This is a genomic window from Paraburkholderia sp. EB58, assembly GCF_050436665.1.
GTDB lineage: Bacteria > Pseudomonadota > Gammaproteobacteria > Burkholderiales > Burkholderiaceae > Paraburkholderia.
Genome location: NZ_JBNDMQ010000003.1, coordinates 286519 through 400298, shown reverse-complemented (window position 1 = coordinate 400298; position 113780 = coordinate 286519). Strand labels below are relative to the sequence as shown.

General features: G+C 62.6%; 106 protein-coding genes, 1 other RNA gene and 1 pseudogene (2 of these 108 only partly in view). 67 read left to right on the top strand and 41 right to left on the bottom strand.

Features of this window, described 5'->3' with window-relative positions:
- A protein-coding gene (locus tag P3T40_RS06995) for a polyprenyl synthetase family protein (protein ID WP_429266946.1) crosses the window boundary here: on the bottom strand, nt 1–650 show its 5' portion. 343 nt of this gene lie to the left of the window's left edge; 650 of the gene's 993 nt are visible here — the first part of the coding sequence; the start codon lies at nt 648–650; its stop codon lies beyond the left edge, outside the window.
- A gap of 215 nt (nt 651–865) precedes the next feature.
- Between P3T40_RS06995 and rplU the strand changes: the two genes are divergently transcribed.
- The 4 genes from rplU (at nt 866) to proB (ending at nt 3958) form a co-directional block, all read left to right on the top strand.
- Nucleotides 866–1177 carry a 50S ribosomal protein L21 gene (gene rplU / locus P3T40_RS06990; protein ID WP_007180329.1) on the top strand — a complete coding sequence of 104 codons (312 nt, stop codon included), beginning with the start codon at nt 866–868 and terminating at the stop codon, nt 1175–1177.
- A 24-nt stretch (nt 1178–1201) separates the two neighbouring features.
- Entirely contained in the window at nt 1202–1465 is a 264-nt protein-coding gene (gene rpmA / locus P3T40_RS06985; protein ID WP_144162717.1) for a 50S ribosomal protein L27, read from the top strand.
- Between the two features lie 181 nt (nt 1466–1646).
- The gene (cgtA, locus tag P3T40_RS06980) at nt 1647–2762 is read left to right on the top strand and encodes an Obg family GTPase CgtA (protein ID WP_429266945.1); all 1116 of its coding nucleotides are present in this window, start codon (nt 1647–1649) and stop codon (nt 2760–2762) included.
- 77 nt (nt 2763–2839) lie between these two features.
- On the top strand, nt 2840–3958 hold the full coding sequence (gene proB, locus P3T40_RS06975; protein WP_429266944.1) for a glutamate 5-kinase: 1119 nt from the start codon (nt 2840–2842) through the stop codon (nt 3956–3958).
- Between the two features lie 137 nt (nt 3959–4095).
- On the opposite strand, the gene P3T40_RS06970 is transcribed toward proB, so the two are convergent.
- On the bottom strand, nt 4096–4653 hold the full coding sequence (locus P3T40_RS06970) for a CNP1-like family protein (protein ID WP_429266943.1): 558 nt from the start codon (nt 4651–4653) through the stop codon (nt 4096–4098).
- Between the two features lie 76 nt (nt 4654–4729).
- Nucleotides 4730–5389 (bottom strand): RNA pyrophosphohydrolase, encoded by a 660-nt coding sequence (locus tag P3T40_RS06965; RefSeq protein ID WP_429266942.1) that lies wholly within the window; start codon nt 5387–5389, stop codon nt 4730–4732.
- Nucleotides 5390–5695: 306 nt separating this feature from the next.
- Here P3T40_RS06965 and P3T40_RS06960 point away from each other — a divergent pair, with 306 nt between their 5' ends.
- Nucleotides 5696–7432 (top strand): proline--tRNA ligase, encoded by a 1737-nt coding sequence (locus P3T40_RS06960; protein WP_429266941.1) that lies wholly within the window; start codon nt 5696–5698, stop codon nt 7430–7432.
- Nucleotides 7433–7444: 12 nt separating this feature from the next.
- Nucleotides 7445–8044: a MarC family protein gene (locus P3T40_RS06955; protein WP_429266940.1), complete on the top strand. Its 600-nt coding sequence runs from the start codon at nt 7445–7447 to the stop codon at nt 8042–8044.
- 205 nt (nt 8045–8249) lie between these two features.
- Here P3T40_RS06955 and P3T40_RS06950 read toward each other — a convergent pair whose 3' ends face one another.
- Both P3T40_RS06950 and ffh read right to left on the bottom strand, forming a co-directional pair.
- Complete coding sequence (locus P3T40_RS06950) at nt 8250–8801, bottom strand: hypoxanthine-guanine phosphoribosyltransferase (protein WP_429266939.1); 552 nt, start codon at nt 8799–8801, stop codon at nt 8250–8252.
- A 178-nt stretch (nt 8802–8979) separates the two neighbouring features.
- Nucleotides 8980–10347 carry a signal recognition particle protein gene (ffh, locus tag P3T40_RS06945; RefSeq protein WP_429266938.1) on the bottom strand — a complete coding sequence of 456 codons (1368 nt, stop codon included), beginning with the start codon at nt 10345–10347 and terminating at the stop codon, nt 8980–8982.
- Between the two features lie 81 nt (nt 10348–10428).
- On the opposite strand from ffh, the gene P3T40_RS06940 reads away from it, so the two are divergent.
- From P3T40_RS06940 to P3T40_RS06910, 7 genes are all read left to right on the top strand, one after another.
- Nucleotides 10429–11346 (top strand): cytochrome C assembly family protein, encoded by a 918-nt coding sequence (locus P3T40_RS06940; RefSeq protein WP_429266937.1) that lies wholly within the window; start codon nt 10429–10431, stop codon nt 11344–11346.
- A gap of 7 nt (nt 11347–11353) precedes the next feature.
- On the top strand, nt 11354–11692 hold the full coding sequence (locus P3T40_RS06935) for a PP0621 family protein (protein ID WP_429266936.1): 339 nt from the start codon (nt 11354–11356) through the stop codon (nt 11690–11692).
- Nucleotides 11689–12285 (top strand): 1,6-anhydro-N-acetylmuramyl-L-alanine amidase AmpD, encoded by a 597-nt coding sequence (gene ampD / locus P3T40_RS06930; protein WP_429266935.1) that lies wholly within the window; start codon nt 11689–11691, stop codon nt 12283–12285. The genes P3T40_RS06935 and ampD overlap by 4 nt, the downstream gene beginning before the upstream one ends.
- 543 nt (nt 12286–12828) lie before the next feature.
- Nucleotides 12829–15837: a ribonucleoside-diphosphate reductase subunit alpha gene (locus P3T40_RS06925; protein ID WP_429266934.1), complete on the top strand. Its 3009-nt coding sequence runs from the start codon at nt 12829–12831 to the stop codon at nt 15835–15837.
- 516 nt (nt 15838–16353) lie between these two features.
- Complete coding sequence (locus tag P3T40_RS06920) at nt 16354–17610, top strand: ribonucleotide-diphosphate reductase subunit beta (RefSeq protein ID WP_429266933.1); 1257 nt, start codon at nt 16354–16356, stop codon at nt 17608–17610.
- Between the two features lie 102 nt (nt 17611–17712).
- Nucleotides 17713–18039, top strand: a complete 327-nt coding sequence (locus P3T40_RS06915; RefSeq protein WP_429266932.1) for a hypothetical protein — start codon at nt 17713–17715, stop codon at nt 18037–18039.
- A 30-nt stretch (nt 18040–18069) separates the two neighbouring features.
- Nucleotides 18070–18657 carry a histone H1-like DNA-binding protein gene (locus tag P3T40_RS06910; RefSeq protein ID WP_429266931.1) on the top strand — a complete coding sequence of 196 codons (588 nt, stop codon included), beginning with the start codon at nt 18070–18072 and terminating at the stop codon, nt 18655–18657.
- 233 nt (nt 18658–18890) lie between these two features.
- On the opposite strand, the gene P3T40_RS06905 is transcribed toward P3T40_RS06910, so the two are convergent.
- From P3T40_RS06905 to P3T40_RS06860, 10 genes are all read right to left on the bottom strand, one after another.
- On the bottom strand, nt 18891–19367 hold the full coding sequence (locus P3T40_RS06905) for a glycine zipper 2TM domain-containing protein (protein WP_429266930.1): 477 nt from the start codon (nt 19365–19367) through the stop codon (nt 18891–18893).
- Between the two features lie 28 nt (nt 19368–19395).
- Nucleotides 19396–20334, bottom strand: coding sequence for a carbohydrate kinase family protein (locus tag P3T40_RS06900; RefSeq protein WP_429266929.1), 939 nt, complete (start codon nt 20332–20334; stop codon nt 19396–19398).
- A gap of 112 nt (nt 20335–20446) precedes the next feature.
- Nucleotides 20447–20947, bottom strand: coding sequence for a thiol peroxidase (gene tpx, locus P3T40_RS06895; protein WP_429266928.1), 501 nt, complete (start codon nt 20945–20947; stop codon nt 20447–20449).
- A gap of 81 nt (nt 20948–21028) precedes the next feature.
- Nucleotides 21029–22246 carry a DUF3426 domain-containing protein gene (locus P3T40_RS06890; RefSeq protein ID WP_429266927.1) on the bottom strand — a complete coding sequence of 406 codons (1218 nt, stop codon included), beginning with the start codon at nt 22244–22246 and terminating at the stop codon, nt 21029–21031.
- A 48-nt stretch (nt 22247–22294) separates the two neighbouring features.
- Entirely contained in the window at nt 22295–23197 is a 903-nt protein-coding gene (prmA, locus tag P3T40_RS06885; RefSeq protein WP_429266926.1) for a 50S ribosomal protein L11 methyltransferase, read from the bottom strand.
- Between the two features lie 3 nt (nt 23198–23200).
- Complete coding sequence (gene accC, locus P3T40_RS06880; protein ID WP_429266925.1) at nt 23201–24568, bottom strand: acetyl-CoA carboxylase biotin carboxylase subunit; 1368 nt, start codon at nt 24566–24568, stop codon at nt 23201–23203.
- Nucleotides 24569–24760: 192 nt separating this feature from the next.
- Nucleotides 24761–25231 (bottom strand): acetyl-CoA carboxylase biotin carboxyl carrier protein, encoded by a 471-nt coding sequence (gene accB, locus P3T40_RS06875; protein ID WP_429266924.1) that lies wholly within the window; start codon nt 25229–25231, stop codon nt 24761–24763.
- Between the two features lie 69 nt (nt 25232–25300).
- Entirely contained in the window at nt 25301–25756 is a 456-nt protein-coding gene (gene aroQ / locus P3T40_RS06870; RefSeq protein ID WP_429266923.1) for a type II 3-dehydroquinate dehydratase, read from the bottom strand.
- A 194-nt stretch (nt 25757–25950) separates the two neighbouring features.
- Nucleotides 25951–26502, bottom strand: a complete 552-nt coding sequence (locus P3T40_RS06865; protein WP_429266922.1) for a TlpA family protein disulfide reductase — start codon at nt 26500–26502, stop codon at nt 25951–25953.
- 10 nt (nt 26503–26512) lie between these two features.
- A complete protein-coding gene (locus P3T40_RS06860) occupies nt 26513–27166 on the bottom strand; it encodes a UDP-N-acetylmuramate--alanine ligase (protein ID WP_429266921.1) in 654 nt (217 codons plus the stop codon).
- A gap of 427 nt (nt 27167–27593) precedes the next feature.
- On the opposite strand from P3T40_RS06860, the gene mpl reads away from it, so the two are divergent.
- From mpl to pyrF, 16 genes are all read left to right on the top strand, one after another.
- Nucleotides 27594–29021, top strand: a complete 1428-nt coding sequence (gene mpl / locus P3T40_RS06855) for a UDP-N-acetylmuramate:L-alanyl-gamma-D-glutamyl-meso-diaminopimelate ligase (protein ID WP_429266920.1) — start codon at nt 27594–27596, stop codon at nt 29019–29021.
- Complete coding sequence (locus P3T40_RS06850; protein ID WP_429266919.1) at nt 29018–29620, top strand: YqiA/YcfP family alpha/beta fold hydrolase; 603 nt, start codon at nt 29018–29020, stop codon at nt 29618–29620. The genes mpl and P3T40_RS06850 overlap by 4 nt, the downstream gene beginning before the upstream one ends.
- A gap of 128 nt (nt 29621–29748) precedes the next feature.
- Nucleotides 29749–31857 carry a ribonuclease catalytic domain-containing protein gene (locus P3T40_RS06845; protein ID WP_429266918.1) on the top strand — a complete coding sequence of 703 codons (2109 nt, stop codon included), beginning with the start codon at nt 29749–29751 and terminating at the stop codon, nt 31855–31857.
- Nucleotides 31854–32774, top strand: a complete 921-nt coding sequence (gene aroE / locus P3T40_RS06840; protein ID WP_429266917.1) for a shikimate dehydrogenase — start codon at nt 31854–31856, stop codon at nt 32772–32774. The genes P3T40_RS06845 and aroE overlap by 4 nt, the downstream gene beginning before the upstream one ends.
- 5 nt (nt 32775–32779) lie before the next feature.
- The gene (mtgA, locus tag P3T40_RS06835) at nt 32780–33502 is read left to right on the top strand and encodes a monofunctional biosynthetic peptidoglycan transglycosylase (protein WP_429266916.1); all 723 of its coding nucleotides are present in this window, start codon (nt 32780–32782) and stop codon (nt 33500–33502) included.
- Nucleotides 33503–34780: 1278 nt separating this feature from the next.
- Nucleotides 34781–35716, top strand: a complete 936-nt coding sequence (locus P3T40_RS06830; RefSeq protein WP_429266915.1) for an IclR family transcriptional regulator — start codon at nt 34781–34783, stop codon at nt 35714–35716.
- On the top strand, nt 35713–36855 hold the full coding sequence (locus P3T40_RS06825; protein WP_429266914.1) for a 2-dehydro-3-deoxygalactonokinase: 1143 nt from the start codon (nt 35713–35715) through the stop codon (nt 36853–36855). The genes P3T40_RS06830 and P3T40_RS06825 overlap by 4 nt, the downstream gene beginning before the upstream one ends.
- 35 nt (nt 36856–36890) lie before the next feature.
- The gene (locus tag P3T40_RS06820; RefSeq protein WP_429266913.1) at nt 36891–37571 is read left to right on the top strand and encodes a 2-dehydro-3-deoxy-6-phosphogalactonate aldolase; all 681 of its coding nucleotides are present in this window, start codon (nt 36891–36893) and stop codon (nt 37569–37571) included.
- Complete coding sequence (locus P3T40_RS06815) at nt 37568–38416, top strand: SDR family oxidoreductase (protein ID WP_429266912.1); 849 nt, start codon at nt 37568–37570, stop codon at nt 38414–38416. Before P3T40_RS06820 ends, P3T40_RS06815 begins: the two co-directional genes overlap by 4 nt.
- Nucleotides 38417–38638: 222 nt before the next feature.
- Nucleotides 38639–39637 carry an arabinose ABC transporter substrate-binding protein gene (locus P3T40_RS06810; RefSeq protein ID WP_429266911.1) on the top strand — a complete coding sequence of 333 codons (999 nt, stop codon included), beginning with the start codon at nt 38639–38641 and terminating at the stop codon, nt 39635–39637.
- A gap of 92 nt (nt 39638–39729) precedes the next feature.
- Nucleotides 39730–41259 carry an L-arabinose ABC transporter ATP-binding protein AraG gene (araG, locus tag P3T40_RS06805; protein WP_429266910.1) on the top strand — a complete coding sequence of 510 codons (1530 nt, stop codon included), beginning with the start codon at nt 39730–39732 and terminating at the stop codon, nt 41257–41259.
- A 64-nt stretch (nt 41260–41323) separates the two neighbouring features.
- Nucleotides 41324–42340: an L-arabinose ABC transporter permease AraH gene (gene araH / locus P3T40_RS06800; protein WP_429266909.1), complete on the top strand. Its 1017-nt coding sequence runs from the start codon at nt 41324–41326 to the stop codon at nt 42338–42340.
- A gap of 53 nt (nt 42341–42393) precedes the next feature.
- Nucleotides 42394–43194, top strand: coding sequence for an SDR family NAD(P)-dependent oxidoreductase (locus P3T40_RS06795; RefSeq protein WP_429266908.1), 801 nt, complete (start codon nt 42394–42396; stop codon nt 43192–43194).
- Nucleotides 43191–44108 carry an SMP-30/gluconolactonase/LRE family protein gene (locus P3T40_RS06790; protein ID WP_429266907.1) on the top strand — a complete coding sequence of 306 codons (918 nt, stop codon included), beginning with the start codon at nt 43191–43193 and terminating at the stop codon, nt 44106–44108. The genes P3T40_RS06795 and P3T40_RS06790 overlap by 4 nt, the downstream gene beginning before the upstream one ends.
- Nucleotides 44109–44318: 210 nt before the next feature.
- Entirely contained in the window at nt 44319–45383 is a 1065-nt protein-coding gene (locus tag P3T40_RS06785) for an aldose 1-epimerase (RefSeq protein WP_429266906.1), read from the top strand.
- A 177-nt stretch (nt 45384–45560) separates the two neighbouring features.
- The gene (pyrF, locus tag P3T40_RS06780; protein ID WP_429266905.1) at nt 45561–46376 is read left to right on the top strand and encodes an orotidine-5'-phosphate decarboxylase; all 816 of its coding nucleotides are present in this window, start codon (nt 45561–45563) and stop codon (nt 46374–46376) included.
- A gap of 45 nt (nt 46377–46421) precedes the next feature.
- Here pyrF and P3T40_RS06775 read toward each other — a convergent pair whose 3' ends face one another.
- The 4 genes from P3T40_RS06775 to thiL are packed head-to-tail and all read right to left on the bottom strand — an operon-like array spanning nt 46422 to nt 49071.
- On the bottom strand, nt 46422–46940 hold the full coding sequence (locus P3T40_RS06775; protein ID WP_429266904.1) for a cupin domain-containing protein: 519 nt from the start codon (nt 46938–46940) through the stop codon (nt 46422–46424).
- 10 nt (nt 46941–46950) lie between these two features.
- Nucleotides 46951–47451, bottom strand: coding sequence for a CinA family protein (locus P3T40_RS06770; protein ID WP_429266903.1), 501 nt, complete (start codon nt 47449–47451; stop codon nt 46951–46953).
- A gap of 26 nt (nt 47452–47477) precedes the next feature.
- The gene (locus tag P3T40_RS06765) at nt 47478–48083 is read right to left on the bottom strand and encodes a phosphatidylglycerophosphatase A family protein (protein WP_429266902.1); all 606 of its coding nucleotides are present in this window, start codon (nt 48081–48083) and stop codon (nt 47478–47480) included.
- Nucleotides 48073–49071, bottom strand: a complete 999-nt coding sequence (gene thiL, locus P3T40_RS06760) for a thiamine-phosphate kinase (RefSeq protein ID WP_429266901.1) — start codon at nt 49069–49071, stop codon at nt 48073–48075. The genes P3T40_RS06765 and thiL overlap by 11 nt, the downstream gene beginning before the upstream one ends.
- A gap of 211 nt (nt 49072–49282) precedes the next feature.
- Between thiL and P3T40_RS06755 the strand changes: the two genes are divergently transcribed.
- The 3 genes from P3T40_RS06755 to P3T40_RS06745 all read left to right on the top strand — a co-directional run bounded on the left by P3T40_RS06755 (nt 49283) and on the right by P3T40_RS06745 (nt 52938).
- The gene (locus P3T40_RS06755) at nt 49283–51577 is read left to right on the top strand and encodes an NADP-dependent malic enzyme (RefSeq protein ID WP_429266900.1); all 2295 of its coding nucleotides are present in this window, start codon (nt 49283–49285) and stop codon (nt 51575–51577) included.
- Between the two features lie 367 nt (nt 51578–51944).
- Nucleotides 51945–52361, top strand: coding sequence for a ribonuclease (locus P3T40_RS06750; RefSeq protein ID WP_429266899.1), 417 nt, complete (start codon nt 51945–51947; stop codon nt 52359–52361).
- 16 nt (nt 52362–52377) lie between these two features.
- Nucleotides 52378–52938 carry a barstar family protein gene (locus P3T40_RS06745; protein ID WP_429266994.1) on the top strand — a complete coding sequence of 187 codons (561 nt, stop codon included), beginning with the start codon at nt 52378–52380 and terminating at the stop codon, nt 52936–52938.
- A gap of 189 nt (nt 52939–53127) precedes the next feature.
- Here P3T40_RS06745 and P3T40_RS06740 read toward each other — a convergent pair whose 3' ends face one another.
- The 3 genes from P3T40_RS06740 to speE all read right to left on the bottom strand — a co-directional run bounded on the left by P3T40_RS06740 (nt 53128) and on the right by speE (nt 55271).
- The gene (locus tag P3T40_RS06740; protein ID WP_429266993.1) at nt 53128–53868 is read right to left on the bottom strand and encodes a 16S rRNA (uracil(1498)-N(3))-methyltransferase; all 741 of its coding nucleotides are present in this window, start codon (nt 53866–53868) and stop codon (nt 53128–53130) included.
- A 19-nt stretch (nt 53869–53887) separates the two neighbouring features.
- Nucleotides 53888–54301 carry a VOC family protein gene (locus P3T40_RS06735; protein WP_429266898.1) on the bottom strand — a complete coding sequence of 138 codons (414 nt, stop codon included), beginning with the start codon at nt 54299–54301 and terminating at the stop codon, nt 53888–53890.
- A 100-nt stretch (nt 54302–54401) separates the two neighbouring features.
- The gene (gene speE / locus P3T40_RS06730; RefSeq protein ID WP_429266897.1) at nt 54402–55271 is read right to left on the bottom strand and encodes a polyamine aminopropyltransferase; all 870 of its coding nucleotides are present in this window, start codon (nt 55269–55271) and stop codon (nt 54402–54404) included.
- A 291-nt stretch (nt 55272–55562) separates the two neighbouring features.
- On the opposite strand from speE, the gene tkt reads away from it, so the two are divergent.
- Both tkt and gap read left to right on the top strand, forming a co-directional pair.
- Nucleotides 55563–57584 (top strand): transketolase, encoded by a 2022-nt coding sequence (tkt, locus tag P3T40_RS06725; protein ID WP_429266896.1) that lies wholly within the window; start codon nt 55563–55565, stop codon nt 57582–57584.
- Nucleotides 57585–57682: 98 nt separating this feature from the next.
- Nucleotides 57683–58693 (top strand): type I glyceraldehyde-3-phosphate dehydrogenase, encoded by a 1011-nt coding sequence (gap, locus tag P3T40_RS06720; RefSeq protein ID WP_429266895.1) that lies wholly within the window; start codon nt 57683–57685, stop codon nt 58691–58693.
- A 131-nt stretch (nt 58694–58824) separates the two neighbouring features.
- Here gap and P3T40_RS06715 read toward each other — a convergent pair whose 3' ends face one another.
- The gene (locus P3T40_RS06715) at nt 58825–59517 is read right to left on the bottom strand and encodes a FadR/GntR family transcriptional regulator (protein ID WP_429266894.1); all 693 of its coding nucleotides are present in this window, start codon (nt 59515–59517) and stop codon (nt 58825–58827) included.
- A 227-nt stretch (nt 59518–59744) separates the two neighbouring features.
- Here P3T40_RS06715 and P3T40_RS06710 point away from each other — a divergent pair, with 227 nt between their 5' ends.
- The 3 genes from P3T40_RS06710 (at nt 59745) to P3T40_RS06700 (ending at nt 62712) form a co-directional block, all read left to right on the top strand.
- The gene (locus P3T40_RS06710; RefSeq protein ID WP_429266893.1) at nt 59745–61073 is read left to right on the top strand and encodes a C4-dicarboxylate transporter DctA; all 1329 of its coding nucleotides are present in this window, start codon (nt 59745–59747) and stop codon (nt 61071–61073) included.
- A gap of 112 nt (nt 61074–61185) precedes the next feature.
- The gene (gene alc, locus P3T40_RS06705) at nt 61186–62196 is read left to right on the top strand and encodes an allantoicase (RefSeq protein WP_429266892.1); all 1011 of its coding nucleotides are present in this window, start codon (nt 61186–61188) and stop codon (nt 62194–62196) included.
- A 27-nt stretch (nt 62197–62223) separates the two neighbouring features.
- Nucleotides 62224–62712, top strand: coding sequence for an ureidoglycolate lyase (locus tag P3T40_RS06700; protein WP_429266891.1), 489 nt, complete (start codon nt 62224–62226; stop codon nt 62710–62712).
- A 187-nt stretch (nt 62713–62899) separates the two neighbouring features.
- Here the strand turns inward: P3T40_RS06700 and fur are convergent, their stop codons facing one another.
- Nucleotides 62900–63328 (bottom strand): ferric iron uptake transcriptional regulator, encoded by a 429-nt coding sequence (gene fur / locus P3T40_RS06695; protein ID WP_429266890.1) that lies wholly within the window; start codon nt 63326–63328, stop codon nt 62900–62902.
- A gap of 161 nt (nt 63329–63489) precedes the next feature.
- Between fur and P3T40_RS06690 the strand changes: the two genes are divergently transcribed.
- From P3T40_RS06690 to P3T40_RS06645, 10 genes are all read left to right on the top strand, one after another.
- Nucleotides 63490–64326 (top strand): outer membrane protein assembly factor BamE, encoded by an 837-nt coding sequence (locus tag P3T40_RS06690; protein ID WP_429266992.1) that lies wholly within the window; start codon nt 63490–63492, stop codon nt 64324–64326.
- A 119-nt stretch (nt 64327–64445) separates the two neighbouring features.
- A complete protein-coding gene (gene dapB, locus P3T40_RS06685; RefSeq protein ID WP_429266889.1) occupies nt 64446–65243 on the top strand; it encodes a 4-hydroxy-tetrahydrodipicolinate reductase in 798 nt (265 codons plus the stop codon).
- 77 nt (nt 65244–65320) lie between these two features.
- Complete coding sequence (locus tag P3T40_RS06680; protein ID WP_429266888.1) at nt 65321–66028, top strand: MotA/TolQ/ExbB proton channel family protein; 708 nt, start codon at nt 65321–65323, stop codon at nt 66026–66028.
- Nucleotides 66029–66058: 30 nt separating this feature from the next.
- Nucleotides 66059–66490, top strand: coding sequence for an ExbD/TolR family protein (locus tag P3T40_RS06675; RefSeq protein WP_429266887.1), 432 nt, complete (start codon nt 66059–66061; stop codon nt 66488–66490).
- Nucleotides 66491–66814: 324 nt separating this feature from the next.
- Complete coding sequence (leuS, locus tag P3T40_RS06670; RefSeq protein WP_429266886.1) at nt 66815–69406, top strand: leucine--tRNA ligase; 2592 nt, start codon at nt 66815–66817, stop codon at nt 69404–69406.
- Between the two features lie 88 nt (nt 69407–69494).
- Complete coding sequence (lptE, locus tag P3T40_RS06665) at nt 69495–70046, top strand: LPS assembly lipoprotein LptE (RefSeq protein WP_429266885.1); 552 nt, start codon at nt 69495–69497, stop codon at nt 70044–70046.
- A gap of 56 nt (nt 70047–70102) precedes the next feature.
- A complete protein-coding gene (gene holA / locus P3T40_RS06660) occupies nt 70103–71221 on the top strand; it encodes a DNA polymerase III subunit delta (protein WP_429266884.1) in 1119 nt (372 codons plus the stop codon).
- Between the two features lie 136 nt (nt 71222–71357).
- Nucleotides 71358–72629 (top strand): glutamate-5-semialdehyde dehydrogenase, encoded by a 1272-nt coding sequence (locus P3T40_RS06655; RefSeq protein ID WP_429266883.1) that lies wholly within the window; start codon nt 71358–71360, stop codon nt 72627–72629.
- A 57-nt stretch (nt 72630–72686) separates the two neighbouring features.
- Nucleotides 72687–73103: a CopD family protein gene (locus P3T40_RS06650; protein ID WP_429266882.1), complete on the top strand. Its 417-nt coding sequence runs from the start codon at nt 72687–72689 to the stop codon at nt 73101–73103.
- A 553-nt stretch (nt 73104–73656) separates the two neighbouring features.
- The gene (locus P3T40_RS06645; RefSeq protein WP_429266881.1) at nt 73657–76545 is read left to right on the top strand and encodes a YadA-like family protein; all 2889 of its coding nucleotides are present in this window, start codon (nt 73657–73659) and stop codon (nt 76543–76545) included.
- Nucleotides 76546–76712: 167 nt separating this feature from the next.
- Here the strand turns inward: P3T40_RS06645 and P3T40_RS06640 are convergent, their stop codons facing one another.
- Nucleotides 76713–77558 carry a MurR/RpiR family transcriptional regulator gene (locus P3T40_RS06640; protein WP_429266880.1) on the bottom strand — a complete coding sequence of 282 codons (846 nt, stop codon included), beginning with the start codon at nt 77556–77558 and terminating at the stop codon, nt 76713–76715.
- A gap of 293 nt (nt 77559–77851) precedes the next feature.
- Here P3T40_RS06640 and edd point away from each other — a divergent pair, with 293 nt between their 5' ends.
- From edd to P3T40_RS06620, 4 genes are all read left to right on the top strand, one after another.
- On the top strand, nt 77852–79723 hold the full coding sequence (gene edd, locus P3T40_RS06635) for a phosphogluconate dehydratase (RefSeq protein WP_429266879.1): 1872 nt from the start codon (nt 77852–77854) through the stop codon (nt 79721–79723).
- Nucleotides 79724–79725: 2 nt separating this feature from the next.
- The gene (gene eda, locus P3T40_RS06630; protein WP_429266878.1) at nt 79726–80367 is read left to right on the top strand and encodes a bifunctional 4-hydroxy-2-oxoglutarate aldolase/2-dehydro-3-deoxy-phosphogluconate aldolase; all 642 of its coding nucleotides are present in this window, start codon (nt 79726–79728) and stop codon (nt 80365–80367) included.
- Between the two features lie 407 nt (nt 80368–80774).
- The gene (locus P3T40_RS06625; protein WP_429266877.1) at nt 80775–82148 is read left to right on the top strand and encodes a GntP family permease; all 1374 of its coding nucleotides are present in this window, start codon (nt 80775–80777) and stop codon (nt 82146–82148) included.
- A gap of 10 nt (nt 82149–82158) precedes the next feature.
- Nucleotides 82159–82653 (top strand): gluconokinase, encoded by a 495-nt coding sequence (locus P3T40_RS06620; protein ID WP_429266876.1) that lies wholly within the window; start codon nt 82159–82161, stop codon nt 82651–82653.
- Nucleotides 82654–82753: 100 nt separating this feature from the next.
- Here P3T40_RS06620 and purB read toward each other — a convergent pair whose 3' ends face one another.
- Complete coding sequence (gene purB, locus P3T40_RS06615) at nt 82754–84142, bottom strand: adenylosuccinate lyase (protein WP_429266875.1); 1389 nt, start codon at nt 84140–84142, stop codon at nt 82754–82756.
- A 154-nt stretch (nt 84143–84296) separates the two neighbouring features.
- Between purB and P3T40_RS06610 the strand changes: the two genes are divergently transcribed.
- The 5 genes and pseudogenes from P3T40_RS06610 (at nt 84297) to P3T40_RS06590 (ending at nt 88823) form a co-directional block, all read left to right on the top strand.
- The gene (locus tag P3T40_RS06610; RefSeq protein WP_429266874.1) at nt 84297–85256 is read left to right on the top strand and encodes a LysR family transcriptional regulator; all 960 of its coding nucleotides are present in this window, start codon (nt 84297–84299) and stop codon (nt 85254–85256) included.
- A gap of 216 nt (nt 85257–85472) precedes the next feature.
- Nucleotides 85473–86777: a Glu/Leu/Phe/Val family dehydrogenase gene (locus P3T40_RS06605; RefSeq protein ID WP_429266873.1), complete on the top strand. Its 1305-nt coding sequence runs from the start codon at nt 85473–85475 to the stop codon at nt 86775–86777.
- 245 nt (nt 86778–87022) lie between these two features.
- Complete coding sequence (locus P3T40_RS06600) at nt 87023–87916, top strand: glutamate/aspartate ABC transporter substrate-binding protein (protein WP_429266872.1); 894 nt, start codon at nt 87023–87025, stop codon at nt 87914–87916.
- A 37-nt stretch (nt 87917–87953) separates the two neighbouring features.
- Nucleotides 87954–88101: pseudogene (locus tag P3T40_RS06595) on the top strand (amino acid ABC transporter permease); the annotation flags it as partial.
- Nucleotides 88098–88823, top strand: coding sequence for an amino acid ABC transporter ATP-binding protein (locus P3T40_RS06590; RefSeq protein WP_429266871.1), 726 nt, complete (start codon nt 88098–88100; stop codon nt 88821–88823). The pseudogene P3T40_RS06595 and the gene P3T40_RS06590, both read left to right, overlap by 4 nt.
- A 126-nt stretch (nt 88824–88949) precedes the next feature.
- Here the strand turns inward: P3T40_RS06590 and P3T40_RS06585 are convergent, their stop codons facing one another.
- On the bottom strand, nt 88950–89885 hold the full coding sequence (locus tag P3T40_RS06585) for a class II glutamine amidotransferase (protein ID WP_429266870.1): 936 nt from the start codon (nt 89883–89885) through the stop codon (nt 88950–88952).
- A gap of 183 nt (nt 89886–90068) precedes the next feature.
- Here P3T40_RS06585 and pyrC point away from each other — a divergent pair, with 183 nt between their 5' ends.
- From pyrC to rnpB, 3 genes are all read left to right on the top strand, one after another.
- On the top strand, nt 90069–91130 hold the full coding sequence (pyrC, locus tag P3T40_RS06580; protein ID WP_429266869.1) for a dihydroorotase: 1062 nt from the start codon (nt 90069–90071) through the stop codon (nt 91128–91130).
- Nucleotides 91131–91139: 9 nt separating this feature from the next.
- The gene (locus P3T40_RS06575; RefSeq protein ID WP_429266868.1) at nt 91140–92162 is read left to right on the top strand and encodes a DUF3025 domain-containing protein; all 1023 of its coding nucleotides are present in this window, start codon (nt 91140–91142) and stop codon (nt 92160–92162) included.
- A 105-nt stretch (nt 92163–92267) separates the two neighbouring features.
- Nucleotides 92268–92679, top strand: an RNA gene (rnpB, locus tag P3T40_RS06570) — RNase P RNA component class A.
- Nucleotides 92680–92816: 137 nt separating this feature from the next.
- Here rnpB and P3T40_RS06565 read toward each other — a convergent pair.
- Entirely contained in the window at nt 92817–93239 is a 423-nt protein-coding gene (locus P3T40_RS06565) for an OsmC family protein (RefSeq protein ID WP_074282226.1), read from the bottom strand.
- Nucleotides 93240–93978: 739 nt separating this feature from the next.
- On the opposite strand from P3T40_RS06565, the gene rplM reads away from it, so the two are divergent.
- The 3 genes from rplM to erpA all read left to right on the top strand — a co-directional run bounded on the left by rplM (nt 93979) and on the right by erpA (nt 95409).
- Nucleotides 93979–94407 carry a 50S ribosomal protein L13 gene (gene rplM / locus P3T40_RS06560; protein ID WP_074262452.1) on the top strand — a complete coding sequence of 143 codons (429 nt, stop codon included), beginning with the start codon at nt 93979–93981 and terminating at the stop codon, nt 94405–94407.
- A gap of 11 nt (nt 94408–94418) precedes the next feature.
- Complete coding sequence (gene rpsI / locus P3T40_RS06555; protein ID WP_074302436.1) at nt 94419–94811, top strand: 30S ribosomal protein S9; 393 nt, start codon at nt 94419–94421, stop codon at nt 94809–94811.
- A gap of 232 nt (nt 94812–95043) precedes the next feature.
- Complete coding sequence (erpA, locus tag P3T40_RS06550) at nt 95044–95409, top strand: iron-sulfur cluster insertion protein ErpA (protein WP_074262450.1); 366 nt, start codon at nt 95044–95046, stop codon at nt 95407–95409.
- A gap of 194 nt (nt 95410–95603) precedes the next feature.
- On the opposite strand, the gene P3T40_RS06545 is transcribed toward erpA, so the two are convergent.
- The gene (locus tag P3T40_RS06545) at nt 95604–96737 is read right to left on the bottom strand and encodes an anhydro-N-acetylmuramic acid kinase (RefSeq protein ID WP_429266867.1); all 1134 of its coding nucleotides are present in this window, start codon (nt 96735–96737) and stop codon (nt 95604–95606) included.
- Nucleotides 96738–96983: 246 nt separating this feature from the next.
- Here P3T40_RS06545 and tyrS point away from each other — a divergent pair, with 246 nt between their 5' ends.
- From tyrS to P3T40_RS06530, 3 genes are all read left to right on the top strand, one after another.
- A complete protein-coding gene (gene tyrS / locus P3T40_RS06540) occupies nt 96984–98231 on the top strand; it encodes a tyrosine--tRNA ligase (protein ID WP_429266866.1) in 1248 nt (415 codons plus the stop codon).
- A 133-nt stretch (nt 98232–98364) separates the two neighbouring features.
- Nucleotides 98365–98823, top strand: a complete 459-nt coding sequence (dtd, locus tag P3T40_RS06535; RefSeq protein WP_429266865.1) for a D-aminoacyl-tRNA deacylase — start codon at nt 98365–98367, stop codon at nt 98821–98823.
- A 63-nt stretch (nt 98824–98886) separates the two neighbouring features.
- Complete coding sequence (locus P3T40_RS06530; RefSeq protein ID WP_429266864.1) at nt 98887–99558, top strand: histidine phosphatase family protein; 672 nt, start codon at nt 98887–98889, stop codon at nt 99556–99558.
- A gap of 48 nt (nt 99559–99606) precedes the next feature.
- On the opposite strand, the gene P3T40_RS06525 is transcribed toward P3T40_RS06530, so the two are convergent.
- The 4 genes from P3T40_RS06525 to ruvC all read right to left on the bottom strand — a co-directional run bounded on the left by P3T40_RS06525 (nt 99607) and on the right by ruvC (nt 102964).
- Nucleotides 99607–100539, bottom strand: coding sequence for an oxygenase MpaB family protein (locus P3T40_RS06525; RefSeq protein ID WP_429266863.1), 933 nt, complete (start codon nt 100537–100539; stop codon nt 99607–99609).
- A gap of 49 nt (nt 100540–100588) precedes the next feature.
- Nucleotides 100589–101653 (bottom strand): Holliday junction branch migration DNA helicase RuvB, encoded by a 1065-nt coding sequence (ruvB, locus tag P3T40_RS06520; protein WP_429266862.1) that lies wholly within the window; start codon nt 101651–101653, stop codon nt 100589–100591.
- Nucleotides 101654–101768: 115 nt separating this feature from the next.
- The gene (gene ruvA / locus P3T40_RS06515; protein ID WP_429266861.1) at nt 101769–102350 is read right to left on the bottom strand and encodes a Holliday junction branch migration protein RuvA; all 582 of its coding nucleotides are present in this window, start codon (nt 102348–102350) and stop codon (nt 101769–101771) included.
- A 71-nt stretch (nt 102351–102421) separates the two neighbouring features.
- Nucleotides 102422–102964 (bottom strand): crossover junction endodeoxyribonuclease RuvC, encoded by a 543-nt coding sequence (gene ruvC, locus P3T40_RS06510; RefSeq protein ID WP_429266860.1) that lies wholly within the window; start codon nt 102962–102964, stop codon nt 102422–102424.
- Between the two features lie 166 nt (nt 102965–103130).
- Between ruvC and P3T40_RS06505 the strand changes: the two genes are divergently transcribed.
- Nucleotides 103131–103370, top strand: a complete 240-nt coding sequence (locus P3T40_RS06505; RefSeq protein ID WP_429266859.1) for a hypothetical protein — start codon at nt 103131–103133, stop codon at nt 103368–103370.
- 121 nt (nt 103371–103491) lie between these two features.
- Here P3T40_RS06505 and purH read toward each other — a convergent pair whose 3' ends face one another.
- The 5 genes from purH to P3T40_RS06480 form a co-directional block, all read right to left on the bottom strand.
- Complete coding sequence (purH, locus tag P3T40_RS06500; RefSeq protein ID WP_429266858.1) at nt 103492–105057, bottom strand: bifunctional phosphoribosylaminoimidazolecarboxamide formyltransferase/IMP cyclohydrolase; 1566 nt, start codon at nt 105055–105057, stop codon at nt 103492–103494.
- A 59-nt stretch (nt 105058–105116) separates the two neighbouring features.
- Entirely contained in the window at nt 105117–105350 is a 234-nt protein-coding gene (locus tag P3T40_RS06495; RefSeq protein WP_007180440.1) for a Fis family transcriptional regulator, read from the bottom strand.
- Nucleotides 105347–106411 carry a tRNA dihydrouridine synthase DusB gene (dusB, locus tag P3T40_RS06490; RefSeq protein WP_429266991.1) on the bottom strand — a complete coding sequence of 355 codons (1065 nt, stop codon included), beginning with the start codon at nt 106409–106411 and terminating at the stop codon, nt 105347–105349. Before dusB ends, P3T40_RS06495 begins: the two co-directional genes overlap by 4 nt.
- Before the next feature lie 169 nt (nt 106412–106580).
- Complete coding sequence (locus tag P3T40_RS06485; protein ID WP_429266857.1) at nt 106581–107819, bottom strand: UbiH/UbiF/VisC/COQ6 family ubiquinone biosynthesis hydroxylase; 1239 nt, start codon at nt 107817–107819, stop codon at nt 106581–106583.
- A 20-nt stretch (nt 107820–107839) separates the two neighbouring features.
- The gene (locus tag P3T40_RS06480; protein ID WP_429266856.1) at nt 107840–109252 is read right to left on the bottom strand and encodes an aminopeptidase P N-terminal domain-containing protein; all 1413 of its coding nucleotides are present in this window, start codon (nt 109250–109252) and stop codon (nt 107840–107842) included.
- A 205-nt stretch (nt 109253–109457) separates the two neighbouring features.
- Between P3T40_RS06480 and P3T40_RS06475 the strand changes: the two genes are divergently transcribed.
- Nucleotides 109458–110072, top strand: a complete 615-nt coding sequence (locus P3T40_RS06475) for a glutathione S-transferase C-terminal domain-containing protein (RefSeq protein WP_429266855.1) — start codon at nt 109458–109460, stop codon at nt 110070–110072.
- A gap of 68 nt (nt 110073–110140) precedes the next feature.
- Here P3T40_RS06475 and P3T40_RS06470 read toward each other — a convergent pair whose 3' ends face one another.
- The 3 genes from P3T40_RS06470 to mnmA all read right to left on the bottom strand — a co-directional run.
- Nucleotides 110141–110986: an FkbM family methyltransferase gene (locus P3T40_RS06470; RefSeq protein WP_429266854.1), complete on the bottom strand. Its 846-nt coding sequence runs from the start codon at nt 110984–110986 to the stop codon at nt 110141–110143.
- A gap of 241 nt (nt 110987–111227) precedes the next feature.
- Nucleotides 111228–112838 carry an FMN-binding glutamate synthase family protein gene (locus P3T40_RS06465; RefSeq protein ID WP_429266853.1) on the bottom strand — a complete coding sequence of 537 codons (1611 nt, stop codon included), beginning with the start codon at nt 112836–112838 and terminating at the stop codon, nt 111228–111230.
- Between the two features lie 126 nt (nt 112839–112964).
- Nucleotides 112965–113780, bottom strand: partial view of a tRNA 2-thiouridine(34) synthase MnmA gene (mnmA, locus tag P3T40_RS06460; RefSeq protein WP_429266852.1) — the 3' portion only. The gene runs 330 nt beyond the window's last position; 816 of the gene's 1146 nt are visible here — the last part of the coding sequence; its start codon lies off the right edge, out of view; the stop codon is at nt 112965–112967.

The window sequence follows — 113780 nt, the reverse complement described above, 5'->3', positions numbered from 1 at the left end:
ATCTGGAAGGCCGTCCCGATGCGCCGGCCGAATTCCGCGGCGGCGGCTTCCGTGATCGCATCGGCCCCGGCCAGCACCGCACCGAGCTGGGCGGCCGCTTCGAACAGCTTGGCCGTCTTGTAGCGGATCACCTGCATGTAGCGGGCTTCGTCCACGTCGGCGTCATGCATGTTCAGCAACTGCAAGACTTCGCCTTCGGAGATGATGTTGGTCGCTTCCGAGAGGATTTCCATCACCCGCATCTTGCCGACCCCGACCATCATCTGGAATGAGCGCGAGTACAGGAAATCGCCCACCAGCACGCTCGCGGCGTTGCCGAACAGGGCGTTGGCGGTCTGACGGCCGCGCCGCAGATCGGATTCGTCGACCACATCATCGTGCAGCAGGGTGGCCGTGTGGATGAATTCGACCACCGCGGCCAGTTCGTGCCGATGCCCCGTGGTTTCGCCCAGCGCGCCGGCCACCAGCAACAGCAGCGCGGGCCGCAGGCGTTTGCCGCCGGCACTGATGATGTACTCGGAAATCTGATTGATCAGCATCACCTCGGACGCCAGGCGGTGCCGGATGACGCGATTCACCTGCTCCATGTCTTCGGCAATCGGGGCGAGCAGGCTGGCGGCGTTGGGAGAGGGGGTGGCAGTCGACGACATGATGGCTGAATTGGGTAGTGCCGCGAATTATAAGGCGAATCGCGACAGTTCCGGGCCGCAGGCTGCGTGATCGGCGCGCGGCGGCCCGGCTGGCCGGGCTCCAGGTTGCGTGGCGACGGCCGTTAACGAGTTTTGACCGCGCAGCTAACTCTATGTATAATCACGGGTTTCCGCGCGTGGTGCGTGGGGAAAATGAACACAGAGTGAGGTTCTCAATGTACGCGGTCATAAAAACCGGTGGCAAGCAGTATAAAGTTGCCGTCGGCGAAAAACTTAAAGTAGAACAGATACCGGCAGACATTGACGCTGAAATCACGCTCGACCAGGTTCTCGCAGTGGGCGAAGGCGAATCGATTAAGTTCGGTACGCCGCTGGTCAGTGGGGCTTCCGTCAAGGCTACCGTCGTGTCGCAAGGTCGTCACGCAAAAGTGACCATCTTCAAGATGCGTCGCCGGAAGCACTACCAGAAGCATGGCGGCCACCGCCAGAACTACACCGAACTGCGCATTGACGCGATCAACGCGTAAGCGCACCGGTTAAGGAGCTATCAAATGGCACACAAAAAGGCAGGCGGATCGTCACGTAACGGCCGCGACTCCGAGTCGAAGCGTCTCGGCGTGAAGGTTTACGGCGGTCAAGCCATCAACGCTGGCGGCATCATCGTGCGTCAACGCGGCACGCGTATGCACCCGGGCGAAAACGTCGGCATCGGCAAGGATCACACCTTGTTCGCGCTGACAGATGGTCACGTCCAGTTTTCGACGAAGGGCGCAGCCAAGAAGCACATGGTCAACGTAGTCCCGGCAGCAGCCTGAGTTTATTCAGGCACGGGCTTCAGGACCGGAATAAAGGCCCCGCGAAGTTAGCGGGGCCTTTTTCATTGCAGATTCATAAGCTGTATTTGTTGTCGTGAACTCGCGCGGATGGCTGATCGGTCGATTGTCCAACGCACTGCAGGCGCGGCAAAATAGCGATAAACACGGGACGGAGTTACGCATGAAGTTCATTGACGAAGCGAGGATTGAAGTCATCGCCGGCGACGGAGGGGATGGCAGCGCGTCGATGCGCCGCGAGAAGTTCGTCCCGTTCGGTGGTCCGGATGGTGGCGATGGCGGCCGCGGCGGTAGCGTCTACGCCGTGGCAGACCGCAATATCAACACGCTGATCGACTACCGCTACGCGAAGAAGCATCTGGCGCGCAACGGTGAAAATGGCCGCGGCGCGGATTGCTACGGCAAGGGCGGCGACGACATCACGCTGCGCATGCCGGTCGGCACGATTATCTCGGACATGGAAACCGGCGAACTGATCGCCGACCTGACCGAGCACAACCAGAGCGTTCTAATCGCTCAAGGCGGCGCGGGCGGCCTCGGTAACCTGCATTTCAAATCCAGTACGAACCGCGCGCCACGTCAGAAAACCGACGGCAAACCCGGTGAGCGCCGGATGGTGCGTCTCGAGTTGAAGGTGCTGGCCGATGTCGGTCTGCTCGGTATGCCAAATGCCGGCAAGTCCACCTTTATCTCGTCGGTGTCGAACGCGAAGCCAAAGATCGCCGACTACCCATTCACGACGCTCGCGCCGAATCTTGGCGTGGTGCGGGTGGGTCCGAGTCGCAGTTTCGTGATCGCCGACATTCCTGGCCTGATCGAGGGTGCGGCAGAAGGCGCGGGCCTCGGGCACCAGTTCCTGCGCCATTTGCAGCGTACCGGTCTGCTCTTGCACATTGTTGATATCGCACCGTTTGACGAGGCGGTCGATCCCGTCGCGGAAGCCAAGGCCATCGTCAACGAACTACGCAAGTACGACGAATTGCTGTTCGAGAAAACCCGTTGGCTGGTGCTGAACAAGATCGATATGGTGCCCGAAGATGAGCGCGAGGCACGCGTCTCGGCGTTCCGCGAGGGTTTCGGCGGGGACGGTCCGGTGTTCGAAATTTCGGCGCTGACCGGTCAGGGTTGCGAAGCGCTCTGCTACGCGGTGTATGACCATATTGCCGCCCATTCGGACGCGCAGCGTCAGGCCGAAGCGGAAGATCTGGCCGCAGATGTGCGTTTCCGCGAGAAGCCGGAGGGTGCGAGCTCCAACGAGCCGGCCGAGCCGCAGGAATAAGACGCATAGCTTGGGCGCCGGCGGGTCCGTCATGGGCCGCCGGCCGGCACACGCATTTTCTTGGGAGACCGCGCACAATGCGTTCCGTCATCGCAGACTCCAGGCGATTGGTAGTGAAAGTCGGGTCGAGCCTCGTCACGAATGACGGGCGTGGCCTCGATCATGCCGCGATCGGCCGCTGGGCGGCGCAGATCGCCGCGTTGCGCGCGCAGGGCAAAGAGGTTGTGCTTGTGAGTTCGGGGGCGATTGCCGAAGGTATGCAACGGCTTGGCTGGACCAAACGTCCGCGCGAAATCGACGAACTGCAGGCTGCCGCCGCGGTTGGGCAGATGGGGCTCGCGCAGGTGTATGAAAGCCGCTTCGCCGAACATTCGATCCGCACCGCGCAGATCCTGCTGACGCATGCCGATCTGGCCGACCGCGAACGTTACCTGAACGCACGCTCGACGCTACTGACGCTTCTGCGCCTGGGCGTGGTACCGATCATCAACGAGAACGACACAGTCGTCACCGACGAAATCAAGTTCGGCGACAACGACACGCTGGGCGCCTTGGTGGCGAATCTGATCGAAGGCGACGCGCTAATCATCCTCACCGATCAGCAGGGACTGTTCACCGCCGATCCGCGCAAGGACCCTTCAGCCACGCTCGTCCAGCAGGCCGACGCTGGCGCGCCAGACCTCGAGGCGATGGCTGGCGGCGCGGGCTCGAGTCTCGGCCGCGGCGGCATGCTGACCAAGATTCTGGCCGCCAAGCGCGCGGCGCATAGCGGCGCTAATACGGTGATCGCGAGTGGGCGTGAGCCTGACGTGCTGGCGCGTCTTGCCACAGGCGAGGCAATCGGCACCCAGTTGATTGCCCGCACCGCGCGGATGGCGGCGCGCAAGCAATGGATGGCCGATCATCTGCAAGTGCGCGGCCATGTGGTGATTGACGACGGCGCGGTCGAGAAGCTGACGGAAGGCGGCAAAAGCCTGCTACCGATCGGCGTGGTCGGCGTGCAGGGCGCGTTTGCACGTGGCGAGGTGATTGCCTGTTTGAGCGTGGCGGGACGCGAGGTCGCGCGCGGACTCACGAACTACAGCAGCGCCGAGGCCAAGTTGATTCAGCGTCGGCCGAGTGGCGATATTGAAGGCGTGCTCGGCTACATGCTCGAGCCCGAGCTTATCCACCGCGACAACCTCGTGCTGGTCTGATTCAGACGGCCGTTGCGAGTAAAGCACCCGCAGAAGCCACCGCAGAAACACGTGCAAAAAAGCCGTTCCAGCCAAACTGGAACGGCTTTTTCCTTTTCTTTTTCTTTCGCTGCCCCGAAAGGCGAAGCGCACCGCGCTTACCGAATCTGCGAGGCGGCTGTGCGTCGCAGGCGCATGTTCTCGAGAATCTGCTTGGCGCTGCCCGTGGGCATCCTGTTCGCGCAGAAGTAGTCCTGATAGAGCGATGCCTGGTACTCGTTCAGCGAGCCGTTTTCGATTCGTCCAAACGGGGTAGCGACTGTGTCGTCCCAGCCGTCGTGATCCGCGTTGAGGGCGGCGTACTGACGCCACTCGTAGGTATCGCAGCGAATCCCTTCGTAGTTCACGTTGTGTGCGCCGCTCGGGCTCGTCACAACCACCGTGTAGCGCACCACACCGTCGTCGCCGACCGACAGCGATTTCCCGTCGACCGCGAAGGTCAGCGGCGTATTGCCGGACACATCGAACGGAATCAGATTGGACGCCACCGGCAGCGACGGCAGCGTGTCCACCTTGTTTTCGGTCCAGTTGGACTTGCGGTCTAACAGATACGTAAACGCGCTGTCATCCTTGTTGGTGGGTTTCGGTGTGCTCGAACAACCAGCCAGCAGGGCGCCGGTGGCGGCGCACGCCACGACGAGAGCAAATGCTTTCAATATGATTTCCTCGAAACGCCGGCGCGGCAATCCATGAGCCGCACCGGCAGATGCGGCGCGGAAAGCCGCACCGGGTTTAATCGCGCAGACCTGGCTGGGTCAAGGTGCTGTCAGCAGACTCGCAGTCGGACTCAATCGTCGTGCGAATCGTAGTCTCGACCGTGACGGTCGTTACTGACACCTCCTGCAACTCCGTCGCGGTCGACACTATCCGTGGATAGCGAGGCCCGTGATGGCCGCCAGGTTTTTCCGAACGCGGCGCAGCACGGCGCAGAAAACGGGATAGTTCCGTCAACGCCAACTGATACACATCCCGCTTGAACTCGATCACACAGTCGAGTGGCACCCAATACTCGTTCCAACGCCACGCATCGAACTCTGGGTGGTCACAGGCGCGCAGACAAATGTCGCAATCGCGCCCTACCATCCGAAGCAGGAACCAGATCTGTTTCTGGCCGCGGTAGTGACCGCGTACTTCACGTTTGATGAACTTATCCGGCACCTCATAGCGCAACCAGTCGCGCGTGCGACCGATGATCTTGACATGCTCCGGAAGCAAGCCGGTTTCTTCGTGTAACTCCCGATACATCGCTTGCACGGGGGTCTCACCATACTTGATGCCCCCTTGCGGAAACTGCCAGGAATGTTCACGGAGCCGTTTGCCCCAAAACACCTCGTTGTGCGCGTTCAAGAGGATGATGCCGACGTTCGGGCGAAAGCCTTCACGATCCAGCATACAACCACCTTCGAATCCTTTAAAATTGCTTTGATTATAAACAGATAACGGGCCTGACGCACCGAATCGCACCAGATTGGAACGATTCGCCGCAAAAGGGGCGCGTTTGCGGTAGCCTGTGGGCCATCCGGCGCGGCGACACTGTGGTTGCACTGCGGTGGCAAGCGTTGCGATGGCTTCGGCCTAAGGGTTTTTCCGCAGGTTTGCCGCGCGTTCGTGACGTCTTTGTCGCGCCTTTGTCGAATTCCCCACCGTTTTCACCTTTCGGGCGGTCGCTCCGGCGCCGCCGCTTTTGGAAAATTCTGAATGAAAGCCTCCCGTTTCTTTATCGGCACCCTGAAAGAAGCCCCTGCCGACGCCGAAATCGTCAGTCACAAGCTCATGGTGCGCGCCGGCATGATCCGTCGCGTGGCCGGCGGTATCTATAACTACCTGCCTATCGGCCTGCGCTCGATCCGCAAGGTGGAAGCCATCGTGCGCGAAGAAATGAACCGGGCCGGTGCCATCGAGCTGCTGATGCCGGCGGTGCAGCCAGCCGAGTTGTGGCAGGAATCGGGGCGCTGGGAGAAATACGGGCCGGAACTGCTTCGCTTCAAAGACCGCAAGCAGACGGATTTCGTCATCGGACCGACGCACGAGGAAGTGGTCACTGATATCGCGCGTAACCAGATCAAGAGCTACCGGCAACTGCCGTTGAACTTCTATCAGATCCAGACCAAGTTCCGCGACGAGATCCGTCCGCGTTTCGGCGTGATGCGCGGCCGTGAGTTCATCATGAAAGACGCGTACTCGTTCGACAAGGACCTGGACGGTCTGAAAGAGTCGTATCGCAAGATGTACGAGGCGTACGTGCGCATCTTCACGCGCCTCGGTCTCGATTTCCGCGCAGTGGCGGCGGACAACGGTTCGATCGGCGGCAGCGGCTCGCACGAGTTCCACGTGATCGCCGATACCGGTGAAGACGCGATCGCCTATTGCCCGACTTCGGACTTCGCGGCCAACGTCGAAGCGGCCGAAGCCCTGCCGCTGACCGCACAGCGCGCCGCGCCCGCCGAAGAGATGAAAAAGACCGCCACGCCGGGTAAGGCGAAGTGCGAGGCCGTGGCCGAACTGCTTAACATCCCGCTTGAGCGCACCATCAAGTCGATCGTGCTCGCCACCGAAAACGAAGGCGCCGAGCCGACCATCTGGCTGTTGATGCTGCGCGGCGATCACGATCTGAACGAGATCAAGGCGAGCAAACAGCCGGGTCTCTCCGAGTTCCGCATGGCAACTGAAGCGGAAATCATCGAGACTTTCGGCACGCCGCCGGGCTACCTCGGTCCGATCAACACGAAGAAGCCGGTCAAGGTGATCGCGGACCGCACGGTCGCGAACATGAGCGATTTCGTGGTCGGCGCGAACGAGGTGGATTACCACATCACCGGCGTGAACTGGGGCCGCGATCTGCCGGAGCCGGTGGTGGCAGACATCCGCAATGTCCAGAAGGGCGATCCTTCGCCGGACGGCAAGGGCGTGATCGACATCTGCCGCGGCATTGAAGTGGGCCACGTGTTCCAGCTCGGCAAGAAGTATTCCGAAGCCATGAACGCCACCATTCTGGATGAGACGGGCAAGTCGCAGAACATGGAAATGGGCTGCTACGGCATTGGCGTCACGCGTATTCTCGGCGCGGCGATCGAACAGAATTTCGACGACAAAGGCATCATCTGGCCGGAAGCGATCGCACCGTTTGAAGTCGTGCTGTGCCCGATGGGCTATGACCGCAGCGAAGCCGTGCGCGAGCAGGCCGACAAGCTCTACGCGGAACTGGTCGCGGCTGGCGTCGACGTGATTCTCGACGATCGCGGCGAGCGCCCGGGCGTGATGTTCGCCGACTGGGAACTGATCGGCGTGCCGCACCGTCTGGTGATTGGCGACCGCGGCCTGAAGGAAGGCAAGATCGAGTATCAGGGCCGCCGCGACACCGAGGCGACGCTGCTGCCGGTCGAAGGCGCGGTGCAAGCGGTGACGGAGAAGGTTCGCGCAGCACTGGCGCACTAAGCGGAGCGGACGGTGGAGTACACCTTCCTGTCTGCGACCGTCCTGCTGATTCTGATTACCGACCCGCTAGGCAACATTCCGCTGTTCGTCAGTTGCCTGCGCGGGGTGGCGCCCAAGCGGCGTGCGGTGGTCATTCTCCGCGAGGTGGCGATCGCCTTCGTGATCCTGCTGGCGTTCATGGTGAGCGGCGAACGCTTTCTGCGGATGATGAACCTGACCGACCAGTCTTTGCGGATCGGCGGTGGAATCGTTCTGTTTTTGATCGCGCTCAGGATGGTCTTCCCGCACCCGGACGGTCCGTTGGGCGGCGACACACGCGGCGGCGAGCCGCTGATAGTGCCGCTCGCCATCCCCGCGCTGGCGGGCCCCTCGGCGCTAGCGACGGTGATGCTGTTGACCTCCCAGGCGCCCGGCAAGATGCTCGAGTGGGTCGGCGCACTGTCGGTCACGATGATCGTCTGCGCGATCGTGCTGATGCTGGCGGAGCGGATTCAGAGCTGGCTCGGCGAGCGCGCGATGATGGCGTTCGAGAGGTTGATGGGACTGGTGCTGGTGGCGATCTCGGTCGAGATGATGCTCGGTGGCATCCGGTCTTTCGTGCATCAACTGTGAGTTGTGCGGTTGCCGCGCGTCTCAAAGCGGGCAACAAAGGCACGCAACAAAGGCACGCAACAAAGGCACGCAACAAAGGCACGCAACAACGCGCGCTACATGAGCGCGCGCTTTGGCAAACAAAAAAGCGGCCCGATATGTAGGCCGCTTTTTTTCTGCGCGCTGATCGATGCAGCCGCGCCTTAACCGCAGTCGTCGCAGCCGCTCACGCTCCGTCGGTCAACGCACGAATCGTAGGCAGGTTGCGCCAGTATCCCTTCGCATCCATCCCGCACCCGAACACATAGCGGTCCGGTACCTCGAAGCCGCAGAAGTCCGGGCGCAGCGGCTTGGCCTTCGGAATGATCTTCTCGCACAGCACCGCGCTCATGAAGCGCTTCGCGCCCATATCGAGGATGCGGTCACGGATCGCGGCCATCGTCTCGCCTTCGTCGAGGATGTCGTCGAGCACCAGCACGACACGATCCTTCACCGATTCGGCTGGCGCCACGCGCCACTGCATCTCACTGCCGCCCTTGGTGGTGTTGCGATAGCGGGTGAGGTGGATGTAGTCGAACTCGAGCGGGAAATCGAGGTGCGGCAACAGCATGCCGGTGAACACCGCCGCGCCGCCCATCACTGACAGTACGAGCGGAAACTCCTCGCTCATTTCGGCAGCGATGGCTGCGGCCATTCCGCTAATCGACGCGTTGACGTCCTGGGCCGAAACGATTTCTTCGGAGTGGCGGAATATGTGGAGAGCTTCTTCGCGATTCATGACGTCTGGCGGGCGGTAGCTGTATACATTAGTGTAAAAGAGAACAACGGCTAGAACGACGGCGCGCGCTACAGCATATACCCGTGCGTCCCGAAACGCGCGCCCTGGTCGTACAGACGATCCGGCGGACCCGGATTATCCAGCCCCGGGTCATCAGACCCAAGGCTAGGAGCGGGCTCTAGCGCATGCCGGGCAGCATGCCCTTCATGCCGCGCATCATCTTCTGCAGGTTGCCGCCCTTCAACTTCTTCATCATTGTGCGCATCTGCTCGTACTGATTCAGCATCCGGTTGACCTCCTGCACCTGCACGCCGGCGCCTGCTGCAATGCGGCGCTTGCGGGTGGCCTTGATCAGTTCCGGCTTGGCGCGCTCGGCGGGTGTCATCGAATTGATGATGCCCTCCATGCGGCGCATCTGCGATTCGGCCATGCCCATGTTGGCGCCGGCTGCGGCCTGCTGGAACTGCGCGGGCAGCTTGTCCATCAGCGACGACAGGCCGCCCATGCTCTTCATCTGCGTGAGCTGCGCGCGGAAATCGTTGAGGTCGAAGTCGCCGCCTTTCTTGACCTTGTTAGCGAGCTTCTGCGCGGCTTCTACGTCGACGCCGCGCTGCGCTTCTTCGACGAGGGCGAGAATGTCGCCCATGCCGAGAATCCGGTTCGCCATCCGGTCCGGATAGAAAATCTCGAGGCCGTCGAGCTTTTCCGCGACGCCGACGAACTTGATCGGCTTGCCGGTCACGTGACGCACCGACAGCGCCGCACCGCCGCGCGAGTCGCCGTCGAGCTTGGTGAGCACCACGCCGGTGAGCGGCAACGCGTCGCTAAACGCCTTCGCGGTGTTGACCGCGTCCTGACCGAGCATGGCGTCGACCACGAACAGTGTTTCCGACGGCTTCAACTCGCTGTGCAGCGCGGCGATTTCCTGCATCATCGCTTCGTCGATACCGAGACGGCCGGCCGTGTCGACCAGCAGCACGTCGTGATAGTGGCGTTTGGCCCAGTCCACTGCGGCACGCGCGATATCCACCGGCTTTTGATCCGGCTCGGACGGGAAGAAGTCGGCGCCGACCTGCTCGGTCACCGTCTTCAACTGCGCAATAGCAGCAGGGCGGTAGACGTCGCAAGAAACGGTAAGCACCTTTTTCTTGTACTTCTCGCGTAAGAGCTTGGCGAGTTTGCCGACCGTGGTGGTCTTGCCGGCGCCCTGCAGACCCGCCATCAGGATGACGGCCGGCGGCGTAACGGCGAGATTCAGTTCGACCGCTTTGCCTTCGTAGTCGCCGCCTATGATCGCGGTCAGCTCGCGCTGCACCACGCCAACCAGCGCCTGACCCGGCGACAGGCTGCTGATGACTTCCTCGCCGAGGGCCTTTTCCTTCACCTTGGCGATGAATTCGCGCACGACGGGCAGCGCCACGTCGGCCTCGAGGAGCGCGAGGCGCACTTCGCGCAGCATCTCCTGGGTGTTCGCCTCGGTGAGCCGGGCTTCGCCGCGCAGCGTCTTGACGACGCGCGCCATCCGTTGAGTCAGATTGTCGAGCATGGGGAGCGATGAACAGTGCGGCCGGAGTACGGCGCGAAGCGGGACACGTCGCGGAACTGGGGCCTAGTGTAAACTTCGAATATGGATATTGTACTGTATGCCCTCACTGCGCTCCTGTACGGCGGTCTCGCCGTCGCGGGCTGGCGCTCGCACCGGCAGACCGCGTTGCGCCCGGTGCTCGAAAGCGTGCCGGCTGTGCCGGCCGTGGCCAGCGCGCCGGCGGTCTCGGCGTTCGGCGCGCCGGGTCGGCTGCTGCTGTTTGTCGCACTGCTCACGCACGGTGTGCTGCTGCACACCACGATCTTCCCGCAGAACGCCATGGTGTTCGGTTTTGCGTTCGCGCTCTCCGCGATGTTCTGGCTTGGCGCCGGCATCTACTGGATCGAGAGCTTTTTCTTTCCGCTCGACGGTCTGCAACTGCTGGTGCTGCCGCTCGCCTGCGTCGCTTCGCTACTGCCGCTTGGCTTCGGCGGGGTGCACGTGCTGTCATATGCGGCCGCCCCGATGTTCGAGCTGCACTTTGTGATCGCGAACGTCGCCTATGGCCTCTTTGCGATTGCCGCGTTGCACGCGGTGCTGATGCTGCTGGTCGAGCGGCGACTGCATGCCATGCGCGGCGGCGTGCTGCAGCGGCAGGGCGCCGCAGCGGGGAACGGCTGGCTGTCGAGCTGGCTCGATACACTGCCGCCGCTGCTCACGCTGGAGAAGCTGCTGTTCCGCCTGATCAGCGCGGGCTTCGTGCTGCTCACGCTGACCTTGCTCTCGGGCATCCTGTTCAGCGAGCAACTGATCGACCGCGCGCTGCGGCTCGATCACAAGACCGTGTTCGCGATTCTTTCGTGGTTGATGTTTGGTGCGCTCCTGACCGCTCGCAAGGTGTCAGGCTGGCGCGGCCGCGCGGCGTTGCGCTGGGTGCTGGCGTCGTTTGTGGCGCTGCTGCTCGCCTACGTCGGCAGCCGTTTCGTTTTCGAGGTGCTGCTGCACCGCCCTGTGGTGTGATCGTTCCATGCGACAAATTTTTCTGTTGATCCTGTTGTTCGTCGTCGGCCAATGGCTGGTGAAGGCGCTGCGTCGTGCAGACGCGCACAACTCGCAACGCACCGGCGCCGGCGGTGGTCCTGCCGGCGGCCGTGCCGCTGGCAACGGTGTGGGTACAGCAGCGGGCAACGGTGCGCAAGGCCGCGCATCCAAAGCGCCGCAGCTCCCTGAGCCGATGATCCGTTGCGTCGAGTGCGGCGTGCACGCGCCGGCGAGCGATTCCGTGGTCGTTGCCGGTGAGCCGTTCTGCTGCACGGCTCACGCGCAGCGTCATGCCACGCGACCGACGGGCCGCGACGCCCGATGAGCGTGGGCTTCACTGTCGATGAACAAGGTTGGGTGCCGAACGCGCGCAAGCTGCCGTCGCCGAACTTCGAAGCTCGTCCCGAAGGTACGGTGCCGAGCCTGATCGTGGTCCACAACATGAGTCTGCCGCCAGGTCAGTTCGGCGGTACGGCGATTGCTGAACTGTTCCAGAACCGTCTCGATTGCGATGCTCACCCGTACTACGACACGCATCTGCGTGGCGTGCGGGTGTCGGCGCATTTCGTGATCCATCGCGACGGCGAGCTCGAGCAATACGTCTCGTGCGATCAGCGTGCGTGGCATGCGGGTGCATCGAATTTCCAGGGCCGTGAGCGCTGCAACGATTTTTCAATCGGCATCGAGCTGGAAGGCAGTGACACGACCGCTTTCGAAGCGGTGCAATACGAAGTCCTGGGCGCGCTTGTGAAGGCGCTGACAGCCCGCTATCCGATCGACGCACTGGCGGGACACTCGGACATCGCGCCGGGTCGTAAGACCGATCCTGGGCCACATTTCGAGTGGCCTCGTCTGCAGCGCGACACCGCGCTCGCGGATCAGTACTTCCCCTATCTAAAGTTTTCCAAAACGCTGTAACGACCCCTTCCACGAGTTCGCGTGATGCGTGGAGAACGAGGCGCTGCCTTGTTCTCCGGGGAGTCGGCTTCGCGCCGCGCTATGCAGATGTCAAGCCTTCGAGCGCAAATAAATCGATTTGACCTGTCTCGAATCTCCACTATACTTGGTGCCACGAATTCGGTTTTCCACTATATGTTGTGTTGTGTTGTGCATAACGTGTGAATAACCGAGTGCATAAGTCGGTGTATAAGTCGGCGGCGCCCCGCTCTGCGAGCATGGCGCCGCAAGCATTACAGCTGGCAAAAAAAATAATCCTGCGGCGCAGCTGGTAGAGAGAACCGGCAGCATCCAGAAACATTCAGGAAAGGGGCTTAGCAAGTGATCGCGACACAGACGACGAAGACCATTCACAAATCAAACCTGGCTTCATCGTTGTCGCATCCCGCCACCCGGCTCAGCCGGTCTCTTTCCTGCACCCTATCGCTTGCGCTCGCGCCGGCGCAGCGTTCGTACTAATCCGCGAATTCTCTTCGCACACTTCCAGGACCAGGAGCTTTGCATATGCAAACCACCGATAACGTGACGACCCGGTACGAGGGCGCATCCACTGGCCAAACCTTCGGCCAGGCACCCGGCGCACAAGCGCTCGCGTCGCAAACGACCTACGCCGACTACAAGGTGATCCGCCGCAACGGCAGCGTGGTGTCGTTCGAGCCGTCGAAGATCGCCATCGCCGTGACCAAGGCCTTCCTGGCCGTCAACGGTGGTCAGGGCGCGGCGTCGGCTCGCGTGCGCGAACTGGTCGAGCAACTCACGCAAAGCGTGGTGCGCGCGCTGCTGCGCAGCCGCCCGAACGGCGGCACCTTCCATATTGAAGACATCCAGGACCAGGTCGAACTCGCATTGATGCGCGGCGGCGAGCACAACGTCGCTCGTGCGTACGTGCTGTATCGCGAGAAGCGCACACAGGAACGTAGCCATGACGCGGTTGAAGCGCCGAACGGCTCGCTTGGCCTGACCGTCACCGACGGCGGCGTGACGCGTCCGCTGGATATGGTGGCGCTGCGCGGCATCATCGATTCCGCCTGTGCCAACCTGGGCGACGCTGTGAGCGCCGAGCCGATCGTCGCAGAAACGGTGAAGAACCTGTACGACGGCGTGCCGATGAGCCAGGTCTACGACTCGGCCATCCTCGCTGCACGCACGATGATCGAAAAGGACCCGGCGTACAGCCAGGTCACCGCACGCATCCTGCTGCACACGATCCGCCGCGAGATCCTCGAAGAGGAAGTGACGCAAGGCGAAATGGGCGCGCGTTATGCCGAGTACTTCCCGACCTTCATCAAGCGCGGCGTGCAAGCCGAGCTGCTCGACGAGAAGCTGCAACAGTACGACCTGAAGCGTCTGGGCGCTGCGCTCGACGCCGACCGCGACCTGCAGTTCGGCTACCTTGGCCTGCAAACGCTGTACGACCGTTACTTCCTGCATCACGACGGCGTGCGGATCGAAATGCCCCAGGCATTCTTTATGCGTGTGGCAATGGGCCTGGCACTCAACGAGATCGACCGCGAAGCACGCGCTATTGAGTTCTACAACGTGCTGTCGAGCTTCGACTTCATGTCGTCCACGCCGACGCTGTTCAACTCGGGCACGCGCCGCTCGCAACTGTCGTCGTGCTACCTGACGACGGTCGACGACGACCTCGACGGCATCTACGAAGCCCTCAAGGAAAACGCGCTGCTGTCGAAGTTCGCCGGCGGTCTGGGCAACGACTGGACGCGCGTGCGTGCGCTCGGCTCGCACATCAAGGGCACCAATGGCAAGTCGCAAGGCGTCGTGCCGTTCCTGAAGGTGGTCAACGACACGGCAGTGGCCGTGAACCAGGGCGGCAAGCGCAAGGGCGCGGTGTGCGCATACCTGGAGTCGTGGCACCTGGACATCGAGGAATTCCTCGAGCTGCGCAAGAACACCGGTGACGACCGTCGCCGCACCCACGACATGAACACGGCGAACTGGATTCCCGACCTGTTCATGAAGCGCGTGCACGAAGGCGGCGAATGGACGCTGTTCTCGCCGTCCACCTGCCCGGATCTGCACGACAAGTTCGGCGCCGAGTTCGAAGCAGCTTACACAGCTTACGAAGACAAGGTCGCGCGCGGCGAGATCAAGCTGTTCAAGAAGATCCCGGCGGCGCAACTGTGGCGCAAGATGCTCGGCATGCTGTTCGAAACCGGCCATCCGTGGATCACGTTCAAGGATCCGTGCAACATCCGTTCGCCGCAGCAGCACGTGGGCGTCGTCCACTCGTCGAACCTGTGCACGGAAATCACGCTGAACACCAGTGACGCCGAAATCGCCGTCTGCAACCTGGGTTCGGTGAACCTCGTCGCCCACCTGAAGGAACAGGCTGACGGCACGCTGGTGCTCGATCACGACAAGCTCAAGCGCACCGTCAGCGTGGCGATGCGCATGCTCGACAATGTGATCGACATCAACTATTACGCAGTCGCCAAGGCACGTAACTCGAACCTGAAGCACCGTCCGGTCGGCATGGGCATCATGGGCTTCCAGGACTGCCTGCACCTGCTGCGCACGCCGTACGCGTCGGAAGAAGCGGTCAAGTTTGCTGATACGTCGATGGAAGCGGTCTGCTATTACGCCTACTACGCGTCGACCGAGCTGGCCGAAGAGCGTGGCCGTTACTCGAGCTACCGCGGCTCGCTGTGGGATCGCGGCATCCTCCCGCAAGACACGCTGAAGCTGCTGGCCGAAGCGCGCGGTGGCTACGTCGAAGTGGATTCGAGCGAGTCGATGGACTGGACGGAGCTGCGTGCGCGCATCGCCACCCACGGCATGCGTAACTCGAACTGCGTGGCGATCGCGCCGACGGCGACGATCTCCAACATCATCGGCGTGTCGGCTTGCATCGAACCGACCTTCCAGAACCTGTATGTGAAGTCGAACCTGTCGGGCGAGTTCACGGTGGTCAACGACTACCTGGTGCGCGACCTGAAGGCGCGGGGCCTGTGGGACGAAGTGATGGTCGCCGACCTGAAGTACTTCGACGGCACGCTCTCGCGCATCGACCGCATCCCGGCCGACCTGCGCGCGATCTACGCCACGGCGTTCGAAGTCGACGCAACGTGGCTGGTCGAAGCGGCCTCGCGTCGTCAGAAGTGGATCGACCAGGCGCAGTCGCTGAACATCTACATGGGCGGCGCGTCGGGCAAGAAGCTCGACGAGGTCTACAAGCTCGCCTGGTTGCGTGGCCTGAAGACCACGTACTACCTCCGCACGATGGCGGCGACACACGTCGAGAAGTCGACGGTGGCACACGGCGCGCTGAACGCGGTGAGCTCGGGTGGCAGCGAAGGCTCGGGTGGTGCGGGTGGTGTCGGCGGCGGAGCGGCAGGCGGCTTCGGCATTGCTGGTGGCGCTTCGTCGGGTGGTCTGCAAGCTGCAGCAGCAGCGCCGGCGGTTGCCGTCGAAGCGGCTCCGGAAGCAGATGGTCCGGTGTGCATGATGCGTCCGGGTGACCCGGGCTTCGACGAGTGCGAGGCTTGCCAGTAACAGTTGAATGTCGATGCCTGGCGTTCGTCAGGCATCGACCGGGCACTTGCCTTGCGCGGGTTCGTTTGTTTCCGGCTGGTAGTTACCCGGGCAAAGCGAAGCAGCAAGCAGCAGGAACAAGCAGCAACAAACTGCAACACGCACTAGCAGACCACACGAAGCGCTCGACATGAAGCGCTCAGCATGCGAGCGACGCAAGCTCGCCCGGTCTCACAGGTCATTGAACTTCGCCTCGCTCGTGCTGACGAAACAGCAACAGCCAAGGCGACGCAAGAGAAGCCGGCAACACAGTTTGCAGTGCATCGAAATCACTTTGATTCGATGCGCTCTCGAGACAACGAAGCACTTCTTCAACACATGTTTTGGTCACCTCGCATGAGGCATCAGAGACAGTCTGTTGACCAAAGTGTTGTATGAAGGTCGCAACGCGAATCGAAAACAGGATTTTTCATCAGCGAACTCTTTTAACGCTCGTGAAAAGATGGTACAAACCGTTCTAAATTGATGGTGACATTTATGCTCAACTGGGATGACGAGATCACTGCCGTAACTCCCGCGAGCGCTACGCAACTGAATGAGTTGCGCAACGCTTCGGGATCGGCTGTCGGTACGCAAGTCGGAACGCGTCCCGCTCCTCACGCTCCCTCGGCTCAGGAAATCTTCGTGAACGACATCGCTGTCGCTCCCGTTGCCGCCCGTGCCGCTACCCAATCTGCCGCTCAAGGAACCGCTGCCGCACCGGCCGCCGTCTCCGAAGCGCGCGTGAATGTCGCCGACAAGCGCATCATCAACGGCCAGACTGACGTCAATCAACTGGTGCCGTTCAAGTACAAGTGGGCGTGGGAGAAGTATCTGTCCGGTTGCGCGAACCACTGGATGCCGCAGGAAATCAACATGTCCCGCGACATCGCGCTGTGGAAAGACCCGAACGGGCTGACCGAAGACGAGCGCCGCATCGTCAAGCGCAACCTCGGCTTCTTCGTGACGGCCGACTCCCTCGCCGCCAACAACATCGTGCTGGGCACCTACCGCCACATCACGGCGCCCGAATGCCGCCAGTTCCTGCTGCGCCAGGCGTTCGAAGAGGCGATCCACACGCACGCGTACCAGTACATCGTCGAATCGCTGGGCCTCGACGAAGGTGAGATCTTCAACGCGTACCACGAGGTTTCCTCGATCCGCGCGAAAGACGAATTCCTGATTCCGTTCATCCACACGCTGACCGACCCGGCCTTCAAGACCGGCACGCTCGAGGCAGACCAGACCCTGCTGCGCTCGCTGATCGTGTTCGCCTGTGTGATGGAAGGTCTGTTCTTCTACGTCGGCTTTACCCAAATCCTGGCGCTTGGCCGTCAGAACAAGATGACCGGCGCGGCGGAACAGTACCAATACATCCTGCGCGACGAGTCGATGCACTGCAATTTCGGTATCGACCTGATCAACCAGATCAAACTCGAAAACCCGCACTTGTGGACGGCTGAGTTCCGCGCGGAAATCCGCGAAATCTTCAAGCAAGCGGTCGACCTTGAATATCGTTACGCAGAAGACACGATGCCGCGCGGGGTGCTCGGCCTCAATGCGTCGATGTTCAAGAGCTATCTGCGCTTCATCTGCAACCGCCGTTGCCAGCAGATCGGCCTCGATCCGCTGTACCCGAACGAGGAAAACCCGTTCCCGTGGATGAGCGAGATGATCGACCTGAAGAAGGAACGCAACTTCTTCGAGACGCGAGTGATTGAATATCAGACCGGCGGCGCACTGAGCTGGGAGTAATCCCGGGTGCACTGCGGTTGAACGCAGCTGGAATGCGAACTCTTTGATGGGGATGCCGCTGGCAAGGGCCGCGGCAGTTATGGTTAGGAGCAGAACCGCCTGATGCAAAGCATGCCCGGTGCGTCGCGTGCCTTCGCGGCCCACAAACATGACAGGCACTTTGCGAACCCTTCAGTGGGATGGGCAAACTTCCCCCCGGAAAAAGCCGCTGGCCTGATGGCCGGCGGCCTGATCAAACGATTGCCGGCGTCGAGATCCGACGCCGACTGGACTTGGCGCGCGGTGCCCGATGGCACGGCGCGCCTTACCGTATTCATTAGCGTAAGCGCGCAGCACCTGCGTACGCCGATGAATAGCCCGCTTCGTAGCGCGCGCCCTGAGAAGCGTCCGCGGGAAGCGGGTTTTGACGAAGGGTGTAGTTTGAACTGACTCTCATCTGAAAACCTGAAGGAGAAAATGATGGCAACTGCAAAAAAAGCCGCCGCTAAGAAAGTCGCTGTGAAGAAGGTTGCAGCGAAGAAGGCCGCTCCGGCGAAGAAAGCTGCTGCGAAGAAAGTCGCAGTGAAGAAGGTCGCAACAAAGAAAGTCGCAGTGAAGAAGGTTGCAGCGAAGAAGGCTGCACCGGCTAAGAAGGTCGCAGCGAAGAAGGTTGCAGCCAAGAAAGTCGCAGTGAAGAAGGTCGCGGCGAAGAAGGCTGCACCGGCCAAGAAGGCTGCTGCAAAGAAAGTTGCAGTGAAGAAGGTTGCAGCGAAGAAGGTTGCCAAGAAGGCAGCACCGGCTAAGAAGGCCGCTGCCAAGAAGGCGCCTGCGAAGAAGGCTGCCAAGGCTCCTGCTGCGAAGAAGGCCGCCAAGGCCCCTGCGAAGAAGGCCGCCAAGGTCCCCGCTGCCCCTGCCAAGAAGGCTGCTGCTCCGAAGAAGGCTGTTGCGAAGAAGGCTGCACCGGCACCTGCTGCTACCACTGCAACGAGCGCAGCACCGGCAGCTACGGTGAAGACCGCGTTGAACCCGGCTGCAGCATGGCCGTTCCCGACCGGCAGCCGTCCGTAATTCGCTGACGAGTCGTTAGGCACATCTCGATGTGTCCGATGATTGAGTAGCCAGTCAGTCCCGCTGCTCAATCACCGTCCCGTCGCTGGGTTTCCGGCGGCGGGATTTTTTTTGCCTGCAGCGGTTCGCCTGGGCGCGTTTGCAAAGGACAAAAAAAACGCATGCACATAAGGGCATGCGTTTGAGATTGCGCGCCGCGCCAACCTGCGACGCGAAGCGGTTCAGGGGAAAACCTAGTGCGTGACGCGGGTCACACCGCCGCTCGAAAGCAGCCGCACGCGGTCGCCAGCCTGGAAGATCTCGCCGGTCGCGCTTTGCGTGATGGCGCGGATGTCGCCGTTATCGAGGCGCACCGTGATCTCGAGACCGTCGCGCATCGCGACGCCGTTTTCGACTGCATTGCCGGCCACCGCACCGGCGATACCGCCGATGATGCCCGTGACGATCGAACCCGTACCGCCGCCGATCCTGCTGCCGGCCACCGCGCCCAACGCGCCGCCGCCAAGCGCACCCAGGCCACTCGGCTGGCCGTTGTTCGAACTGATCTTCACTGCGCGCACGCTGTCGACGGTGCCCATGCGGACCGTTTCTTCGCGCTGTGCTTGCGACGCCGTGTAGACATCGGCCGAGCTGCTGTTATACGCACATCCCGACATAACCAGCGAACCGACAATAACGGCGGCTACTACCAGGCGACTTGTTGTTTTCATTCCCTAGCTCCAAATAAGCTCTTCGGCATTACGGCAGGTCGTATCCAAACGCCTGCTTGAACCGTTCGTTGATCTCCGCCCGCGTGGGCGCGTAGTTTTGCGGCCCCTGATGTTCGATCTTGAGCGCACCCATCAGGCTCGCCAGGCGGCCGGTGGTGGCCCAGCCAAGCTGCTTTTCGATACCGTAGAGCAGGCCGCCGCGGAAGGCGTCGCCACAACCGGTTGGGTCGAGCACCTGCTTCGCTTTGACGGCGGGGACTTCTTCCATGCCACCAGCATGATGGATTTGCGCCCCATGCTCGCCGAGCGTCACGATCAGCGCGTCAACGCGGCTCGCGATCTCTTCGATTGACCAGCCGGTCTTGTCGCTCACCAGTTTGGCTTCGTAATCGTTGACAGCTACGTAAGTAGCAAGTTCAATCATGCGGCGCAGCGTCGCGCCGTCGAACAGCGGCAGCCCTTGGCCCGGATCGAAGATGAACGGCACACCGGCGGCGGCAAGTCGTTCGGAGTGCTGCGTCATCGCGTCATAACCGTCCGGTCCCACGATGGCGAGCGTGATGTCTTTCGCCTCGTCTGCGTGGTTCAGGTGCGCCTGCATCATCGCGCCGGGGTGGAACGCAGTGATCTGATTGTTCTCGAGATCGGTAGTGATCATCGCCTGCGCGGAGTAGGTATCCGCCAGCACGAGCACATGCTCGCGCGAGAGGCCGAGCTGGTCGAAGCGGTCCAGATACAGCTGCGCGTCGACCGCTCCGAGCGCACCCATGATGCGCGCATCGCCGCCGAGCAGGTGCAGCGAGTAGCCCATGTTGCCCGCGCAGCCGCCGAACTCGCGGCGCATCGTCGGCACCAGAAAGCTCACGTTGAGGATATGGACCTGCTCGGGCAGGATGTGCTCCCGAAAGCGGCCCTCAAAGGTCATGATGTTGTCGTAGGCGAGCGAGCCGCAAATCAGCGTAGCCAAGGTGAGTGGTCCTCTAGAAATCTGACTGGATAAGAACTTAGCAAAGGTAAAACGCAGGACCATGCGAAAGCGCCGCGCACAAGGCGCGGCGCGGGTCCGGACGCGGGACCGCTTACTTCAGCGCGCCAAGCGCTGCGTCGTAGTTCGGCTCGTTCTTGATTTCGCCGACGAGTTCAGCGTGAACCACGTTGTCGTTTTCGTCGATGACGACCACCGCGCGCGCCGTCAGGCCGGTCAGCGGGCCGCTCGTGACATCGACGCCGTAGGCTTTCGCGAACTCATGGCCGCGGAAGGTCGAAGCGGTCAGGACGTTTTCGATGCCTTCGGCGGTGCAGAAGCGCGACGCCGCGAACGGCAGGTCGCCCGACACGACGACCACGGTGGTGTTCGACAGCTTGCCGGCGGCTTCGTTGAACTTGCGGGTCGAGGTGGCGCAGGTCGGCGTGTCGAGGCTCGGCACGATGTTCAACACTTTGCGCTTGCCGGCGAAGTCGGCGAGCGTGACCGGCTTGAGATCCTTGCCGACCAGCGAGAACGCGGGCGCCTTCTGGCCCACGGTCGGGAACGTGCCGGCTACTTCAATCGGGTTGCCACCCAGCGTGACTTGACTCATGTTGTGCTCCGAAAATTTGTCAGGGATCGACGGTGAATGCGCCCGATGTGTCCCGGGCGCGCAAAAAGCTGCAGCTTGTGTTCAGGGATAAAAAATCTGTACGCGGAAATTCGAGGCCACTGCGCTGCCGGTGTCCAGATGCACGATCATGGTTTCCGTCGTGCGTGCCGCCAGACCTGCTGCGATCGGCGTGCCGGGTTTGACGTAGTCCTGCGGCCACAGTACGCGGCGCACGGCGACATTGTTCTGGTCGTCGAGCAGCGTGAGTTCGATGGCCGGGTAAGCCAGCGCGACGTTGTAGCGGTTGCGCAGCGGCATCTTCAGTTCAAGCTTGTGCGGGCCGTCGATCTGCCGCAGATCGGACGGCTCGACCTGCAGGCCGTCAATGTCGTGCGGTGGCATGACACTGCAGCCAAGCGGCGCGCATACCTGCGCATAAAGTGCCTGCGAGTCCGGCCAGTTCACCATGATAGTCTCGCGCTGCCACCAGGCGAGTTGCGCGAGCAGGCCGACAAGCAGGATGAGGGCGACCAGCACGCCGACGATGCGCCAGCCGAGGCGGCGTGGCGGAGCCGCGCGGGTTTCGCGTACCACGGGGAACGGATCGGTGTCGTCCGCGGCCGGATTGATGGCGAAGGGGGTTGCGGCTGCGGTGCCGAAATGCGGCTCGTGGTCGGGGGCGCTGCGCAGCGCCGCCGCTGCGGTTTGTGCGTCTTGCAGTCCGCGCTCGTCTTCGAGTGGCTCCACGGGGCGCCGAACCGGGCGCCAGACCGGGGCCGGCTCGGCGGCAATCGCGGCCTCTGCTGCGGCGTTGGGTGCGATCGTCGGTGTGACGCGCTCTTCAGCACTAACCGGCTCGGGTTCCATCTCCGACGCAAAAGCGGGTTCCCGATGCACGGCGTTATTTTCGACGCTGGCTGTCGGCAACACGGGTTCGTCGGCGTGCCGCGGCGTGACTGCGACGCTCGCGGCGACCGGCGCGAGCGGAAGATTGGTCACGTTGTGGCGTAGCCGATTGTCGATGGTGGCGTCGGGTTGCGGTGCCCATGGATTCCACGCCTCGGCGCTGAAATCCGGCACCTTCGGACTCGTGCCCGTGGTCCGCGCGGCGACCTCTGTGGGGGAGATCGGGGTGGCCGTGGCGAAGTCGGCGCCTTCGGCGGTTTCATACAGACTGCTGGATGCGTCGAACACTTCCTGGCAATGCCCGCAGCGCACAAGGCCGCGGCGCAGCGCAAGCTGCGCCGGATCGAGCCGGAAGACCGTTTCACAGAAAGGACAGCGCGTCGCCAAAAGCATATTGAGCCGATGGGCCGTGGGGCCGTTGGTTGGACAATACGTCTTATTCTAATGGCTTTCGCGGCGCGTTCCCGTCAGGCACACCCAACCTTCGTGTTCACGCCATACGGCGATGTCGATCCACTGTTGATAAACCCGCGCCACTTCGTCTGCCTGACGCGCGAGGATGCCCGACAGCGCTAGCCGTCCGCCCGGTTTTACCTTCGACGACAGCATCGACGCCATCAGCTTGAGCGGATTGGACAGAATGTTGGCGACGACGATATCGAACTCGCCAGCCGGGCAGTCTTCGGGCAGGCCGTAGACGACTTCAGCGCGGTTGCGCTCGCTGTTGTGGCGAGCCGATTCGACAGCTTGCGGATCGATGTCGATACCGTAGACGGGGTTGGCACCGCACTTCTTCGCGAGGATCGCAAGGATGCCCGAGCCGCACCCGTAGTCGAGCACTGACTGATTCGGCTTGACCGACTGTTCGAGCCACTCCATGCACAGGCGCGTGGTCGGATGGCTGCCGGTGCCGAAGGCGAGACCCGGGTCCAGTTCGAGCACCAGCGCGTGAGGGTCCGGCGCATCGTGCCAGGACGGCACGACCCAGATGCGCTCGCCAATCGGAATCGGATCGAACTGCGATTGCGTGAGCCGCACCCAGTCCTGTTCTTCGACGACGCGCGTGCTGAACGTGGGCGCGGGACTCAAGCCCAGTTCGTTCGCGGCAGCCGTCAGCAGGACGGCAGGGTCGTGTTCCGGCGCCAGCAGCGCGATCACGCGCGAGTGCTGCCATGCCGTGCGATCAGGCGTGAGACCGGGTTCGCCGAAGAGTGGTTGCTCATCGGGCGTATCGGCGTCCGCATCTTCCACCGACACGGACAGTGCGCCCAGCTCAAGCAGCGCATCGGACAACTCCTCCGCGTGCTCGCGAGCCAGTTCGACGATCAGTTCCCGGTAACTCATGACTTACGCTTCTTCCGGTGCGGCCTGCTGCTTCGCGGCCAGCCGGTTTTCGAGGTAGTGAATGCTGGTGCCGCCTTCGACGAATTTCGCGTCGAGCATCAACTCGCGGTGCAGCGGGATGTTGGTCTGAATGCCTTCCACCACCATTTCCGACAGCGCGATACGCATCCGCTTGATGGCCTGCTCACGGGTTGCGCCGTAAGCGATCAGCTTGCCGATCATCGAATCGTAGTTCGGCGGGACGAAATAGCCGTTGTACGCGTGCGAATCGACGCGGATGCCAGGGCCGCCCGGCATGTGCCACGACGTCAGGCGTCCCGGCGACGGGGTGAACTTGAACGGATCTTCAGCGTTGATCCGGCATTCGATTGCATGTCCCTTGAATACGATATCGCGCTGGCGGAAGGCGAGCTTTTCGCCGGCCGCAATGCGGATCTGTTCCTGCACGATGTCGACGCCGGTAATCAGTTCGGTCACCGGATGCTCGACCTGCACGCGCGTGTTCATCTCGATGAAGTAGAACTCGCCGTTTTCGTACAGGAACTCGAACGTACCCGCGCCAAGATAGCCCATCTTCTTGCAGGCGTCTGCGCAACGATCGCCGATGCGGTCGATCAGACGGCGCGCGATACCCGGCGCCGGCGCTTCTTCGATCACCTTCTGGTGACGGCGCTGCATCGAGCAGTCGCGCTCACCCAGCCAGATCGCGTTTCTGAACGAATCGGCCAGCACCTGGATTTCGATGTGCCGCGGGTTCTCCAGGAATTTCTCCATGTAGACCTGCGGGTTGCCGAAGGCACGGCCGGCTTCTTCGCGCGTCATGTTGACCGCGTTGACGAGCGCCGCTTCCGTATGGACCACGCGCATGCCGCGGCCACCGCCGCCGCCGGCGGCCTTGATGATCACCGGATACCCGACCTGGCGGGCAATTTTCACGATCTCTTTCGGATCGTCGGGCAACGCGCCTTCAGAACCCGGCACGCATGGCACGCCGGTTTTGATCATGGTCTGCTTGGCAGTCACCTTGTCGCCCATCATCCGGATCGTTTCCGGGCGCGGGCCGATGAAGGTGAAGCCGGACTGCTCGACACGTTCGGCGAAGTCAGCGTTCTCGGAGAGGAAACCGTAGCCGGGGTGGATCGCTTCGGCGTCGGTCACTTCCGCCGCGCTGATCAGCGCCGGCATGTTCAGGTAGCTCAGGTTCGAAGGCGCCGGGCCGATACAGACGGCCTCGTCGGCGAGCTTCACATACTTGGCTTCCTTGTCGGCTTCTGAATAGACGACGACCGTCTTGACGCCGAGCTCACGGCACGCGCGCTGGATACGGAGCGCGATCTCGCCGCGATTGGCAATGAGAATTTTTTCAAACATAGCGGGTTTTTCGACTCATCAATGGGCGCCACCAGAAGTGGACGCCTCAGATCGCCCCCAACCCTGGCGCTTCGCGCCAGGCCCCCCGAGGGGGCCAAGAAAACTTGGGGCGGCCCGACGTTTTCTTGAGCGGATCGGTTGCGCGCCCCAAGTCTGGCGGGCGCGCGGACGGCAAACGCAAAGCGTGCCGCGTTAGCCGACCACGAACAGCGGCTGGCCGTATTCGACGGCCTGGCCGTTGTCGACGAGGATTTCCTTGACCACACCGGACTTGTCCGACTCGATTTCGTTGAGCAGCTTCATCGCTTCGATGATGCAGATCGTCTGACCTTCCTTGACCGTGTCGCCCACCTGGACGAACGGCTCGGCGCCCGGCGACGGCGCACGATAGAACGTGCCGACCATCGGCGAAGTCACCACGTGGCCTTGCGGCGCAACGGCGGCGGGCGTGGCCGGAGCAGCGGCCGCCGGGGCTTCCGCGAGAGCACCCGCAGCCGGTGCCGGCGCGGCGTACTGCGGAGCGTAGGACGCGGACGGCTGGACGTAAACCGGCGGCGCATTCTTGACGATGCGGACCTTGCCTTCGCCTTCGGTGACTTCCAGTTCCGAAATGCCGGACTCGGAGACGAGGTCGATCAGAGTCTTCAGTTTACGTAGATCCATTGGGCATCCCCTTTCAATGCGTGAAGTGCCGGCGGCGCTGCCTGCCGGCTCAAAATAGGTTTGTTGGAATCAGCCGTGCTGTGAGCCGGCGGCGAGCCGGTCGAGCGCGAATTCGAGTGCGTAAAGATATCCCTTCCAGCCAAGGCCGCAGATGACGCCCTCTGCCTGGTCGGAGAAATACGAATGATGCCGGAATGGTTCGCGGCGATGCACGTTCGACAGATGAACCTCGACGAACGGGATGCCGACCCCCGCCAGTGCGTCCCGAATCGCCACGCTGGTGTGCGTGTACGCCGCGGGATTGATCAGAATGAAATCGGTTTTCTCGAGCCGCGCGGACTGGATGCGATCGACCAGCGCTCCCTCATGGTTGCTCTGGAACGACGCGAGTTCGACGCTGGCGTCCGCTGCACGGTCTGCCAGCGCCTGATCGATCTGCGGCAGCGTCACGCGACCGTAGACCTCAGGTTCCCGGGTGCCGAGAAGGTTGAGGTTAGGTCCGTGCAGTACCAGCAGGCGCGTCATGGTCGCTTCTATTTCCGTGGAGTTGGCCGCACTTTAGCGCTGATTAGAGAAACTTGTCTAGTTTCGCGCGCAGGAGGATTGATTGCGGCGGCTCTCAACGAATCCGTGCGGCGCGCATCTTCTCGCAATTTTATGCAATTTGCGTGCAATCCGGCCTGTTCCGACCACAATTAAAGGTTAGGCGAATGTGAAGTCTACAGCGCGTCGAGCGTCTGTTTCAGCTCTTTCGGCTGGATTTGACCTAATTTTGTCGACCGAACGTTACCTTTTGCGTCGATGACGACGGTAAACGGCAACCCGCCCGCATTATTGCCGAACGCCCGAGCGAGGTCTGCGCCGCCAAAACCGATCACATAGACCGGGTAATCGACTGGCACCTTTTGCAGGAAGGCCTTCACGTTTTTGTCCGAATCGACGCCAAGTCCGACGAATTGGATGCCTTTCTTCGCGTACTCACGATGCAACTGGGCAAGCGCCGGCATTTCCTCGACGCACGGTCCGCACCACGATGCCCAGAAATTGATCACCACCGGGTGCCCTTTGAGGAGGGAGAGCGACTGCGGCTTGCCGTCGGCATTGGTAACGGGCGCTGCCCACAACTGCGTGACAGCACTTTGCGCCTCAGGCTGCGCGGCTTGCGCGACATCCGCGCCGTCTGCATTCAGCAAACTGTGCCCGGCGAATACGCCTACGCCTGCTGCGAGAATCGCTACGAACGCACTTGCCAGAATCCGCTTGCTCTTCATTGTTGTCCGTTCAGTTGTTGGGGGTGGGTAGGCGGCTCTCGTCGAGCAACGCCTGCACGGCTTGCGTGCTGGCCCGGGCATAGCGGCCGCGGGCGTCGGCGCGCACCGCGCCACGTAAGTCATCCGTGCCGTACAGGGCGACGTGGATGCCGACCGGCTCAGCGCCTTGCGCCTCGCGCTCTGGGCGCCACAGGAAACTCAGCGTTTCGACATAGCCGCGACCCGCAAAATGACGCGTCTCAGACACGTCGTATTGCACGTTGGCGTTGAGGAAATAGATCGCGACGTCTTTCGGGTTGTCGCAGAACGCCTGTAGATACACGTCCGAATGATCGCCCGCCGTGCCGTTCAGCACCGCGCCGGTCAGATACGGGTTGAAGGGGGCGAGCCGCTGCATCCAGTCGAGCGCGACGCCGCGCAGGCGGCGCAACACGCCCGGCTGGCTGTCACCCTGGAAGAGCGACTGGTATTCCCGGATTTCTTCTTCGATCTGGTCGTTATCGGGCAGCCATTCGCCGGCCACGCGCGTCTCCCCGACGACTTGCCGCGCAGCTTTGCGCTTGGCCGTCGAGTAGTCCAGACCGTCCTCGGCGATCATCCGCGCAGCGGCGATGGCGATTTCCTCGCGCACCCGCTGCGGATCGAAATGTGATTTGCGAACCATCTCACAATCATACTAGAGAATGAAGGGGGGCCTTTTTGGGGCGGCGAACCGGCGGCCGGCGAACCGGGAAAGGGCACGGGCATCCGGCGGGAGGGGCGTCCATCCAAGGGACGGCCATGCGTGGCCGGCCATCCGGAGACTGGGCTTCCAGCACCGGGCCTTCGCCGCCCGGGTTCCCGTCGCCCTCGCATTCGGCCCGCCTCGCTTTCGGCTTCTGACTCTGGTCCCATGTGCCACGGCTGCGACACTCGGACGCGGAGCGCTCCATGCCTCATGCTCCCGACGACCTAGGGCGTGGGACGCCCGCCCGACATAGGGCGATCCGAGGCCGTCGGTTACAATAGCGACCTTTGCAGACGGACCTTTTCGGCCCCTCCTGCGCTCCATTTCCCACGCAAAAAATACGCCCGCGCGGCACGACAGGCTTATGCATATCCACATCCTCGGCATCTGCGGCACGTTCATGGGCGGTCTAGCGGTCCTCGCGCGCGGCGCCGGGCACACGGTCACCGGCTGCGACGCCGGCGTCTACCCGCCCATGAGCACGCAGCTCGAGGCTCAAGGCATTGGTCTTATAGAGGGTTACGGCGCGGAGCAGCTCGATCTGAAGCCCGATCTGTTCGTTATCGGCAACGTGGTCTCGCGCGGCAATCCTCTGATGGAAGCGATTCTCGACCGCGGATTGCCGTATGTGTCCGGCCCGCAGTGGCTCGGCGAGCATGTGCTGAACGGCAAGTGGGTGCTGGCGGTGGCCGGCACGCATGGCAAGACCACCACGAGTTCGATGCTCACCTGGCTGCTCGAAGACGCGGGGTTGAATCCGGGCTTTCTGATCGGCGGCGTGCCGCTGAACTTCGGCGTATCGGCGCGGCTGACCGATTCGAGCTTCTTCGTGATCGAAGCGGACGAATACGACACGGCGTTCTTCGACAAGCGCTCGAAGTTTGTCCACTACCGGCCGCGCACGGCAGTCCTGAACAACCTCGAGTTCGATCACGCCGACATTTTCCCTGATCTCGCCGCCATCGAAACCCAATTCCATCATCTGGTGCGCACGGTGCCCGGCATCGGGCGGATTGTCTCGAACGGGCGCGAAGTTGCGCTAGACAGGGTTCTCGCGCGCGGCTGCTGGAGCGAAGTGGAGCGCTTCGGCGTGCAGGGCGGCTGGCAGGCGCTGCCGGCGGAAGACGGCGTGCCGGTCGACGAGCGCTTCGCGGTCTATCACAACGGTGAGCGTGCGGGCATGGTCGAGTGGCAGGTGCAGGGCGAACATAACCGCATGAATGCGATCGCCGCGATCGCGGCGGCGCGTCACGTCGGCGTGCCGCCCGCGCAGGCCGCGCAGTCGCTCGCGGGCTTTCGCAACGTGAAGCGCCGCATGGAAGTGCGCGGCAGTGTCGATGGCGTGACGGTCTATGACGACTTCGCGCACCATCCCACCGCCATCGAGACGACCGTCGCTGGTCTGCGCACACGGGTCGGTCGTGAGCGCACACGGATTCTCGCTGTGCTGGAGCCGCGCTCGAACACGATGAAGCTGGGTGTGATGAAGGCGCAACTGCCGGCCAGCCTCGCCGACGCGGACCTGGTGTTCGGCTACGGCGCGCCGTCGGGACGCGACGCGCTGGGCTGGGATCTCGGCGAAGCGCTGACGCCGCTCGGCGACAAAGCCAAGGCTTTCGACAATCTCGATGCGCTCGTCAAAGCGGTCGTGGCAGCGGCGCAGCCCGGCGACCAGGTGCTGGTCATGAGCAACGGCGGCTTTGGCGGCGTCCACCAGAAGCTTCTCGATGCGCTGTCGGAGCGTCCGGAGGCTCAGGCGCGCCCGCATTCATCCGCACGAGGCGAGGCGTGATCCTCTATCTACACGGCTTTCGCTCCTCGCCGAATTCGTTCAAGGCGCGCGTGATGGCTGCGCGCCTGGCCGCTCTGGGCCGTACCGCGGAATGGTGTTGCCCGATGCTGCCGGTGTCGCCGCTCGAGACCATCGCGCTGGCTGAATCGCTGGTTGCCGCGGCTCAACCGCAGCGCGTGACCGTGGTCGGCAGTTCGCTCGGCGGTTACTTCGCCACGCATCTGGCCGAAAAGCACGGCTGGTCGGCCGCGCTGTTGAATCCGGCCGTGGTGCCGCAGCGCGATCTCAGCCGGTACCTCGGCGAGCAGCCGCTTTGGCACGGCGGCGGCAGCATCGTCGTCGAGCCGCATCATCTGGATGAATTGCGCGCACTTGGGGTCGCATCGATTACGCGGCCCGAACGCTATTATTTGATAGCGACCACCGGCGACGAAGTGCTCGATTACCGCGAAATGCTCACCCACTACCCGGGCGCCCGCACCACGCTGATTGAAGGCAGCGACCACGCGATCAGTGAGTTTGAGCAGTACGTCGACGACGTGCTCGCTTTTTGCGACGCAGAGGATTTAGAACCGCCGGCGCCACGCGCGGCAGCCTGATTCATTGATACATGCCGCCGGCGCCCAGCATGAGCGCGGCGGACCCACCACCACGAACACGTTGCCGACGCGCGGGCCGATTCAACGCCAGGCGCCGCGGCAGATGCAAGTCAGAACGAGAGTATTGAGTGAACGTTTTCTTTGAGGAATCGGGCAGTTTCAAGGCGGGCAGCGTGCTGTCGCGCCAGGGCGATGCATTCCAGGTCGAGCTGCCGGGCGGCCGGCGCGCGAAGGTGCGCGCCAAAGACGTGCTGATCGAATTCGAGAAGCCGAGCGCCGGCGATCTGATCCAGCAGGCGGATGCCGCCGCGCAGGAAATCGATCTGGATTTCCTGTGGGAATGCGCCCCCGACGATGAATTCCCGTTTGCGACGCTGGGCGCCGACTATTTCGGTGCCTCGTTCGGTCCTGTAGAACGCGCCGCACTGGTGCTGCGCATGCACAGCGCGCCGGTCTACTTCCGCCGCAAAGGCCGCGGGCAGTATCAGCGTGCGCCGCAAGAACAACTGAAGATGGCGCTCGCCGGCCTCGAACGCAAACGCCAGCAAGGCTTGGTGCAGGCGGAGTACGAGGAAGAGCTGAAAGCGGGCCGGCTGCCGGAAGCCTTGGCCGGCAAGGCGCTCGGACTGCTGACCAAGCCCGACAAGAACACTATCGAATACAAGGCGCTCGAAGCCGCAGCGGCGGCGCGCGGCATTTCGCAGGCGCGCCTGATGCTCGAGTGCGGTGGCATTCCATCGGCACGCGCACTGCATGAAGCGCGTTTCCTGTCGGAATTCTTCCCGCACGGCACCGGCTTTGCGGCGGTGACGGTCGGTGCGTTGCCCGAGGATTTGCCGGAAGCCGAGGTCGAAGCGTTCTCGATCGACGACGTGACCACTACCGAAATCGACGATGCGTTTTCGGTCGAGCATCTCTCCGACGGCCGTGTGCGGATCGGCGTGCACATCGCGGCGCCGGCGCTGGGAATTACCCGCGGCGACGAGATCGACGCGATCGCCCGCACGCGTCTGTCGACGGTCTACATGCCTGGCGACAAGATCACCATGCTGCCGGACAGCGTCGTCGAGGCGTTCACGCTTGCCGAAGGCGGCTTGCGCCCGGCGCTGTCGCTGTATGTGATCGTCAATCGCGAAACCCAGGAAATCGTTGTCAGCGAGACACGTGCCGAGCGTGTGTTCGTGAAGAACAACCTGCGGCACAACACGCTGGACGAACTGGTCACCGAAGAAGCGCTTGCCGCCGGCAGCGGCGAGTATCCGCACAAGGACGACATCGCGGTGCTGTGGCCGTTCGCTCTCGCATTGTTCGAAAAGCGCCAGCAGGCGCGCGCTGGATATGGCCTGCGCCGCGAAGTACAGCGCAATACCGATTTCAATTTCTATGTGGACGGCGAGCACATCACGATCACGCCGCGCCGCCGTGGTTCACCGCTCGACACGATCGTCGCCGAGCTGGCGATTCTCGCCAACTCATCGTGGGGCGCGTTCCTGCACGACCACGGCGTGCCGGGCATCTATCGCTCACAGAGGGCGTTCGGTGCGCCGACAGGTCCGAAGCGCACACGCATGCAGACCACCGCAGCGCCGCACGAAGGCCTGGGCGTGACGCAGTACGCGTGGAGCACTTCACCGCTGCGCCGCTACGTCGACCTCGTGAATCAATGGCAGTTGCTCGCCTGCGTGCAACATGGTGTGACCGCCAAGCTAGCCGCGCCGTTCAAGCCGAAGGACGCCGATCTGTTCGCCGTCGTGCAGGGCTTCGACGATACCTACACCGCCTACGCCGATCACCAGCGCCGCATGGAGTATTTCTGGTGCCTGCGCTGGCTGAAGCAGGAGAACAAGAAGCAGGTGGTGGCGACCGTGGTGAAGGACGACCTCGTTCGGCTCGAAGAAATTCCGTTGCTGCTGCACGTGCCGGCGCTCGGCGTGCATGCGCGCGGCACGCGTCTGCTGATGGAAGTGATGTCGATCGACGAGCTGACCGTGGAAGCGTCCGTGCGGATGCTGCACGTGCTCGACGCGCCGACGGTGACGAGCGGCACCGAAGCCGAAGAGGCTGAAGAAGCCGACGAGGGCGAAGAAGAGCTGCTCGACGCCGCGGACGATTCCGCAGCGAGCGAAGCGGAAGCTGAGGCCGAAGCCGGCACTGAGGCTAGTGCAGAGGAAAACGGCAACGGTGGGGAAGGCGAAGACGCCTCGGCCGGTCAGCACGTCGCGGAGCCGGGGCAATGAGCCAGACCATCCAGCCCGGTGCGCATTCGACTGCGCAGGGCGCTGACCCGGCAACTCCGGCCGCCGACCCGCGTGACCGCTATGCGGTGGTCGGCAATCCGATCGGCCATAGCAAATCGCCGTTTATTCATGCGCGCTTTGCCGAGCAGACTGGTGAGCGGATCGAGTACACCCATCTGCTCGCACCCATCGACGCCTTCGTGCCACAGGTTCGCGCGTTCATCGACGCGGGTGGCCGTGGTCTGAACGTCACCGTGCCGTTCAAGCTGGAGGCACACGCGTTGGCCACGAAGCTGTCGCCGCGTGCGGCGGCCGCGGGCGCGGTGAACACCTTGCGCTTCGAGGCCGGAGAGATCCATGGTGACAATACGGACGGCTTCGGCCTCGTGCGCGACGTCGAAGTCAATCTGGCCACGCCGCTCCAGGGCGCGCGAATTCTGTTGCTGGGCGCGGGCGGTGCCGCGCGCGGCGTCGTGCTTCCCATGCTGGAGCGCGCCCCACACACGCTGACGATCATCAACCGGACCGCTGCGAAGGCGAACGAACTGGTCGATCTGTTCGGCGAGGCGGCACGCGGAGTCGGTTGCCGACTGACGGGCGGCAGTATCGCATCCATTGAGCCGGGTGCTTACGACGTCATCATCAACGCAACCGCGGGCAGTCTGGATGCCGAGTTGCCCGAGTGCGACGACGGCGCGTTCGGCAGCGAGACGCTCGCCTACGACATGATGTACGGCGCCCAGCCGACCGTTTTCATGCAGCACGCGCAAACGCTGGGCGCGCGCGCGGCGGACGGTCTCGGCATGCTGGTTGAGCAGGCGGCTGAGTCGTTTTATATCTGGCGCGGCGTGCGTCCTGAAGGCGCGCCGGTGCTGGCTGAACTGCGGCGGATGTTGGCTGCGCCGAGCGCGGCCTGACCACGATGACGCGAACGAGACGAGCAGGCCGGCCGGGACCGACCCGCTGGGTTCTTTACGTGGGCGCCGTGGTGGCGATAGCCTGGTTTGCGACGCAGTTGTACTACTTCGTGCAGATCGGCATCTGGAATTACGTGAATCCGCAATCGACTGCCTTCATGCGCTCGGACGCGTGGACGCTTTCCGAAGACCGGCCCGATCTGTCGATTCAGCATACGTGGGTGCCGTACGAGCAGATCTCGCGCAACCTCAAGCGTGCGATCATCGCTTCCGAGGACGCGAACTTCGTCAACAACAACGGTTTCGAGACCGAGGCCATCCTGCAGGCGTGGGAGAAGAACAAGGCGCGCGGCAAGATTGTCCGGGGTGGTTCGACCATTACCCAGCAACTGGCGCGCAATCTGTTTCTATCGCGCGATAAAAGCTATATCCGCAAGGGGCAGGAAGTCATCATCACGTGGATGCTCGATAACTTGATGGACAAGGAGCGGATCTACGAGATTTATCTTAACTCGGTCGAGTGGGGTAATGGGGTGTATGGCGCGCAGGCGGCGGCGAACTATTACTACAAGACTTCGGCGGCGAAGCTGACCGTCGGGCAATCGGCACGTCTGGCGGTGATGTTGCCGAGGCCTAAGTATTTCGACGAGCATCGTAGTTCGGCGTATCTTGCGCAACGCGCGGGGGTAATTGCTCATCGGATGGGGGCGGCTGAGTTGCCGGAATGATTTGGGTGTTGTTGCCTGCGGCGGCTTGTTATTGGCTGTTGTTTCTACGGCGTTGGCCTCTCCTTGATTTGATATTGGTCTATTAGCTTCGCCCCTGTACGGGGCGGCACCTACTTTCTTGGGGCCGCCGCAAAGAAAGTAGGCAAAGAAAGCGGGCTGCAACCGCCAGCCTGTAGTGTCCATCTCTGTCGTGAGCCGGGAACGGCCCAACACGAGACGTGCCCTTGCGCCACATACCACAGCGACAAAGCACTCATCCGCTCCAGCGTTGCGCTGCGCGCCCCGCCGTCGGGCACAACTCGTTCTGCACGTTTTGTAGGGGTTCTAACGTTCGCGGATTTATACGTCTCTGAAACGGCGTTGCCCGCCGTTCGCCGCGTTCCCTCAAACTCCGCTATCCCAAGAAGCGCGGGCTACTGGCCGCAGCCAGTATTCCTAAACATCCGCGTGCTCCCGATAACGCCGCTTTGCTAGCCAATTTCCAAATCCTAACCGACCTCTGCGTTTCGAGGCTGCCTGCCTCCCTGGCAGCGCCCGGCTTTCCCAGGCAGACCCATCCGCGAGGCACGTAGTGCAGAGTGGGGTGGATGAGCCCTGTGTCACTAGCGCGGGCCGTGCGAGAGCACGTCTCGTCTTGGGCCGTTTCCGATTCCGGACAGAGATGGACACCTGCAGGCTGGCGGTGTGAGCCCGCTTTCTTTGCTTACTTTCTTTGCGGCGGCAGCGGCGGCAAAGAAAGTAAGTGCCGCCCCGCACCGGGGCGAAGCTAATAGACCGCTAAGAAAGCAAGGAGAGGCCAACGCCGTAGGCAAACAGCCGAAACAAGGCGCCGCAGGCAAACCAACCTAACCCAACCAAAAGACCCAGGAAACCCCAAAAAATCCAACCCCCCAAAAAATCCAACCCCCAAGGCGCCGCCAGCGAGCCCCCCCGAAAACAGCCATGCGCAGCATCAAATCCCATTATATGAATCCAACACTCACATATTGGAGATTTCAAAAAAACCGCCCTACAATTCGGAACACCAAGCCCGCAAGGCACCGTAGCAAGGCCCGCGAAACCCGCGAACCAAGCCGCCAGCGAGGCAAAAAAGGCCATACCCCTCCGCACGAGCACAGTGCGGCCGGCGCGGACCACAACGATCGGAGACAACCAGCCATGCCCATCACCGTCAGGCAGGAAGCACGCACTTGCCGTGTTCTGTCCCGTTCCTCTGGCCGCCAGGCCGGCCCCGCGCGGTAATACCCAACCAATCGCCCAATCGCCATGAACAAAGCGATGTCCACTCACGCCGCAGCCGACTCGGACGCAGGTTCCGACGCCGTGCCGCAACCGCGCACCCGCACGCTGAACGGCGCCTCGGGCTCACACAAGCCTGCCGACGAAATCGCGCTGCCGAGCACGCTGCTCGACATCACGCCGCAGCAAGCTGGCACGCAGACGCTATTGCGCGGCCTCGCGATTCTCGAAGCCGCCGCCGCGGGCGTGCGCGATCTGCGCACCTTCGGCGCCGCGCTCGGCACGACCCGCAGCACCACGCACCGGTTGGTCAGCAGCCTGGTCCAGGCGCGCTATCTGCGCCAGGTGCAGGGTGGCTATCTGCTCGGCCCAAAGCTGATTGAACTTGGCACCATCGCGCTCGAACAGATGCCGCTCACGGCAGTCGCGCGGCAGCATCTCGAGTCGCTCGCCGAACAGACGCTCGATACGATCCACCTCGGTGTGCGCGACGGCGACGACGTGCTCTACATCGACAAGATCCCCGGTACGCGCGGGCTGGAAATGCGCTCGCGCGTCGGCCATCGTATGCCGCTCGCGTCTACCGGCATCGGCAAGGCGATGATGCTCGACCTTACGCCGGATGCCTGGCAGTCGCTGTTCGATGCGTCGCGCCGCGCGCTCGCTGGCGTCAGCTTCAAGCCGGATAACCGGCCCGACATGCCGACCTTCATGCAGCGCATGACGAACTATTCGGCGGGCGGCTACACGTTCGACCTCGAAGAAAACGAGGCATCGATCCGCTGCGTCGCGGCACCCGTGCGCGACGCGTCGGGCGCGATCGTCGCGGCACTGTCGGTGGCGAGCACGATTCCGTATATGTCGCTCGAGCGCATGGACGAACTGATTCCGGTCGTGCAGCGCGAAGCGCGCGCCATCTCGGAGGAACTCGGCTGGCGTATGCCGCAGCCGGCGACGCGCAGGATCAAACGATGACGCAAGCGGGTTCACCCATGCCGGTCGCTAAAGTCACGAATGCCACGGATGCCACGGATGCCACGAACGTCGCAAACAACGCGACTGTCACCGCATCGCAAACGCACGCCGTTAGCCTCGATCAGGCCGCGCTGGTTGCGCTCGACTGGGGTACGACGTCATTGCGCGCCTATCTGTTCGACGTAGCCGGTAACGTGCTGGACACGCGCGAGTCGACCGCCGGCATCATGAATTTGCCGCGCGCCGCTGACGAAGGCGGTTTCGATGCCGCCTTTGAGGCCGCTTGCGGCGCCTGGCTCGAGCGTGCACCCGGCGTGCCGGTGATCGCAGCGGGCATGGTGGGGAGTGCTCAGGGCTGGCTCGAAGCGCCGTACGTCGATGCGCCGGCGAGTGCCGATGCGCTGGTCGCCGGCATCGTGCGCGTGCAGACCGCCCGTGGCGCGACGCTGCATATCGTGCCAGGCGTGCTCCAGCGCGGCGAACTGCCGAACGTGATGCGTGGCGAAGAAACGCAGATTTTCGGCGCGCTCGGCGACGGCACTGCAGCAACCGATGCTGGGGAGTACGAACTCATCGGCCTGCCCGGCACGCACGCGAAATGGGTCGTCGTGCGCGGCGGCCGGATCGAGCGCTTTCATACCTTCATGACCGGTGAGATCTTCGCGGCGCTGCGCGAGCACACCATCCTCGGTCGGACGATGGTGGCGCCGGATCGTCTCGATGCCGAGTCATTTTTGCGCGGCGTGAATATCGCGCGTCAGAAGGGCCAGGCGGGTCCGCTCGCGACGGTGTTCAGTACGCGCACACTTGGGCTCACCGGACAGCTCGGCGGTCAGCAGCAGCCCGACTATCTGTCGGGTTTGCTGATCGGTCACGAACTGGCCGGCCTCGACGCCGTTCTCGCACAGCAGCAAACCGGCCTTGCGGGGCACGCGCTGCGGCTGATCGGCAATGAAGCATTGTGCGCGCGTTACCAGCTCGCGCTGAGCCAATTCGGCTGTACCGACGCGCCGCTGGTCAAGCATGCCACCGAACGCGGACTTTGGCGCATCGCGACGCAGGCAGGACTGGTGGCAACCGCGGTGGCACCCACGGCGACACCGGCCCCCGGCGCCGCGCAGGCTGCGCGCTCCAGATAAGGCGCTGCCGCGCACGACACAGATAAGGAATCGACATGCAACCTCACATCAATCTGCCCGCTCCTTACTCGCCGCACGCGGGTCTGATGGCGGCCTTCGAAGCGTGCTCGCTGATCGCCATTCTGCGCGGCGTCACCCCCGCCGATGCCGCCGGACACGGTCAGGCGCTGTACGAAGCCGGTTTCCGGATCGTTGAAGTGCCGCTCAATTCGCCGCAACCGTTCGACAGCATCGCTGCGATCCGCAAGGCGCTGCCGGCGGATGCGATTGTCGGCGCGGGCACGGTGCTGCACGCGAGCTTCGTCCACGACGTGAAGTCGGCGGGTGGCGAACTGATCGTGATGCCGCATAGCGACGCGGATGTGGTGACGACGGCGAAGGCGCAAGGACTCGCGTGCGCGCCGGGTGTGGCCACGCCGAACGAAGCGTTTCTTGCGCTGAAAAAAGGCGCCGACGTGCTGAAGATGTTCCCCGCCGAACAACTCGGTTGCCAGGTCGTCAAGGCATGGCGCGCGGTGATCGCGGCTGAAGTGCCGCTGGTGCCGGTCGGTGGCATCACGCCGGACAACATGGGTCCGTTCCTGAGCGCAGGCGCGAACGGCTTCGGACTCGGCTCGGCGCTGTACAAGCCGGGCCAGAGCGCGGCGGCGACGGCGTCGCACGCTCGAGCCTATATCAACGGCTTGCGGATTGCGCGAGCAGGCGCGAAGAAATGAACCGGCTCGCCAACAAAGTCGCGTTGATCACCGGCGCCGGTCGCGGCATCGGTGCAGCCATTGCCCTCGCGTTCGCGCGTGAGGGTGCGGCGGTCGTGCTGGCGGAACTGGATATTGAAACGGCACAGCGTACTGCGCGGGACATTGAAGCGGCGTGCCGGGCAACTGGCGCCGGCAGTGCAAACGGTGCGAATGGCGCGAGCGCAGTCAGCGGTCCGGCAGCAACTAGCTGCGCAAAAGTGCTCGCGGTGCAGACCGACGTGACGCAATCCGCCTCGGTGCAGCATGCCGTGCGTGAAGCGGAAAGCGCGTTCGGCGCAGTCGATGTGCTGGTGAACAACGCCGGCATCAACGTCTTCTGCGATCCACTGACGATGAGCGACGACGACTGGCGGCGCTGCTTCGCCGTCGATCTGGACGGCGTCTGGAACGGCTGCCGCGCGGTGTTGCCGGGGATGGTCGAACGTGGTGCGGGCAGCATCGTGAACATCGCTTCGACACATTCGTTCAAGATCATTCCGGGCTGCTTCCCGTACCCGGTGGCGAAGCACGGTGTGATTGGACTGACCAGGGCGCTCGGCATCGAATACGCACCGCGCAATGTACGCGTCAACGCAATCGCGCCGGGCTACATCGAAACGCAGTTGACGCATGACTGGTGGAACAGCCAGGCCGATCCGGCCGCGGCGCACCAGGCAACCCTGGATCTGCAGCCGATGAAGCGCATCGGCCGCCCGGAAGAAGTGGCGATGACGGCGGTGTTCCTGGCTTCGGACGAGGCGCCGTTCATCAACGCAAGTTGCATCACGGTAGATGGCGGGCGCTCAGCGCTGTACCACGACTGAGCCACCGTCTGGAGAAATATGGGCAGCGCGCCGTGGAACACGCGCCGCCATGAAGCAAAAGAAAGCAAAAGAAAGCAAAAGAAAGCAAAAGAAAGCAAAGCGCCACAGAGCGCAACGAACAGTTTTAGCCGGTTGACGCGCTGGCCGCGTGTGTCAGGGACCGGATAAGAAGACGCGGCCGATACCTTCTCGTTATCTACTAATTAGTCAGGAGACTGCAACATGAAACGTAGAATTTTCCTCACGCTGGCAGCCGCAGCAGCAGGTGTGCTGTTCAACGCACCGGTCGTAGAGGCCGCTGATCAGGTCAAGATCGGCTTTCTGGTGAAGCAGCCGGAAGAGCCGTGGTTCCAGGACGAATGGAAGTTTGCTGAGATCGCTGCCAAGGAAAAGGGCTTCACGCTGGTGAAAATCGGCGCACCCTCGGGCGAGAAGGTAATGAGCGCAATCGACAACCTGGCTGCTCAAAAGGCGCAAGGTTTCATTATCTGCACGCCGGATGTCAAGCTCGGACCGGGCATTGTCGCCAAGGCGAAGGCTGACGGACTGAAGATGATGACGGTCGACGACCGCCTCGTCGACGGCGCGGGCAAGCCGATCGCTTCGGTGCCGCATATGGGCATTTCGGCGTACAACATCGGCAAGCAGGTCGGCGACGGCCTGGCTGCGGAAATCAAGAAGCGTGGCTGGGACATGAAGGACGTGGGCGCGATCGACGTGACCTACAACCAGTTGCCGACCGCAGTCGACCGCACCGGTGGTGCAACCGACGCGCTCGTGGCAGCCGGTTTCCCGAAGGCCAACGTGATTGAAGCGCCGCAGGCGAAGACCGACACGGAAAACGCCTTCAATGCCGCCAACATCGCGCTGACCAAGAACCCGCAGTTCAAGCACTGGATCGCCTACGGCCTGAACGACGAAGCCGTGCTCGGCGCGGTGCGTGCAGCGGAAGGCCGTGGCTTCAAGGCTGACAACATGATCGGTATCGGCATCGGCGGTTCGGACTCGGCTCTGAACGAGTTCAAGAAGCCGACTCCGACGGGTTTCTACGGCACCGTCATTATCAGCCCGAAGCGCCATGGCGAAGAAACCTCGACGCTGATGTACGACTGGATCACGCAGGGCAAGGAACCGCCGATGCTCACGTTGACGACCGGCATGCTGGCTACGCGTGACAACGTCGCGGACGTGCGTGAAAAGATGGGTCTGGCATCGAAGTAAGCCGCCGGCAATAGAAGTGCAGCGGGCAGGCGCCGGAGCGTGATTCCGGTCGTCCTGCCCCGCATGTTTCACAGGATGCAACAGGAGGCGAAGTGTCAGCGACGCTGCGTTTTGACAATATCGGTAAGGTCTTTCCAGGCGTGCGTGCGCTCGACGGCGTGTCCTTCGACGTGAACGTCGGCCAGGTGCATGGCCTGATGGGCGAGAACGGCGCGGGGAAATCGACCCTGCTGAAGATTCTTGGCGGTGAATATCAGCCGAATTCCGGCCGCCTGATGATCGACGGCAACGAGGTGCGCTTCGGTAGCGCGGCCGCGTCGATCGCGGCCGGCATCGCGGTGATTCACCAGGAACTGCAATACGTGCCCGATCTGACGGTCACGGAAAACCTGCTGCTCGGCCAGTTGCCGAACTCGCTCGGCTGGGTCAACAAACGGGAAGCCAAGCGCTTCGTGCGCGAACGCTTGGAATCGATGGGTGTGGCGCTCGATCCGAATGCGAAGCTGGGCAAGCTCTCGATTGCCCAGCGGCAGATGGTGGAAATCTGCAAGGCGCTGATGCGCAATGCACGCGTGATCGCGCTCGATGAGCCGACCAGTTCGCTGTCGCACAGCGAGACTGAAGTGCTGTTCAAGCTGGTGCGCGATCTGCGCGCCGACAACCGGGCGATGATCTATATCTCGCACCGGATGGATGAGATTTACGAGTTGTGCGACGCCTGCACGATCTTCCGTGATGGCCGCAAGGTGGCTTCGCATCCGACCCTCCAAGGGGTGAAGCGCGAGACGATCGTGAGCGAAATGGTCGGCCGCGAAATTTCGGACATCTACAGCTACAAGCCGCGCGAACTCGGCGAAGTGCGCTTTGCCGCCAAAGCAATCGAAGGGCACGCCCTCAAGGAGCCGGCCAGCTTCGAAGTGCGGCGCGGCGAGATCGTCGGCTTTTTCGGTCTGGTGGGCGCGGGCCGTAGCGAACTGATGCACCTCGTGTACGGCGCCGACAGCAAGAAGAACGGCGAGATCATGCTGGACGGCAAGACGATCAAGGTGCGCAGCGCCGGCGAAGCGATTCGCCACGGCATCGTGCTGTGCCCGGAAGACCGCAAGGAAGAGGGCATCGTCGCGATGGCGAGCGTGTCCGAGAACATCAACATCAGCTGCCGCCGCCATTACCTGCGCGGAGGCTTCTTCCTGAATCGCAAGAAAGAAGCGGCAACGGCAGACAGATTTATCAAGCTGCTGAAGATCAAGACGCCGAACCGTCGCCAGAAGATCCGTTTCCTTTCCGGCGGCAACCAGCAGAAAGCGATTCTGTCGCGCTGGCTCGCGGAGCCCGATCTGAGAGTGGTGATTCTCGACGAGCCGACGCGCGGTATTGACGTCGGCGCGAAGCATGAGATCTATAACGTGATTTATCAGCTTGCGGAACGCGGTTGCGCGATCGTGATGATTTCGTCCGAACTGCCGGAAGTGCTCGGCGTGTCCGACCGGATTGTCGTGATGCGGCAGGGCCGCATCTCCGGCGAACTGCCGCGCAGCCAGGCCAACGAGCAGGCGGTGCTGAGTCTCGCATTGCCGCAAAGCTCGACCGCACCGGAAGATGCCGCCTCGCAGGCGGCCTGAAACTGAACGGACGCAAGTCCCCAATAACCCGTCAGCCCGTGACGAAAACGGGAGGAGTCATCAAATGCAAGCCAGAGAAAACCTCGCGCAACAGGCCGGCAAGGCCGCCGCCGAAGCGCTGATTCCGCAGAGCAGCGACAAGCAGAAATGGTGGCAGCAAGTCACCGACTACAGCCTGATCGTGATTTTCGCGATCATGTTCATCACGATGTCCCTGACGGTCGATCACTTTTTCTCGATCGAAAACATGCTCGGTCTCGCGCTGTCGATCTCGCAGATCGGCATGGTCGCCTGCACGATGATGTTCTGTCTCGCGTCGCGTGACTTCGATTTGTCCGTGGGTTCCATCGTCGCGTTTGCCGGCGTGCTGTGCGCGATGGTGCTCAACGCGACGGGCAGCACGTTCATCGCGATCATCGCGGCAGTCGCTGCCGGAGCGGCGATCGGTTGGGTCAACGGCGCGGTGATCGCGTATCTGCGCATCAACGCGCTGATCACGACGCTCGCGACGATGGAAATCGTGCGCGGCTTCGGCTTCATCGTGTCGCATGGCCAGGCCGTGGGCGTGTCGTCGGATACGTTTATCGCGCTGGGTGGCTTGTCGATGTTCGGCGTGTCGCTGCCGATCTGGGTCACGCTGCTGTGCTTCATCGTGTTCGGCGTGATGCTCAACCAGACCGTGTATGGCCGCAATACGCTGGCGATTGGCGGCAATCCGGAAGCGTCGCGTCTGGCCGGTATTAACGTCGAGCGCACCCGTGTGTATATTTTCCTGGTGCAGGGCGCGGTCACCGCACTGGCCGGCGTGATTCTCGCCTCGCGTATCACCTCGGGGCAGCCGAACGCCGCGGAAGGCTTCGAACTGAACGTGATCTCGGCGTGCGTGCTGGGCGGTGTGTCGCTGCTGGGCGGCCGCGCGACGATTTCGGGTGTGGTGATCGGCGTGCTGATCATGGGCACGGTCGAGAACGTGATGAACCTGCTGAATATCGACGCGTTCTATCAGTACCTGGTGCGTGGTGCGATCCTGCTCGCCGCCGTGCTGCTCGACCAGTTGAAGAACCGCGGCGCGCGCGATTGACGCGCGGTGGCCCGTTAAGTTGCTTAGTTGCTTAATAGAATAGGAATCGAACGATGTCGTCTCCTGCCAATGCGAATGCCCGCCAGGCGGACAACGTATATGCGCGCTATCCGAGCCTTGAAGACCGGACTGTGCTGATCACGGGCGGCGCGACCGGCATCGGCGCGTCGTTCGTCGAGCACTTTGCTGCGCAAGGCTCACGCGTCGCGTTCTTCGATATCGACGCGAGCGCCGGCGAGGCGCTCGCCGATGAACTCGGCGATTCGCGCCACAAGCCGCTGTTCCTGCCGTGCGACCTGACCGATATCGACGCGTTGCGCAAAGCGATCGCCGACGTCAAGGCCGCACTCGGCCCGATCGAGGTGCTCGTCAACAATGCAGCGAACGACAAGCGTCACAAAATCGAGGACGTGACGCCCGAGTCGTTCGACGCGGGGATCGCCGTGAACATCCGCCATCAGCTCTTCGCGGCGCAGGCCGTGATGGACGATATGAAAGTGGCTGGACGGGGTTCGATCATCAACCTCGGCTCGATAAGCTGGATGCTGAAGAACGGCGGTTATGCGGTCTACACGATGTCGAAATCGGCTGTACAGGGCCTCACGCGCAGTCTCGCACGCGATCTCGGCCACTTTAATATTCGCGTGAATACGCTGGTGCCGGGCTGGGTGATGACCGAGAAGCAAAAACGCTTGTGGCTCGACGATGCCGGGCGCCGCTCGATCAAGGAAGGCCAATGTATCGACGCCGAGTTGCTGCCGGACGATCTGGCCCGCATGGCGCTCTTCCTCGCCGCCGATGACAGCCGCATGATCACGGCCCAGGACGTCATCGTCGACGGAGGCTGGGCATGAGCGAACCCACGCGCGCGTCCCTGCTGGTTGACGTCAAATGCACGCTCGGTGAAGGCGCTACGTGGTGCGCGAGAAGCGGGCGCTTTTACTGGACCGATATCGAGGGCGCACGGCTATGGCGCTACGACCCCCGAGACGGAAGCAGCACCTTCTGGCGCATGCCGGAGCGGCTTGCGACTTTTGCGCTCTGCGCCGATCTGCAATACCTTTTACTCGGACTTGCGACCCATCTTGCTTTCTTCGACCTTGCAACTGGCGAGACTCAGCGTATTGTCGATGTCGAGCCGGGTTTGAACACGCGCGTCAACGACGGCCGCTGCGACCGTCAAGGACGTTTCGTGTTCGGTACGAAGGATGAGGGTTCACCCTTACGCGCCGTGGGCGGGTTCTACCGTCTGAACCGCGATCTGTCGCTCGAGCGCTTGCCCTTGCCGGCACCCGCGATTTCGAACAGCATCGCATTCAGTCCGGACGGCGCGACGATGTACTACTGCGATTCGCCGACCCGCGAGATCCGCGCGTGTGATTACGGCGCAGACGGCACGGTCGCGAACGACCGTCTGTTCACGAAGCTCACGGATGCGACTGGCGAGCCCGATGGCTCGACCGTCGACCGCGACGGCGGCCTGTGGAATGCGCAGTGGGGCGGTGCGCGAGTGGTGCGCTATGGCCCGGACGGTGTGGAAACGGCGCGGGTGACCGTACCCACCGTGCAACCGAGTTGCGTGGCGCTCGGCGGCGATCAGCTCGGCACGCTGTACATCACGAGCGCGCGCATCGACCTCGACGCGTCCGCGCTCGCTGGCGACAGGCATGCGGGCGGTGTGTTCGTGGCCATACCCGGGGCGCGCGGCTTGCCTGAAGCCGTCTTTCAAGGTGCACCAGGGCTGTGCAAGACGAGTCAGTTGAGCTAACTTTTTCGCGGCGCGTGAGTATGCCGCAACACTTTGAGCAGATTGGGTCCGGCGAGGCTTGGCAACGCAGCAATTGCGTAGCATGCTGCACCTCGCAAGGACCGAGCGATTCCTCGATTCAAGGACACAAAGAGGCGGCCGGCAAAGGCGCCCATATAAACATCCGGCAGCAATGCCGGTAACGTCCCTCGCCTCTCGATGGAGCCTGATATGACTGTCGCGAATCTCGTTTCCAGTTCGTCCACAACACCTACGTCACAGACACGCCGCGCCCGGCTCGCTGCCGCCGCCAATCCGGTGCTTGCAGGCCCCAGCACGTCGGCTGTGGCCGTCGGTGAGGGCAGCGCGGGCGAATTCGCGTGCTTGACGCTGGCCAATCCACAGTTGCGGCTCGACGTGGCGCCGTCGCTGGGCGGCGGCATCACCCGCTTCGACTGGCGCAGTGACGGCGCGCTCGTGCCGATCTTTCGCCGCTGCCGGCATATCGCCGCCGATACCGACCCGAACCAGTTGGCCTGCTATCCGATGTTGCCGTATTCGAACCGGATCGGCGGTGGCCATTTCGGCGTGGGCGGACGGCGCGTCGACGTGCCGCGCAACCGCGTCGCCGAGCCGCTGCCGATCCACGGCGACGGCTGGCTGGCCCACTGGCAAGTGGCGGAGACCAATCACGACAGTGTGCGCCTGACGCTCGACCGCAGCGACGGTAAACCCTATGCGTATCGCGCGACCCAGACCTATGCGCTGGAAGGCCCGAGTCTCGTGATTACGCTCGAGGTGGAAAACACGGGACGCGACGCGCTACCGTTCGGCCTTGGCATCCATCCGTTTCTGGTGCGCGACGCGCAGACCGAGTTGTCGGCGGCGGCAGCAGGGTTGTGGCTGCAGGGCGACGACTGGCTGCCGGTGCGCCATGTGCCGGCGCCACCGGCCTGGCAGTTCGGCGTGGCGTATCCGTTGCCCGAGACGATTGTCAATCACGCCTTCACCGGTTGGAGCGGGCAGGCGGCGGTCGTTTGGCCGAAGCGGCGACTGTCGCTGACCATTGCCTCGGATGCTGATTATTACGTGCTCTACACACCGCCGGGCGAAGACTTTTTCTGCTTCGAGCCGGTCGATCATCCGATCAATGCGGTGAACCTGCCGGGCGGGGCGGCATCGCACGGCATGACGATGCTGGCGCGTGGCGAGCGCCTCTCCCGGTCGTTTCGCTTCACGGTCGAGCGGACGGGCTTGCGCGCAGCGGCTGGGGCGCGGGGTTCGCGGAAGCAATGAGCCGGGTGGGTAGCTGAGGAGTACCACCGCGCTGCGCGCTTGTTTCGCGGAAGGCTGCCGCCAGGCTTCAGGTGTAGCCGGTGGCGCACGGCGGCTGCTGCGTGGGCGGCGTGCCCTTGGTGCGAGGACGGGTAAAATACGCGCCACTTCTCTATTCGGCCCGCCGCGAGACCCATCATGCCCACTTTGATCCAGACCCTCAACGACGCCTGGCAACGCACGAACTCGCTGCTGTGCGTCGGCCTCGACCCCGAGCCCGCAAAATTTCCGGCCGCGCTCGCTGGCCGTGCCGATGCAATCTTCGAGTTTTGCAGCACGATCGTCGACGCGACCGCGCCGTATGCCTCCTCGTTCAAGCCGCAAATTGCCTACTTCGCCGCTCACCGCGCGGAAGACCAGCTTGAGCAGCTGATTGCGCACATTCACCGGAACCATCCGGGCTTGCCTGTAATTCTCGACGCGAAGCGCGGCGACATCGGCAGCACCGCTGAGCAGTACGCCCGCGAGGCGTTCGAGCGCTACCAGGCGGATGCCGTGACCGTGAACCCGTATATGGGTTTCGATTCGATCGAACCGTATCTGGCGCATCCGGGCAAGGGTGTGATCGTCTTGTGCCGGACCTCGAATCCTGGCGGCTCCGATCTGCAGTTTCTGGAGACGGCGGGGCGGCCGCTCTATCAGGTGGTCGCGCAACTGGCTGCGGACAAGTGGAATGCGAGTGGCCAGCTTGGGCTGGTGGTGGGCGCGACGTTTCCGAAGGAAATCGAAGTCGTGCGCGGGATCGTGGGGGAGATGCCGCTGCTGATCCCGGGGATTGGCGCGCAGGGCGGCGATGTCGAGGCAACGGTGAACGCGGGCCGCAATGCAGCGGGCACCGGCATGCTGATCAACTCGTCGCGGGCGATTATTTACGCCGGCAAGGGCGAGGACTTTGGTGATGCCGCGGCGAAGGCTGCGCAAGAGACGCGGGATCGGATTAACGCGTATCGGTGATGGGTTGCGGCTGCCCGCGATCAACGGTAGCCGTTTTATTCTGCTTTATGCGGTACGGGCCGCCGGCCCTAACCGCGCAATGAATTCCGCGTGCACCGGATAAGCGCTCCGCAGCGCACCGACCTCTGCCAACTCAAATTCGCTGAATTCAAACCCTGGCGCCACCGTACAACCCACCAGCGCGAATGTCGCCGGCTCTTCACACTCGGCCGCAAACCACAGTCCGGCCGACACTACCGCCTGAAACACGGTCCCCGGATGGGTCAGCGGATTGCCCAGCCGATACGTGATCAACTGACCTGCCTCGTCCAGCACATGAACGAGGAGCGGCTCGCCGGCATAGAAATGCCAGACTTCGTCAGACTTGATCCGATGCCACGCGGAATGCGCGCCGTCGCATAGCAGGTAGTAGATCGCCGTCGACGCCGAGCGCGTTTCTCCGGACCCTTCGCGCCTCACGGTTGCCATAGAGCGATAGGTTTCGCGGAAAAACCCGCCCTCGGGATGCGGCTGCAAATCGAAGTGGCGGATCAGGTCATCTTTGGCTAGCTCGGGAGTCGACATAGGCAGCGCCTTACCGCTCGCGTTCGTCGAGCAATGCCAGCATCCCTCGCAGCGCATGAGCGGCGGCTTGCGTGCGGATTTTTTCGCGGTCGCCCTTGAACACCACCGTTTCCACAGCAGTATGCAGGCGGTTGCTCCAGCCGAACGACACAGTCCCGACCGGCTTCGTCTCGCTGCCGCCGCCCGGACCGGCCACGCCGGTAATCGACAGCGACACCTGCGCCCGGCTATTGCGTAGCGCCCCTTCGGCCATCGCGCGGGCGACGGGCTCGCTGACCGCGCCATGTTTTTCGATCAGATCGGCAGGCACGCCGATCATCTCGCTCTTGGCCTGATTCGAATAGGTGACGAAGCCCCGTTCGAACCAGCCGCTGCTGCCGGAGATGTCGGTAATCGCCGTCGCGACCATGCCGCCCGTACAGGACTCGGCGGTCACGAGCATCAGGCGTTCGTCGCGCAACCGGTTGCTCACGCGGATTGCGAGTTGGTGAACGACGGAATCGGTAGCCATGGGTATGTCCGAAAAACGTAAGACGGTCAGACCGCCATGAGCCAAAGCGCAATCACCAGCAAGGTGAAAAACGCCGCGACCAGGTCATCAAACATGATGCCGAAGCCACCTTTCAGTCTGCGGTCGAAGTAACGGATCGGAGGAGGTTTCACCATGTCGAAAAAACGGAACACGATGAAGGCCCATAGCTGTCCCTTGAAGGTCACCGGTGTCACCATCAGCAGCACCAGCCAGAACGCGACGATTTCGTCCCACACGACCGGCGACGGATCGTCGATGCCAAGTTTTTTCGCGGTGAAGCCGCTAATCGAAATGCCGGCAAAAAAGCCCACCACGATCAGTAAGCCCCAGTCGAGCACGGTCAGGTAACGGTTTAGTACCGCGAACGACGCCCACGCGAACAGTGTGCCGACAGTACCAGGCATGACCGGCGACAACCCGCTGCCAAAGCCGAGCGAAATCAAATGCAGCGGATGCGACAGCATGAAGCGGGCGGTCGCGCGGCGCGGCCGCGAGGGCCGCGGTTCGGGTGTGCCGGGCGTTTCTCCCGATGGGCCGCCATGCGATGGGCCGGCGGCCGGATTACCGCCCCGAAAGTCGTCTGCGGGGCCGAGCGCGGAGTCAGTCTGCATGGAAGTGGTCGAAGCCTTGCAAGGTCAAGGTGAGCGGGTTGCCGGCTGCGTCGAGCCAACGGATTGCAGGGCTGTCCGCCGCTGATTCCAAAGCGTTTATTGTACCGATCCGGGTGACCGGAATATTTACCTCGCGGCCGGCCGCTTCGACCGCGGCGCGCGCGCTCACAGGCGCTGTGAAGCAAAGCTCGTAGTCGTCGCCGCCCGCCAGTGTGCAGCGGCGTTGAACGTCCTCCGGTAACCGGCGCAGCGCGGCCGAGCGTGGCACGGCGTCGACGGTGACCTGTGCCTGCAAGTGCGAGCGCTGCAGGATGTGCAGCAGGTCGCCGGCGAGGCCGTCCGAAAGGTCGAGCGCCGCACGCGCAACGCCGCGCAGCGCGAGGCCGAGCGGGATGCGCGGCTCGGGGCGTTCGAGGGCGCGGCGAAATGTCGCAGTGTCGGCGGCATCGGCGGACCACTCGCCGCGCAACACGCCCAGTCCGGCGCGTGCATCGCCGAGTGTGCCGGAGATCCAGATGTCATCGCCGGCTTGCGCCGCATCACGGCGCAGCGCCAACCGCGGCGGGACGCTGCCGAACACGGTGATGCACAAGTTCAGCGGCCCGGCGGTGGTATCGCCGCCGATCAGGTCGCAACCGTAGCGTTCGGCAAGTTCAAACAGCCCGTCGCTGAATGCGGCGAGCCAGTCCTCATGCGCCTGTGGCAGTGCAAACGCCAGAGTGAATCCTTGCGGGTCGGCGCCCATCGCGGCCAGATCCGAGAGGTTCACCGCGAGGGCCTTATGGCCGAGCGCATGGGGATCGATATCAGGGAAGAAATGGCGGCCTTCCACCAGCATGTCCGTCGAAATCGCCATCATTTCGCCGGGCCGGGGAGCGAGCAATGCGCAGTCGTCGCCAATGCCAAGCGAGCCGTCGTCGGCTTGGCGACCAGCAGCTTCGGCACGGCGCGCAAAAAAACGGTCGATCAGCGAGAACTCGGAGAGCATGATGGGGTTCCGTGCACGGAAAAGCGGCTAACGGCGCGCATTGTACGGTCAAAATGCTGCGTCGCCACAAATTCTCTGGGCGGGTTGCATCGGGGCCGTTGCCCCTGTTTCAGTCGCGGCACCTGTGCCCTGATTGAAGGAATCACGTTAGGGATTGGCGCTACAATGCCCCGTCGAGCACCTATTCTAATCCGCACTCCAAGCCCGCCTTATGTCGAATCCCGTCAATACCAAACTTCGCGAAGCCGCTCTCGATTATCACGAGTTCCCGACCCCCGGGAAGATCGCGATCGCGCCGACCAAACAGATGATCAACCAGCGCGACCTCGCGCTGGCGTATTCACCCGGCGTCGCGTTTGCGTGCGAGGAAATTGTCGAGAACCCGCTGAATGCCGCCCGCTTCACCGCGCGTAGCAACCTGGTCGGCGTCGTGACGAACGGCACGGCAGTGCTGGGCCTCGGCAATATCGGCCCGCTCGCCTCCAAGCCAGTCATGGAAGGCAAGGCCGTGCTGTTCAAGAAGTTCGCCGGCATCGACGTGTTCGATATCGAGCTGAACGAGTCCGACCCGCACAAGCTGGTGGACGTGATCGCCGCGCTCGAACCCACCTTCGGCGGCATCAATCTGGAAGACATCAAGGCGCCGGACTGCTTCATCGTCGAGCGCGAATGCCGCAAGCGCATGAAGATTCCGGTATTCCACGATGACCAGCACGGCACGGCTATCGTCGTCGCCGCGGCCATTACCAACGGCCTGAAGGTCGTGGGCAAGGACATCAAGAAGGTCAAGCTGGTCTCTTCCGGCGCGGGCGCCGCGGCGCTGGCCTGTCTGGACCTGCTGGTCGACATCGGCCTGCCGCTCGAGAACATCACCGTGACCGATCTGGCCGGCGTGGTCTACAAGGGCCGCACGGAGCTGATGGATCCGGACAAGGAGCGCTTCGCACGCGAAACCGATGCCCGCACGCTGGCGGAAGCGATTGGCGACGCGGACATTTTCCTCGGCCTGTCGGCTGGCGGCGTGCTGAAGCAGGACATGGTCAAGCAGATGGCGGACAAGCCGCTGATTCTCGCGCTGGCTAACCCGAACCCGGAAATTCTGCCGGAACTCGCGCTGGAAGTGCGTCCGGACGCCGTGCTGTGCACGGGCCGTACCGACTACCCGAACCAGGTGAACAACGTTCTCGTGTTCCCATTCCTGTTCCGCGGCGCGCTGGATGCTGGCGCGACGACCGTGACGCGGGAAATGGAAATCGCCGCCGTCAACGCGATCGCCGAACTGGCGCGCCAGGAGCAGAGCGATATCGTGGCGACGGCCTATGGCATTCAGGACCTGTCGTTCGGGCCGGAATACCTGATTCCGAAGCCGTTCGATCCGCGCCTGATCGTCAAGGTCGCGCCGGCCGTGGCGAAGGCCGCGATGGATTCGGGGGTCGCCGATCGTCCGATCGAAGACATGGAGGCGTACGAGCAGCATCTGCAGCAGTTCGTCTACCACAGCGGCACGACGATGAAGCCGATTTTCCAGTTGGCGCGCGGCGTCGAACCGGAGAAGAAGCGCATTGTGTTCGCGGAAGGCGAAGAAGAGCGTGTGTTGCGGGCACTGCAGATCATCGTCGACGAAAAGCTGGCGAAGCCGATCCTGATCGGCCGTCCGGCGGTGATCGAACAACGCATTGCGCGCTACGGTCTGCGTCTGGTCAACGGTCAGGACTACACGGTGGTCAACACCGACCATGACGAGCGTTACCGAGACTTCTGGAAAACGTACTACAAGATGATGTCCCGCAAGGGCATCAGCGAGCAGATGGCGAAGCTCGAAATGCGCCGCCGCACCACGCTGATCGGCTCGATGCTGGTCAACAAGGGCGAGGCAGACGGCATGATCTGCGGTACGGTCAGCACGACGCACCGGCACCTGCACTTCATCGACCAGGTGATCGGCAAGAAGGAAGGCTGCAACGTCTACGCGGCGATGAACGGGCTGGTGCTGCCGGGCCGGCAGATTTTCCTCGTGGACACCCATGTGAACGTGGATCCGACACCCGCGCAGCTTGCCGAGATCACGATCATGGCGGCCGAGGAAGTGCGCCGCTTCGGCATTGAGCCGAAGATTGCGCTGGTGTCGCATTCGAACTTCGGCACGAGCAATGCACCGACTGCACAGAAGATGCGCGACACGCTCGAGATCCTGCGCGAGCGCGCGCCGGACCTGCAAGTGGACGGCGAGATGCACGGCGACGTCGCACTCGATCACAACCTGCGCCGCGAAGTGCTGCCCGAATCGACGCTCGAGGGCGATGCGAACCTGCTGGTGATGCCGAACATCGACTCCGCCAACATCTCGTACAACCTGCTCAAGACGGCGGCCGGCAATAACATCGCGATTGGCCCGATCCTGCTCGGCGCAGCCAAGCCGGTGCATGTGCTGACCGCTTCGGCCACGGTGCGCCGGATCGTCAATATGACGGCGCTGCTGGTTGCGGATGTGATCGCCGCGCGTTAAGCGGCGGCCCACCCGGCGCTGAAACTCACCACAAGGCGAAAAAAAGGCGTGCCCGCAATGGGCACGCCGCTGGGTGAACAGGGGATTGCCACCCAAAAAGGTTTGAAACGACGGTATTTCCACCTCCAAAGCGTCCAGAATAGAGCGAACCAGATACGTTCATTCCGGATGACACCGTCGGGCTAATTTTATCTCGTGCGGGATAAAATAATCTGTCAAGAATCGTCAAGACTAGGCGATCGGCGCTTTGCGGCAACAATGGAACCTTTCGTTTGCCGAACGAACGTTGATTCCAGGGGCCATTAGCGATACCCTTACGTCTTTCATGGTCGTCAAACTCGTGATCTAACAGCGGGAACCCTGATTCATGGCACGCAAGTGGCTCCGCAGCGGCGTGCTCATCGGCGCGCTGGCGTTCGGCGGTTTGTGTGGGAGCGTGGTCACCGGCGCGTTTGCGCGGGACTATTCGACACCCGGCAACAGTGACAGTCAGGTGCAGGGCACCATCGCGGTGGCGCAATTGCCGCGTGAAGCAGTCAATACGTTGAACTTGATTGCCGCAGGCGGGCCTTACCCGTATGAGAAGGACGGCATCGTATTCGGCAACCGCGAAAGGCTGCTGCCGCCGCACCGGCGCGGCTATTATCACGAATACACCGTACCTACGCCGCGTGCCCACAATCGCGGCGCGCGTCGCATTGTCTGTGGGGGTCCGCTGGAGCGGACCGATAACTGCTACTACTCGGACGACCACTACACGAGTTTTAATCGTATTGTTGAATGACATCGGGATGAACGGCATGAGCGACAACGTCTACGCGCACGACTCCGGAGTCGCGACGGATCTTTTCGCGGCCGGCGACGGCAATCTGTTTCAGCGTGTCATGCAGATGCGCTCCGCCGGAGACGGACGGGACACCCAGAGCGAAGCCAGCACTGTGCTTTCATCGAACGAGGGGCCTATGAGTCTTTTCAAGACCGTACGACCAAACATCGTACAGTCGATCCGCGCGTTTCGCGTGCAGGATCTCGCTGATGAAGCCAACCAGCTTGGCCAGCACTTTCTGTATGCGCATTGCGCGAATGCGCAATCGAAACAGGAAGTCCTCGAAACGATTGCGACTTCATTTCTGTTTCCGAAACATTTCGGCAAAAATTACGATGCTCTGTACGATTGCCTGACCGATCTGGTTGCCAAGGCGGGCCCGCAACCGGGTTTTGTGATCGTGCTGGAGGCGTTGCCGGTGGCGCAGAAATTTGACAAGGAAGGCCGCGAGACGCTGCTCGACGTGTTCCGCGAAGCGTCGGAATTCTGGGCCGAACGCAAGGTGGCATTCCGCGTGTTTTATTCGTTCGCCTGAACGTGTAGGGCGGTGGTCTGTGGAAGGTTCGCTAGCCTGAACAGATTCAATACGCATAGTTGAACAAAACAAAGGCCCGCCAATTGGCGGGCCTTTGTTTTGGGTGTTGCAACTGCGGTTTCCGTTGTTGTGGTTTCGGATTCCACAGTGACTACGGCACTGGCACACCGTGCCGTCCCTTCGACGCGCTTACCAGCCACCCCAGCGCGCAGCCAGCGCGGCCAGCACCGCGATCCCCGCGGTTTCGGTGCGCAGCACGCGCGGTCCGAGGCCAACTGCAGCGAAGCCGTGATCGGTCGCCGCAGCTTCTTCGGCTGCCGAAAAGCCGCCTTCCGGGCCGATCAGCAAGGTCACCCGCCCGAGCGGCGGCGTGGCCGGCAGGGCCGTAAAGCTGATGCTCGCGCGGGGCGACAACAGCAGGCGCAACTCCCCTTCTTCAGGCGCACGCGGCAAGACGCCAAGCCAGGTGGCGATTTCCCGTACCGGCGCGACTTCGGGCAAGCGATTGCGCCCGCACTGTTCACACGACGAGCGCACGATGCCTTGCCAGTGCAAATGGCGACGCTGCGCCCGTTCGCCCGACAGGCGCACCACGCTGCGCGTGGTGGTGAGCGGCACGAAACTCGAGGCGCCTAGTTCGACGGCCTTTTCGATCAGCCAGTCCATCTTGTCGCCGCCGGCGATGCCTTGCGCGAGCGTCAGGTGATAGGGCGGTTCCACCTCGATTTCGCGGAATTCGCGAACCTTGACGGTGGCCGAGCGACGTTCTACTTCGACGAGTTCGGCGCTGTATTCACCGCCTTCGCCGTTGAAAAGCACGATCGAGTCGCCCGGTTGCAGACGCAGGACCAGGATGTGCCGCGTGACGTCATCGGGAAGCTGCATGATGTCTTCGGGCTTGAGGGCCGTACCGACGAAGAAGCGAGGCATCAGGAAAATACTCATTGGTTCACGAAAGGTGGCGAGCGAGCGCCCAGCGGTAGCCGTCCAGGTCTTCGACCTGCGCAAAACGGTCACCCCAGAACTGATCCTGTGGCTCGCTCAGCGATTTCGCGCCGGCCGCCAGCGCCCGCGCATAAACCGCGTCGACATCGTCGACATAAACATAAAACGATTGCGGTGCAACCGCGCCCGAGCTTTTGGGTGTTTTCGCAGTCGAGCCGAACGCGCCTTCCGGCGCAAACATCACGATCAACTGGCCTTGGTAGACCATTTCGACATGCATGACGACACCGTCGTCCTGGACGCTGTCGCGCACCTCAAAGCCAAAGGCCGCTTCGAAGAACGCAATTGCGGCACGTGCGTCGCGAACCGTGAGATAAGGGGTCAACCAGGGCACACCGGCTGGGCGGGAGGCGGTCATGGAGTTCTCCGGATCTAGGGTGAGCGGGGCGGGTGCAGCGCGGCCAGGGGTCGGCTCACGAGACCTCCGCGCCGACCAAACCGCACATTCTGCCGCCGCGCTACCGTGATGGCTTTAAGAATTGACTTAGTTTATCGCGCACCGCGCGGGATGCCGAGAAGAGTCCGGCATGTGCATCGGCGTCGTACCAGGCGAGACCGGCGATTTGCCGGGCCGTGAGGCGCTCGGTGAGCTCGGCCGGGGTCAGCGCGGCGGGGTCGAGCGTGTCGCTCGCGGTGGCCATCATCCATAGCGAGCCGTACAGCGGCACGAACGCGCCCATCGTGCGCACCACCGCAAAGGAGGAGCGCAGGCCGTCAAGTAGCGCGGCCGCTCGTGCGGCGTGGTAGTAAGGCGCGCCGAGATGCAACGACAACGCCGCAGCCGGACTCATCACACGCTTGAGCTGCGCGTAGAACGTAGGCGTGTAAAGCCTCGCCGCCGGGGAGTCGGGCGGCGTCAGGTCGAATACGACCAGATCGAACTGTTCCTGCGCAGCGGCGACGAAATCGGCGGCATCGCCGATCACCAGTTCTACGCGCTGATCGTCGAAGGCGCCGCCATGGACTTGCGGCAGATACTCGCGGGTGAGGCGCACGACCTCCGCATCCAGCTCGGCCACCACGACCCGCGTGATGTCCGGATGCCTGAGCAGTTGCCGTGCCGCGCCACCGTCGCCGCCACCCAGCACGAGCGCAGTGCGCGGCGCGGGATGGGCTACCGCGATCGGGTGGACCATGCATTCGTGATAGATGAACTCGTCGCCGACGGAAGTCATTGGACGGCCGTCGAGCGTGAAGAGCCGCCCGAGTTGCGGGGTGTCCCAGACTTCGATCAGTTGATGCGGCGAAGCGACGCTCGCGAGGCGCCTGGCGTTCGGGAAGCCGTACAGGACGTACGGGGTCGGCTGGAAAAGCAGCGGAGCGCTCAAGGTGGGCGGCGCGCAGGCGGGCGCGATCGGTTGGCGATGCTCGGATTATAAAGTCGAAGCGGGGCCTGAATGGGCAGGCGTCGCAACGAGGCCGCAACCCACCGACCCAAGCGGTTGCCAGCCGGGAAAGGCCACAAGCATCTGTTAGAATGTCACGCTTTGCAGCCTTGTCCGTTTGCTCTGCCCGTATCGCGTCTCCCGGCGCCGCACCGTGCGCCGTAGCAGACTGGCCGCCGAGCTTCCGGACCGCCGCCCGCGCCCCGCTTTTTGGACTCGTTCTCCGGACTCGACATGACGACCCCGTCTCCCGCCCCCACTTCCCTGATGGCCAACGCAATCCGTGCGCTGGCTATGGATGCTGTTCAACAAGCGAATTCCGGCCACCCCGGCATGCCGATGGGCATGGCCGAGATCGGTGTCGCGCTGTGGTCGCGTCATCTGCGCCACAACCCGAAGAACCCGCAATGGGCCGATCGCGACCGCTTCGTGCTGTCCAACGGCCACGGCTCGATGCTGCTGTATTCGCTGCTGCATCTGACCGGCTACGACCTGCCGATGGAAGAGCTGAAAAACTTCCGGCAAATGCATTCGAAGACGCCTGGCCACCCGGAATACGGCATCACGCCAGGCGTCGAGACGACCACCGGCCCGCTCGGCCAGGGCTTGGCCAATGCAGTCGGCATGGCGCTCGCCGAGTCGCTGTTGGCTACGGAATTCAACAAGCCGGATGCGAAGATCGTCGATCACCACACGTACGTGTTCGTCGGCGACGGCTGCCTGATGGAAGGAATCTCGCATGAAGCCTGTTCGCTCGCTGGCGTGCTGAAGCTGAACAAGCTGATCGCGTTCTACGACGACAACGGTATCTCGATCGACGGCGAAGTGGTGCACTGGTTCCACGACGACACGCCGAAGCGCTTCCAGGCGTACGGCTGGAATGTGATTCCGGGCGTGGTGGGCCACGACGTCGAGGCCGTGGACGCGGCGATCAAGCAAGCCAAGCTGTCGGACAAGCCCACGCTGATCTGCTGCAAGACGGTGATCGGCGAAGGTGCACCGACCAAGGCCGGCAGCCACGATTCGCACGGCGCGCCGCTCGGCGAGAAGGAAATCGCGGGCGCGCGTGAAAAGCTCGGCTGGAAGTGGGCACCGTTCGAGATCCCGACGGAAGTCTACGCAGCATGGGACGCGAAGGAAGCTGGCGCGCGGAACGAGTCCGAGTGGAACAAGGCATTCGCGGCCTACCAGGCCAAGTATCCGCAGGAAGCCGCTGAATTCACGCGTCGTATGGCCAAGCAACTGCCGGTTGACTGGGCGGAGAAGGCTCAGGCCATCATCGCCGGCGCGAATGAACGCGCGGAAACCATCGCCACGCGTAAGGCATCGCAACAGGCTATCGAAGGTCTTTCGACCGTGTTGCCCGAACTGCTCGGCGGCTCAGCCGACCTGACCGGCTCGAACCTCACCAACTGGAAGGCGGCCAAGCCGGTGCGCGTCAACGCGGAAGGCCGCGCAGCTGGTAACTACGTCAACTACGGCGTGCGCGAATTCGGCATGAGCGCCGCGATCAACGGCATCGCGGTGCACGGTGGCTTCAAGGCGTTCGGCGGCACGTTCCTCACGTTCTCCGACTACAGCCGCAACGCACTGCGCGTCGCTGCGCTGATGAAGGCCCCGTCGATCTTCGTGTTCACGCATGACTCGATCGGTCTAGGCGAAGACGGCCCGACCCACCAGTCCATCGAACACGTCGCGAGCCTGCGTCTGATTCCGCATCTGCAAGTCTGGCGTCCGGCCGATACCGTTGAAACAGCGGTGGCGTGGACTCAAGCGGTGGAACATCATGGCCCGTCGGTGTTGATCTTCAGCCGTCAGAACCTGCTGTTCTCGGAGCGCACGGATGCGCAGATCGCCAACGTCGCCAAGGGCGGTTACGTGCTGCGCGACTGGAACGACGAGATCGTCGCGCGCAAGATCATCCTGATTGCGACCGGTTCGGAAGTCGAACTGGCACTGAAGGCAGTCGAGCCGCTGGCACGCGAAGGGATTGCTGCACGCGTGGTGTCAATGCCGGCTACCACGGTGTTCGATCAGCAGGACGCCGAATACCGCGAACGCGTGCTGCCGAAGGGCGTACGCCGCGTCGCGATCGAAGCGGGCGTGACGGATTTCTGGCGCAAGTACGTGGGTCTGGAAGGCGGCGTGGTCGGGATCGACACGTTCGGCGAGTCGGCCCCGGCTGGCGTGTTGTTCAAGCATTTCGGCTTCACCGTCGAGAAAGTTGTTGAGACGGCTAAAGCCGCACTCGGCTGATTGGGTGTCCGGTCCTGCCGCGTGCGCCCCACGCCCGGCGGGATCCGGCCCAGCAGAGCTAACATGGACGTATTTTTTCAGCCATCAGGAGATAGACCATGACGATTCGCGTCGCAATCAACGGCTACGGCCGGATCGGCCGCAACACGCTGCGCGCCTTCTATGAAAACGGCAAGAAGCACGACATCCAGATCGTCGCCATCAACGACCTGGGCGATGCCAACACCAACGCCCACCTGACGCAATACGACACGGCCCACGGCAAGTTCCCGGGCGAAGTGTCGGTGGATGGCGATTACCTCGTCGTCAACGGCGACCGCATCCGCGTGCTGGCGATCCGTAACCCGGCTGAACTTCCGTGGGGCGAACTGAACGTCGACGTCGTGATGGAGTGCACGGGCTTTTTCACGACCAAGGAAAAGGCCAGCGCCCACATCAAGGGCGGCGCCAAGAAGATCATCATCTCGGCACCGGGCGGTAAGGATGTAGACGCAACGATCGTCTACGGCGTGAACCACAAGGTGCTGAAAGCATCGGACACGGTGATCTCGAACGCATCATGCACGACCAACTGCCTGGCACCGCTCGTCAAGCCGCTGAACGACAAGATCGGTCTGGAAAACGGCCTGATGACGACGATTCACGCGTACACGAACGACCAGGTTCTGACGGACGTGTATCACGAAGACCTGCGCCGTGCGCGCTCGGCGACGCACAGTCAGATCCCGACGAAGACGGGTGCTGCATCGGCTGTCGGCCTGGTGTTGCCGGAACTGAACGGCAAGCTGGACGGCTACGCAATTCGCGTCCCGACCATCAACGTGTCGATCGTCGACCTGTCGTTCATCGCCAAGCGCGACACGACGGTGGATGAAGTCAACGCGATCATGAAGGAAGCATCGGAAGGCGAGCTGAAGGGCATCCTCGGCTACAACAAGGCGCCGCTGGTGTCGATCGACTTCAACCACAACCCGGCTTCGTCGACCTTCGACGCGACGCTGACCAAGGTGTCGGGCCGTCTGGTGAAGGTGTCGAGCTGGTACGACAACGAGTGGGGCTTCTCGAACCGTATGCTGGATACGGCTGTGGCGCTCGCCAACGCGAAGTAAGCTAGACTTCGGCGCGCTTCACGTGCTTTAAGCGCTGCATTCGCAGATAGAAAAACCGCTCCTCGGAGCGGTTTTTTTACGCCTGCGTTCAGCTCAGATCAGCGTTCGCATCTACACGTCGATAGATGCCCTCACGCCTTCGGCACTGGAAAATACACGCCGGCGCGCTGCGCGGCATTGGTGATATGCGTCTCAATCGCCTTACCGGCCGCCGCGGAATCGCGCGTCTTGAGCGCGTCGAGAATCGCGCGATGCTCGTGATAGGTCGACAGCACCAGCTCGCGTCTGAAGAACGGCATGCGCTGGCTCTCCTTCATGATGTCCGAACTGCTGCGCAGAATCGATTCGATCGCCGCATTGCCGGCAATGCTCACGATGCGCATGTGAAAGTCGAAGTCGAGTTGCGCGGCTTCATCCAGTTCATTGCAGGACAGTGCGCCGTGCATCGCGTCGATGTTCTGTTCGAACCAGGCGATATCGGCGTCGCTGATCGCGAGCGCTGCCATGCGCGCGACGAAGCCTTCCAGGGCAAAGCGCATCTGATACGTGTCCGGCAGCGACGACTGCTCCGCGAAACGCCACGGGTTGGCAGCAGACGCCTGCGCGCTCTCCACATACACGCCCTTGCCGGGACGGATCATCAGCAGGCCGAGCGCCTCCAGCGTTGATAGTGCTTCACGCAGCGAAGCGCGGCTGATGGCCAGTTCTTCGGAGAGCTGACGTTGCGCGGGCAACAGACTCCCCACCGGATACACGCCTTCCTCGATCCGCTCGCGGATCGTAGCAATGGCTGAATCGGTGACGGTATGCGGGACGTTTTTCATGATCCTCGGGCAATGGCGTGGTCTGACCGGCATTGTAATCCGGTGCTTCCATGACTGCACCGCGTAATTAATCCCCTGACAAATATGCGCTAGGCCGGCTTTGGATTCAGGCGGGTAAACACCATCAATTTCCGCCTTGACGAGACTATATCGGCTTCCTACTATTCGCCATAACAGTACTGGTCGGACCAGTATGAACAGATGGAATCCTTAACCGGGAGAAGGCCGTGTTGAAGTTTTTCAATTCGCTGTTTGGACGGGTGGTGATCGCTCTAGTGGCGGGCATCGTGATCGGCGCGCTGTTTCCACATTTCGCTCAATCGTTGCGGCCGCTCGGCGACGGTTTTCTGAAGTTGATCAAGATGGTGATCGGTCCGATCGTGTTCTGCGTCGTGGTGAGCGGCATGGCGCACGCGGGCGATCTGAAGAAAGTGGGGCGGGTCGGCCTGAAGGCGGTGGTGTACTTCGAGTTCATGACTACGATTGCACTTGTGATTGGTGCGGTGCTGGCGTACGCCACGAAGCCCGGTGTAGGCATGAACATCAATCTGCATTCGCTCGATGCCGCGTCGCTCACGACCTACACCGAGCACACCAAAGATCTCAAGGACACCGCAGGATTCCTGTTGAAGATCATCCCGGACACGGCGATCAATGCGTTCGCCACCGGCGACATCTTGCAGATCCTGGTTTTCTCCGTACTGTTCGGCTCGGCTTTGTCACTGCTCGGTGCTAAGGCCCAGAAGGTGAGCGGCCTGATTGACGAACTGTCCCAGGTGTTCTTCCGCGTGATGAGCTTCATCATCAAGCTGGCGCCGCTCGGCGTGCTCGGCGCGATTGCGTTCACCACCGGCACATACGGCGTTGCCTCACTCGAGCAACTGGGGCTGCTGGTCGTCGTGTTCTACGCGAGTTGCATTGTGTTCATCGCGGTCGTGCTCGGCATCGTGATGCGGCTCGCCGGCTTCAGCGTCTTCAAGCTGATCCGCTATCTGCGCGAGGAAATGTCGATCGTGCTCGGCACCGCATCCTCCGACGCCGTGTTGCCGCAAATAATGCGGAAGCTCGAATTCATGGGGGTGAAGGATTCGACGGTGGGCCTCGTGATTCCCACCGGATACTCGTTCAATCTGGACGGCTTCTCGATCTACCTGACGCTTGCGGTGATCTTCATCGCGCAGGCCACCAACACACCGCTATCGCTGCACGATCTGATCGTGGTGGTGCTGGTGTCGCTGGTGACGTCGAAGGGCGCGCACGGCATCCCGGGTTCGGCGATCGTGATTCTGGCCGCGACCCTCTCCGCGATTCCTGCGATTCCGGTGCTCGGTCTGGTGTTGATCCTGCCGGTGGACTGGTTCGTCGGGATTGCCCGCGCACTCACCAATCTGATTGGCAATTGCGTCGCCACGGTCGTAGTGGCCGTCTGGGAAAACGACATTGACAAGGCCCGCGCCCGCCGTGTGTTGAACCGCGAGCCCGCCTATCTCTATGTCCCGGCCGGCGAAGAAACGGAGGCCGCGCCCGTGTCTGGCGATCCGGCACACGCAGTCTGATCCACGGCACAGCGCCAACAGCACGCACATTTCGCCCGGCGGGCGTCGAGCCCACAAGCAGAGCAGCGCCCGCCGGCTTTCCCCTTCCTATTGATTGAGATTGACCGAGACCATGGCTACTCCGATCCTCGACCCCAACGCCCCCGCCTTTACGCGCCGCTACATGAATCTGGCCGACCCGCGCCTCGGTGCGAAGGCGCTCTTCGCCAGCGATGAATTCTTCGCGCCGAAAGAGCGCATGCTCGATCCGCAACCTGCGGTATTCATTCCCGGCAAGTACGACGATCACGGCAAATGGATGGACGGCTGGGAAACGCGCCGCAAGCGCACCACGGGGCACGACTACTGCGTGGTTCAATTGGCGCGGCCAGGCGTGATTCATGGCGTAGATCTGGACACGAGCCATTTCACCGGCAATTTTCCGCCGGCTGCTTCGCTCGAGGCCTGCTACGCAGACGGCGAGACTCCGCCGGACAACGCTGAGTGGCACGTAGTCGTGCCGGCCATGACGCTGCAAGGCAACCAACACCATTACGTGGCAGTCGACAACGCGCGCGCCTTCACACACCTGCGCGTGAATCTTTATCCGGACGGCGGTCTTGCGCGCCTGCGTGTGTACGGACAGCCAAAGCGCGATTGGGAACGCGTCGAGCGCGGCAGCCTGATCGATCTGGCTGCCATCGAAAACGGCGCCTACCTGGTGGCCGCCAACAACCAGCATTTCGGACCGGCCTCGCAGATGTTGATGCCCGGACGCGGCGTCAACATGGGCGACGGCTGGGAAACGCGCCGCCGCCGCGAACCGGGGAACGACTGGGCAATCGTCGCGTTGGCGCGGCCCGGCGTGATCCGCAAGGTCGAAGTCGATACCGCCTACTTCAAAGGCAATTTCCCGGACCGCTGCTCGCTGCAAGCTGCGAGCGTGACTGGCGGCACGGACGAATCTCTCGTCACGCAGGCGATGTTCTGGCCTGTGCTGATGGGCGAGCAGAAGCTGCAGATGGACCAAGTGCATCCGTTCGAGGCGGAATTGGCGTCGCTCGGAACGGTTACCCATGTGCGTTTCAATATCTTTCCGGACGGCGGCGTATCGCGCCTGCGTCTGTGGGGCGAGCTGGTGTAAGCGGAAAATAGCGGAGGAGACAGGCCTATGAAGACCCTGCAGATGGAGCGCCTGACACGCGCCGCGTTCGCGCGGTTCGGCGAGGTGATCGAACTGGACGGCGCACGCCACTTCCCGATCAACGGTGGCACGACCGAGCGCTACCACGATCTTGCCAAGGTCGACGTCGGTGAGCCGGGCGGCCGGCCACTGGTCAACCTGTTTCGCGCCCAACCGCGTGCGCTGCCGGTCGAGATTGCGATGATGGAGCGGCATCCGCTCGGCAGCCAGGCTTTCCTTCCGCTTGCGGGAGCGAGCTATCTGATCGTGGTGGCGCCGGCAGGCGAGTTCGATCCGGCGCAGATGCGCGCGTTCTGGACCGAGGGTTGGCAGGGTGTCAACTATGCAAAAGGGGTCTGGCACCACCCCTTGCTTGCGCTCGAGCGTGTCAGCGATTTTATGGTCGTAGATCGAGGCGGCGAGCAGCCGAACTGCGACGAGCTCGTGCTGGCAGAACCTTGGCGCCTCGTGCGATAGCGGCAGGCCGTTACGGGCCGTTACAGCCGCTGAGTGCCGCTGGTGCGCCTTAGGCGCGCCCGTGGTACGTCAAGCCCATCTCGCAGCAAGCCCAAGACACAAAAAACCCGATCGACTTTCGACGACCGGGTTTCCTTTTATTACTTACCGCGCTTGCGTGCCGTCAGGCCCGCGGCCATAGTGCCCGTCAATGCTTGCGGTGCGGGCACTTTTCCTTGGTGCAGGCGCCGTACAGCGCCAATGCATGTTCCTGCAACTTGAAACCGCGCTCTTTCGCGATGGCTTGCTGGCGGCTTTCGATTTCCTGATCGTAGAACTCCTCGACCAGCCCGCAATCGATACACACCAGGTGATCGTGGTGGGTGCCTTCGTTCAGCTCGAACACGGCTTTGCCGGATTCGAAGTTGCTGCGCGAGAGCAGCCCCGCCTGTTCGAACTGGGTAAGCACGCGATACACGGTTGCCAGACCGATATCGAGTTCTTCGTGCAGCAGATTGCGGTAGACGTCTTCAGCGGTCAGGTGACGCACCGGGCTGTGCTGGAAAATTTCCAGAATCTTGAGGCGCGGTAGGGTCGCCTTGAGGCCGATATTTTTCAGATCGGTTGGATTGGTCATGGCAAGGGATCCCTAGAGTACAATGCAGGGTTCTAATAGTAATGTGTTTGGCTGTTCAGGTCATCTTCGATGCAATGAAACTCGCGCGGCTCGCCACTGGCAGGGCCCGCACGGTGAGTGAAATGATTTCAAAATCTCTATTGATCTACCGGGGGAGCCGCATGCGGGGTACCTTGATTGCTGCAGCGACTGTCACGGTTCTTGCCGGATGCGGGACTTACGACAGTGTGACGCAGCGAATTGCCCAAAGCATAACGCCATATCGGATTACCGTCGTGCAGGGCAACTTTGTCTCAGCAGAGGCAGCCGCCCAGATGCAGGTTGGCATGTCGCGCGACCAGGTACGTCAGTTGCTCGGCACGCCGCTTCTTGCCGACATGTTCCATGCGGACCGCTGGGACTACGTGTTCTATTTCAAGCGCGGCAGCACGAGCGTTGTGCAGCAGCGCGACTTCGTCGTGAATTTCGCGGGTGACCGTGTCGCCAGCTGGTCGGGCGGGCAGGATCTGCCGTCCAACCTCGAGCTGCTCGCCGAAATTGATGGCGACAAACGCGGCAAGAAGGCGTTTGCAGCAGCGGCAGCGGCCGCCAGCGCGCCGGTTGCCGCTTCAGGTGCAGTTGCCGCTTCGGGCACGGCTGCAGCCGAGGCCCCGGTCGCGCCGCCGGCGGATGCTGCCGCTGCTGCCGCGCAGGCGATGGACCCGAACGCCGAAGCCGCGCAGGCGGCCAACCGCGCAACCGACGCCGTGCAGGCGCCCACCGGCAAGATCACGCCGTCGGTGCGGGCCAATACGCCGCCGTCGAACGGTGGCGTGCCGCAAAATGCAACGGCGCCAGGTCAGCCGCAGTTCCAGTTCTCGCGTCCGCCTCCGCCCACGGTGCCGGGTGCGCCGCAAAGTAACCCGGTCGGTCCGGCCGGCTCGCAGAGCAGCAACAGTCCGACCTACAACACACCGCTGACGTCGTCCGCTACGGCGACTTCGGGAACGGGTAGCTAAATACGCTGTCCCTGACAATGACGGGCCGCGTGCGCAGCGCGAGCCCGTCATTTGTGTTTCTTCCGCTTTTTTCACGGTTTTCGCGGCGCGTTTTGTGTCGCTTTTCGCAATTGACTGCCATGAACATTGCTATTGCCGGTGCATCGGGCCGTATGGGCCGCATGCTGATTGAAACGGTCCTGAACGATTCTGGCGTCAAGCTTTCCGGCGGGTTAGTGCGGACTGGTTCGTCGCAACTCGGCCAGGACGCCGGGGCGTTCCTCGGCAAAGAGACGGGTGTCGTTCTGACCGATGATATCGAGCAGGTGTTTGCCCGGTCCGACTACCTGATCGACTTCACGCGCCCGGCCGGCACGCTGGTGCATCTCGAAGCTGCGCTGCGCCACAACGTCAAGCTGGTGATCGGCACCACCGGTTTCGATAGCGAGCAAAAGGCGCAACTGCGCGCGGCTGGCGAAAAGATCGGCATCGTGTTCGCCGCTAACATGAGCGTGGGCGTCAACGTCACGCTTAAGTTGCTCGAATACGCTGCGCGCCATTTCGCGACCGGTTACGACATCGAGATCATCGAGGCGCATCACCGCCATAAGGTGGACGCGCCGTCCGGTACCGCGCTGGCTATGGGCGAAGTGATCGCCGGCGCGCTCGGCCGCAACCTCGACGACTGCGCGGTCTATGGCCGCGAGGGCGTCACCGGCGAGCGCGATCCGTCGACCATCGGCTTCGCGGCGATTCGCGGCGGCGATATCGTCGGCGACCATACCGTGCTGTTCGCGGGCATTGGCGAGCGCATCGAGATCACGCACAAATCGGCGAGCCGGTTGTCCTATGCACAGGGTGCGCTGCGCGCGGTGCACTTCCTCGAAGGCCACGCAAACGGCTTTTACGACATGCAGGACGTGCTCGGCCTGCGCTGAGCGCGTATCTGTCCCGCGTGCGTCTCCTTTCCAAATGGCGGCGCACGCCGGAGCATACTTTCCGACGGTGAGGTCCAATGGCAGGCACTGGCATTCTTCACTACCTGCAATCCAGCGATACGATCACGCATGCCGTAGCCTACTTGCTGCTGGCCATGTCGGTGGCGAGCTGGTGCTTTCTGATCGTCAAGGGCTGGATGCTGGGCCGCGCGAAGCGCCAGGCGGCGCGCGCGATCGCCCAGTTCTGGCAGGCGCCGACGCTTTCGGAAGGCGTTGCGGCATTGCGTCGCGCGGACAGCGAGCGGGTCTTCACGCCGCTTGCCGAAGCCGCGCTGCACGCAGCGGAAGTGGATATCCCAGGCGCCTTGCTCGCGCGCGTCGAGCGCAGCGAGCGCGTGCTGCGGGCCCTGCGCCAGGCGCTCACTACCTCGCAACGGCGGCTTGAATTCGGCCAGGTATTGCTGGCGTCAGTAGGCAGCACGGCGCCGTTTGTCGGCTTGCTGGGGACCGTCTGGGGCATCTATCACGCGCTCGGCAGCATCGCCGCAAGCGGGCAGGCGATGATCGAAAACGTCGCCGGTCCGGTTGGCGAGGCGCTGATCATGACAGCCTTCGGCCTTGTGGTGGCGATTCCCGCCGTGCTCGCCTATAACGTGCTCGGCCGCATGGTGCGGCAATTGTCCGAGGAACTGGACGGCTTCGCGCACGATCTGCACGCCTACGTCTGCGCGCCCGCCTCAGCGGCGGCGCCACCGGCGAAATCGGCTCAGCCCAGCTCAGCCTAAAGCTCACCCTTAGTCAGGCAGGAGGTCGACATGGCATTCGGCGGACTCGAAAAACGGCAAACCGCGGCGCCGATGGCGGAGATCAACATGACGCCGCTGATCGACGTGATGCTGGTGCTGCTCGTGATCTTCATCATTACCGCGCCTTTATTCACACACGCAATCCGGCTCGACCTGCCGAAAGTCGCCGCTGCGCCGGCGCGTCAGACGCCGCAGACCATTTCGCTTTCAATCGACGCTGCCGGCAAGATCTACTGGAACGGCACCGTCCTGACGCTCGACCAGATGCGCGCGCGCTTCGTGGCAGCGGGCAAAGAGCCGGAGCAGCCGGAGATCCAGCTGCGCGCCGAGCGCTCGACGCGCTACGAGGTCATCGCGCAGGTGATGGGCGCGGCGCAGCAGGCGGGGCTTGAGCGGATCGGTTTTGTGACGGATCCGCCGCCGCCGGTCACGAGCCACTAGAGACACGGGCGGTGGCGACACGGCAGCGGGCCGGTGCATTGCCTCGTTGCCAGACTTGCAGACTGTCGACCAGCGACGACGGACGCCGCCACGGGCTGTCCCTCTGACCCCACATGCCGCATTTGCCGGCAACGGGCGGTGGCTCGCGCGGCGGCGAACCCTGATCCTACAAGCCTCGCGGCGCGTACCGCGCGGCGCGCAGCGGACCCGTCTTCGAACGGTATAATCAGCGTTTTCCCCTGCAAATGGGGAAACGACGCCATTTCATCAAGCAGAGCACCAGGCCCGGTGCGAAAGCACCGAACCCAGCGATCCCATCACACCATGCACGAAAAATACGTTCCCTCCGACGTCGAATCCGCCGCGCAAGGGCAATGGCGCGCCGTCGACGCCTATAAGACAACGGAAACCACCGACAAGCCCAAGTTCTACTGCGTCTCGATGCTGCCGTATCCGTCGGGCAAGCTGCACATGGGCCACGTGCGCAACTACACGATTAACGACGTGATGTACCGCTATCTGCGGATGAACGGCTACAACGTGCTGATGCCAATGGGTTGGGACGCGTTCGGCATGCCGGCGGAAAACGCCGCGATGGCCAACAACGTGCCGCCGGCCAAGTGGACCTACGACAACATCGCTTACATGAAGAAGCAGATGCAGTCGATGGGTCTGGCGATCGACTGGTCGCGCGAAGTCGCGACCTGCAGCCCGGACTACTACAAGTGGAACCAGTGGCTGTTCCTCAAGATGCTCGAGAAAGGCATCGCGTACAAGAAGACCGGCACGGTGAACTGGGACCCGGTGGATCAGACCGTGCTCGCCAATGAGCAGGTGATCGACGGGCGCGGCTGGCGCTCGGGCGCGCTGGTCGAAAAGCGCGAGATTCCGATGTACTACATGCGGATCACGCAGTACGCCGATGAACTGCTGAACGACCTCGAAGGCCTCGGCTGGCCCGAGCGCGTCAAGATCATGCAGCAGAACTGGATCGGCAAGAGCTTCGGCGTGAACTTCGGGTTCCCGTACGAGATCGACGGCGAGCAGAAGGTGCTGCGTGTGTTTACGACGCGTGCCGACACGATTATGGGCGTGACCTTCTGCGCGGTCGCCGCCGAGCATCCGCTCGCCACCCGTCTCGCACAAGACAAGCCTGAACTGCAGGCCTTCATCGAAGAATGCAAGCGCGGCGGCGTCGCCGAAGCTGATGTTGCGACGATGGAAAAGAAGGGCATGGCCACCGGTTTCTACGTCACGCATCCGCTGACGCAGGAGCAGGTCGAAGTGTGGATCGGCAACTACGTGCTGATGAGCTACGGTGAAGGCGCGGTGATGGGCGTGCCTTCGCACGACGAGCGCGATTTCGCCTTCGCGAAGAAATATGGTCTGCTGATCAAACAGGTGGTGGCGCTCGAAGGTAAGGAATACTCGACCGACGCCTGGCAAGAATGGTACGGCGACAAGAACGGCACACTGGTCAACAGCGGCAAGTACGACGGCATGACCTACACGCAGGCCGTTGATGCGATCGCCAGCGACCTCAAGGAACTCGGCCTCGGCGACAAGCAGGTCACCTACCGTCTGCGTGACTGGGGCGTCTCGCGCCAGCGTTACTGGGGCACGCCGATTCCGATCATCTACTGCGACACCTGCGGCGACGTGCCGGTGCCGGAGCAGGATCTGCCGGTGGTGTTGCCGGAAGACCTCGTGCCGGACGGCACGGGCAACCCGCTCGCGAAGTCCGAAGCGTTCGTGAACTGCACGTGCCCGAAGTGCGGCGCGCCTGCGAAGCGCGAGACCGACACGATGGACACGTTCGTGGATTCGTCGTGGTACTTCTACCGCTATGCGGCGCCGGATGCAACGACTATGGTCGACGCGCGCACCGACTACTGGATGCCGATGGACCAGTATATCGGTGGCATCGAACACGCGATCCTGCACTTGCTGTATTCGCGCTTCTGGGCGAAGGTCTCGCGCGACCTCGGCATCGTCAAGTTCGGCGAGCCGGCCAAGAACCTGCTCACGCAGGGCATGGTGCTCAACGAAACCTATTACCGCGAAAACGAAGCGGGCAAGAAGACCTGGTACAACCCGCTCGACGTCACCGTCACACACGACGACAAGGGCCGCCCGATCGGCGCCACGTCGATTGCGGATGGTCAACCCGTGGTGCTGGGCGGCGTCGAGAAGATGTCGAAGTCGAAGAACAATGGCGTCGACCCTCAGGTGCTGATCGACCAGTACGGCGCCGACACTGCACGTCTGTTCGTGATGTTCGCGGCACCGCCTGAGCAGCAGCTCGAATGGTCGGGCGCCGGCGTGGAAGGGGCGAGCCGCTTCCTGCGCCGGGTGTGGGGCTTCGGCCATGCGAACGAAGCTTCGCTGCGTGAACGCGGCTCGTTCGACGCCGCGCAACTCGCCGAAACGGACAAGGTCCTGCGCCGCGAGATCTACAGCGTGCTGAAGCAGGCCGATTTCGACTACCAGCGTCTGCAGTACAACACGGTGGTGTCGGCGGCGATGAAGATGCTCAACGCGCTCGACAGCGCCAAGGGCGCCCAACCGGCGGTGCTGCGCGAGTGCTATGGCGTGCTGCTGCGCGTGCTGTACCCGGTCGTGCCGCACGCCACCTTCCAGTTGTGGCAGGAACTCGGCTACGCCGACGAATTCGGCACGCTGCTCGACGCACCATGGCCTAAGGTCGACGAGAAGGCGCTGGAACAGGCCGAGATCGAACTGGTGTTGCAGGTGAACGGCAAGGTGCGCGGCGCGGTCAAGGTCGCGAAGGACGCGCCGCGTGACGCGATCGAGCAGGCAGCCCTCGCGCACGAGATGTTCGCCAAGTTCAGCGAAGGCAACGCGCCGAAGAAGGTCATCGTCGTGCCGGGGCGTCTCGTGAACATCGTCGTCTGACCGGGCCGCCGGGAAAAAGCAGTGCGTCGCAGCGACTTGAGGCGGCGCACGAATGTAGGACAGGATTTACTGCGAACCAGGAGCCAATGTGACTCGCAGATCGTTTTTGACGCTTGCGTGCGGGGTGATGGTGCTGTCCGCCTGTGGCTTTCAGCTACGAGGCCAGCAGGACTATCCGTTCAAACGCCTTGCTCTCGTGGGCGCACCGCCCGCGTTCGTGGGACGTATGACCCGCATGGTGCAGGGCGGCAGCGACACGGTGATCGTCACCTCGACGGCCAATGCGGACGCCATCCTGCGCGTGACTGAAGGTCTCGGCAATAGTGTGCTGGCGATGAATTCACTGGGCGTCGTCGAGGAGTACCAACTGAACTACACGCTCAACTATTCGCTCGTCGGTGCCGACGGCACGGTGCTGATTCCGGGCAGCGTGATTGCGCTGAATCGTGCGATGACCTATAGCGACCAGTTCTCGCAATCGAAGAGCTCGGAAGCGGACCTGCTGTATGCAGACATGCGCAACGACGCCGTCGATCAGTTGACGCGCCGTCTCGGCGTGGTGCATTCGCTGCACCCGGCGCCGGGCCAGGGAGCGCCAGCTGTCGCGCCGCGCGCGCCGCTGCCGCCACCACCGCTTTGATCACCAGTGCCCGTGCTCTGCGCACGAAGCCTTGCGAATTTTGTTGACCTATAGCCATGCAACTGCGACTTGACGCGCTCGAAACGCACCTCGCGAAGGGACTCGCCGGCCTGTACGTCGTGTACGGCGACGAGCATCTGCTCGCGCAGGAAGCGTGCGACCGCATCCGCGCCACCGCGCGCGCAGCCGGCTACACCGACCGTTCGGTGTTCACGGTGGAGCGTGGCTTCGACTGGAGCTCGCTGCTTGGGGCGAGCCAGTCGATGTCGCTATTCGGCGACCGGCAACTGGTCGAACTGCGTATCCCGTCGGGCAAGCCGGGTAAAGAAGGCGCGGATGCGCTGAAAGCGCTTGCTGCGGCAGTGAATTCGGACGTGTTGACGATGGTGTCGCTGCCCCGGCTCGACGCAACCACGCAAAAGGCCACGTGGTTCACTGCGCTCGCTGAGGCAGGCGTTGCGCTGAAGATCGATCCGGTCGAGCGTGCGCAGTTGCCGAACTGGGTGGGTCAGCGGCTCTCGCAGCAAGGGCAGCGTGTGGCTGCCGGTGAAGAAGGGCGGCGCGCGTTGCAGTTCATCGCGGAGCGGGTGGAAGGCAATCTGCTCGCGGCGCATCAGGAGATCCAGAAGCTCGGGCTGCTGTACCCGGCCGGCGTGTTGAGCTTCGAGCAGGTTCAGGACGCGGTGCTTAACGTGGCGCGCTACGACGTGTTCAAGCTGAACGAGGCCATGCTGGCCGGTGACGTGGGACGGCTTTCGCGCATGCTCGACGGCTTGCGCGGCGAAGGCGAAGCCGCCGTGCTGGTCTTGTGGGCCGTTGTCGAAGAAGTACGCACGTTGTTGCGGATCAAGCGCGGTGTTGCTGCGGGCAAGCCGCTCGCCATGCTGACCCGCGAAAACCGCGTGTGGGGACCCCGTGAACGGCTGATCGGACCGGCGCTCTCGCGTGTGACCGAAGCCGCACTGGAAAAAGGGCTTGCGCTTGCCGCGAAGCTCGACCGGCAGGTCAAGGGGCTCTCCGGTGGCACACCGGGCAACCATCGCAACGATCCGCCGCCTGATCCATGGGACGGGCTCTTCGAGCTGGCGATGACGGTGGCCTCACCCACGAAGTCCGCGCCAGTGCCACTGTCGGCGAGGCCACGTCCCGCAGCGCCGGTGCGCAGGCCGGCTTGAACTGGCCGGTCCGGGTCGCATGCGGCGTGGTGTCACCGAGCAGGTCGGCGTCACCCGTCTTACAATCGTTTGATCTTTCGCTAACTCTGCCTGTCCGCCGCATATCAGAGACGTGCGCGGCACCACGAGAATCACCATGGATATCGACCAGTACATGACCGACCTCGGCCGCCGCGCCCGCCACGCTTCGCGTGCGATGGCGCGCGCGTCGACGGCTGCGAAGAATGCCGCGCTCGAAGCAGTGGCCCGCGCAATCGAGCGCGACGCCGCGCAGTTGAAGGAAGCCAATGCACGCGACCTCGCGCGTGCGCGCGACAAAGGTCACGACGCCGCTTTCATCGACCGCCTGACGCTGTCGGACAAGGCGTTGAAGACGATGGTCGAAGGCCTGCGGCAGGTGGCCGCACTAGCTGATCCGATCGGTGAGATCAGCAACCTGAAGTACCGCCCGAGCGGTATTCAGGTGGGCCAGATGCGTGTGCCGTTGGGCGTGATCGGGATCATCTACGAATCGCGGCCTAACGTGACGATCGACGCCGCCGCGCTGTGTTTGAAGTCTGGCAACGCGACGATTCTGCGCGGCGGTTCGGAAGCGCTCGAATGCAACACGGCGCTCGCGAAGCTGATCGGCGACGCGCTCGAAATGGCGGGCTTGCCGCAGGACGCCGTGCAAGTGGTGGCTACTTCGGATCGTGCGGCAGTCGGCAAGCTGATCACCATGACGGAATACGTCGACGTGATCGTCCCGCGCGGCGGCAAGAGCCTGATTGCGCGTCTGATGGACGAAGCACGCGTGCCGATGATCAAGCACCTCGACGGCATCTGCCACGTCTACGTCGACGATCGCGGGGATCTCACGAAAGCGCTGACCGTCTGCGACAACGCGAAGACGCACCGCTACGGTACCTGCAACACGATGGAAACGTTGCTGGTAGCGCGCGGCATTGCAAACGAAGTGCTGCCGCCGTTAGGCAAGCTATATCGCGGCAAGGACGTCGAGCTGCGGGTGGACCCCGCGGCGCGCGCCGTGCTGACGGAGGCCGGCGTCGGCCCGCTGGTCGATGCAACCGAGGAAGACTGGCGCACTGAATACCTCGCGCCGGTGCTGGCCATCAAGGTGGTCGACAATCTCGACGCCGCGATCGACCACATCAATACTTATAGCTCGAAGCACACGGATGCGATCGTCACCGAAGACCACGACCGCGCGATGCGCTTCTTGCGCGAAGTGGATTCAGCGAGCGTGATGGTCAACGCCTCGACGCGTTTTGCGGATGGCTTCGAGTTCGGTCTCGGCGCGGAAATCGGCATTTCGAACGACAAGCTGCATGCACGCGGGCCGGTGGGGCTGGAAGGGCTGACGTCGCTGAAATACGTGGTGCTGGGGCACGGCGAAGGCCGTCAGTGACCCCTCGCTTCACGTGAGAGCAAACAACAACGCTAACGAGTCGCACAAGGACCGCCGATGCTCTGGGTAAAAACGTTTCACATCATTCTGATTGCTTCCTGGTTTGCCGGCCTGTTCTATCTGCCGCGCATCTTCGTCAATCTCGCGATGGAAACGGAACCCGCTGCCACGGCGCGCCTTCTGCTCATGGCGCGGAAGCTGTATCGCTTCATGACGATGATCGCGGTCCCCGCGCTGGCCTGTGGGCTTTGGTTGTGGCTCGTGATCGGCATAGGACGCGGCCAGGGCTGGATGCATGCGAAGCTGACCGTCGTCGTGCTGCTGATCGTCTATCACTTTTATTGTGGCCGGCTGCTGGCTACCTTCGAGCGCGGCGAGAATCGCCGCTCGCATAAGTGGTATCGGATGTTTAATGAGCTGCCTGTGCTGGGCATGCTGGCAGCGGTGGCATTGGTTGTGATTAAGCCGTTTTAAAAATAGGAATATTCCTATTTACTATTATTCTGCGTATTCACTTATCCGCGTGCGGTTGTTTGGGCGCGCGGAATTTCACTTCAGACATACCTCTTTGTAAGCTGACATTTTTCTAGAATTGTCAAACTCATTTCGGCCATTTCTGCGCCGTCTCTGTTCCCATCGATCTGCCACTCTGCTAATCGTTGCCTTCGGAATTTTCTTAATCTGAAGTGCGACTCGATCGGGTTCGTGTGTGTCTTTCTCGCGAGCCATGTCGTCTCTGATCCTTGTGGACATAGGATCTGAGACGAATGCGTGTCCAATAGAGCCTCGTCTCTCGTGGGAAAAATCCGATCAACGATGGTTCTTGTTTAAGAAGCGTCCTATTAATCGGCGAAATTCCTAAATCTATAGTGGCTTCATCCCGGAAGGATTAATGGGATGGTCCGAGAATATCTATTGAGACGGCCCCGATTTCAATCCTTCTGCGACCGACTGATGCGTGTAGGTCTCCATTAAGACACCCCGCGCCGCACAGAACCTGCTACCCGATATCCAGAAGGATGAAATCATGAACAAGTCATACAAGAGCGTGTGGAACGAAACCACCGGAACGTACGTGGCCGCATCTGAAACGGCGAAGAGCCGTGGCAAGTCGAGCCGGAGCCAGAAGGCGCTGGTTGCAGCACTGTTGGCGGCTGGGGTGGGATTTGGCACCGCTGTGAAGTCTGAAGCGGCCGCGACGCCCAACTCCTACGCGGCGGGCGTCTTGGGCACTGATTCCAGCAACTCGGATTGCATCTCCTCTGCAGACGGCGCGCAGGTCAGCACGGGTGCCGATTGCACCTCCGGCAGCGCAGCGCAGGAGGCAGGGATTGTTTCTTACGACGCGAATGGCAATGCGGGTGCGTATTTCACGGTGACCGATCCCAACACCGCTCACGTGGGCGTTGGTGGCGTCGACCAGCTGCTGGTGACGAACAACGGTTTGTTCGTGCTGAACGCGCTCGACATGGGCAGCAATAAGATCACGAACCTGGCAGCGGGTACGGCGGCTACTGATGCGGCCAATTTTGGCCAGGTGACGGCTACGGCGCAAAGTATCGCGGCTGCGTTGGGCGGCGGCGCTAGCGTGGATGCGAGCGGCCGCGTGACTACGCCGACTTATACGATTGGCGGTTTGTCCTATAGCGATGTCGGGAGTGCCCTAGGTGGTCTCGATGCGCGGATGACTAGCGACGAAACGGCGATCGACAATCTTGCTGTGAGTGGCAGCAAGTACATTGCCGTTGGCACTGGGGGGAACAGCGCGAGCGCGACGGGCGCCGGGTCGCTGGCAATTGGCCCGAATGCCAAGGCACCGGGCAATAACGCACAGGCATTTGGTTCGAATTCATACGTCAGCGGCCAAAACTCCATTGGCATGGGCTATAACTCCACGGTTAGCGCAGCCCAATCGACCGCCCTCGGTTACGCCTCTAATGTTGGAAGCAGCGCCGCTGGTTCCACCGCGCTGGGTTGGTACGCCACTTCAACTGCTGCGAGTGGCGTCGCGGTAGGCGGCGGTGCCGCCGCGACCGCGGCGAACTCGGTGGCACTCGGGGCGTCTTCGTTGGCCAATCGTGCCAACACGGTATCCGTGGGTACGGCGGGCGCGACGCGCCAGATCGTGAATGTTGGGGCGGCGACGCAAGCTACCGATGCGGTCAACTACGCGCAGTTGCAGGCGGCGGGTCTGAAGACCGACTCGAGTGGCAACGCAACGAACTCCTTCGTCGCCTACGACGATACGACGGAAGGCAAGGTCACGCTGGGCGGTTCGGCGGGCACAACGCTTACGAACGTCGCAGCCGGTGCAGTAACGTCGTCGAGCACGGATGCAATCAATGGTTCGCAGCTGTATGCGACGAACCAGGATGTGGCGCAGAGTGCTGCTGCGATCGCACAGAACACCAGTGACATCGCGCAGAACACCGCCGACATCTCGGACCTCGACACGCGGGTCACGACGGTTGAAGGCTCGGTCAACGACCTGGCCAACCAGCTCAATTCGGGCACGGTGGGCCTGGTGCAACAGGATCAGACCACGGGCGCACTGACAGTAGCCAGCACCACGGGCGGCGCGAGCGTCGACTTCACCGGTACCGCAGGTGCACGCGAACTGCTCGGTGTCGCGGCTGGCACGACGAGTACCTCCGCGGTCAACCTCGGCCAGTTGAGCCCGGTCGTTGCGTCGCTCGGCGGCGGTGCCCAGGTCAACGCGGACGGTTCGATCACCAGCCCGACGTACCACATGCAGGGCGGCACGCAGACCACGGTCGGCGGCGCGCTCGACACGCTTGACACCAACCTGTCGTCGCTGGAAACGGCGATCAACAACGGCAGCATTGGCATGGTCACACAGGATCCGACCTCGCGCGACCTGCTCGTCGGTGCGACTACTGACGGTCTGCGCGTCAACATGGCCGGTACGACGGGTAACCGCGTCGTGACGGGCGTGGCAGCCGGTGCAGTCAGCGCAGCGAGCATCGATGCGGTGAATGGTTCGCAACTGTATGCGAATGCAGCCAGCACGGCAGCGGCGCTCGGTGGCGGCTCGACCGTCAACGCAGACGGCACGGTCTCGGCGCCCAGTTACAGCGTTGGCGGTACGACCGTGAACAACGTCGGGGCGGCGATTACCAATATCGACGGTCGTGTGACGCAGAACACTTCCGACATCGCCAGCTTACAGACTGCAGTGGGTACGATGAGCGGCTCGGTGGCCAATGCCGTGTCGTATGACTCGTCGGCACACAATCAGGTGACGTTGGGCGGTTCGAGCGGCGCACCGGCGGTGAAGCTGACCAATCTGCAGGAGGGCGAACTGTCGGCGACCAGCACCGATGCGGTGACCGGCGCGCAGTTGTGGAACACCAACCAGCAACTGTCAGATCTGACGCAGTCGGTGCAGAACCAGCAGCAGACCGGCAGCAGCTCCATCTCCGTGAACACGGGCAGCCAGCCGGCGGCGGCAGCGACGGGCAACAACGCGGTCGCGGTGGGTGGCGGCGCGCAGGCGAGCGGTGATAACTCGGTGGCGATCGGTTCGGGTTCGGTCGCCGATGTGGCGAACACCGTGTCGGTCGGTTCGCAAGGCAACGAGCGCCGTATCACCAACGTCGCAAACGGCACAGCGCCGACGGATGCTGTGAACCTGGGCCAGATGCAGTCGGCCATCGGCGATACCGCGCGCGCCGCTTACAGCGGTGTCGCAGCCGCCACGGCGCTGACGATGATCCCGGAAGTCGACCCGGGCAAGACGCTGGCAGTCGGTGTGGCGGGAGGTACTTACAAGGGCTACCAGGCCGCTGCAGTGGGCGCGTCCGCGCGTATCACGCAGAACCTGAAGATCAAGATCGGGGCGGGTGTGAGCGGCAGCGAAACGACGGTCGGTGCCGGTGCGTCGTATCAGTGGTAAGTCGTTGAGATTCACGGGAAGCGGTGCGGTTGGGTCGCTTTTCGAGAGTCAGGTTTAGGCGGGTGGTAGTGCAAGTGGAACGGGCTCCCAAAAGGGAGCCCGTTCTTTTTTGGACGCTCCGGCTTGACCCTCGGCGATTATCGTTGCGCTTGCCTCGCACCCCCGCGTCACCCGCGCGGATCGATCCTTCTGCGGTTGATCACTTCCTTCACCTGCGCCAGCTTCTCGACCAGTTCCGGCCCACGGCTCAGCGCCACCCCCACGGCCAGAATGTCGCCAATTGCCAGATGCGACACGCGTGAGGTCATCGGCGAAAAGATATCCGTGTCCTCGTCGACATTCGCAAACAGCCCCACCGTTGCGAGTCGCGCCAGCGGCGAATTGCCGTGCGTAATCGCGATCACTTTGGCACCTGCAGCCAGCGCCGACTTCACGGCATCCACGATATCGCGGGTGCGTCCCGTGTTCGAAATCGCCACCACCACATCGCCTTCGCCCAGCAGCGCCGCCGACATCAGAAACGTATGCGGATCGGAATACGCGACGCTTGGCATGCCGAGGCGAAAGAACTTGTGCTGCACGTCGAGCGCGGCGATGCCGGAACCGCCCGCGCCATAGAACTCAATCCGCCGCGCCTTGGCGAGCAGGGCAATGGCCGCCGCGACGCTATCGGATGAAAGGTTGTTACGCACCTGGATCAGCGCGCCGATGGTCCGGTCGAGCACCTTGGCGGCGACGCCGGGCGTCGGCTCGTCGGGCCGCACGTCGCGGTACACGGCCGGGACTTCGGCCGCGATGCCCTGCGCAAGCCGGATCTTGAACTCGCGAAAGCCGGAAAAGCCGAGGGCATGGCAAAAACGCGCGATGGTCGGCTGGCTCACGCCTGCACGGGCAGCCACCTCGTTCATCGACAGATCGAGCACCTCGCGCGGCGCTTCGATCACGTAGTCGGCCAGTTTGCGCTCGGACGGGCGCAACTGATCACGCATCTCTTCCACCTGGGACAGCATCATTGGAAAACTCGCACTATGCTGAAGAATGCGTGGACTATAGCTGATTGTCAGAGATGTACAAAAACTACATTTTATGAGTAGGTGTATTCCCTAGGTTGATTTGTGCTTTAGGTTGAAAGCCCAGCTGGCATGGTGTTGAGCGGAGTTTTGGACGGTGGCGGCGTGAGGGTAAGTCACGTTGCGATCGTGTAGTTTTTCTACTAAACTCTTGTTGTCGGCTCAATCCGACGTCCCCGCGATCCCCACCTGGCACTGCGCGCGTGTTCGCCCCAGCCAGCGACGAAGGAGCTTCGATGGTTTCCCCGCATTCGCAATTGCTCAAGGTCACGCAACGCGTGATCGAACGCAGCAAGCCTACCCGCGACGCCTACCTGGCCCGCATCGACAAAGCCCAAGGCAAGTTTCCGGCGCGCGGCGCGCTGTCGTGCGCGAACCTCGCCCACGGCTTTGCCGGCCTCGAGGGCAATGACAAGCTCGTGATCAAGCAGATCCGCGAGCCGAACATCGGCATCGTGTCCTCGTACAACGAGATGTTGTCTGCACATGCGCCGTTCAAGAATTACCCCGACCTCATCAAGCAGGCCGCGCGTGAAAACGGCGGCGTCGCGCAATTCGCGGGTGGCGTGCCGGCCATGTGCGACGGCGTCACGCAAGGTAACGCGGGCATGGAACTGTCGCTGTTCTCGCGCGAAGTGATCGCGATGAGCACGGCCGTCGCGCTCACGCACAACATGTTCGACGCGGCGCTGTGCCTGGGTATCTGCGACAAGATCGTGCCGGGTCTGTTGATTGGTGCACTGCAGTTCGGTCACATCCCCACCATCTTTGTCCCCGCCGGCCCGATGACAAGCGGTCTGGGCAACGACGACAAGGCGAAGGTCCGCCAGCAGTTCGCGACCGGCCACTGTGACCGCGGCGCGCTGCTCGAAGCGGAAGCGGCTGCCTATCACGGCCATGGCACCTGCACCTTCTACGGCACGGCCAACAGCAACCAGATGCTCATGGAAGTGATGGGCCTGCATCTGCCGGGTTCGGCATTTGTGCATCCGCACACGCCGCTGCGCGACGCGCTCACCGCGCAAGCCGCGCGCCGCGTGCTCGATCTGACGGTGGAGCGTGGCAACTACACGCCAATCGGCCACGTGGTTGACGAAAAGGCGATCGTCAACGGTATCGTCGCGCTGCTGGCGACGGGTGGCTCGACCAATCACACCCTGCACCTCGTGGCGATTGCACGCGCGGCGGGCATCGTGATCGACTGGGACGACTTCGACAACCTGTCGCAAAGCGTGCCGCTGCTTGCCAAGATCTATCCGAACGGCAAGGCCGACGTGAACCACTTCCATGCGGCAGGCGGCGTGGCGTTCCTCGTTCGCAATCTGCTGGAAGGCGGCTTGCTGCACGAGGATGTGACCACCGTGGCGGGCAAAGGGCTGTCGCACTACACGGAAGAGCCCAAACTGCTCGACGGCAAGCTGACCTGGGTACCGGGCGCCACCGAGAGCCATGAAACCGCCGTGCTGCGCGGCATCAACGAACCGTTCCAGCCGGACGGCGGCCTGCGGCTGATGCAGGGCAAGCTCGGGCGTGGTGTCATCAAGATTTCGGCGGTTGCAGCGCAGCATCGCAAAGTCAAGGCGCCGGCCATCGTGTTCGATTCGCAGGAAGCGGTGCAGGAAGCCTTCGATAAGGGCGAACTGAAGCGCGATTTCGTGGCCGTGGTGCGCTTCCAGGGCGCCCGCGCAAACGGCATGCCTGAGCTGCACCGTTTGACGCCACTGCTCGGCGTGTTGCAGGATCAGGGTTTCCATGTCGCGCTCGTCACCGACGGGCGTATGTCGGGTGCCTCGGGCAAAGTGCCGGCTGTCATTCACGTGTCGCCGGAAGCCTTGCTGGAAGGGCCAATCGGCAAGGTGCGTACCGGCGATATGGTGGTGATCGACGCCGAAGCCGGCGTGCTCGACATCGAAATCGACGCGTCCGAATGGGCCGCGCGGCCGGAAGCACAGCCGTTGCATCAGGCGGAAAACGAAGTCGGTTTCGGCCGCGAGCTGTTCGGCGTCTTCCGTGCGGCTGCTGCGCCCGCAGAACTGGGCGCTTCAGTATTCGGCCCGATGGTGGGTGAAGTTCACGCAAGCCACGCGCTGCAGAAACAAGGAGTCTGACTATGACGGCAAAGAAAGTAAGCGACATCGTGCGCCTCGGCCCGGTGATTCCCGTGTTGGCGTTCGACTCAGCGGAGCAGGGTGAGAACGTGTCGCGTGCGTTGCATGCGGGTGGCGTGAAGGTGCTCGAAATCACGTTGCGCACCGCAGCAGGTCTCGAGGCGATCGAGCGCGCGAGCCAACTGGCGGAAGACATCGTCGTCGGCGTGGGCACGATCACGAAGCCGGAGCATTGCGCGCAGGCGAAGAAGGCCGGCGCCCAGTTCGGCGTTTCGCCGGGCCTCACGAAGGACATGCACAAGGCCGCGCAGGACGCCGGTCTGCCGCTGTTGCCGGGCGTGATGACGCCGAGCGACATCATCGTCGCACTGGAACTCGGCTACGAGATCGTCAAGTTCTTCCCGGCGCAGCAGGCAGGCGGTGTGCCGATGCTGCAGGCATTTTACGGCCCGTTCCCGGCGCTGAAGTTCTGCCCGACCGGTGGTATCACCGCTGAAACCGCCCCCAATTTCCTCGCACTGCCGAACGTTGTGTGCGTGGGCGGCTCCTGGCTCACACCGAAGGCTGCGCTGGCCGCGCAGAATTGGGATGAAGTCACGCGTCTCGCGCGTGCGGCGAGCCAGCTGGCTGCGCCGGCGCATTGAGTTGAGACTGGTTGAGTCCGGCGACGCTGGCGGTAGCGCGGCTAGCGTCCGCGTCAGTGACTCATGAAGCCGATACACGACGTCAGGGTTGTTCTAAAGCCCTGGAAGCCTCGCCGTTGCAGCCGTCCAGGCCGCGATGACGAGGCTTCTTTTTTATTCTGTGTTGAGCGTTTCACGCGCTCATCATGCAAACAGACAGTAAAATTCAGCGACCACGCGACTGTTCCGGTTAGTCCGGCTTCGCGTGAGGCGTAGAGACAGGCAGCGCGACAGGGCCCGCACCAGGCGTTTGCACCTCGCAAGAAAGCGCCGGGCCGCCCCAGGCTTTCTTGTCCCCCTCGGGGGGGCGGCCGCGAAGCGACAGGTTTGGGGGCGCTCATAACTAACAATGCAAAAGGAGGAGCTCCATGGGAGCTAGCCATGGCAGCTTGCTGCTGATTTACGCGGTGATCGCCATCGGCGCGCTGATCCTGTTGATCACGCGCTACAAGGTCTATCCATTCCTCGTCCTGATCATCGTTTCACTGCTGCTTGGTCTCGTGGCCGGCATGCCGATGGGCACCATCGTCAAGTCGTTCGAAACCGGTAATGGCAACACGCTCGGCCACATTGCGATCGTGGTCGGCCTCGGCACCATGCTCGGCAAGATGATGGCCGAGTCCGGCGGGGCGGAACGCATTGCCACGACCCTGATTGACAAGTTCGGCGAAAAGCATATCCACTGGGCGATGATGGTGGTGGCGATTATCGTCGGCTTGCCGGTGTTCTTTGAAGTGGGCTTCGTGCTGCTGATTCCGATCGCGTTCAACGTCGCGAAACGCACCGGCAAGTCGCTGTTACTAATTGGCCTGCCGATGATTGCCGGTTTGTCTGTCGTACACGGACTGATTCCGCCGCACCCTGCGGCAATGCTCGCCGTGCAGGCGTATCACGCGGATATCGGCAGGACGATCGTGTTCGGCCTGATTGTCGGCGTGCCATGCGCGATTGTCGCGGGACCGCTGTTCGCGCTGCTGGTCAGCCGCTACATCAAGCTGCCAGAGAACAATCCGCTTGCCGCGCAGTTTCTCGGTTCTGCTGCAGAAGACAAGGAGAAGGCAACGAAACGTGAGTTGCCGAGCTTCGGCATCACGCTATTCACGATTCTGCTGCCAGTGATTCTGATGTTGATCGGCAGTTGGGCGAATCTCGTGTTCGCGCCGAAAACATTGCCGAACGACCTGCTGCAATTTGTCGGCAATTCGGACGTGGCATTGTTGATCGCGGTGCTGGTCAGCTTCTGGACGTTCGGAGCGAAGCGTGGCTTTACCCGTGAGCAGATCCAGAAATTTTGCGGCGAATGTCTGGCGCCGATCGCCGGCATTACGCTGATCGTGGGCGCAGGCGGTGGCTTTGGACGCGTCTTGATGGATAGCGGCATTTCGAAGGAAATCGTCAATGCGGCCACTGCGGCGCATTTGTCACCGCTGTTGTTTGCATGGGCTGTGGCGGCGCTGATTCGTCTTGCGACCGGCTCAGCGACGGTTGCGATGACGACTGCTTGCGGCATCGTCGCCCCCATCGCGGCGGCAGGCGCTGTGCAGGTGCGCCCGGAATTGCTGGTGTTGGCCACGGGTTCGGGTTCGCTAATCTTCTCGCACGTCAATGACGGTGGATTCTGGCTGATCAAGGAGTACTTTGGAATGACGGTGGGGCAGACGTTCAAGACGTGGTCGCTGCTCGAAACGATCATTTCGCTTATGGGTTTAGGTTTGACCTTCGCACTGGCGACGGTTCTGTAAGGAGTATCAAATGATTCTGATCGCAATGGGCGTGTCGGGCGCAGGCAAGACGCGGATTGGCGAAATGCTGGCGGAGCGCCTGCAATGTGCCTTCACCGACGGCGACGCGTTTCACAGCGCGGCCAACAAGGAGAAGATGCACAAAGGCATTCCACTGACCGATGAGGACCGCTGGCCGTGGCTCAAGACGATTCGTGCTGCGATTGAGGAAAAGCAGCGAGCACTTGAGACGGCGGTGTTTACGTGCTCGTCGCTGAAGCGGTCGTATCGCGACATCCTGCGCGGTGGCGACAGGGACGTCGTATTTGTGTATCTGAAGGGCTCGTACGAAGTGCTGCACGAGCGCTTGCAGACGCGTACCGGGCACTTCTTCGATCCTTCGCTGCTGACGAGCCAGTTGGATACTCTGGAAGAGCCGGCTGCGGATGAGGCGATTACGGTGAGTATCGAACTGTCGCCGGAAGCGATTGTGGATGAGGTGTTGGTGCAGATGAAGGCGCGTTGAATCCCACGGCTTTAAGGCACCTTGAAAACGAAAATGGCGCTCCGAGGAGCGCCATTTTCACGTTAGCTAGCTACTGCTAGCGGGTAGAGCGTCGCGCCGCTTATGCAATCCGCTTCGCCAGCTCAACCGCCTTACCCACGTACGAAGCCGGCGTCATCGCCAGCAGGCGCTCTTTCGCGTCAGCAGGAATGCTTAATCCGCCAATGAAGGTCTGCAGCGCTTCACGCGTAATACCCTTGCCGCGCGTGAGCTCCTTCAACTGCTCATACGGATTCTCGATGCCGAAGCGGCGCATCACCGTCTGCACCGGCTCAGCCAGCACTTCCCAGCAGTTATCGAGGTCTTCGTTCAGACGTGCCGGGTTCACTTCAAGCTTGTCCAGACCGCGAATCAAGGCGTCGTATGCGAGCAGCGAATAACCAAACGCGACGCCGATATTGCGCAGCACCGTCGAGTCGGTCAAATCGCGCTGCCAGCGCGAGATAGGCAGCTTGTCTGCCAGGTGGCGCAGCGTTGCATTCGCGAGGCCGAGGTTACCCTCCGAATTTTCGAAGTCGATCGGGTTGACCTTGTGCGGCATCGTCGACGAACCGATTTCGCCGGCCTTCAGACGTTGCTTGAAGTAGCCGAGCGAGATGTAGCCCCACACGTCGCGGTCCAGATCCAGCAGGATGGTGTTGGCGCGCGAGACGGCGTCGAACAGCTCAGCCATGTAATCGTGCGGTTCGATCTGGATGGTGTACGGGTTGAACTTGAGCTTGAGGCGCTTCTCAACCACTTCGCGCGAGAACGCTTCCCAATCGAACTCAGGATACGCAGACAGATGCGCGTTGAAGTTGCCCACTGCACCGTTCATCTTGCCGAGCAGTTCAACCTTTTCGATCCGCTCGATCGCACGCGCGAGACGCGCTGCGACGTTGGCGATTTCCTTGCCGAGCGTGGTCGGGCTGGCCGGCTGACCGTGCGTGCGCGACAGCATCGGCTGTGCGGCCTGTGCGTGCGCCAAGGCGACGAGGCGCGCATGCACCGAGCGCAGCGCCGGCACGATCACGTGCTCGCGAGCGCCGGCCAGCATCAGGCCGTGCGAGGTGTTGTTGATGTCTTCCGAGGTGCACGCGAAGTGGATGAATTCGCTCGCGCGTTCCAGTTCGGGCTGACCCTTCACCGATTCCTTGAGCCAGTATTCGACGGCCTTCACGTCGTGGTTCGTGACGCGCTCGATTTCCTTGATGCGTGCGGCGTCGTGCGCAGTGAAGCGTTCGGCCAGTTGCAGCAGGAATTGCTCGGACGCTTCGGAGAAGCGCGGCACTTCGGCGAAGCCGGCGTGCGACAGCGCGATCAGCCAATGGATTTCGACCGTCACGCGATGGCGCATGAACGCGGCTTCCGAGAGCCAGTCGCGCAGGGCTTCGGTTTTCGAAGCATAGCGGCCGTCGAGAGGGGAGAGCGCGGTGAGCGCGAACAAGGTTTCGGGGCGGGTGTCGGACATGATGGGGGCGTGACAGCTCGGTGAGCAGATCGGAAACGGAGGGAACCGCGAATTTTACCACTGGACGGCGCCCGGGCCTGATTCGACTGGCTGTGGGGGAGGCTCGCCCGGCTAGAATGCTGACTTCTTCTCTCCCGCTCGTCGCAGGGTCCGCATGGAACTGAAATGGCTCGAAGACTTCGTTTCGCTCGCGGAAACCCGCAGTTTTAGCCGTTCCGCGGAGTTGAGGCATGTCACCCAGCCCGCATTTTCGCGCCGCATTCAGGCGCTGGAGGCGTGGCTCGGCACGGAACTGATCGACCGTTCGGTTTATCCGACGCGTCTCACGGCGGCAGGGCAGATCTTCTACGAGCAGGCGCTCGCCATGCTCTCGCAGTTCCACGAGGCGCGCACGCTGCTGCGCGGCCACATGGCAACGCCAGCCGCGACCATCGAGTTCGCGGTGCCGCACACGCTCTCGCTGACGTATTTCCCACGCTGGCTGCAACGCATCGAGGCGCAACTCGGCCCGGTGCACACCCGCCTGCGCGCGCTGAATGTGCATGACGCGGTGCTTTCACTGGTGGAAGGCGGCTGCGATCTGGTGATGGGCTACCATCATCCGAGCCATCCGGTGGCGCTCGATCCGGCCCGCTACGACATGCTGACGCTCGGCATCGAACCGATCAGTCCGTTCTCCGCGCCGGGCCGCGCCGGACGCGCGCGCTACACGCTGCCGGGCACGCCGGATCAACCGGCGCCGTATCTGTCGTACACGCCGAACGCGTATCTGGGCCGCATGACCGAGGTGATCATCGCGAACGCGCCGGGCCGGCTGTATCTCGATCAGCTCTACGAAACGGACATGGCCGAGGGTCTGAAAGCGATGGCGCTGGCCGGTCATGGCATTGCATTCCTACCGCATAGCGCCGTCGAAGATGCAGTTGCGGAAGGCAAGCTGATCCGCCTCGATCGCGCCACACGCGGCACTCCGGAAGGGCAGTACACGCTAACCATGGAGATACGTCTGTATCGCGACAAGCTCGCCGCGCAGGGTGAGGATCCACGCCAGGTACTAGTACGGCAACTCTGGGACGCGGTGAGCGGAGAGCTTGCCCAGGGCGCCGCAGCGTAAGGTCTCCGGAAGCTGCATCGGCGTAGCACTCGGTGCTGACGTGCCTATGCGGTTCAGTTGCATTGTTGCTGCCTCATTGTTGCTACCTAAGCGACAGCTTTTTGCGGATTTTTAACGTTATGCACAAAAGACATAACGGGATGATCAAACGGCATTGGATTTCAAATTGGCCTTTTTCGACAATGTCGTCATTCGGTCAAAACGCTTGGAGCGTTCATGTCATCCCAACCGCAGTCCGCATCGTCGTTGCAATCCGTCCCGTCGTATCTGAATAGCGACAACCTCGGCCCGTGGGGCAACTACCTGCGTCAGGTCGACCGCGTCGCGCCGTACCTCGGCTCGCTGTCGCGCTGGCTCGAAACCCTCAAGCGCCCGAAGCGCATTCTCGTGGTCGACGTGCCTATCGAACTCGATAACGGCACTGTCGCTCACTTCGAAGGCTATCGCGTGCAGCACAACGTCTCGCGCGGTCCGGGCAAGGGCGGTGTGCGTTACCACCAGGACGTGACGCTGTCGGAAGTGATGGCACTGTCCGCATGGATGTCGGTCAAGAACGCAGCGGTGAACGTGCCATACGGCGGTGCCAAGGGCGGTATTCGCGTCGATCCGCGTACGCTCTCGCGTGGTGAACTCGAGCGCGTCACGCGCCGCTACACCAGCGAAATCGGCATCATCATCGGACCGAACACCGACATCCCCGCGCCGGACGTGAACACGAACGAGCAGATCATGGCGTGGATGATGGACACGTACTCGATGAACCAGGGCCAAACGGCTACGGGCGTCGTAACCGGCAAGCCCATCACGCTCGGCGGTTCGCTCGGCCGTAAGGAAGCAACCGGCCGTGGCGTGTTCGTGGTGGCCTCGGAAGCCGCGCGCCGTATTGGTGTCGATATCGAAGGCGCACGCATCGCTGTGCAGGGCTTCGGTAACGTGGGTGGTATCGCCGCACGTCTGTTCCAGGAAGCCGGCGCGAAGGTCGTCGCGGTGCAGGACCACACGGGCACGATTTTCAAATCGACGGGTATCGACGCGGTCGCGTTGCTGGCGCACGTGGCTAAGACCGGTGGCGTAGGCGGCTTCCCGGAAGCGGACGCGATTGCGGCGGACGATTTCTGGACCGTCGAGTCGGACATCCTGATCCCAGCCGCACTGGAAAATCAGATCACCGAAAAGAACGCCAGCAAAATCAAGACGAAGATCGTCGTGGAAGGCGCAAATGGCCCGACCACGACTGCAGCGGATGACATCCTGCATGACAAGGGCATCCTCGTGATTCCGGACGTGGTGGCGAATGCCGGCGGCGTGACTGTGTCGTACTTCGAATGGGTGCAGGATTTCTCGAGTTTCTTCTGGACCGAAGACGAGATCAACCAGCGTCTCGAGCGCGTGATGCGCGAAGCATTTGCCGCTGTGTGGCAAGTGTCGAGCGAACAGAAGGTATCGGTGCGTACGGCAGCCTTTATCGTCGCCTGTAAGCGCATCCTCGAAGCGCGCGAACTGCGCGGCCTGTATCCGTGATCAGCTAGTTTCAGTTTCGCTTCAGTTTCCCCTGTGGTTTGCGCGGTCCGAAAGACCGTGGGTCTCCTCGGCGGGCGGCATCGTAACGATGTCGCCCGTTTTTTTATTGGGGCGTTGGATTCACGCACGAACTGGGTGTGCGCAAAGCCCGCGGCAAGGTAACCTGTCGGCACTTACTTGGACTGCAGCAATGGTTTCAATTTAATTACAGTTCTGAACGGATACGGGTCGACAGGAGATCACCTATGAAGGTTAGGAAAGCTGCGCTGTTGGTTGCGACCCTCGGGCTGTTTGCCGCGGGCGCGCATGCGCAGGACGCCGGCACACTAAAAAAGATCAAGGATACGGGCGTCATTTCTCTGGGCTATCGCGAATCATCGATTCCGTTTTCGTACTACGACGACCAGCAGAACGTTATTGGTTACTCGCACGAGTTCATGATGAAGATCGTGGACGCGGTCAAGCAGAAGCTCAATACGCCTGACCTGAAGATCAGGGAGACCCCGGTCACGCCGCAAAACCGCATCCCGCTGGTGCAGAACGGCACCGTCGACATCGAGTGCGGCTCGACCACGAACAACACCGAGCGCGCCCAGCAGGTCACGTTTTCGAACACGATCTTCGTGATCGGAACCCGTCTGATGACGAGGAGAGATTCGGGCATCAAAGGCTGGCCGGATCTCAAGGGCAAGACGGTTGTGACGACGGCCGGCACCACCTCCGAGCGTCTCTTGCGCAGGATGAATCAGGAGAAGGGCATGGCCATGAACATCATCAGCGCGAAGGATCACGGGGAGGCGTTTCAGACGCTTGCCAACGGCCGCGCCGCCGCGTTCATGATGGACGACGCACTGCTCGCCGGAGAGCGCGCGAAGTGGGGCAATCCAGCTCAATTCGTGATCGTTGGGGCGCCGCAGTCGGAAGAAGCGTATGGCTGCATGATGCGCAAGAACGACCCGGAGTTTAAGAAGGTGGTTGACGGCGCCATCGCGAAGATAGAAACCTCGGGTGAAGCCGATCAGATCTATCAGAAGTGGTTCCAATCGCCGATTCCACCCAACGGCCTGAATCTGAACTTCCCGGAAAACGACGCCATCAAGGCGCTTTTCAAGAACCCGAATGACAAACCCATCGACTAGCCGGCGATAAACTAACCGGGCGCCGGGGCAGCGCTTCGCCGGGTTTTTCCGCGCCGCCGCGAATATTGACGACCGTGACGGCAGGAATGCCGAAATGTTACTGTTCGCGAGCGCGTGTTATTTCGTGGTCTGCGTGAAATGCCTCGAGCCTCGTTAAAGGTCTTCAGAAAAAGGTAGCAAGATGATTTCTCTCAAGAACGTGTCGAAGTGGTACGGTCAGTTTCAGGTACTGACCGACTGCACGACGGAAGTCAAAAAGGGCGAAGTGGTGGTGGTGTGCGGCCCGTCGGGCTCGGGCAAGTCGACCCTCATCAAGACGGTCAACGGCCTCGAACCGTTCCAGAAAGGCGAGATCACCATTGACGGTCAATCGGTCGGCGACAAGAAGACCAACCTGTCGAAGCTGCGCGCGAAGGTCGGCATGGTGTTCCAGCACTTCGAACTGTTTCCGCACCTGTCGATCACGGACAATCTGACGCTTGCGCAGGTCAAGGTGCTGGGCCGCTCGAAAGACGAAGCCACGGCGAAGGCGCTCAAGCTGCTGGATCGCGTCGGCCTGCGTGCCCACGCGGACAAGTTTCCGGGGCAACTATCCGGCGGTCAGCAGCAGCGCGTGGCGATTGCCCGTGCGCTCTCCATGGACCCGATCGCCATGCTGTTCGACGAACCGACTTCGGCGCTCGACCCGGAGATGATCAACGAAGTGCTCGATGTGATGGTCGAACTGGCGCAGGAAGGCATGACCATGATGTGCGTGACGCACGAAATGGGCTTCGCGAAGAAGGTCGCGCACCGCGTGATCTTCATGGACAAGGGGCTGATCGTCGAGGACGACCGCAAGGAAGATTTCTTCGCCAATCCGAAGTCGGATCGGGCGAAGGATTTTTTGGCGAAGATTTTGCACTGAGGGCGAGGAGGCGGCGCCGGACGCCGTGCTGGACGAGAAACGGCCGCTCTTTCGAGCGGCCGTTTCGTATATAACTCGTACGTATTTCGTATGACGCCGGGCGCCGGTTAAACCGCGCTGCTGACTTCAGGACTCGAACGCCGCGGCGTCATCCGCGGCTTCGACGTCGAGCGTGACGGACTCACGAGTCGACGCGGGATGAATGGACGCAGTCGCCATCGTTGCCGACGCCGACGCATCCAGGGCCGGATTGCGCAACTTCTCGAGCACACACGGCGGCACCGGCACATTCACGCGGCTTACCACGTCGCCATGCTGGAACATCAGCAGGTCGCCGGGCTTGAACGCGGTCCACACTTCGTTGTCGGTCAGCGGCGCGGTGGCGATGACTGCGACGCGGTCTTCCGGCGTGGTGTACTTGGCGAAATCGATCGACACGTCTGCGTCGACCAGATGCGCGGTCGAGAACGGCCAGCTACGCACGATGTAGTGCAGGTTGGTCGAACAATGCGCGAATAGCGCCTGGCCATTCGACATCAGAAAGTTGAACACGCCGAACTGCGTGATCTCGCGCGTGAGCGTACCGAGTACGGCAAACAGTTCATCAAGAGGCGGCTGCGTGGTTGGGAACGCCTTACGCAGACCTTGCAACAACGCACAGAAAGCGAGTTCGCTGTCGGTGGTGCCTACCGGTTGATACACGCCCGTCAGGAATGGTGAATAGTCCTTGAGGTCGCCGTTGTGCGCAAAGATCCAGTGACGGCCCCACAGTTCACGCATGAACGGGTGGCAGTTCTCCAGCTGGATATGCCCTTGCGTAGCCTTGCGAATGTGCGCGATCGTGTTCTTCGACTTGATCGGGTAGCGCTTGACCATTTCAGCGATCGGCGAGGTGGCCGATGATTGATGGTCAATGAACAGGCGGCAGGCCTTGTCTTCGAAGAAGGCGATGCCCCAGCCGTCTGCATGGTGGTCGGTGACGCCGCCGCGCGCCGCAAAGCCGGTGAACGAGAACATGACGTCCGTCGGCGCGGCGCAGTTCATTCCGAGAAGTTGGCACATGTTGCTAAGGCGGAGCGTCTTAACGGCCGGCCCGTCTGGGCGCGACCCGTTACAATGATGATTTTCCAAGCATATCACCGCGCCAGGCGCGTCAAATAGCTAAATTGACCTATGTATAGGCCGCAACGTTGCGGTTTGTTCACGTCAATGCTGCTGCTGCGCCGGGTTCGTCAACTTCACGCCATGACTGCCTCCACTGTTTCGATCGATTCCCTGACATTTGCCCGCCCCGACGACTGGCATCTGCACGTGCGCGACGGCGCAATGTTGGCGGCTGTGCTGCCGGACACCGCGCGCCAGTTCGGCCGCGCGATCATCATGCCGAACCTGAAGCCGCCGGTCACGACCACGGCGATGGCGCAGGCCTACCGCGAGCGCATCGTCGCGGCAATTCCGGCCGGCGTGAAGTTCGAGCCGCTGATGACGCTGTACCTGACCGACAACACGCCGCCCGACGAAATTCGCCGTGCGCGCGAAAGTGGTTTCGTCCATGGCGTGAAGCTGTATCCGGCGGGTGCCACGACCAATTCGGACGCGGGCGTCACGGACATCATGAAATGCGCGAAGACACTCGAAGTCATGCAGGAAACCGGCATGCCGCTATTGGTGCACGGCGAAGTGACGGACTCCTCCATTGATCTGTTCGACCGCGAGAAGGTGTTCATCGACCGCGTGATGACGCCGCTGCGCCGCGCGTTCCCGGCGCTGAAGGTGGTGTTCGAGCACATCACGACCAAAGACGCGGTGGACTACATCCGCGAGGCCGGCGCGGCGCCGGAGCTGCTCGGCGCGACGATCACCGCCCACCATCTGCTGTACAACCGCAACGCGATTTTCCAGGGCGGCATCCGTCCGCACTACTACTGCCTGCCTGTGCTGAAGCGCGAGACCCATCGCGTGGCGCTGGTCGAGGCGGCAACGTCGGGCAATCCGCGCTTCTTCCTCGGCACGGACAGCGCGCCGCATCCGAAGGGGCTGAAGGAGCATGCATGCGGTTGCGCGGGCTGCTACACGGCGTTGCATGCGCTCGAACTGTACGCGGAAGCATTCGATCAGGCCGGCGCGCTCGACAAGCTCGAAGGGTTTGCGAGCTTCTTTGGCGCGGACTTCTACGGTCTGCCGCGCAGCGGCGAGCAGGTCACGCTGCGCCGTGAGCAGTGGACGCTGCCGGCCGAGCTGCCGGTTGGCGATACGCCCGTCGTGCCGTTGCGCGGCGGCGAGTCGATCGGCTGGCGGCTGGTCTGAGGTAGGGGCGTGGCGGGGCAAGACGCAGTGGCGCGCTCGAGCGCAGCGTGCGCCGGGGGAGATGAGGCGGTCGTTGACGGCTCAGGCTCCGCTGCGCATGTGCGGATGGCGGCAGGGGGTGCCACGGAAAAATCTTCGGCCGGCGCCCTGGGCGCAAATCCCCTTGGGGATGCGCTGCCAGCGAAGGGCCGAGCCACGGCTAACGCGGCTACCCATGTCGCCAAGCCCGGCTTCGCCGACATCGACTGGTCGCTGCCATGGTTCGTGCAGTTCTGCGCGCGGGGTATTCGCTGGCAGCAGGCCGCGCTAAAGAGCTACGCCGCGTTGCTCGTCGAAATGAACGCCGACGCGCAGCAGTCACAGCAGATCACCGGCCGCGGCCAGCGCCTTGCCTTCATTGCGCAGGATGATCTCCCGCCAGGGGCGGCCTACGAGGCGCACATTGCCTCGACCGGCTGTGTACCCACCCGTCATAACCTGCACGACTTCTTCAACGCTTCGGTCTGGTTTGCGTTCCCGCGCATCAAGGCGGCGCTGAATGCGCGTCAATCGGCGGCCATCGATGCCTTGGGCGTCGGTCCGACGCGCGGCGGTGTGCGGGACGCCCTGACCTTGTTCGATGAGAACGCGCTGCTGTTCGCGTGCGCCGATCCTGCGCTCAGCCAGGCGTTACGCGGCTTCGACTGGTCGACGTTATTCGTCGCAAACCGTGCCGCGTGGGGCGAACGGTGCGAGGTGCGCTGCTTCGGTCACGCGCTGCTGGAAAAGCTGATTTTGCCTTATAAGGCGTGCACCGGACATGCATGGATGGTCGACGTTCCGGACGAGTACTTCTCGTGGCCCCATGCGGCCCGCGATGCGTGGCTTGACGATGCGATCAGCCGCGAGCTGTCATCCACGCAGGAATTGACGACGCGCCTGTTCGCGCCGCTGCCGGTGCTGGGCACCCCCGGCTGGTGGCCCGCTAACGACACACCCTCTTTCTACGACGATCCCGCCGTATTTCGCGCCGGACGACGTCAGGCTTGCTGACCGGCTGGTATGGCGGTGCGGCAGCCTGTCGGTCTGCCCTCCAGCTTTCTATTTCGGCCTTGCGCGCCGCCTCAGCGACCTGCAGGTGTTAAAATCCACGCCAGCAAAGCAGGTCAGGCAGTCGCGGCCTCTGCGGCTTCGGTCAAAGAGGGCGAGGAAAGTCCGGACTCCACAGGGCAGGGTGATGGCTAACGGCCATCCGTGGCAACACGCGGAACAGGGCAACAGAAAGCAAACCGCCGATGGCCCGGCGCAAGCCGGGATCAGGTAAGGGTGAAACGGTGCGGTAAGAGCGCACCGCGGCTGCTGCGAGGCAGACCGGCACGGTAACCTCCACCCGGAGCAATTCCAAGTAGGCAGGCTAGCATCTTCGAGATGCAGGATGGGGCCCCCGTCACGTCTGCGGGTAGGAAGCTTGAGCGCGTCAGCAATGGCGCGCCTAGAGGAATGGCTGCCACGCGCGCGGCGCTTCGGCGCGGCGCGTGCACAGAATCCGGCTTATCGACCTGCTTTGCCGCTGAATAGAAAAATGCCGGCGTCCGTGAGGATGCCGGCATTTCCTTTTTGGTTCTTCCTTTGCTGCCGCGCTTATTGGTGCGTGAATTTGCGCATGACGCGGGCGCTGGTTAAACCAGTTGGCCGACGCCGTGGCGATCAGCCCGCGACGATCTCGAACGAGTGCGTCAGTTCAGCGGTCTTGGCGATCATGATCGAAGCCGAGCAATACTTGTCGTGCGACAGGTTGATGGCGCGCTCGACCGTAGCCGGGTTGAGGTTCTTGCCGGTCACGGTGAAATGGAAGTGGATCTTCGTGAACACTTTCGGATCTTCGCTGGCCCGCTCGGCCTTCAGCGTCACCGAGCAGCCGGCGATTTCCTGGCGGCTCTTCTTCAGGATCATCACCACGTCGTACGCGGTGCATCCGCCGGTGCCGAGCAGAACCATTTCCATGGGCCGCGGAGCCAGATTGCGGCCGCCGCCCTCCGGCGCGCCGTCCATCGTGACGAGGTGGCCGCTACCCGTTTCGGCGGCGAACGCCATGCCGTCTTGCCCCATCCAGCTTACTTTGCATTCCATGCCTGTACCCCAGCTCGCATAACTTGTATTCGAAATGCCATTGTAGCCCGACGCCTGCGCGCTCGCCCGAGGGCACTTCGGCGCGCCATCATGCTCGGCGACATCTTGCGTGTTGCGGTGCGGCATGGTTACACGCGTGCGGGATTGCCCTGATGTCGTTAGGGGTTTTACTCTAGTTTTGGCACGGGAAAAACGCGCCGGATCATGGTTATCTATTTGATGTTAAAAGCTTTGTCGGCTTTTTTCGGCCGCGGGATTGATTGTCACATTATGAAATCACGTTTCGCAATGCAAATAATCTTGCGTCGCACAAGGTCGGCTCATATAATCCTCTCCATTGGTTGTCGCAGTTCGGCAACCTCCGCATGTCTCCTCCACCCTCCTCCTTTGGTGGATTAAACCCGAACCGCTCGTTCGGGTTTTTTTTCGCCTTTTTCGCCCTTCACGAACGGCTTGATTGTCGTGGCGAATCGTTGTCGAGGGGCGGGGTGGTGAGCTAAGCGTCCGGTCAACGACGGCCGGGCCAATGACCGAAAATGCCACTTTTGGCATGTTTCCGGAGTCCCCGTACTCGCCTCGCGCGGCAAATTTTGACTCGTGTCGGGAATTTCCTTTATAATTCAGAGCTTTTCCGCATTCGTGCCCGCGGAGGAAGAACAGGGAGAGCCTGCACGCGCCTCGATGCGCACATTACAAGCAGGAAAAAACACAGGGCGCAGCAATTATTTTTGGATCGATCATGAAGACATTTTCCGCAAAGGCCCATGAGGTTACGCGCGAATGGTACGTGATTGACGCGACGGATAAGGTTCTCGGGCGTGTCGCCAGCGAAGTGGCACACCGTCTTCGCGGCAAGCACAAGCCAGAATTCACTCCGCACGTCGACACCGGTGATTTCATCATCGTTATCAACGCCGGCAAGCTCCGTGTCACGGGCAACAAGTCCACGGACAAGAAGTACTATCGCCACTCGGGTTACCCGGGCGGTATCTACGAAACGACGTTCGGCAAGATGCAGGAACGCTTCCCGGGCCGTGCGCTCGAGAAGGCGGTCAAAGGCATGCTGCCGAAGGGCCCGCTCGGCTACGCGATGATCAAGAAGCTGAAGGTCTACGCTGAAGCAACGCATCCGCATTCGGCACAACAGCCGAAAGCGCTCGAGATCTAAGGGGAGCCCACATGATCGGTAACTGGAATTACGGCACGGGCCGCCGCAAGAGCGCCACTGCACGTGTGTTCATCAAGGCAGGCAAGGGCGACATCGTTGTCAACGGTAAGCCTATCGCTGAGTACTTTTCGCGCGAAACGTCGCTGATGATCGTGCGTCAGCCGCTGGAACTCACGAACCACGGCGTCACGTTCGACATCAAGGTCAACGTGTCGGGTGGCGGTGAAACGGGTCAAGCCGGTGCGGTTCGCCACGGCATCACCCGCGCGCTGATGGACTATGACGCAACGCTGAAGCCGGAACTGTCGAAAGCTGGTTTCGTCACGCGTGATGCTCGTGAAGTCGAACGTAAGAAGGTCGGCTTCCACAAGGCACGCCGCAGGAAGCAATTCTCGAAGCGTTAATCGCTTCGGCGTGTTCTGGCTTTCGGGTCAGGCCGCTGCAAAAGCCGCTGGCGCTTTCGCGTCGGCGGCTTTTTTCATATTGGGCTGCCGTGTTTGGGGCATGCGTCGTGGCTTTGGCGCGCCACCGGTCCATGCGCTGTTTGTTGAAGAGAACCCATTGATTTTGTGGGCTTCGGCACGATATCGAGATCAGCCCTACAATAGCGGTTAGAAGCTTTTTTGGAGAGTTCGAATGAACGCAGTCACCGACACCCCCGTGACCGAGATGCCTAGCCCCTTCGTTTTTACCGACGCAGCGGCTGACAAGGTCAAGCAGCTGATCGACGAAGAAGGCAACCCGGAGCTGAAACTGCGCGTATTCGTGCAGGGCGGCGGCTGCTCGGGCTTTCAATACGGTTTTACGTTCGACGAAGCCGTCAACGAAGACGACACCGTGATGAACAAGAGCGGCGTCCAGTTGCTAATCGATTCGATGAGCTACCAGTATCTGGTCGGCGCTGAGATCGACTACAAGGACGATATCAACGGCGCCCAATTCGTGATCAAGAATCCGAACGCCACGACCACGTGTGGTTGCGGCTCGTCGTTCTCGGTCTAAGTGATCGAAAGCTGAACCAGCGGGATAAGGAAACGGGGCTTCGGCCCCGTTTTTATTTTTGGCTGAGTTCGCGTGTGAGGCACCAGCACGCTCCTGTACCTTCGGTCAGTGCGGCATTAGAGCGCTTCAGCGGCACTGCAACACGGGATAGCCCGCTGTGCTGTGTGCTGCTTCCCGCATGTCCCTAAAGCCCCTCAGCGCGGATAAATCGCCCCCAGCACCCGTTCGCCCGCAGCTCCTGTGACGGCCGCCAGATTGCCCGGCTCGCGCGCCACGCAGCGCATCGCCAGCCACGCGAATGCCAGCGGCTCGACCTGCTGGGGCGGCACGCCGAGCGCCTCGGTGGTGAGCACCGGCACGCCGCTCACGCCGCTCTCCTCGAGCGCGGCCTGGATCGCCTTCATCAAGACCGGATTGCGCGCGCCGCCGCCGCAGACGTAGACCGCACGGGCGTCCGACGCGTGGCGCTCGATCTCGCGTGCGACCGTGATCGCCGTTAGCGCGACGAGCGTCGCCTGCACGTCGGCAGGTGGCAAACCGGCAAACGCCTGCAGTTTCGCGTCGAGCCACGCGGGATTGAACAGGTCGCGGCCGGTGCTTTTGGGCGGCTGCTGCGTAAAGAACGGCTCGTCGAGCAGCGCATTCAGCAAGGGCCGATGCACCTGGCCGCCGGCTGCGAAGTGCCCGTTTTCGTCGTAAGGCTTGCCGAGATGGCGGTGCGCCCACTCGTCGAGAAGCGCGTTGGCCGGCCCGCAATCGAAGCCACGCACGCTGCCGGTGGCGTTCAGAATGGTGATGTTGCTGATTCCGCCCAGGTTGCAGACCACGCGTGTCTCGCCCGCCGCTCCGAACACGGTCGCATGGAAGGCCGGCACCAGCGGCGCGCCTTGGCCGCCCGCGGCGACATCCCGGCTGCGGAAGTCCGCGATGACGTCGATATGGGCCATTTCCGCCAGCAGCGCCGGGTTGTTGATCTGACGCGTATAGCCTTTCTCCGGACGGTGCCGCACGGTCTGGCCGTGCACGCCGATCGCCCGTACGTCGACGGCAGACAGATTGCCCGCGCGTAGCAGTTCGTGGCAACAGACCGTATAGCGTGTGGCGAGCGCATTGGCTGCCAGTGCCTCGCGCTCAATCTCGTTCTCGCCCGGTTGTTGCAGGCCAAATAGCGCGTCGCGCAGCCCCTCTGCGAAGCCCACAAAGGCCTCCGCGAGGACGACCGGGGGCTTGCCCTTGGCGAATTCGACGGCGACGCCGTCCACGCCATCCATGCTGGTACCCGACATTAATCCAAGGTAGACGCCATCCGCCGTGCTGTCTTGCGCCACGTTGCTGCTCCTGTCAGTCGTTCGTAGTGAACCGTGTTCGCAGATTATCAGCGCTGACGCCCGCGAGGTAGTGTCTGCGACTGCAAACTCTGCGGGGCGGCGACATTCCGTCGGCGCGCCGATCGTTAGCACAGCGGTGCCCAATACGCCCGTTTCAGGCCGCGCAAATACCCGCCGCCACCGTCTGCGGACGCGGCGGCGCGCATCTATGGGACAATCTCACTTTTTGCGACCTCACGTTCCAGCATGAGCACCGAGTCCACGTCCAAGCCCAGTCCCGCCTTTCCGATCACCGACGAAGTCCGTCACGCGCTCGCCGTCACCAAGCGCGGTGTCGACGAGTTGCTGATCGAAGAAGAGTTCGCACAGAAGCTCGCGAAGAGCGCCGCCACCGGCGTGCCGCTGCGCATCAAGCTCGGTCTCGACCCGACGGCGCCCGACATCCATATCGGCCATACCGTCGTGCTGAACAAGATGCGCCAGTTGCAGGATCTCGGCCACACGGTGATTTTCCTGATCGGCGACTTCACCTCGCTGATCGGCGATCCGTCCGGCCGTAACGCCACGCGTCCGCCGCTCACACGCGAGCAGATCGAATCGAACGCCAAGACGTATTTCGAGCAGGCCGCGCTGGTGCTGGATCGCGAGAAGACCGAGATTCGCTACAACAGCGAATGGTCGATGCCGCTCGGCGCCGACGGCATGATCAAGCTCGCCTCGCGCTACACGGTGGCGCGGATTCTCGAGCGCGAAGACTTCACGAAGCGCTATCAAGGCGGTCTGCCGATCTCGATCCACGAACTCCTGTATCCGCTGATGCAGGGCTACGACTCGGTCGCGCTCAATGCCGATCTCGAACTCGGCGGCACGGACCAGAAATTCAACCTGCTGGTGGGCCGCGAACTGCAGAAGCAATACGGTCAGGAACAGCAGTGCATCTTGACCATGCCGCTGCTCGAAGGGCTCGACGGCGTCGAGAAGATGTCGAAGTCGAAGAATAACTACATCGGTATCAGCGAAAAGCCGACGGATATGTTCGGCAAGCTGATGAGCATCTCCGACGACTTGATGTGGCGTTACTTCGAACTGCTGTCGTTCCGCCCGATGGATGAGATCGCCGGCTTCAAAAGAGAAATCGAAGCGGGCCGCAATCCGCGCGACTTCAAGGTGCTGCTCGGGCAGGAGATCGTCGCGCGTTTCCACTCGCCGGCCGACGCCGAGCGCGCGCTCGAAGACTTCAACCATCGAGCGAAGGGCGGTGTGCCGGACGATATTCCGGCGGTCACATTAGCGGGCGCACCGCTAGCGATCGGTCAGTTGCTGAAGCAGGCAAACCTGGTGCCGTCGACCAGCGAAGCGTTGCGCAATATCGACCAGGGCGGCGTGAAGATCGACGGCGCAACCGTGTCGGACAAGGGTCTGAAGGTCGAAGCGGGTGAGTACGTCGTGCAGGTCGGCAAGCGTCGGTTTGCACGCGTGACGCTGACGGCGTGATGGAGCATTGCGTGATGAGGCGTGACGAGCGCGGTATGTACGGGCTGCGCAACACAGTGACTGCGGATAACGGTGTCGTTTTGTCTGCGCCATCCGTTGGCGTCGTTGTCACCGTCAAGCCGGGGTGTCGCGCATGATCGCGCTAATCCAGCGCGTGAGGCGTGCGGAAGTGCGCGTCGGCGAACGTGTCACCGGCGCGATCGAAGCGGGACTGCTCGCGCTGGTGTGCGCTGAGCGTGGCGATACCGACGTAGTCGCCGACCGGCTGCTGGCGAAGATGCTCGGCTACCGCGTATTTAGCGACGCGGCTGGCAAGATGAATCTCTCCGTGCAGAACCTCGACGGGACAGGGCGCGCCGGCGGTCTCCTGCTGGTCTCACAGTTCACGCTAGCCGCGGATACCAACAGCGGCCTGCGCCCGAGCTTCACGCCGGCTGCGCCGCCCGATGAGGGCAAGCGCCTGTTCGACTACTTCGTTGCGGCCGCCCGCGCGAAGCATCCGATTGTTGAGACCGGCGAGTTCGGCGCGGATATGCAGGTGTCGCTCGTGAATGACGGACCGGTGACGTTCTGGCTGCAGACGAACCCGTGATGTCCAGATCACTTTTGCGACCATAACGGATTGCCATAACCGGCCTCGTTTCCACTCATTCCTATGTCCACGCAGATCCTTTTTATCCGGCACGGTGAAACCGACTGGAACCGCATCAAGCGCATCCAGGGTCACATTGACATTCCACTCGCGACGACCGGAATCGAGCAAGCTCAGCGCCTCGCACAACGTCTCGCTGACGAAGCGGCGCAAGGCAAGCGGCTTGACGCGATCTATTCGAGCGACCTCCAGCGCGCACAGCAAACCGCCCAGCCCATCGCCACTGCACTCGGCTTGCCGCTGCAACTGCGTGAGGGTCTGCGCGAGCGGTCGTACGGAGCGTTTGAGGGCTACGACCGCGATCAGATCGCCGAACGCTACCCGGACGAATTCGAGTACTGGCAAACGCGCGATGGCGGCTTTGCGCCGCCGGACGGCGAATCGATGCGAGCTTTCTATCACCGGGTCATGGAGACCGTCACGCCAATCGTCGCGGCGCATCCCGGTGGGCGAATTGCGTGCGTCGCGCACGGTGGCGTGCTCGATTGCGTCTACCGGTTTGCGCGCGACCTGACGCTCGAGGTGCCACGCGACTACGTGTTGCTCAACACGAGCGTCAATGTGGTGGATTTTGCTGCCGGGAAGGGGAAGGTGGTGTCTTGGGCGGACGTTTCGCATCTGGATACGCCGAGCGACGACGACACGTTACGACGCATTCCAGAACCGGGTCGTTGAGCGGATAGATTCAGATTCGACCAGATCACGCACACCGCGTGATGATGTCTAGCGCCGCGCTGCCGCTACCCGCCGCCGCGCCCGCTTCGATACGCCGTTGGTCAGCGCCCAGCGAATCACCGGTGCGACTAGCTTCACCCCCGGTCTGACTATCGCGCGGCGCACGCCGGCCAAGGTGTCAAAGCCGAGCATTTCCTGCGCCCACGGCGGCAACAGATCTACCCCGGCATTGAGCATCAACGCCCCTGCAGGCCGCAACGACGCGCTTGGCGGCCGCGCATCCATCAGAATCCGCACCACTTCACGCGTGCGCGTGCCCGTTTCCAGTTCGGGCCGCATCGCAAGCAGATAAGCATCGATCTCGGCCCGCGAGCGTGGGATATTCGCGGCGCCGAGCATCTCGGCAATATGCGCCGTCTCCGCAAAGTACTGATCCTGTTCGGCCATGGGCAGCGCGGGATTCACATAGTGCAGATGAGCCGTTAGAAAGCTCGATACTTCGGCAACGTGCACCCACGTCAGCAACGCCGGATCGCTCGCCCGGTAGGGCCGTCCGTCCGGTGCGATGCCTGTCACGCCAAGGTGAATCTGCTTGACCCGCTCAATAAGTCCCAGCGCGTCGCGCCGGTTGCCGTAGGTGGTGCCGGCAATGAAGGTGGCGGTGCGGCGCAGGCGCCCCAAAATATCCGTGCGGAACGAAGAGTGATCCCACACGCCGGCCAGTGCCAGCGGATGCAACGCCTGCAGCAGGAGGGCGCTGATACCGCCCGTCATCATCGAGGTGAAATCCGCGTGGATTTTCCAGCAGATCGATTCGGGGCCGAAGAGACCGGGGTCTCCAGGTGGGGAGGAGTAATCGAGCGTCGGGCCGCTGCCGGTTGTCAGGTGAGTGACGCCGCTTGCCACCTTTGAGCGCACGCGTTGCGCGAGGCGTTGTGCAAGGCCGGCGCGCTCATCTGGGTAGCTGGCTTGATCGGACATTGCTGGCTTTCCTGGCTTTCTTGATTCTTCTGATGCGACGCGCGGTGGGTCAGGTCGCGCCTGAGTCCCAAAGATCGCGTACCGGACTGGATGAATCTGGCGCAGCGAGGCCGAAGTGGCGGTAGGTCAGCAGCGTCGCGACGCGACCGCGCGGCGTGCGTTGCAGAAAGCCTTGCTGGATCAGATACGGTTCGAGCACGTCTTCGATGGTGTCGCGCTCTTCGCCGATGGCCGCGGCGAGGTTGTCGACACCGACCGGGCCGCCGTCGAACTTGTGCAGGATCGCCTCGAGCAGTTTGCGGTCCATCAGGTCGAAGCCGACCGGGTCCACATCCAGCATCCTGAGCGCGGCATCGGCTACTTTCGCGGTGATGTTGCCGTCTGCCTTGACCTCAGCGAAGTCGCGCACACGGCGGAGCAGCCGGTTGGCGATCCGCGGCGTGCCGCGGGCGCGCTTGGCGATTTCGAACGCGCCGTCCGGGTGTATCTGTGCGTGCAGCAGCGACGCGGACCGCGTGACGATGCGCGCCAGTTCCTCTGCGTTGTAGAACTCGAGCCGCGAGACGATGCCGAAGCGGTCGCGCAGCGGGTTGGTCAGCATGCCGGCGCGCGTGGTGGCGCCTACCAGCGTGAACGGCTGCAGATCGAGCTTGACGCTGCGCGCCGCGGGCCCTTCGCCGATCATGATGTCGATCTGATAATCCTCGAGCGCCGGATACAGGATTTCCTCGACGACCGGCGAGAGCCGGTGGATTTCGTCGATGAACAGCACGTCGTTCTTTTCGAGGTTCGTCAGCAACGCGGCAAGGTCGCCAGCGCGTTCGAGCACGGGACCGGACGTTTGCCGCAGATTCACACCCATTTCCCGCGCGATGATGTGCGCGAGGGTGGTCTTGCCCAGGCCCGGCGGCCCGAATAGCAGCACGTGGTCGAGCGATTCGGAGCGGCGCTTGGCGGCCTCGATGAAGATTTCAAGCTGGCCGCGCACCTTTTCCTGCCCGACGTACTCGTCGAGCTGGCGCGGGCGCAACGCACGCTCGAACGCTTCTTCGTTCGGCGATACGGGCGTGGCAGCGATGATGCGCTCAGCGGCGAGTTTGTCGGTTTCGATCATGGGTGCATTGTACAGCGCGGCGCTTATCGCCGAAGCTGGCCGAACGGCCAGGGTGTGCTTTGGACTGTGGCGTGCGAAGCTTTAGTCCGTCGCAAGCAAGACGCTTAACTTCCGCTCAAGTCTTGGAGAGCGCTTTCAGGGCGAGCTTGATACCTTCGGACACCCCCGTGCCCGCCGGCACGTGTTTGACCGCGGCCAAGGCTTCTTTTTCGGAGTAACCCAATGCGAGTAATGCGTTCAGGATATCGGAAGCATGGTCGGATGCCGACACTGCGCCCGCCATCGCACCCAGGTCGGCACCGATCTTGCCCTTCAGTTCGAGGAGCAAGCGTTCCGCCGTTTTCTTGCCGATGCCCGGCACGCGCGTCAGCCGCGCTGCGTCCTGCATCGTGACGGTCTGCGCCAGTTCGTGCACGCTCATGCCGGAGAGCACGCCGAGTGCCATGCGTGCGCCGATGCCGCTGATCTTCAGCAGTTCGCGGAAGGTGGCGCGTTCTTCGGCGGTGCCGAAACCGAACAGCAGGTGGGCGTCTTCACGCACGATCAACTGGGTGAGCAGGACCACCCGTTCTCCGGTCGAGGGCAGGTTGTAGAACGTGCTCATCGGCACGTCGACCTCGTAGCCCACGCCGTTGCAATCGACAAGCAGGTGTGGCGGATTCTTTTCCAGCAGGACGCCGGCAATGCGACCGATCATGGCGGATTCAATCGTGAGAGAAAGGGCGAGTGTAGCGCAGGGCGCAGGCGTCCGGACGGACGGGACAGGGACTAACCGACAAGCCGCCCGCGTCGCACCCGCAGGCCCTTCTTGGCGAGCGAGGGCGCGATGCTACCCAGCGTGCTGAGCGTGCTGCCCCCGTGAGCATGGCAGATCGCCATGCCGAGCGCGTCGGCGGCGTCGGTGCTCGGCACGCCGGAGAGATTCAGGAGGCGCACCACCATCTGCTGCATCTGCTCCTTGGTGGCGCGGCCATAACCCACCACAGCCTGCTTCAACTGCAGCGCGGTATATTCGGCCACCGGCACGCCGCCCGCCACGAGCCCGCAGATTGCGGCGCCGCGCGCCTGGCCGAGCAGGAGCGTGGATTGCGGGTTGACGTTGACGAATACCTTTTCGATGGCGGACTGATCGGGCGCGTGCTGGCGGATGAGCGTCGAAATGCCTTCGAAGATCGTGCCCAGGCGCGACGGCAAGTCGGCATCGGCGGTCTTGATGACGCCGCTTGCCACGTAGGTGAGGTGATGACCGTTCTGGTCGATCACGCCGAAGCCGGTCACACGCAAGCCGGGGTCGATGCCGAGAATTCTCATGAGATCCGCTGCGAACTAAGTGCCTGCGATACTACAACGAACGGGACGCGCGACGGAGTGCGCAAGCCGCCGAGCGACGAATAAAGGCTCGCCAGGTTCGTGACCGCCGGACGAAGCGAGCGAGCAGGATAGTTGGGGCAACCGGAAAGCAGCTGAGGAGGCATGCATGGAACGCTATCGAAATCTAAGCGGTGACTCAGGCGTCGACGCATACGCGCTCGGTGTCGGTTGTATTGCGGTTCGCTTCAAGTCGGGTGCGACCTATTGGTACACAGACGCAAGTGCCGGGGCCGAACATGTGGCTGAGATGAGTCGATTGGCTCAGCGCGGTTTGGGTTTGAGCACGTACATCAGCACCCATCCCGATGTAAGCGCTGGTTACGCCAGGAAAGACCCCGACGATTGAGCGGCTTGCAAGCAAAACGGCCCGGCAGAAAAATCTGCCGGGCCGTTGCGTTCAAGTTACCGCGTCTGGCTCGTTAGCCTCACAACAAGCTACAACGCACCATCGCAGGGTCCAGAAAGAATCAATGGCGGAAGTGACGCACGCCCGTCAGCACCATTGCGATGCTGTGCTCGTCGGCCGCAGCCACGACTTCATCGTCGCGCATCGAACCGCCCGGCTGGATCACGCAGGTTGCGCCTGCAGCGACCACCACGTCGAGACCGTCGCGGAACGGGAAGAACGCATCCGACGCCACAGCCGAACCTGTCAGCGTCAAACCCGCGTTCTGCGCCTTGATGCTAGCAATCCGCGCCGAGTCCACACGGCTCATCTGGCCTGCACCGACGCCCAGCGTCATACCATTGCCGCAAAACACGATCGCATTCGACTTCACGTACTTCGCCACGCGCCATGCGAACAGCAGATCGTCCATTTCCTTCGGCGTCGGATGACGCTTCGTGACGACGCGCAGTTCATGCGGCTGCACATTGTGCGAATCGAGCGATTGCACCAGCAGACCGCCGCCCACGCGCTTCAGGTCGAACGTGTTGTGACCGTCGCCCAAAGCGATTTCCAGCAGACGCACATTCTTCTTCGCTTCGAACACCTGACGCGCTGCCGCGCTGAACGAAGGCGCAATCAGCACTTCGACGAACTGCTTGGCCACGGCTTGTGCCGCCGCTTCGTCCACTTCACGGTTAAACGCGATGATGCCGCCGAATGCCGAGGTCGGATCGGTTTGCAACGCCTTCGAATAGGCTTCGTGCGCATCCGCGCCCACAGCTACGCCACACGGATTCGCGTGCTTGACGATGACGCAGGCCGGCACGTCGAAGGTCTTCACGCATTCCCACGCAGCATCGGAATCGGCGATGTTGTTGTACGACAGTTCCTTGCCTTGCAACTGCTCGTAATTCGCCAGCGCGCCAGCCGGCACGGAGAGGTCGCGGTAGAACGCGGCGCTCTGATGCGGGTTCTCGCCGTAGCGCAGGTCCTGCACCTTGTCGAACGCGAGGTTGAAGGTGGCCGGGTAGGTGTTGCGCGACGAATGCTGCAGTTCTTCGGTCAGGCTCGTCAGGTAGTTCGTGATCGCGCCGTCGTACTGCGCGGTGTGCGCGAACACCTTGGTTGCGAGGCGAAAGTTTGTCTTGTACGAAACCCCATTGCTGTTTGCGCGCATCTCTTCGAGCACAACCGCGTAGTCGACCGGATCGACCACCACCGTCACGTCGCGATGATTCTTCGCCGCGGAGCGCAGCATAGTCGGGCCGCCGATGTCGATGTTCTCGATCGCGTCTTCCAGCGAGCACTCTTCCTTCGCCACGGTCTGCACAAACGGATACAGATTCACGACCAGCAGGTCGATCGTCGGAATGTCGTGCTTTTCAAGCGCTGCCATGTGTTCCGGCAGGTCGCGGCGCGCGAGGATGCCGCCATGCACCTTCGGATGCAGCGTTTTCACGCGCCCGTCGAGCATTTCCGGGAAGCCCGTGTAGTCGGCCACTTCGGTGACGGCGAGGCCCGCGTCCGCGAGCAGTTTCGCGGTACCGCCGGTGGACAGGATCTTGACGCCGAGGTCCGACAGCGATTTGGCGAAATCGACGATGCCGGACTTGTCGGAAACGGAGATGAGCGCTTGCTTGATCATGATGAAGAATGAGAAGCCGAAGAGATGGACGTGGCAGGGCGCCAAGAAATCACAATGAGCTACAGCAAACCGTGCTGTTGCAGCTTCTTGCGCAGCGTATTGCGGTTGATGCCGAGATACTCGGCGGCCAGCGACTGATTGCCGCCGGCCTGCTCGAGCACCACCTCGAGCAACGGTTTCTCGACACACGAAATAACCATGTCGTAGACGTCGTGCGGATTGGAGCCGTCGAGGTCCTGGAAATACATGCCCAGGCTGTCGCGGACTGATTGTTCGATATTGTTCTTGCTCATGCTGCTAGTCGGTCGGAGTGGTCCGGTTCGCCGTTCGGGTTGACATCCTCGTCCACGTAGACGAGGCGGTCGGAGAGCGCCTTTTGAGCGTCGAAGAACTCGTTGACGGCGAGGAGTTGTTCGCGCGTCGTGTCCAGCGTATTCATACGGTGCCGGAACACATTGGCGCCAGAAAGGCCGCGAGTGTACCAGCCGATGTGCTTGCGCGCAGTGCGCACGCCCGTAAATTCGCCATAGAACGCGTAGTGGTCTTCCAGATGCTCGTTCATCACCTGCTGGATCTCATCGATCCGCGGCGGCGGCAACAACTCGCCGGTTTGCAGGAAATGCTCGATCTCACGGAACAGCCACGGGCGGCCCTGCGCCGCGCGCCCGATCATGATCGCGTCGGCACCGGTGGCGGCGAGCACTTCGCGGGCCTTCTGCGGCGAGGTGATGTCGCCATTGGCGACCACCGGGATGCGCACCGCGGCCTTCACCGCGGCGATGGTTTCGTACTCGGCGTCGCCGTGATAAAGGTCGGCGCGGGTACGGCCATGCACGGTCAGCATAGAAATGCCGGCGTTTTCGGCCAGATGGGCGACGTTCAACGCGTTCTTGTTGTCGCGGTTCCAGCCGGTGCGAATTTTCAGCGTGACGGGGACCGCATCCGGCCCCACGCCCACCGCGCCCACCACCGCCTCGACGATCCGTTGAACCAGCGGCTCGTTCTGCAAGAGCGCGGAGCCCGCGGCCACATTGCACACCTTCTTGGCCGGGCAGCCCATGTTGATGTCGATGATCTGCGCGCCGTTGGCGACGTTGTAGCGGGCCGCCTCGGCCATCATGGCCGGATCCGCGCCGGCAATCTGCACGGCGATCGGCTCGACCTCGCCCGCGTGATTGGCGCGGCGCATGGTCTTCTCACTTTTCCACAGCTGCGCGTTCGACGCGACCATTTCCGACACGGCATAGCCCGCGCCCAGCCGCTTGCAGAGCTGGCGGAACGGCCGGTCGGTCACGCCCGCCATGGGGGCGACAAACAGGTTGTTGCGCAGATTGTGGGAGCCGAGAGTGGGCATGGCCAAGACGCAACCGCCTGACATCTGAATGATGGGGACGGGCGCGAAATACGAGGGAAAACAGCTATTTTAGCGTTAACGGAATGCCGACACCCGACTTGAGGCTGTCGTAACCCATTAAATCTTCTATGAAAGTGTCCTGGCTCATAGAACCGCAGAACGCGAACGCCTAGCGGCGTTGCCCGAATATCATCTGCCGTGCCAGCGCGGTTTTGACCGGCGGCACGAACTCGAGCGCCGTCAGCGCGAGTCCGCGCAGCGTGGCGAGGGCGGGGAAGTCGACCGTGAAGAGGCGCGCGAGCGTATCGGTTGAGCGAATCGTCAGGCGCCGGTCGAGCGAACGGCGCTGCGCGAACGCAGCGAGCGCGAGCGGTGTTGCGCCGTGCTGCGAGAGCGCGTCGGCGAGCGCATGCGCGTCGCGTAGTCCCAGATTCAGTCCTTGGCCTGCCACCGGATGCAGCGTTTGCGCCGCATTGCCGATCGCCACGATGCGTCCCTTGACGAGCGTATCGAGCGCATTCAGGCCGAGCGGAAACGCCGCACGACCCTTGATCTGCGTAAAGCGTCCCATCCGGTCGCCAAACGCCGTGCCGAGTTCGCGCAGAAACGCGTCGTCGGGCAATTGGGCGCGGCGTGCCGCCTCGTCCGGAGAGCAGCACCAGACCAGCGCGTAGTCGGCGTCACGCGCGCCGCCTGTAGGCAGCAGCGCAATCGGCCCTTGCTCCGTAAAGCGCTCCCACGCGACATGGGGGCGCGGCGCCGACACGCTGACCGTGCCCACCAGCGCGGTTTGGCCGTAGTCGCGCGTGCCACCCGCGCTGCTGCTTTTCTGCTGCTCCTGAAACAGGCCGCCTTCGGCGTTCACCAGAATGCGGGTGCGCAGATTGCGTGGGCCTTGTGCGGTTTCGACCGGCAGCGTCACGCCATCGTGTTCCTGAACCGGCGCTTGCGCAGAGGTTGACTGCAACCAGTGCACGGAGGTCGGCCGCACGGCGTCGGCGAGGGCCTGCACGATTGAGCCGTAGCGCAGCACATAGCCGAGGGCCGGCAGGCCGTGCTCGGTGTGATCAATCAACGTGCGGCCAAAATGCCCGCGTTGCGATACGTGGATGCGGTGAATCGCGGTGGCGTCCGACGGCCAGCGCAGCGGCTCGAGAATCATCCGGCTGCCGTGCGAGACGGCTATGGCGCGCGGATCGCCGAGCGCGTCTTCCGGCTTGCGTGCGTCGATCAGCGCAATCGACAGCGCCTGGGTCGCGCTGCGGCGCGCGAGCCAGCCGGCCAGCGCCAGCCCGACCGGCCCGGCGCCGACAATTGCCACGTCGAAGTCGAACGGCGCGTTATGCGTACGGGACGCATCAGGCGAGGCTGGCTGCGGCGTACCGGGCGCTTGGGAAACGTCGTTCATGGGCTATTGGTTCCGTCTCTTCACGCCGCGCGGGTTTCGCCGGCCGCGGCAAGCGCTTCCTGCATCAGCGCTTCGATTTCGTCGGCCTTGACCGGCACGCCGCGCGTGAGCAGCTCGCAACCGTCCGGCGTCACGACAGCGTCGTCCTCAATACGGATGCCGATATTCCAGTACTTCTCGGGGACGTTTTCCGCCGGGCGAATGTAGAGACCCGGTTCGATCGTCAGCGCCATCGACGCCTGCAGGATGCGCGCAGGCAGCGCGCCTTGTGCATCGCGCGGCGCACCGCGTTCGCGATAGTCGCCGCAGTCATGCACGTCCATGCCGATCCAGTGGCTGGTGCGGTGCATGTAAAACGGCGCAAAGGCGCGTTCCTCGATCACGTCGTCGACTGAGGAAAAGAGCGCCCGGTCGACGATGCCCGTGTCGAGCAGGCCCTGCGACAGCACGCGCAGAGCCGCGTTATGCGGGGCGTCGAAGGAAGCGCCGGCGCGGGTGGCGGCGATCGCGGCCTGCTGCGAAGCGAGCACGATGTCGTACAGCTCGCGCTGCGCCGGTGTGAAGCGGCCGTTCGCTGGGAACGTGCGCGTGATATCGGAGGCGTAGCCGTCCAGTTCGCAGGCGGCGTCGATCAGGATCAGGTCGCCGTCCCGCGCAACCGTGTTGCCGGCCGCGTAGTGCAGCACGCAGGCATTGGCGCCCGCGGCGACGATCGAGCCGTACGCCGGCCCTTGCGCACCGTGTTTGCGAAACGTGTACAGCAGTTCGGCTTCCAGTTCGTACTCGCGCACGCCAGCGTGCGACGCGGCCATGGCGCGGCGATGCGCGAGGGCCGAGATTTCACCGGCGCGACGCATGATGGCCAGTTCGTGGTTGTCCTTGAAGAGGCGCATCTCGTCGAGGATCGGCAGAAGGTCGTGCGCGGCGTTCGGCGCGGCGAGGCCGCTGCGGCCTTTGGCGCGCACCGCGTCGAGCCAGCGGCGCACGTTTTCGTCGAGCTCCGCCGAACTGCCGAGGGCGTAGTGCAGCGCCGGCTTGTCCGCGAGGATTGCCGGCATCTGGCTCTCGATTTCGTCGACCGCAAACGCCGCGTCGAAGCCGAACGCCTCACGGGCAGCCTCGGGACCGAAGCGGAAACCTTCCCAGATCTCGCGCTCGGCGTTCTTGGCGCGGCAGAACAGGATCGAAGCCGGGCCTTTCTCACCCGCGCTGGCGTCCAGCACGAGCAAGCCTTCGGGCTCGGTAAAGCCCGTCAGGTAGTAGAAATAGCTGTCGTGCCGATAGGGATAGTCGGCGTCCCGGTTGCGCACCACTTCCGGCGCGGTGGGGACGATGGCGACGCCGCCGCCTGCCGCGCGCAGCGCAGCTAGCACGCGCTCGCGGCGCTTGCGGTAAACGTCGATGGCGAGAGTGGGTTCGTTCGGCTGGTTCATGGTGCGATTGTAGCGCCCAATCGGCATCCGGATTCGGCACCCTGGCCATCCGGCCAGATGGACGGATGACGCGGGAAGCCGCAATGTTGCAATCCGTCCACAGGTCCAGTGGGGCGTTGTTCCGGAAGATGGGGCGCGGTGCTCAGGAGGGCCGCCAACCAACGTATACTTCCGCCCAATTCCAGAAGCAGAAAAGGCAGATGTGATGATGAAACTCATCGGTTCGCTCGGCAGCCCGTTTGTCCGCAAGGCGCGGATCGTGTTCGCCGAGAAGAAGATCGACTACAAACTGGTGCTCGAAAACGTCTGGGCGCCGGACACCACCATCCATACCTTCAATCCGATCGGCAAGGTGCCGTGTCTCGTGATGGAGGACGGCGAGGCGGTGTTCGACTCGCGTGTCATCTGTGAATATGTCGATACACTGTCGCCGGTCGGCAAGCTGATTCCGCCGTCGGGGCGCGAGCGCGTCGAGGTGCGTTGCTGGGAAGCGCTCGCCGACGGAATCCTGGATGCGGCGGTGCTGATTCGTCTCGAAGGCATGCTGCGGCCGGCCGAACAGCGCTCGGACGCCTGGCTAGCGCGCCAGCAACGCAAGATCGACGACGGCCTCGTGGCGATGTCGCAAGGACTGGGCAGCAAAACATGGTGCGCAGGCAACCGCTACACGCTGGCGGATATCGCCATGGGATGCGCGCTCGGCTATCTGGATTTCCGCACGCCGGGTCTGAACTGGCGCGAGCCGTACCCGAATCTCGACAAGCACTTCCAGAAGCTGTCGCAACGGCAGTCGTTCGTCGATACCTTCCCGGCAGACTGAGCGCGCGCTGCGCGAGCGAGACCGCGGCCTCGCCTCCACCGCGGCGCGGGCGCGATACCGCCGGCCGCTCAGTTCACCAGATTCATCAGCGCGTGCGTGGTCGAATCGGTCACCTCGGTGAAGCCGGTGATGTCGAGGTCGAGTTCGCGGGGCAGCGCCAGCATGTTGCACGACAACAGGCCGCCGTAGATGTTCTCTGCACGTCCGAAAAAATTTCCCGGATTGAAGAGTGGCGGCAGATGCCACCACATCCGGTAGTCTTTGGACCACAGCCATTCGATCAGTGCTTGCGACCGCTCCAGCCGGTCATTCTCGACATAGAGCGTTGGACGGCAGCGCGCGATCGTCTCCTGCGCACCTTGCAGCGCGGCCAGCTCGAACCCTTCCACGTCGATCTTGATCAGACCCACGGTATGCGTGCGCAGCACGTCGTCCATCCGGACGCACGGTACGGGAATCGTGTCGGTGCCCGGTTTGGTCTGCATTTCCACACTGCCGAAATTGCCAGGCGCTGCGTAGTCCGGTCGCTCGAAATAGAGCGTGCTTGCATCGCTGCCGCACGCGTAGGGCCACGCGAGCACGTTGGTGATGCCATTGGCCGCGAGATTCGCGCACAGGTTCTGGAAGATCACCGGCTGCGGTTCGAAGGCGACCAGCACCTGGCGCCGCTGCTGCGTTTCCCGCGCGAGCATCACGGTATGCACGCCGATATTGGCGCCTACTTCGACGACGACGCCCGGCTGAACCAGTAACTGCCGCAGAACGGCGGACTCCAGTTCGCCGCACTCGCCGTATTCCAGCAGCGCGCGGCCGAGATAGAAATCGTTGGGATTGGCAAGCATCCAGCCGTGGCGGGTCTGGACAAGCTGCGTGTGAGCAGCGAGGGGAAAAGATGCGACGGGCGACGTAAGCATATCGTTGAGCGGGGGCAAAATAACCCCCGAATGTACGATTCGGCGCGTCCGCTGTATATAAGACGAATTCCTAAGGAGTCTTATGTTTCTCTGAAAAAAGCGCAGACCTTTGCGATTGCTGTCAGGCGGCTGCAGTCGCCTGACAGTGAGTGGCATCCAGGCGGTGAGGTTGTGCTGACGTTACGTCGAAACTGCGTGAAAGGTGCGCCGCGCCCAGGCGCCTTCCCTCCGCAAACACGCGTCAGGTCGCCGCGAGTTCCACCTTCGGTGCGAAAGACTCGGCGCTCGCCACCGGCCACCACTTTTCGTATATCGAGTAGCGGTAGTTGCCGTTCACCAGATCGTTCGGCTCCAGGTACTTCAGCAGATCCGACATCAGGCTAACCTCATGCGACGACACCCGTCGCACGATATGATGCGCGCGCAATTCGGCCGGATGCTTGAGGCCGGCGGCCTGGATGATTTCCTGCAGCGCGTGCAGGGTGTTGTGGTGGAAGTTGAAGACCCGGTCGGATTTGTCCGGCACGACGAGTGCGCGTTGACGCACCGGATCCTGGGTGGCAACGCCGGTCGGGCAGCGGCCGGTGTGGCACGTCTGCGCCTGGATGCAGCCCACCGCGAACATGAAGCCGCGTGCCGAGTTGACCCAGTCGGCGCCGATTGCGAGCGTCTTGGTGATATCGAACGCGGTAATCATCTTGCCGCTTGCGCCAATGCGAATCCGTTGCCGCAGGCCGATGCCGACCAGCGTGTTGTGCACCAGCAGCAGTCCTTCCTGTAACGGCACGCCGACGTGATCGGTGAATTCCAGGGGCGCTGCGCCGGTACCGCCTTCTGCGCCGTCCACAACGATAAAGTCCGGCAGGATGCCGGTCTCCAGCATCGCCTTGGCGATGCCGAAGAACTCCCACGGATGGCCGATACACAGCTTGAAGCCAGTCGGCTTGCCGCCGGACAGCGTGCGCAGCCGCTCGACGAATTCGAGCAGGCCGCGCGGGGTCGAGAATTCGGAGTGGGTGGCGGGCGAGATGCAGTCGCGGCCCATCGGCACACCACGTGTCTCGGCGATTTCCGGCGTGATCTTGGCGGCCGGCAGCACGCCGCCGTGGCCTGGCTTCGCACCTTGCGACAGCTTCACCTCGATCATCTTCACTTGCGGTTCTTGCGCTTGCCTCGCGAACTTGTCGGCGTTGAAGGAGCCGTCATCGTTGCGGCAGCCGAAGTAGCCTGAAGCGATTTCCCAGATGATGTCGCCGCCATGCTCGCGGTGGTATTTCGACATCGAGCCTTCGCCGGTGTCGTGCGCGAAGTTGCCTTTCCTGGCGCCAAGGTTGAGCGCCATGATGGCGTTGGCCGAGAGCGAGCCGAAGCTCATCGCCGACACATTGAAAATCGACATCGAGTAGGGCTGGGCGCGATCCGGACCGACCGCCACGCGGAAGTCGTGTCCGTCGAGCCTGGTCGGCGCGAGCGAGTGGCTGATCCACTCGTGCGCCACCGCCTTCACATCAAGCTCGGTGCCGTACGGGCGGCTGTCGACGTCGTTCTTCGCGCGCTGGTAGACGATGCTGCGCTGGGCGCGCGAGAACGGCTTTTCGTCCGTATCGTCCTCGACGAAATACTGGCGAATCTCGGGCCGGATGAATTCGAACAGGAAACGGAAGTGACCCCACAGCGGATAGTTGCGCAGGATCGCATGGCGTTCCTGGGTCAGATCGAACAGACCGAGCGCGACGAGCAATACGGGAACGATGATCCAGAACCACGACAGATGATGGGCCGAGGCGAGCACGGCACACGCAACGAGCAGCACGACCGCACACCACATGGCCAGATAACGTCGAGAAAACATGGGGACTCCGTTGCAGAGAGCGGTTAACCGCTGATTGTTATATGGCTGCGCTGTTCATCGTGCTGCTTATTGCACCGCTTATTGCACCGCTTATTGCGCTACTCATTGCCCGACTCATTAGGCTATTTACCGCGCGGTGAGAAGCGCAGCGGTCTGCGGCTGCCGCACGGCCGGTTGTGCGGTAACCGCATGTTCGATGATGCCGCCGCCCAGACAGATCTCGCCATCGTAGAGCACGGCCGATTGCCCCGGTGTGACAGCCCACTGCGCATCTTCGAAATTGAGCGCGAAGTGGCCGTCTGCTTGCTCCGCTGTGCTGAATGTGCAGGCCGCGTCGGCCTGCCGGTAGCGCGTTTTCGCCCCACACGCGAAGTCTTCGGCGGGCGGGTGGCCGGCCACCCAACTGGTATTGCCCGCGCTCAGCGTGTGGCTCAGCAGCCATGAATGATCGTGGCCCTGGGCAACGTACAGCGTGTTCGACGGAATATCCTTGCCGGCGACGAACCAGGGCTCGCCGCTGCCTGACCGGCTGCCGCCGAGACCGATACCCTTGCGCTGGCCGAATGTGTAGAACGCGAGGCCGATATGCTCGCCAACTATCTTGCCGTCGGTGGTTTTCATCGGGCCCGGCTTGGTCGGCAGGTAGCGGTTCAGAAAATCGCGGAACGGCCGCTCGCCGATAAAGCAGATGCCGGTCGAATCCTTTTTCTTCGCGTTTGGCAGGCCGATCTGTTCGGCGATTTCGCGCACTTTGGTCTTGGGGATTTCGCCGAGCGGAAACATCGTCTTCGACAGTTGCGCCTGATTGAGGCGGTGCAGGAAGTACGACTGATCCTTCGTGTGGTCCAGTGCCTTCAGCAATTCGAAGCGGCCGTCCATCTCGCGCACGCGCGCGTAGTGGCCGGTCGCAATGGTTTCCGCACCGAGCGACATGGCGTGGTC

What these genes read in the sequence shown, in the direction of transcription:
- P3T40_RS06765 (WP_429266902.1), bottom strand. Translation starts at nt 48,083, where the DNA reads ATGCAGACTGACTCCGCGCTCGGCCCCGCAGACGACTTTCGGGGCGGT.
- P3T40_RS06690 (WP_429266992.1), top strand. Translation starts at nt 63,490, where the DNA reads ATGCGGGGTACCTTGATTGCTGCAGCGACTGTCACGGTTCTTGCCGGA.
- P3T40_RS06495 (WP_007180440.1), bottom strand. Translation starts at nt 105,350, where the DNA reads ATGAGCAAGAACAATATCGAACAATCAGTCCGCGACAGCCTGGGCATG.
- P3T40_RS06620 (WP_429266876.1), top strand. Translation starts at nt 82,159, where the DNA reads ATGATTCTGATCGCAATGGGCGTGTCGGGCGCAGGCAAGACGCGGATT.
- P3T40_RS06700 (WP_429266891.1), top strand. Translation starts at nt 62,224, where the DNA reads ATGAAGACCCTGCAGATGGAGCGCCTGACACGCGCCGCGTTCGCGCGG.
- P3T40_RS06940 (WP_429266937.1), top strand. Translation starts at nt 10,429, where the DNA reads ATGGATATTGTACTGTATGCCCTCACTGCGCTCCTGTACGGCGGTCTC.
- P3T40_RS06745 (WP_429266994.1), top strand. Translation starts at nt 52,378, where the DNA reads ATGAGCGACAACGTCTACGCGCACGACTCCGGAGTCGCGACGGATCTT.
- P3T40_RS06565 (WP_074282226.1), bottom strand. Translation starts at nt 93,239, where the DNA reads ATGGAATGCAAAGTAAGCTGGATGGGGCAAGACGGCATGGCGTTCGCC.
- P3T40_RS06860 (WP_429266921.1), bottom strand. Translation starts at nt 27,166, where the DNA reads ATGGTTCGCAAATCACATTTCGATCCGCAGCGGGTGCGCGAGGAAATC.
- edd (WP_429266879.1), top strand. Translation starts at nt 77,852, where the DNA reads ATGGTTTCCCCGCATTCGCAATTGCTCAAGGTCACGCAACGCGTGATC.
- P3T40_RS06640 (WP_429266880.1), bottom strand. Translation starts at nt 77,558, where the DNA reads ATGATGCTGTCCCAGGTGGAAGAGATGCGTGATCAGTTGCGCCCGTCC.
- rpmA (WP_144162717.1), top strand. Translation starts at nt 1,202, where the DNA reads ATGGCACACAAAAAGGCAGGCGGATCGTCACGTAACGGCCGCGACTCC.
- ampD (WP_429266935.1), top strand. Translation starts at nt 11,689, where the DNA reads ATGAGCGTGGGCTTCACTGTCGATGAACAAGGTTGGGTGCCGAACGCG.
- P3T40_RS06770 (WP_429266903.1), bottom strand. Translation starts at nt 47,451, where the DNA reads ATGGCTACCGATTCCGTCGTTCACCAACTCGCAATCCGCGTGAGCAAC.
- P3T40_RS06960 (WP_429266941.1), top strand. Translation starts at nt 5,696, where the DNA reads ATGAAAGCCTCCCGTTTCTTTATCGGCACCCTGAAAGAAGCCCCTGCC.
- aroQ (WP_429266923.1), bottom strand. Translation starts at nt 25,756, where the DNA reads ATGACGCGCCTGCTGGTACTGCACGGACCTAACCTCAACCTTCTCGGC.
- P3T40_RS06585 (WP_429266870.1), bottom strand. Translation starts at nt 89,885, where the DNA reads ATGTGCCAACTTCTCGGAATGAACTGCGCCGCGCCGACGGACGTCATG.
- P3T40_RS06590 (WP_429266871.1), top strand. Translation starts at nt 88,098, where the DNA reads ATGATTTCTCTCAAGAACGTGTCGAAGTGGTACGGTCAGTTTCAGGTA.
- ruvB (WP_429266862.1), bottom strand. Translation starts at nt 101,653, where the DNA reads ATGATCGAAACCGACAAACTCGCCGCTGAGCGCATCATCGCTGCCACG.
- P3T40_RS06935 (WP_429266936.1), top strand. Translation starts at nt 11,354, where the DNA reads ATGCGACAAATTTTTCTGTTGATCCTGTTGTTCGTCGTCGGCCAATGG.
- eda (WP_429266878.1), top strand. Translation starts at nt 79,726, where the DNA reads ATGACGGCAAAGAAAGTAAGCGACATCGTGCGCCTCGGCCCGGTGATT.
- P3T40_RS06680 (WP_429266888.1), top strand. Translation starts at nt 65,321, where the DNA reads ATGGCAGGCACTGGCATTCTTCACTACCTGCAATCCAGCGATACGATC.
- P3T40_RS06740 (WP_429266993.1), bottom strand. Translation starts at nt 53,868, where the DNA reads ATGCCTCGCTTCTTCGTCGGTACGGCCCTCAAGCCCGAAGACATCATG.
- P3T40_RS06825 (WP_429266914.1), top strand. Translation starts at nt 35,713, where the DNA reads ATGACGCAAGCGGGTTCACCCATGCCGGTCGCTAAAGTCACGAATGCC.
- alc (WP_429266892.1), top strand. Translation starts at nt 61,186, where the DNA reads ATGGCTACTCCGATCCTCGACCCCAACGCCCCCGCCTTTACGCGCCGC.
- thiL (WP_429266901.1), bottom strand. Translation starts at nt 49,071, where the DNA reads ATGCTCTCCGAGTTCTCGCTGATCGACCGTTTTTTTGCGCGCCGTGCC.
- dtd (WP_429266865.1), top strand. Translation starts at nt 98,365, where the DNA reads ATGATCGCGCTAATCCAGCGCGTGAGGCGTGCGGAAGTGCGCGTCGGC.
- P3T40_RS06785 (WP_429266906.1), top strand. Translation starts at nt 44,319, where the DNA reads ATGACTGTCGCGAATCTCGTTTCCAGTTCGTCCACAACACCTACGTCA.
- P3T40_RS06485 (WP_429266857.1), bottom strand. Translation starts at nt 107,819, where the DNA reads ATGAACGACGTTTCCCAAGCGCCCGGTACGCCGCAGCCAGCCTCGCCT.
- leuS (WP_429266886.1), top strand. Translation starts at nt 66,815, where the DNA reads ATGCACGAAAAATACGTTCCCTCCGACGTCGAATCCGCCGCGCAAGGG.
- P3T40_RS06600 (WP_429266872.1), top strand. Translation starts at nt 87,023, where the DNA reads ATGAAGGTTAGGAAAGCTGCGCTGTTGGTTGCGACCCTCGGGCTGTTT.
- araH (WP_429266909.1), top strand. Translation starts at nt 41,324, where the DNA reads ATGCAAGCCAGAGAAAACCTCGCGCAACAGGCCGGCAAGGCCGCCGCC.
- P3T40_RS06675 (WP_429266887.1), top strand. Translation starts at nt 66,059, where the DNA reads ATGGCATTCGGCGGACTCGAAAAACGGCAAACCGCGGCGCCGATGGCG.
- P3T40_RS06810 (WP_429266911.1), top strand. Translation starts at nt 38,639, where the DNA reads ATGAAACGTAGAATTTTCCTCACGCTGGCAGCCGCAGCAGCAGGTGTG.
- P3T40_RS06965 (WP_429266942.1), bottom strand. Translation starts at nt 5,389, where the DNA reads ATGCTGGATCGTGAAGGCTTTCGCCCGAACGTCGGCATCATCCTCTTG.
- gap (WP_429266895.1), top strand. Translation starts at nt 57,683, where the DNA reads ATGACGATTCGCGTCGCAATCAACGGCTACGGCCGGATCGGCCGCAAC.
- ruvC (WP_429266860.1), bottom strand. Translation starts at nt 102,964, where the DNA reads ATGAGAATTCTCGGCATCGACCCCGGCTTGCGTGTGACCGGCTTCGGC.
- P3T40_RS06890 (WP_429266927.1), bottom strand. Translation starts at nt 22,246, where the DNA reads ATGCTTTTGGCGACGCGCTGTCCTTTCTGTGAAACGGTCTTCCGGCTC.
- dusB (WP_429266991.1), bottom strand. Translation starts at nt 106,411, where the DNA reads ATGCCCACTCTCGGCTCCCACAATCTGCGCAACAACCTGTTTGTCGCC.
- purH (WP_429266858.1), bottom strand. Translation starts at nt 105,057, where the DNA reads ATGATCAAGCAAGCGCTCATCTCCGTTTCCGACAAGTCCGGCATCGTC.
- purB (WP_429266875.1), bottom strand. Translation starts at nt 84,142, where the DNA reads ATGTCCGACACCCGCCCCGAAACCTTGTTCGCGCTCACCGCGCTCTCC.
- ruvA (WP_429266861.1), bottom strand. Translation starts at nt 102,350, where the DNA reads ATGATCGGTCGCATTGCCGGCGTCCTGCTGGAAAAGAATCCGCCACAC.
- tkt (WP_429266896.1), top strand. Translation starts at nt 55,563, where the DNA reads ATGACGACCCCGTCTCCCGCCCCCACTTCCCTGATGGCCAACGCAATC.
- tpx (WP_429266928.1), bottom strand. Translation starts at nt 20,947, where the DNA reads ATGAGTCAAGTCACGCTGGGTGGCAACCCGATTGAAGTAGCCGGCACG.
- P3T40_RS06480 (WP_429266856.1), bottom strand. Translation starts at nt 109,252, where the DNA reads ATGAACCAGCCGAACGAACCCACTCTCGCCATCGACGTTTACCGCAAG.
- P3T40_RS06505 (WP_429266859.1), top strand. Translation starts at nt 103,131, where the DNA reads ATGGAACGCTATCGAAATCTAAGCGGTGACTCAGGCGTCGACGCATAC.
- P3T40_RS06905 (WP_429266930.1), bottom strand. Translation starts at nt 19,367, where the DNA reads ATGAAAACAACAAGTCGCCTGGTAGTAGCCGCCGTTATTGTCGGTTCG.
- rplM (WP_074262452.1), top strand. Translation starts at nt 93,979, where the DNA reads ATGAAGACATTTTCCGCAAAGGCCCATGAGGTTACGCGCGAATGGTAC.
- aroE (WP_429266917.1), top strand. Translation starts at nt 31,854, where the DNA reads ATGAGCCAGACCATCCAGCCCGGTGCGCATTCGACTGCGCAGGGCGCT.
- holA (WP_429266884.1), top strand. Translation starts at nt 70,103, where the DNA reads ATGCAACTGCGACTTGACGCGCTCGAAACGCACCTCGCGAAGGGACTC.
- P3T40_RS06820 (WP_429266913.1), top strand. Translation starts at nt 36,891, where the DNA reads ATGCAACCTCACATCAATCTGCCCGCTCCTTACTCGCCGCACGCGGGT.
- P3T40_RS06750 (WP_429266899.1), top strand. Translation starts at nt 51,945, where the DNA reads ATGGCACGCAAGTGGCTCCGCAGCGGCGTGCTCATCGGCGCGCTGGCG.
- P3T40_RS06475 (WP_429266855.1), top strand. Translation starts at nt 109,458, where the DNA reads ATGATGAAACTCATCGGTTCGCTCGGCAGCCCGTTTGTCCGCAAGGCG.
- P3T40_RS06470 (WP_429266854.1), bottom strand. Translation starts at nt 110,986, where the DNA reads ATGCTTACGTCGCCCGTCGCATCTTTTCCCCTCGCTGCTCACACGCAG.
- tyrS (WP_429266866.1), top strand. Translation starts at nt 96,984, where the DNA reads ATGAGCACCGAGTCCACGTCCAAGCCCAGTCCCGCCTTTCCGATCACC.
- pyrF (WP_429266905.1), top strand. Translation starts at nt 45,561, where the DNA reads ATGCCCACTTTGATCCAGACCCTCAACGACGCCTGGCAACGCACGAAC.
- P3T40_RS06530 (WP_429266864.1), top strand. Translation starts at nt 98,887, where the DNA reads ATGTCCACGCAGATCCTTTTTATCCGGCACGGTGAAACCGACTGGAAC.
- fur (WP_429266890.1), bottom strand. Translation starts at nt 63,328, where the DNA reads ATGACCAATCCAACCGATCTGAAAAATATCGGCCTCAAGGCGACCCTA.
- P3T40_RS06915 (WP_429266932.1), top strand. Translation starts at nt 17,713, where the DNA reads ATGCAAAGCATGCCCGGTGCGTCGCGTGCCTTCGCGGCCCACAAACAT.
- P3T40_RS06830 (WP_429266915.1), top strand. Translation starts at nt 34,781, where the DNA reads ATGTCCACTCACGCCGCAGCCGACTCGGACGCAGGTTCCGACGCCGTG.
- proB (WP_429266944.1), top strand. Translation starts at nt 2,840, where the DNA reads ATGCGTTCCGTCATCGCAGACTCCAGGCGATTGGTAGTGAAAGTCGGG.
- rpsI (WP_074302436.1), top strand. Translation starts at nt 94,419, where the DNA reads ATGATCGGTAACTGGAATTACGGCACGGGCCGCCGCAAGAGCGCCACT.
- P3T40_RS06650 (WP_429266882.1), top strand. Translation starts at nt 72,687, where the DNA reads ATGCTCTGGGTAAAAACGTTTCACATCATTCTGATTGCTTCCTGGTTT.
- P3T40_RS06715 (WP_429266894.1), bottom strand. Translation starts at nt 59,517, where the DNA reads ATGAAAAACGTCCCGCATACCGTCACCGATTCAGCCATTGCTACGATC.
- cgtA (WP_429266945.1), top strand. Translation starts at nt 1,647, where the DNA reads ATGAAGTTCATTGACGAAGCGAGGATTGAAGTCATCGCCGGCGACGGA.
- P3T40_RS06775 (WP_429266904.1), bottom strand. Translation starts at nt 46,940, where the DNA reads ATGTCGACTCCCGAGCTAGCCAAAGATGACCTGATCCGCCACTTCGAT.
- P3T40_RS06795 (WP_429266908.1), top strand. Translation starts at nt 42,394, where the DNA reads ATGTCGTCTCCTGCCAATGCGAATGCCCGCCAGGCGGACAACGTATAT.
- P3T40_RS06950 (WP_429266939.1), bottom strand. Translation starts at nt 8,801, where the DNA reads ATGAATCGCGAAGAAGCTCTCCACATATTCCGCCACTCCGAAGAAATC.
- P3T40_RS06610 (WP_429266874.1), top strand. Translation starts at nt 84,297, where the DNA reads ATGGAACTGAAATGGCTCGAAGACTTCGTTTCGCTCGCGGAAACCCGC.
- pyrC (WP_429266869.1), top strand. Translation starts at nt 90,069, where the DNA reads ATGACTGCCTCCACTGTTTCGATCGATTCCCTGACATTTGCCCGCCCC.
- P3T40_RS06920 (WP_429266933.1), top strand. Translation starts at nt 16,354, where the DNA reads ATGCTCAACTGGGATGACGAGATCACTGCCGTAACTCCCGCGAGCGCT.
- accC (WP_429266925.1), bottom strand. Translation starts at nt 24,568, where the DNA reads ATGTTTGAAAAAATTCTCATTGCCAATCGCGGCGAGATCGCGCTCCGT.
- P3T40_RS06625 (WP_429266877.1), top strand. Translation starts at nt 80,775, where the DNA reads ATGGGAGCTAGCCATGGCAGCTTGCTGCTGATTTACGCGGTGATCGCC.
- P3T40_RS06605 (WP_429266873.1), top strand. Translation starts at nt 85,473, where the DNA reads ATGTCATCCCAACCGCAGTCCGCATCGTCGTTGCAATCCGTCCCGTCG.
- P3T40_RS06790 (WP_429266907.1), top strand. Translation starts at nt 43,191, where the DNA reads ATGAGCGAACCCACGCGCGCGTCCCTGCTGGTTGACGTCAAATGCACG.
- dapB (WP_429266889.1), top strand. Translation starts at nt 64,446, where the DNA reads ATGAACATTGCTATTGCCGGTGCATCGGGCCGTATGGGCCGCATGCTG.
- accB (WP_429266924.1), bottom strand. Translation starts at nt 25,231, where the DNA reads ATGGATCTACGTAAACTGAAGACTCTGATCGACCTCGTCTCCGAGTCC.
- P3T40_RS06655 (WP_429266883.1), top strand. Translation starts at nt 71,358, where the DNA reads ATGGATATCGACCAGTACATGACCGACCTCGGCCGCCGCGCCCGCCAC.
- P3T40_RS06525 (WP_429266863.1), bottom strand. Translation starts at nt 100,539, where the DNA reads ATGTCCGATCAAGCCAGCTACCCAGATGAGCGCGCCGGCCTTGCACAA.
- P3T40_RS06465 (WP_429266853.1), bottom strand. Translation starts at nt 112,838, where the DNA reads ATGTTTTCTCGACGTTATCTGGCCATGTGGTGTGCGGTCGTGCTGCTC.
- mtgA (WP_429266916.1), top strand. Translation starts at nt 32,780, where the DNA reads ATGACGCGAACGAGACGAGCAGGCCGGCCGGGACCGACCCGCTGGGTT.
- P3T40_RS06925 (WP_429266934.1), top strand. Translation starts at nt 12,829, where the DNA reads ATGCAAACCACCGATAACGTGACGACCCGGTACGAGGGCGCATCCACT.
- rplU (WP_007180329.1), top strand. Translation starts at nt 866, where the DNA reads ATGTACGCGGTCATAAAAACCGGTGGCAAGCAGTATAAAGTTGCCGTC.
- P3T40_RS06645 (WP_429266881.1), top strand. Translation starts at nt 73,657, where the DNA reads ATGAACAAGTCATACAAGAGCGTGTGGAACGAAACCACCGGAACGTAC.
- ffh (WP_429266938.1), bottom strand. Translation starts at nt 10,347, where the DNA reads ATGCTCGACAATCTGACTCAACGGATGGCGCGCGTCGTCAAGACGCTG.
- P3T40_RS06755 (WP_429266900.1), top strand. Translation starts at nt 49,283, where the DNA reads ATGTCGAATCCCGTCAATACCAAACTTCGCGAAGCCGCTCTCGATTAT.
- erpA (WP_074262450.1), top strand. Translation starts at nt 95,044, where the DNA reads ATGAACGCAGTCACCGACACCCCCGTGACCGAGATGCCTAGCCCCTTC.
- mpl (WP_429266920.1), top strand. Translation starts at nt 27,594, where the DNA reads ATGCATATCCACATCCTCGGCATCTGCGGCACGTTCATGGGCGGTCTA.
- prmA (WP_429266926.1), bottom strand. Translation starts at nt 23,197, where the DNA reads ATGAGTTACCGGGAACTGATCGTCGAACTGGCTCGCGAGCACGCGGAG.
- P3T40_RS06815 (WP_429266912.1), top strand. Translation starts at nt 37,568, where the DNA reads ATGAACCGGCTCGCCAACAAAGTCGCGTTGATCACCGGCGCCGGTCGC.
- P3T40_RS06735 (WP_429266898.1), bottom strand. Translation starts at nt 54,301, where the DNA reads ATGACCGCCTCCCGCCCAGCCGGTGTGCCCTGGTTGACCCCTTATCTC.
- P3T40_RS06865 (WP_429266922.1), bottom strand. Translation starts at nt 26,502, where the DNA reads ATGAAGAGCAAGCGGATTCTGGCAAGTGCGTTCGTAGCGATTCTCGCA.
- P3T40_RS06910 (WP_429266931.1), top strand. Translation starts at nt 18,070, where the DNA reads ATGGCAACTGCAAAAAAAGCCGCCGCTAAGAAAGTCGCTGTGAAGAAG.